Origin of the sequence: Candidatus Tisiphia endosymbiont of Oplodontha viridula (assembly GCF_964264865.1) — a bacterium.
Taxonomy (GTDB): Bacteria; Pseudomonadota; Alphaproteobacteria; order Rickettsiales; family Rickettsiaceae; genus Tisiphia.
Genome location: NZ_OZ183486.1, coordinates 1,499,459 through 1,614,801 on the forward strand (window position 1 = coordinate 1,499,459; position 115,343 = coordinate 1,614,801).

Annotated in this window: 101 protein-coding genes, 1 tRNA gene and 10 pseudogenes (2 of these 112 running past the window's edge); 57 read left to right on the forward strand and 55 right to left on the reverse strand. The window is 32.6% G+C overall.

Annotation, left to right across the window (positions count from 1 at the left end; translation table 11 throughout):
• Positions 1–1,149: the 5' portion of an ABC transporter ATP-binding protein gene (locus ACFEL1_RS07305; protein WP_375330934.1), read on the reverse strand. 624 nt of this gene lie to the left of the window's left edge; only the first 1,149 of its 1,773 coding nucleotides appear in the window; the start codon lies at positions 1,147–1,149; the stop codon falls past the left edge of the window.
• A gap of 314 nt (positions 1,150–1,463) precedes the next feature.
• Here ACFEL1_RS07305 and ACFEL1_RS07310 point away from each other — a divergent pair, with 314 nt between their 5' ends.
• The 3 genes from ACFEL1_RS07310 (at position 1,464) to ACFEL1_RS07320 (ending at position 2,826) form a co-directional block, all read left to right on the forward strand.
• Positions 1,464–1,724: a hypothetical protein gene (locus ACFEL1_RS07310; RefSeq protein ID WP_375330935.1), complete on the forward strand. Its 261-nt coding sequence runs from the start codon at positions 1,464–1,466 to the stop codon at positions 1,722–1,724.
• A 150-nt stretch (positions 1,725–1,874) separates the two neighbouring features.
• Positions 1,875–2,135: an IS110 family transposase gene (locus ACFEL1_RS07315; RefSeq protein ID WP_342278983.1), complete on the forward strand. Its 261-nt coding sequence runs from the start codon at positions 1,875–1,877 to the stop codon at positions 2,133–2,135.
• 7 nt (positions 2,136–2,142) lie between these two features.
• Positions 2,143–2,826: a transposase gene (locus tag ACFEL1_RS07320; protein ID WP_342278982.1), complete on the forward strand. Its 684-nt coding sequence runs from the start codon at positions 2,143–2,145 to the stop codon at positions 2,824–2,826.
• A 156-nt stretch (positions 2,827–2,982) separates the two neighbouring features.
• On the opposite strand, the pseudogene ACFEL1_RS07325 reads toward ACFEL1_RS07320, so the two are convergent.
• Both ACFEL1_RS07325 and ACFEL1_RS07330 read right to left on the reverse strand, forming a co-directional pair.
• Positions 2,983–3,973 (reverse strand): annotated as a pseudogene (locus ACFEL1_RS07325) (IS481 family transposase).
• 589 nt (positions 3,974–4,562) lie between these two features.
• Entirely contained in the window at positions 4,563–7,493 is a 2,931-nt protein-coding gene (locus tag ACFEL1_RS07330) for an N-6 DNA methylase (RefSeq protein WP_375330936.1), read from the reverse strand.
• Between the two features lie 272 nt (positions 7,494–7,765).
• On the opposite strand from ACFEL1_RS07330, the gene ACFEL1_RS07335 reads away from it, so the two are divergent.
• A complete protein-coding gene (locus ACFEL1_RS07335) occupies positions 7,766–8,473 on the forward strand; it encodes an HD domain-containing protein (RefSeq protein ID WP_375330937.1) in 708 nt (235 codons plus the stop codon).
• Positions 8,474–8,960: 487 nt separating this feature from the next.
• On the opposite strand, the gene ACFEL1_RS07340 is transcribed toward ACFEL1_RS07335, so the two are convergent.
• The gene (locus tag ACFEL1_RS07340; protein ID WP_375330938.1) at positions 8,961–9,737 is read right to left on the reverse strand and encodes an MFS transporter; all 777 of its coding nucleotides are present in this window, start codon (positions 9,735–9,737) and stop codon (positions 8,961–8,963) included.
• Positions 9,738–10,072: 335 nt separating this feature from the next.
• On the opposite strand from ACFEL1_RS07340, the gene ACFEL1_RS07345 reads away from it, so the two are divergent.
• The 4 genes and pseudogenes from ACFEL1_RS07345 (at position 10,073) to ACFEL1_RS07360 (ending at position 15,182) form a co-directional block, all read left to right on the forward strand.
• Positions 10,073–11,455 carry a hypothetical protein gene (locus ACFEL1_RS07345; protein ID WP_375330939.1) on the forward strand — a complete coding sequence of 461 codons (1,383 nt, stop codon included), beginning with the start codon at positions 10,073–10,075 and terminating at the stop codon, positions 11,453–11,455.
• 37 nt (positions 11,456–11,492) lie between these two features.
• Entirely contained in the window at positions 11,493–12,104 is a 612-nt protein-coding gene (locus ACFEL1_RS07350; protein WP_375330940.1) for a hypothetical protein, read from the forward strand.
• Between the two features lie 337 nt (positions 12,105–12,441).
• On the forward strand, positions 12,442–13,806 hold the full coding sequence (locus tag ACFEL1_RS07355; protein ID WP_375330941.1) for an MFS transporter: 1,365 nt from the start codon (positions 12,442–12,444) through the stop codon (positions 13,804–13,806).
• Between the two features lie 47 nt (positions 13,807–13,853).
• Positions 13,854–15,182 (forward strand): annotated as a pseudogene (locus ACFEL1_RS07360) (MFS transporter).
• On the opposite strand, the gene ACFEL1_RS07365 reads toward ACFEL1_RS07360, so the two are convergent.
• Entirely contained in the window at positions 15,142–15,849 is a 708-nt protein-coding gene (locus ACFEL1_RS07365; RefSeq protein ID WP_341762141.1) for an HD domain-containing protein, read from the reverse strand. The pseudogene ACFEL1_RS07360 and the gene ACFEL1_RS07365 overlap by 41 nt on opposite strands.
• Positions 15,850–16,087: 238 nt before the next feature.
• On the opposite strand from ACFEL1_RS07365, the gene ACFEL1_RS07370 reads away from it, so the two are divergent.
• From ACFEL1_RS07370 to ACFEL1_RS07380, 3 genes are all read left to right on the forward strand, one after another.
• Positions 16,088–16,342 (forward strand): hypothetical protein, encoded by a 255-nt coding sequence (locus ACFEL1_RS07370; RefSeq protein WP_375330942.1) that lies wholly within the window; start codon positions 16,088–16,090, stop codon positions 16,340–16,342.
• 340 nt (positions 16,343–16,682) lie between these two features.
• Positions 16,683–16,916 (forward strand): hypothetical protein, encoded by a 234-nt coding sequence (locus ACFEL1_RS07375; RefSeq protein ID WP_375330943.1) that lies wholly within the window; start codon positions 16,683–16,685, stop codon positions 16,914–16,916.
• A complete protein-coding gene (locus ACFEL1_RS07380; RefSeq protein WP_375331570.1) occupies positions 16,871–17,086 on the forward strand; it encodes a hypothetical protein in 216 nt (71 codons plus the stop codon). Before ACFEL1_RS07375 ends, ACFEL1_RS07380 begins: the two co-directional genes overlap by 46 nt.
• Positions 17,087–17,225: 139 nt before the next feature.
• Here the strand turns inward: ACFEL1_RS07380 and ACFEL1_RS07385 are convergent, their stop codons facing one another.
• From ACFEL1_RS07385 to ACFEL1_RS07395, 3 genes are read right to left on the reverse strand one after another with little or no spacing between them, the layout of a single operon-like run.
• Positions 17,226–18,467, reverse strand: a complete 1,242-nt coding sequence (locus ACFEL1_RS07385; protein WP_375330944.1) for an MFS transporter — start codon at positions 18,465–18,467, stop codon at positions 17,226–17,228.
• A gap of 31 nt (positions 18,468–18,498) precedes the next feature.
• On the reverse strand, positions 18,499–19,230 hold the full coding sequence (locus ACFEL1_RS07390) for a PAS and helix-turn-helix domain-containing protein (RefSeq protein WP_341763191.1): 732 nt from the start codon (positions 19,228–19,230) through the stop codon (positions 18,499–18,501).
• 43 nt (positions 19,231–19,273) lie between these two features.
• Positions 19,274–20,032: a hypothetical protein gene (locus tag ACFEL1_RS07395; protein WP_375330945.1), complete on the reverse strand. Its 759-nt coding sequence runs from the start codon at positions 20,030–20,032 to the stop codon at positions 19,274–19,276.
• A gap of 335 nt (positions 20,033–20,367) precedes the next feature.
• On the opposite strand from ACFEL1_RS07395, the gene ACFEL1_RS07400 reads away from it, so the two are divergent.
• Entirely contained in the window at positions 20,368–20,721 is a 354-nt protein-coding gene (locus tag ACFEL1_RS07400) for a hypothetical protein (RefSeq protein ID WP_375330946.1), read from the forward strand.
• 87 nt (positions 20,722–20,808) lie between these two features.
• Here the strand turns inward: ACFEL1_RS07400 and ACFEL1_RS07405 are convergent.
• A pseudogene (locus tag ACFEL1_RS07405) lies at positions 20,809–21,008 on the reverse strand (DDE-type integrase/transposase/recombinase); the annotation flags it as partial.
• A gap of 242 nt (positions 21,009–21,250) precedes the next feature.
• Between ACFEL1_RS07405 and ACFEL1_RS07410 the strand changes: the two are divergent.
• The 3 genes and pseudogenes from ACFEL1_RS07410 (at position 21,251) to ACFEL1_RS07420 (ending at position 22,430) form a co-directional block, all read left to right on the forward strand.
• Positions 21,251–21,484: a hypothetical protein gene (locus ACFEL1_RS07410; protein WP_375330947.1), complete on the forward strand. Its 234-nt coding sequence runs from the start codon at positions 21,251–21,253 to the stop codon at positions 21,482–21,484.
• 43 nt (positions 21,485–21,527) lie between these two features.
• Positions 21,528–21,596 (forward strand): annotated as a pseudogene (locus tag ACFEL1_RS07415) (hypothetical protein); the annotation flags it as partial.
• Between the two features lie 57 nt (positions 21,597–21,653).
• Complete coding sequence (locus ACFEL1_RS07420; protein ID WP_375330948.1) at positions 21,654–22,430, forward strand: ATP-binding protein; 777 nt, start codon at positions 21,654–21,656, stop codon at positions 22,428–22,430.
• Between the two features lie 21 nt (positions 22,431–22,451).
• Here ACFEL1_RS07420 and ACFEL1_RS07425 read toward each other — a convergent pair whose 3' ends face one another.
• From ACFEL1_RS07425 to rimP, 5 genes are all read right to left on the reverse strand, one after another.
• Entirely contained in the window at positions 22,452–22,922 is a 471-nt protein-coding gene (locus ACFEL1_RS07425; RefSeq protein ID WP_375330949.1) for a GNAT family N-acetyltransferase, read from the reverse strand.
• A 7-nt stretch (positions 22,923–22,929) separates the two neighbouring features.
• Complete coding sequence (gene rbfA, locus ACFEL1_RS07430; RefSeq protein ID WP_375330950.1) at positions 22,930–23,325, reverse strand: 30S ribosome-binding factor RbfA; 396 nt, start codon at positions 23,323–23,325, stop codon at positions 22,930–22,932.
• On the reverse strand, positions 23,326–25,824 hold the full coding sequence (gene infB, locus ACFEL1_RS07435) for a translation initiation factor IF-2 (protein ID WP_375330951.1): 2,499 nt from the start codon (positions 25,822–25,824) through the stop codon (positions 23,326–23,328). It abuts the gene before it with no gap.
• Positions 25,825–26,695: 871 nt separating this feature from the next.
• Entirely contained in the window at positions 26,696–28,192 is a 1,497-nt protein-coding gene (gene nusA / locus ACFEL1_RS07440; protein ID WP_375330952.1) for a transcription termination factor NusA, read from the reverse strand.
• Positions 28,193–28,486: 294 nt separating this feature from the next.
• A complete protein-coding gene (gene rimP, locus ACFEL1_RS07450) occupies positions 28,487–28,975 on the reverse strand; it encodes a ribosome maturation factor RimP (protein WP_341762212.1) in 489 nt (162 codons plus the stop codon).
• Between the two features lie 317 nt (positions 28,976–29,292).
• Between rimP and ACFEL1_RS07455 the strand changes: the two genes are divergently transcribed.
• Positions 29,293–30,609 carry a porin gene (locus ACFEL1_RS07455; RefSeq protein ID WP_375330953.1) on the forward strand — a complete coding sequence of 439 codons (1,317 nt, stop codon included), beginning with the start codon at positions 29,293–29,295 and terminating at the stop codon, positions 30,607–30,609.
• A 452-nt stretch (positions 30,610–31,061) separates the two neighbouring features.
• On the opposite strand, the gene ACFEL1_RS07460 is transcribed toward ACFEL1_RS07455, so the two are convergent.
• The 8 genes and pseudogenes from ACFEL1_RS07460 to ACFEL1_RS07495 form a co-directional block, all read right to left on the reverse strand.
• Entirely contained in the window at positions 31,062–31,793 is a 732-nt protein-coding gene (locus ACFEL1_RS07460) for an N-acetylmuramoyl-L-alanine amidase (RefSeq protein ID WP_375330954.1), read from the reverse strand.
• A gap of 11 nt (positions 31,794–31,804) precedes the next feature.
• Positions 31,805–32,698 carry an FAD-dependent thymidylate synthase gene (gene thyX, locus ACFEL1_RS07465; RefSeq protein ID WP_375330955.1) on the reverse strand — a complete coding sequence of 298 codons (894 nt, stop codon included), beginning with the start codon at positions 32,696–32,698 and terminating at the stop codon, positions 31,805–31,807.
• An 11-nt stretch (positions 32,699–32,709) separates the two neighbouring features.
• A complete protein-coding gene (locus ACFEL1_RS07470) occupies positions 32,710–33,708 on the reverse strand; it encodes an FKBP-type peptidyl-prolyl cis-trans isomerase (protein WP_375330956.1) in 999 nt (332 codons plus the stop codon).
• A 237-nt stretch (positions 33,709–33,945) separates the two neighbouring features.
• Positions 33,946–34,146, reverse strand: coding sequence for a tetratricopeptide repeat protein (locus ACFEL1_RS07475; protein ID WP_341760796.1), 201 nt, complete (start codon positions 34,144–34,146; stop codon positions 33,946–33,948).
• 27 nt (positions 34,147–34,173) lie between these two features.
• Positions 34,174–35,154: pseudogene (ruvB, locus tag ACFEL1_RS07480) on the reverse strand (Holliday junction branch migration DNA helicase RuvB).
• Positions 35,147–35,749, reverse strand: a pseudogene (ruvA, locus tag ACFEL1_RS07485) (Holliday junction branch migration protein RuvA). Before ruvA ends, ruvB begins: the two co-directional pseudogenes overlap by 8 nt.
• A 3-nt stretch (positions 35,750–35,752) precedes the next feature.
• A complete protein-coding gene (locus ACFEL1_RS07490; RefSeq protein WP_341747723.1) occupies positions 35,753–35,995 on the reverse strand; it encodes a Holliday junction ATP-dependent DNA helicase RuvA in 243 nt (80 codons plus the stop codon).
• A 90-nt stretch (positions 35,996–36,085) separates the two neighbouring features.
• Entirely contained in the window at positions 36,086–36,937 is an 852-nt protein-coding gene (locus tag ACFEL1_RS07495) for an Rpn family recombination-promoting nuclease/putative transposase (protein ID WP_341763204.1), read from the reverse strand.
• A 762-nt stretch (positions 36,938–37,699) separates the two neighbouring features.
• Between ACFEL1_RS07495 and ACFEL1_RS07500 the strand changes: the two genes are divergently transcribed.
• Together ACFEL1_RS07500 and ACFEL1_RS07505 are read left to right on the forward strand one after the other, a co-directional pair.
• A complete protein-coding gene (locus ACFEL1_RS07500) occupies positions 37,700–37,924 on the forward strand; it encodes a DUF2674 domain-containing protein (protein ID WP_341760801.1) in 225 nt (74 codons plus the stop codon).
• 79 nt (positions 37,925–38,003) lie between these two features.
• Positions 38,004–39,887, forward strand: coding sequence for a DUF3857 domain-containing protein (locus ACFEL1_RS07505; RefSeq protein WP_375330957.1), 1,884 nt, complete (start codon positions 38,004–38,006; stop codon positions 39,885–39,887).
• 509 nt (positions 39,888–40,396) lie between these two features.
• Here the strand turns inward: ACFEL1_RS07505 and ACFEL1_RS07510 are convergent.
• Entirely contained in the window at positions 40,397–40,552 is a 156-nt protein-coding gene (locus tag ACFEL1_RS07510; protein ID WP_341747719.1) for a Sec-independent protein translocase subunit TatA, read from the reverse strand.
• A 287-nt stretch (positions 40,553–40,839) separates the two neighbouring features.
• On the opposite strand from ACFEL1_RS07510, the gene ACFEL1_RS07515 reads away from it, so the two are divergent.
• Entirely contained in the window at positions 40,840–41,196 is a 357-nt protein-coding gene (locus ACFEL1_RS07515; RefSeq protein ID WP_375330958.1) for a hypothetical protein, read from the forward strand.
• Positions 41,197–41,398: 202 nt separating this feature from the next.
• Here the strand turns inward: ACFEL1_RS07515 and ACFEL1_RS07520 are convergent, their stop codons facing one another.
• Positions 41,399–42,121: a hypothetical protein gene (locus ACFEL1_RS07520; protein ID WP_375330959.1), complete on the reverse strand. Its 723-nt coding sequence runs from the start codon at positions 42,119–42,121 to the stop codon at positions 41,399–41,401.
• 368 nt (positions 42,122–42,489) lie between these two features.
• Here ACFEL1_RS07520 and ACFEL1_RS07525 point away from each other — a divergent pair.
• Positions 42,490–43,002 (forward strand): annotated as a pseudogene (locus ACFEL1_RS07525) (aminoglycoside phosphotransferase family protein); the annotation flags it as partial.
• A 127-nt stretch (positions 43,003–43,129) separates the two neighbouring features.
• Here ACFEL1_RS07525 and ACFEL1_RS07530 read toward each other — a convergent pair.
• Positions 43,130–44,878, reverse strand: a complete 1,749-nt coding sequence (locus ACFEL1_RS07530) for a hypothetical protein (protein WP_375330961.1) — start codon at positions 44,876–44,878, stop codon at positions 43,130–43,132.
• Between the two features lie 432 nt (positions 44,879–45,310).
• Here ACFEL1_RS07530 and ACFEL1_RS07535 point away from each other — a divergent pair, with 432 nt between their 5' ends.
• Positions 45,311–46,147, forward strand: coding sequence for a DsbA family protein (locus tag ACFEL1_RS07535; protein ID WP_375330962.1), 837 nt, complete (start codon positions 45,311–45,313; stop codon positions 46,145–46,147).
• Between the two features lie 640 nt (positions 46,148–46,787).
• Here ACFEL1_RS07535 and ACFEL1_RS07540 read toward each other — a convergent pair.
• The 5 genes from ACFEL1_RS07540 to ACFEL1_RS07560 form a co-directional block, all read right to left on the reverse strand.
• Positions 46,788–48,317 (reverse strand): HlyD family type I secretion periplasmic adaptor subunit, encoded by a 1,530-nt coding sequence (locus ACFEL1_RS07540; protein ID WP_375330963.1) that lies wholly within the window; start codon positions 48,315–48,317, stop codon positions 46,788–46,790.
• Positions 48,318–48,326: 9 nt separating this feature from the next.
• Positions 48,327–50,087: a type I secretion system permease/ATPase gene (locus tag ACFEL1_RS07545; protein ID WP_375330964.1), complete on the reverse strand. Its 1,761-nt coding sequence runs from the start codon at positions 50,085–50,087 to the stop codon at positions 48,327–48,329.
• A gap of 242 nt (positions 50,088–50,329) precedes the next feature.
• Positions 50,330–51,355 carry an aspartate-semialdehyde dehydrogenase gene (gene asd, locus ACFEL1_RS07550; protein WP_375330965.1) on the reverse strand — a complete coding sequence of 342 codons (1,026 nt, stop codon included), beginning with the start codon at positions 51,353–51,355 and terminating at the stop codon, positions 50,330–50,332.
• Between the two features lie 26 nt (positions 51,356–51,381).
• Complete coding sequence (locus tag ACFEL1_RS07555) at positions 51,382–51,732, reverse strand: HIT domain-containing protein (RefSeq protein WP_341763276.1); 351 nt, start codon at positions 51,730–51,732, stop codon at positions 51,382–51,384.
• A 51-nt stretch (positions 51,733–51,783) separates the two neighbouring features.
• Positions 51,784–52,149, reverse strand: coding sequence for a DUF2628 domain-containing protein (locus tag ACFEL1_RS07560; protein ID WP_375330966.1), 366 nt, complete (start codon positions 52,147–52,149; stop codon positions 51,784–51,786).
• A gap of 90 nt (positions 52,150–52,239) precedes the next feature.
• Here ACFEL1_RS07560 and hslV point away from each other — a divergent pair, with 90 nt between their 5' ends.
• The 3 genes from hslV to ACFEL1_RS07575 are packed head-to-tail and all read left to right on the forward strand — an operon-like array spanning position 52,240 to position 55,666.
• Entirely contained in the window at positions 52,240–52,806 is a 567-nt protein-coding gene (gene hslV, locus ACFEL1_RS07565) for an ATP-dependent protease subunit HslV (protein ID WP_375330967.1), read from the forward strand.
• The gene (hslU, locus tag ACFEL1_RS07570) at positions 52,803–54,143 is read left to right on the forward strand and encodes an ATP-dependent protease ATPase subunit HslU (RefSeq protein ID WP_375330968.1); all 1,341 of its coding nucleotides are present in this window, start codon (positions 52,803–52,805) and stop codon (positions 54,141–54,143) included. Before hslV ends, hslU begins: the two co-directional genes overlap by 4 nt.
• Before the next feature lie 2 nt (positions 54,144–54,145).
• Positions 54,146–55,666, forward strand: coding sequence for a YifB family Mg chelatase-like AAA ATPase (locus tag ACFEL1_RS07575; protein ID WP_375330969.1), 1,521 nt, complete (start codon positions 54,146–54,148; stop codon positions 55,664–55,666).
• 398 nt (positions 55,667–56,064) lie between these two features.
• On the opposite strand, the gene ACFEL1_RS07585 is transcribed toward ACFEL1_RS07575, so the two are convergent.
• The 4 genes from ACFEL1_RS07585 to ACFEL1_RS07600 form a co-directional block, all read right to left on the reverse strand.
• On the reverse strand, positions 56,065–56,508 hold the full coding sequence (locus ACFEL1_RS07585; RefSeq protein WP_375330970.1) for a phasin family protein: 444 nt from the start codon (positions 56,506–56,508) through the stop codon (positions 56,065–56,067).
• Between the two features lie 109 nt (positions 56,509–56,617).
• A complete protein-coding gene (locus ACFEL1_RS07590; protein ID WP_375330971.1) occupies positions 56,618–58,672 on the reverse strand; it encodes a S9 family peptidase in 2,055 nt (684 codons plus the stop codon).
• A 1-nt stretch (position 58,673) separates the two neighbouring features.
• The gene (locus tag ACFEL1_RS07595) at positions 58,674–60,293 is read right to left on the reverse strand and encodes a proton-conducting transporter membrane subunit (RefSeq protein WP_342278738.1); all 1,620 of its coding nucleotides are present in this window, start codon (positions 60,291–60,293) and stop codon (positions 58,674–58,676) included.
• 307 nt (positions 60,294–60,600) lie between these two features.
• On the reverse strand, positions 60,601–60,798 hold the full coding sequence (locus tag ACFEL1_RS07600; RefSeq protein WP_375330972.1) for a palindromic element RPE1 domain-containing protein: 198 nt from the start codon (positions 60,796–60,798) through the stop codon (positions 60,601–60,603).
• On the opposite strand from ACFEL1_RS07600, the gene ACFEL1_RS07605 reads away from it, so the two are divergent.
• Complete coding sequence (locus ACFEL1_RS07605) at positions 60,782–61,096, forward strand: recombinase RecB (RefSeq protein WP_342278736.1); 315 nt, start codon at positions 60,782–60,784, stop codon at positions 61,094–61,096. The two genes, ACFEL1_RS07600 and ACFEL1_RS07605, sit on opposite strands and share 17 nt — an antisense overlap.
• Here ACFEL1_RS07605 and ACFEL1_RS07610 read toward each other — a convergent pair.
• The 5 genes from ACFEL1_RS07610 to thrS all read right to left on the reverse strand — a co-directional run bounded on the left by ACFEL1_RS07610 (position 61,097) and on the right by thrS (position 66,789).
• Positions 61,097–61,173: transfer RNA gene (locus ACFEL1_RS07610), tRNA-Ile, on the reverse strand.
• 485 nt (positions 61,174–61,658) lie between these two features.
• Complete coding sequence (gene prfA, locus ACFEL1_RS07615; RefSeq protein WP_341761308.1) at positions 61,659–62,726, reverse strand: peptide chain release factor 1; 1,068 nt, start codon at positions 62,724–62,726, stop codon at positions 61,659–61,661.
• A 270-nt stretch (positions 62,727–62,996) separates the two neighbouring features.
• On the reverse strand, positions 62,997–64,244 hold the full coding sequence (locus ACFEL1_RS07620) for a pyruvate dehydrogenase complex dihydrolipoamide acetyltransferase (protein WP_375330973.1): 1,248 nt from the start codon (positions 64,242–64,244) through the stop codon (positions 62,997–62,999).
• Positions 64,245–64,252: 8 nt separating this feature from the next.
• Positions 64,253–64,786: a translation initiation factor IF-3 gene (infC, locus tag ACFEL1_RS07625; protein WP_410521705.1), complete on the reverse strand. Its 534-nt coding sequence runs from the start codon at positions 64,784–64,786 to the stop codon at positions 64,253–64,255.
• Positions 64,787–64,875: 89 nt separating this feature from the next.
• Positions 64,876–66,789, reverse strand: a complete 1,914-nt coding sequence (gene thrS / locus ACFEL1_RS07630) for a threonine--tRNA ligase (RefSeq protein WP_341763289.1) — start codon at positions 66,787–66,789, stop codon at positions 64,876–64,878.
• 153 nt (positions 66,790–66,942) lie between these two features.
• Here thrS and ACFEL1_RS07635 point away from each other — a divergent pair, with 153 nt between their 5' ends.
• Positions 66,943–67,194, forward strand: coding sequence for a hypothetical protein (locus ACFEL1_RS07635; RefSeq protein WP_375330974.1), 252 nt, complete (start codon positions 66,943–66,945; stop codon positions 67,192–67,194).
• Between the two features lie 130 nt (positions 67,195–67,324).
• On the opposite strand, the gene ACFEL1_RS07640 is transcribed toward ACFEL1_RS07635, so the two are convergent.
• The 6 genes from ACFEL1_RS07640 to ACFEL1_RS07665 form a co-directional block, all read right to left on the reverse strand.
• The gene (locus ACFEL1_RS07640) at positions 67,325–68,158 is read right to left on the reverse strand and encodes an endonuclease/exonuclease/phosphatase family protein (RefSeq protein ID WP_375330975.1); all 834 of its coding nucleotides are present in this window, start codon (positions 68,156–68,158) and stop codon (positions 67,325–67,327) included.
• A 208-nt stretch (positions 68,159–68,366) separates the two neighbouring features.
• The gene (locus ACFEL1_RS07645; protein ID WP_375330976.1) at positions 68,367–68,969 is read right to left on the reverse strand and encodes an NADH-quinone oxidoreductase subunit C; all 603 of its coding nucleotides are present in this window, start codon (positions 68,967–68,969) and stop codon (positions 68,367–68,369) included.
• Positions 68,947–69,486, reverse strand: a complete 540-nt coding sequence (locus ACFEL1_RS07650) for an NADH-quinone oxidoreductase subunit B family protein (protein WP_341761302.1) — start codon at positions 69,484–69,486, stop codon at positions 68,947–68,949. The genes ACFEL1_RS07645 and ACFEL1_RS07650 overlap by 23 nt, the downstream gene beginning before the upstream one ends.
• A 4-nt stretch (positions 69,487–69,490) precedes the next feature.
• Positions 69,491–69,865 carry an NADH-quinone oxidoreductase subunit A gene (locus tag ACFEL1_RS07655; protein WP_342278731.1) on the reverse strand — a complete coding sequence of 125 codons (375 nt, stop codon included), beginning with the start codon at positions 69,863–69,865 and terminating at the stop codon, positions 69,491–69,493.
• Positions 69,865–71,286 carry an O-antigen ligase family protein gene (locus tag ACFEL1_RS07660; RefSeq protein WP_375330977.1) on the reverse strand — a complete coding sequence of 474 codons (1,422 nt, stop codon included), beginning with the start codon at positions 71,284–71,286 and terminating at the stop codon, positions 69,865–69,867. Before ACFEL1_RS07660 ends, ACFEL1_RS07655 begins: the two co-directional genes overlap by 1 nt.
• A 13-nt stretch (positions 71,287–71,299) precedes the next feature.
• Positions 71,300–71,776, reverse strand: a complete 477-nt coding sequence (locus ACFEL1_RS07665) for a DUF2155 domain-containing protein (RefSeq protein ID WP_341763402.1) — start codon at positions 71,774–71,776, stop codon at positions 71,300–71,302.
• Positions 71,777–72,268: 492 nt separating this feature from the next.
• On the opposite strand from ACFEL1_RS07665, the gene ACFEL1_RS07670 reads away from it, so the two are divergent.
• From ACFEL1_RS07670 to ACFEL1_RS07690, 5 genes are all read left to right on the forward strand, one after another.
• Positions 72,269–73,633 carry a M23 family metallopeptidase gene (locus tag ACFEL1_RS07670; RefSeq protein WP_342278729.1) on the forward strand — a complete coding sequence of 455 codons (1,365 nt, stop codon included), beginning with the start codon at positions 72,269–72,271 and terminating at the stop codon, positions 73,631–73,633.
• Positions 73,634–73,986: 353 nt separating this feature from the next.
• The gene (murD, locus tag ACFEL1_RS07675) at positions 73,987–75,363 is read left to right on the forward strand and encodes a UDP-N-acetylmuramoyl-L-alanine--D-glutamate ligase (RefSeq protein ID WP_375330978.1); all 1,377 of its coding nucleotides are present in this window, start codon (positions 73,987–73,989) and stop codon (positions 75,361–75,363) included.
• Positions 75,341–76,504: a putative lipid II flippase FtsW gene (gene ftsW / locus ACFEL1_RS07680; protein WP_375330979.1), complete on the forward strand. Its 1,164-nt coding sequence runs from the start codon at positions 75,341–75,343 to the stop codon at positions 76,502–76,504. The genes murD and ftsW overlap by 23 nt, the downstream gene beginning before the upstream one ends.
• On the forward strand, positions 76,501–77,577 hold the full coding sequence (gene murG / locus ACFEL1_RS07685) for an undecaprenyldiphospho-muramoylpentapeptide beta-N-acetylglucosaminyltransferase (RefSeq protein ID WP_342278726.1): 1,077 nt from the start codon (positions 76,501–76,503) through the stop codon (positions 77,575–77,577). Before ftsW ends, murG begins: the two co-directional genes overlap by 4 nt.
• Before the next feature lie 91 nt (positions 77,578–77,668).
• Positions 77,669–78,415, forward strand: coding sequence for a hypothetical protein (locus tag ACFEL1_RS07690; RefSeq protein WP_342278725.1), 747 nt, complete (start codon positions 77,669–77,671; stop codon positions 78,413–78,415).
• Positions 78,416–78,682: 267 nt separating this feature from the next.
• Here the strand turns inward: ACFEL1_RS07690 and ACFEL1_RS07695 are convergent, their stop codons facing one another.
• Positions 78,683–79,429 (reverse strand): TlyA family RNA methyltransferase, encoded by a 747-nt coding sequence (locus ACFEL1_RS07695; protein WP_375330980.1) that lies wholly within the window; start codon positions 79,427–79,429, stop codon positions 78,683–78,685.
• Between the two features lie 223 nt (positions 79,430–79,652).
• Positions 79,653–80,804, reverse strand: a complete 1,152-nt coding sequence (locus ACFEL1_RS07700; protein WP_375330981.1) for a hypothetical protein — start codon at positions 80,802–80,804, stop codon at positions 79,653–79,655.
• Positions 80,805–81,408: 604 nt separating this feature from the next.
• On the opposite strand from ACFEL1_RS07700, the gene ACFEL1_RS07710 reads away from it, so the two are divergent.
• From ACFEL1_RS07710 to ccmE, 9 genes are all read left to right on the forward strand, one after another.
• Positions 81,409–83,535: a ribonuclease E/G gene (locus ACFEL1_RS07710; protein ID WP_342278722.1), complete on the forward strand. Its 2,127-nt coding sequence runs from the start codon at positions 81,409–81,411 to the stop codon at positions 83,533–83,535.
• 16 nt (positions 83,536–83,551) lie between these two features.
• Complete coding sequence (locus ACFEL1_RS07715) at positions 83,552–84,055, forward strand: hypothetical protein (RefSeq protein WP_342278721.1); 504 nt, start codon at positions 83,552–83,554, stop codon at positions 84,053–84,055.
• Between the two features lie 356 nt (positions 84,056–84,411).
• Positions 84,412–85,389: a DNA polymerase III subunit delta gene (holA, locus tag ACFEL1_RS07720; protein WP_410521706.1), complete on the forward strand. Its 978-nt coding sequence runs from the start codon at positions 84,412–84,414 to the stop codon at positions 85,387–85,389.
• Positions 85,390–85,689: 300 nt separating this feature from the next.
• Complete coding sequence (locus ACFEL1_RS07725; protein WP_375330983.1) at positions 85,690–86,580, forward strand: HEPN domain-containing protein; 891 nt, start codon at positions 85,690–85,692, stop codon at positions 86,578–86,580.
• 350 nt (positions 86,581–86,930) lie between these two features.
• A complete protein-coding gene (locus ACFEL1_RS07730; protein ID WP_375330984.1) occupies positions 86,931–87,965 on the forward strand; it encodes a hypothetical protein in 1,035 nt (344 codons plus the stop codon).
• 10 nt (positions 87,966–87,975) lie between these two features.
• Positions 87,976–88,959 carry a porphobilinogen synthase gene (gene hemB / locus ACFEL1_RS07735; RefSeq protein ID WP_375330985.1) on the forward strand — a complete coding sequence of 328 codons (984 nt, stop codon included), beginning with the start codon at positions 87,976–87,978 and terminating at the stop codon, positions 88,957–88,959.
• Between the two features lie 466 nt (positions 88,960–89,425).
• Positions 89,426–90,061, forward strand: a complete 636-nt coding sequence (locus ACFEL1_RS07740) for an SCO family protein (RefSeq protein ID WP_341763310.1) — start codon at positions 89,426–89,428, stop codon at positions 90,059–90,061.
• A gap of 4 nt (positions 90,062–90,065) precedes the next feature.
• On the forward strand, positions 90,066–90,194 hold the full coding sequence (locus ACFEL1_RS07745) for a hypothetical protein (protein ID WP_341763311.1): 129 nt from the start codon (positions 90,066–90,068) through the stop codon (positions 90,192–90,194).
• Positions 90,172–90,564: a cytochrome c maturation protein CcmE gene (ccmE, locus tag ACFEL1_RS07750; protein ID WP_342278451.1), complete on the forward strand. Its 393-nt coding sequence runs from the start codon at positions 90,172–90,174 to the stop codon at positions 90,562–90,564. The genes ACFEL1_RS07745 and ccmE overlap by 23 nt, the downstream gene beginning before the upstream one ends.
• A gap of 510 nt (positions 90,565–91,074) precedes the next feature.
• Here ccmE and ACFEL1_RS07755 read toward each other — a convergent pair.
• The 5 genes and pseudogenes from ACFEL1_RS07755 to ACFEL1_RS07785 form a co-directional block, all read right to left on the reverse strand.
• Positions 91,075–92,136, reverse strand: coding sequence for an IS110 family transposase (locus ACFEL1_RS07755; RefSeq protein WP_375330986.1), 1,062 nt, complete (start codon positions 92,134–92,136; stop codon positions 91,075–91,077).
• Positions 92,137–92,315: 179 nt separating this feature from the next.
• Positions 92,316–92,558, reverse strand: coding sequence for a hypothetical protein (locus tag ACFEL1_RS07760; RefSeq protein ID WP_342278714.1), 243 nt, complete (start codon positions 92,556–92,558; stop codon positions 92,316–92,318).
• 101 nt (positions 92,559–92,659) lie between these two features.
• Positions 92,660–93,345: pseudogene (locus ACFEL1_RS08395) on the reverse strand (integrase core domain-containing protein).
• 147 nt (positions 93,346–93,492) lie between these two features.
• The gene (locus ACFEL1_RS07780) at positions 93,493–95,349 is read right to left on the reverse strand and encodes an AAA family ATPase (protein ID WP_375330988.1); all 1,857 of its coding nucleotides are present in this window, start codon (positions 95,347–95,349) and stop codon (positions 93,493–93,495) included.
• A gap of 75 nt (positions 95,350–95,424) precedes the next feature.
• On the reverse strand, positions 95,425–96,150 hold the full coding sequence (locus ACFEL1_RS07785; RefSeq protein ID WP_342278712.1) for a hypothetical protein: 726 nt from the start codon (positions 96,148–96,150) through the stop codon (positions 95,425–95,427).
• A 107-nt stretch (positions 96,151–96,257) separates the two neighbouring features.
• Here ACFEL1_RS07785 and ACFEL1_RS07790 point away from each other — a divergent pair.
• Together ACFEL1_RS07790 and ACFEL1_RS07795 are read left to right on the forward strand one after the other, a co-directional pair.
• Positions 96,258–96,520: pseudogene (locus ACFEL1_RS07790) on the forward strand (ATP-binding protein).
• Between the two features lie 646 nt (positions 96,521–97,166).
• Positions 97,167–98,972 (forward strand): ankyrin repeat domain-containing protein, encoded by a 1,806-nt coding sequence (locus ACFEL1_RS07795; protein WP_375330989.1) that lies wholly within the window; start codon positions 97,167–97,169, stop codon positions 98,970–98,972.
• A 347-nt stretch (positions 98,973–99,319) separates the two neighbouring features.
• Here ACFEL1_RS07795 and ACFEL1_RS07800 read toward each other — a convergent pair whose 3' ends face one another.
• The 3 genes from ACFEL1_RS07800 to ACFEL1_RS07810 all read right to left on the reverse strand — a co-directional run bounded on the left by ACFEL1_RS07800 (position 99,320) and on the right by ACFEL1_RS07810 (position 101,218).
• Positions 99,320–100,582, reverse strand: a complete 1,263-nt coding sequence (locus tag ACFEL1_RS07800; RefSeq protein WP_375330990.1) for an IS256 family transposase — start codon at positions 100,580–100,582, stop codon at positions 99,320–99,322.
• Between the two features lie 245 nt (positions 100,583–100,827).
• Positions 100,828–101,016, reverse strand: coding sequence for a hypothetical protein (locus ACFEL1_RS07805; protein WP_341761273.1), 189 nt, complete (start codon positions 101,014–101,016; stop codon positions 100,828–100,830).
• Complete coding sequence (locus ACFEL1_RS07810; RefSeq protein WP_341761272.1) at positions 100,994–101,218, reverse strand: ribbon-helix-helix domain-containing protein; 225 nt, start codon at positions 101,216–101,218, stop codon at positions 100,994–100,996. The genes ACFEL1_RS07805 and ACFEL1_RS07810 overlap by 23 nt, the downstream gene beginning before the upstream one ends.
• A gap of 28 nt (positions 101,219–101,246) precedes the next feature.
• On the opposite strand from ACFEL1_RS07810, the gene ACFEL1_RS07815 reads away from it, so the two are divergent.
• The 15 genes and pseudogenes from ACFEL1_RS07815 to ACFEL1_RS07885 all read left to right on the forward strand — a co-directional run.
• Positions 101,247–101,390 (forward strand): hypothetical protein, encoded by a 144-nt coding sequence (locus ACFEL1_RS07815; protein WP_375330991.1) that lies wholly within the window; start codon positions 101,247–101,249, stop codon positions 101,388–101,390.
• Positions 101,391–101,466: 76 nt separating this feature from the next.
• A complete protein-coding gene (locus ACFEL1_RS07820; RefSeq protein WP_375330992.1) occupies positions 101,467–101,907 on the forward strand; it encodes a hypothetical protein in 441 nt (146 codons plus the stop codon).
• Entirely contained in the window at positions 101,891–102,109 is a 219-nt protein-coding gene (locus tag ACFEL1_RS07825; protein ID WP_341761270.1) for a hypothetical protein, read from the forward strand. The genes ACFEL1_RS07820 and ACFEL1_RS07825 overlap by 17 nt, the downstream gene beginning before the upstream one ends.
• Positions 102,110–102,318: 209 nt before the next feature.
• A complete protein-coding gene (locus ACFEL1_RS07830; protein WP_341761269.1) occupies positions 102,319–103,173 on the forward strand; it encodes an SDR family oxidoreductase in 855 nt (284 codons plus the stop codon).
• Between the two features lie 9 nt (positions 103,174–103,182).
• The gene (locus ACFEL1_RS07835; protein ID WP_341761268.1) at positions 103,183–104,193 is read left to right on the forward strand and encodes a polysaccharide biosynthesis protein; all 1,011 of its coding nucleotides are present in this window, start codon (positions 103,183–103,185) and stop codon (positions 104,191–104,193) included.
• Positions 104,186–105,313, forward strand: coding sequence for a non-hydrolyzing UDP-N-acetylglucosamine 2-epimerase (gene wecB / locus ACFEL1_RS07840; protein ID WP_341761267.1), 1,128 nt, complete (start codon positions 104,186–104,188; stop codon positions 105,311–105,313). Before ACFEL1_RS07835 ends, wecB begins: the two co-directional genes overlap by 8 nt.
• Before the next feature lie 33 nt (positions 105,314–105,346).
• Positions 105,347–106,159 carry a 2OG-Fe(II) oxygenase gene (locus tag ACFEL1_RS07845; RefSeq protein WP_341761266.1) on the forward strand — a complete coding sequence of 271 codons (813 nt, stop codon included), beginning with the start codon at positions 105,347–105,349 and terminating at the stop codon, positions 106,157–106,159.
• A gap of 6 nt (positions 106,160–106,165) precedes the next feature.
• A complete protein-coding gene (locus ACFEL1_RS07850) occupies positions 106,166–107,398 on the forward strand; it encodes a glycosyltransferase family 4 protein (protein WP_375330993.1) in 1,233 nt (410 codons plus the stop codon).
• A complete protein-coding gene (locus ACFEL1_RS07855) occupies positions 107,395–109,239 on the forward strand; it encodes a hypothetical protein (protein ID WP_375330994.1) in 1,845 nt (614 codons plus the stop codon). Before ACFEL1_RS07850 ends, ACFEL1_RS07855 begins: the two co-directional genes overlap by 4 nt.
• A 9-nt stretch (positions 109,240–109,248) precedes the next feature.
• The gene (locus tag ACFEL1_RS07860; protein ID WP_341761263.1) at positions 109,249–111,018 is read left to right on the forward strand and encodes a glycosyltransferase family 2 protein; all 1,770 of its coding nucleotides are present in this window, start codon (positions 109,249–109,251) and stop codon (positions 111,016–111,018) included.
• Between the two features lie 321 nt (positions 111,019–111,339).
• A complete protein-coding gene (locus ACFEL1_RS07865; protein ID WP_341763240.1) occupies positions 111,340–112,245 on the forward strand; it encodes an Rpn family recombination-promoting nuclease/putative transposase in 906 nt (301 codons plus the stop codon).
• Between the two features lie 194 nt (positions 112,246–112,439).
• Complete coding sequence (locus tag ACFEL1_RS07870; protein WP_342278703.1) at positions 112,440–113,009, forward strand: OmpH family outer membrane protein; 570 nt, start codon at positions 112,440–112,442, stop codon at positions 113,007–113,009.
• Between the two features lie 20 nt (positions 113,010–113,029).
• Positions 113,030–114,484 carry an NADP-dependent isocitrate dehydrogenase gene (locus ACFEL1_RS07875; protein WP_342278702.1) on the forward strand — a complete coding sequence of 485 codons (1,455 nt, stop codon included), beginning with the start codon at positions 113,030–113,032 and terminating at the stop codon, positions 114,482–114,484.
• Positions 114,485–114,491: 7 nt separating this feature from the next.
• A complete protein-coding gene (locus ACFEL1_RS07880; RefSeq protein ID WP_342278701.1) occupies positions 114,492–114,779 on the forward strand; it encodes a Na+/H+ antiporter subunit G in 288 nt (95 codons plus the stop codon).
• Positions 114,776–115,343: pseudogene (locus ACFEL1_RS07885) on the forward strand (DUF4040 domain-containing protein) (it continues 417 nt past the right edge of the window). The gene ACFEL1_RS07880 and the pseudogene ACFEL1_RS07885 overlap by 4 nt, the downstream one beginning before the upstream one ends.

Consider the following 115,343-nt stretch of genomic DNA (forward strand, 5'->3'; position numbering starts at 1 on the left):
ACGTCCAACAAAAGCTGTAGTTTTCCCTGGCATTATTTTTAGATTAATGAGCTTTAAAGCTACTTTATTATTAAATTTTAGCTCGACATTGTTAAAAATTATTTGTGGATTAACTAACTGAACATTTTGAGCATTTACACTATCTTTAATAATAGGCTCAGTATCTAGAATATTAAAAACTCTTCTTGTTGCAGCAATACCCTCTTGTAGGTTTACATTTAAAGAAACCAAACTTTTAAAAGGTCTATAAGCTGCAAGAAATGCAGCAATAAAAGCAAAAAATGCTCCTGGTGTTGTTTCTCCTTTTATGACTAACAACCCACCATACCAAATAAGCCCTCCAACTGTAATACCACTTAATACTTCCATGATTGGTGAGACCAATGCATCCAATTTTGCAGTTTTCTTTAGAAAACGTAAAATATTGCTAGAGAGCAATAAAGCTCGATTGCTTTCAATCTTCTCTCCTAAAAAGGACTTAACAATTTTAATTGACTGAAAAGTTTCATCTAACCTAGAAGTATAATTAGCTAATTCCTCTTGAGCTTGACCTGATATTCTACGAATTTTTTTCCCTAATTTCTGTATTGGATAAATTGCTAGGGGAAATGCTAGAAATACTATACAAGATAACCTAGGTTCTAACGTAAACATCACTATAATAAGGCCTACTACTGTAAAAAAATATTTGGCACAACCTACTAGTAAATTCGATATAGCACCACGCATCATGGAAATATCGTTAGTAAAACGTGATATTAAACGCCCCGATGATTGAGATTGAATAAATAGAATATCGGCAAACAATAGATGCTCATACATCTTAATTTGTAGATCAGTTAAAATTCTCTGACCAACAAATTTAATTAAATAATTTGAATAATATTCAGCTATCCCTTTAATAGTAAATGTTATTACTACCATTAACGGTAAAAATAATAACATTTGACGATTGCCTATTAAAAATATTTGATCAATAGTTGGTCGCACTAAATCAACGATACAAGCAGTACACATAGCCGTAATTACCATACAAAATACTGCTATGCTGATCTGTTTGAGATATGGTTTTATATGATCAACTATTAACCTTCTTAAAGTACTATAGGCACTGTAGTCATACTTTATTAGATTATGTTTTTTTTGCAAAATTCTCTCCTTCAGTTTGGTAATTTGTTATATAGCTAACCAAGGTTAGTATTTATCCATAGCAAATTGGCGTCATTGCGAGACCACATAGTGGTCGTGGCAATCCATATTCATTGGATTGCTTCGTCGTGCTTACGCACTCCTCGCAAGAGCAGAGAGAGTGTTTTAAAAATTTCCTTCCACCCGTATATATATTATCGTTTCAGCAATCTTATGATTCTCTCAAAAAATTTCTATACTGTTTTTTTAGCAAAATTCCCCAAATTTAACCTACAAAAAAATCTATTTTTAACCCTATTACAAGGGAAGGAAATATGACAGAATCGTTAACTTTTTCTCGCCCTATAGTTGAAAATCAAGATATTATCTTTTATAACATAGTCGGTAATTTTGTCCCACCTGAATGGCGAAATCTTACCAATAATTGTGGTAAACAATTAAGTAAAACGTCTCGTCAACTTTTATCGTTGATAGTTTCTTGCACGAAAACTGATAGCTACAACAATACACAAGAATTACAAGAAGGCTATCATTTTTTCGAGAAAGAGCTAGGTTCTTATATCTTTAAATTATGATATAAGTAATTGTAAGAGGGTGACTTGATAGGTTCTTGATTGAAATAATCGTGCACAGAATAAGTACCCTCTTACAAGGTTTGCTTTGAACAAATTGCAGAAGGTGCTGGAAGCAGCAGCCTTGCACAATAAGATGAAGGAGATTATATCATGAGTAAAATAATAGGTCTAGATGTAAGTAAAAAATGGTTAGATATATGTTTATATGAGTCTAACAATAAACCGATATATAATCGTTTTTCCAATGATAAGTTAGGGCATGAAGAACTGATAAAATTAATAAAAGAGCAAGAAATTAAGATAATAGTATGTGAGCCTACTGGAGGTTATGAAGCAGAGATTTGCCAAGAATTGTATAATAATAAGCAACAGATACATAAGGTCAATACCTATAGTTTTAATTCTATTTAGTAAATCGGTGAATTTGTGTAAAACTGATAAGAAGGACGCATTTAAATTAGCATATTATGGCGATAAGATGCAACTTACAGCTAATTATTTATATCAAGTTGAATCAGAGACTTTGAAGAGATGTCAGCAAAGGCGAGAAGATTTAGTATTAATGCTTAGCAATGAAAAGAAGAGGCTACATCATAGTATTGATGGCATTGATAAAGAGAGTATAGAAAAACTCATTAAATTTTTACAGAATGAAATAGCTGAGCTTGATAAGAAATTAAATGAGGTAATAGATGAATCAGAAGAGTTGAAAGAGAAGGTAAAAATATTAGAGAGTGTGCCTGGTATTGGTAAATGCGTAGCTAAAAAACTAATTAGTTTTTTACCTGAATTAGGAAATAAAAATTATAGTAGTAACGAATTGTCAGCAATTGTGGGGATAGCTCCTTATGCTCGTGATAGTGGTAATAAGCAAGGACGAAGATTTATTAGAGGTGGCAGGAAAATACCACGAGATGCTTTATACATGGCGGTATTGGCGGGGAAAAATGGTGTCAAAAATAGTTTTCAATATTTAAAAGCTTTATATGATAGGCTTGTTAACAATTTTAAACCTAAAAAGGTTGCTATAGTTGCGTGCATGCGTAAACTACTTGAAGTGTGCCATAAACTTATTCAACAAAAACGTTGTTTTGTTATTTAGATAAATATTTTTTATTTTTTTGAAAATTTAGATAAAAGATAATTGCTGTTGACAAAAATTATAGTTAGGAAAGAGGAAAGAAAGTTGCCATAGTAAGAAGAAATGGTAGTTTCTAGTTATGTACTAGTTACGACTTAATCTGACAATAAGTAATAATCAGGCAGCTTGATAAGTAATAGCCAAGTTGTCTGATATTCTCTCTATATTACTAATATTTTTATCTTTAGCAATATAAAGTGAATCTCTAAAAGTTTGCATTGGTGTTTTACCAAAACAATGTTTACCTGAATGAGACCTTTCGTTATTATAATTTGTAAGCCAAGTATCTGATATCAGCTTGTAACTCATCTAATGTATTATAGAGCTTTTTACGGAATAGAATGTGATAGCACTCTTCCTGCATAGTTTTGTGAAAACGCTCACATATACCATTAGTTTGAGGGCTATATGCTTTAGTTCTAGAATGATCTATATTCTCAATACTAAGATATAGTTGATAAGCATGATTCTCAGGTTTACCACAATATTCCGTGCCTCTATCTGTAAGTATTCGAAGCAAAGGGATATTATACTTTTCAAAAAATGGAATAACCCTATCATTCAAATGGTCTGCTGTAGTAATAGCTGTTTTCTCGGTATAAAGCTTACAAATAGCTACCCTAGAATAAGTGTCTACAAAGGTTTGTTGGTAGATACGTCCTATGCCTTTAATGTTTCCAACATAATAGGAATCTTGAGAGCCAAGGTAACCAGGATGCATGGTTTCAATCTCACCAGTTGCTTCACGTTTATTCTTGATTTTCTCAAGTACAGCAAGTTGTGCATCACTCAAAATAATACCAGCATTTGCAACTTTAGCATCCAATGCTTTTAGACGTTTTTTGAAATTCTCTAAATCATGACGTAGCCAAACAGACCTTACTCCACCTCCAAAGATAACGATACCTCTCCTACGTAATTCATTAGCAGTACGTTCCTGACCATAAGCAGGAAATTCAACAGCTATATTAACTACTGCATCCTCGATATTAGATGGAACACGATTCTTCAAACATGGCTTCTTTCTAGTCATCTCAAACAAAGATTCTGCTCCACCTTGCTCATGCAGTTCCTTATAGCGGTAAAATGTATCTCTGCTATAGCCCATTACTTTACAAGCTTGCTATACGTTTCCTAGTTGTTCTGCTAATTGTAATAAACCAATTCTTGGTTTTATAATTTTTTCTTGATATGTTGTCATCTGACAGTCTCCTTAATAAGAGGTTGTTAAAATTTGCTGGGTATGATTTTATTCCATATTTTCGTACCCAACAACTCCAAACTGTCAGATCAAGTCTTTACTTTTACACCAGTCATAAAATTGCTTAAGTTACACTTTGCGCAACCAATATAACCTTTTTGTCCAGTAGTGTGACTCAGATGTACGTGAGGAGCAGAGTACCGGTATCACGCACAAATTACCAGCAGAAGTAGAATTTTCGAAGAGGTCTAATTCCTCTGAGGCAACTCCAACTGATGACGAGTCAGACTGCGATTCAGATTCTGATATAATTATCAATATCAACTTTTATATTTTCTATTTTTTCAAGTTCTCTTTTTACATTATTTTTTATTTCTTCGATTTTACGATATTTTTTTGCTATCTCCTTTTGTTTTGGTAAATCAAATTCACCTGTTGCAGTAATTGGGATTTTGATTTCAATATTTCTTGTTCTTTCTATGGTTGGCTTGTATTCCTAGTTAAAGTTATTTTTATCTAATACTTTTTGTAATTCAAACGATAGATATAAACAATCAAGGTTATCACATTTTGGGATGTACAATCTTGCATCTCCATTTATGCTAAATTTATGTTTTGACCTATAAAAAACTGTGCCAGCATATCCATTGGTGGTAATCTGGATAGATTCAACATCATGATCAAAATGATTTATATAACCTAAAACACCATCTTGTTTTGTGTTTGCTGAGTAGACAGGATACGAACCTTTATGTTTTTTAATATAAGTCTTAGTGTATTTTGCTATTCCTTTTTTTATATTAAAAACATCCTCTATTTTTACACTTTGGCAATACTCGATTGCATCATCAATTTTGATAACAAGTTTATCTATTTTATGTTTGTATTCCCCAACTTCTTGCTTAATTTCAGAGATTACTTGATATTTTTCTATAATATCTTGTTGGATGTCAATATCAAGATTCCCATCGACATCTACAGGTAATCTAATAATGATATTCTGCATATTTTTTAGAGAAGCTCTTAATCCCCTATCAAAACCATAAACGTCCTTAATTCTGTCTAGCTCAATCATTAAATATTGTGGCAAGATAGTATCTTCTAATATTCTTATTGTTCCACAATGATCAGTTGTTGCAAATGGGATGTACTTTCTAATAAAATTAAATTTAAAATCACCATCAATACCCCATATAACAAAATTACTATCAAAATCTTTTATATTACTATCTTTTATCAAACCAACTGGATTAAATACATTTGCACTATATGCGGGTATATTGCCAGCTTTAATATTTATTAAATCCCTTTTTAAAACTCTTTTACCTATAAATAATTTAAAATAGCTACAATCATTTAAAGGTATTTCTAAGTACTTTTTTTTTTCTTGAGTTACATTAAAACCAATATCTTGCAAAGATGTAGTAAACTCATTACAGCTCGTTACTAAATCGCTAATTATATCACTAAACTCACTAATTGAGACTAATTGGTCTATTTTTTCAATACCTAATTCAATTTTTTCTTCTTTACTCCACCATCTTTCTACAGACCAATTTTTATCACTGTCAAATTCATTTATCGAAACTATCTTACACCTCTTATCATGATTAAGAGTTGTAAAATACTTCTTATTGCCCTTAAAAGCATTATATAAATTAACAGCTTCTTTTAAGTCATCTTGCTCAATATCAAATCTGTAGATATCTCTACTTTCACCTATTTCACTGACCAAATAAGTGAATACAGGATCAGTTTGAATATCAGAAATATCAGATTTTTTTGTAATTGCTAAAATATAGGTCTTTTTTTGTGTTGTAAAAAATGTCTTTAATGGCAAAGAAATAATTGCATCAATATAGCAACTATCCAAAATATATTGCCTTAAATTTTTATCATTCTGTCTATTAAAGATACCGTCAGGTACAACTATAAAAGCCTTGCCACCTTTTTTTAGAGCTTTAATGATCCACTCCATAAAAAGCCCTTCAATACCCATAGCATTGATTTTATAGTGGTTTTTTAAAGTAAGACTCTTAGATATTTCTTTTTTTAAATTACTACTTCCACTTGTTACATAAGGGGGATTTGTTAAAATTAAATTATATTTCTCTTCTTCTGCTTCAGAAAGCGTACCAAGTATTGAGTTTGTTTTTAAAATGAAACTATCATTAAATATTTTAGCAAATTCTTTAGTTAGTCCAATATTGCCTTTTATAAGTTCACAAAAATAAATAAGCATATTGGCTTTTGCTAAAATGATGGTTTTTTGTTCATCTTTGTCAAAACCTTTATCAAAACCAACTATTTTAACTTTTTGTATTATTTTATTGTTTTCAACTTTAAAAAGCTTATCAAGATTGTCTTTTATAAATTCTAACGGAAATTTACCCACTCCGCATGCTGGATCGCAAATAGTCATCCCTTCTTTTAACTCACCTTCTGCCATTTCATTGATAGCACAAACAACTTTAATCGGAGTAAAAAACTGCCCCCATTCCTTTTTACTGATACTTTCTTTTAAAAAACTTTCGAATAACTTACTTTTAAAATCATGGTCAATATGTTCAAGTTTCCCATAATCTCTAAACTTGTGTAACACTTTTCTAAAGACTGTTCCATAACTATCAACAGCTTTTTGTTCTTTGCTGATAAATATGCTGCCATTTATTATGGTGGTCTTGTCTAGAACATTTTCAGGAAACAGCTCCTTTATTTGTGGTCTGATAATATTTGCGTAATGTTGCAAAACTGTGTTAGTTTCATTGCCTTCTTCATACATCCGCAGTAAAGTATAAAAATTATAAGTACCTTGCAATATTTTTAAATCACTTAGATATTTGAATATAAATAATTCAACAAATGTGTATAAGCAATTCTCAGGGGTTGCACCACTAACACTCCAAACATCTTGCCATATTTGTTTTGCTAAGTCGGTTGGATTGATTAGTTTTTTTGGTAAGATTCTATCATTCTTTTCATTTATTGATTGTATTATTTCATTGATAACTTTTTGCAAGTTTGGATCTTTGGAGTCAAAAAGATACTTAAAATCATCACCTTTTTCGTTTTTTACGTTATTACCAGTAGCAACATTAATCCATACCGTTTCTTGGGTATCAGTTGCAATAATTAATTTTGTTTTTAGTTTTTTGGCAACCTCAATTTCTTGTAAAATGGCATTATTTTTTTTATCCTTGGTATTAAAGTTTTCAGGTAGTTTAAATTCCACAATAGCAATAACTTCTTTTTGTTTTGTGATAATGGCATCAACTCTCTTGTTTGATATATCCCCATAATCTATACTTCTTATTATATCAGCTTTTTTTAAAGCATTAATAGTTGTTGCACCAATATCATAAAAATTCCAAGTCCCTATTTTTTTGGGATTCTTGATTAAATCTCGTTGCAGAAGTTCTTCGCTCATAACTAAATCACACAATTATTCAATAACAAATCAAAAAGTAGTATTATTGTCCCTTTAGTTATATCCAAAACAAAACTCATCGACAATAGATATTTAAGATATTTTTTACTAATCTTATGAAATTGTCCAATAACGCGAATTCGGGTAAACTGTAATTTATACAACATAAGTTAGAAAATATGCATCTTTTTAAAAATAAAAAGCAATAAATGCTTTAAATAGTCAAAATTTTAGTTTATAATAACTTTACAATTAAAATATCATGGTTTCTTATGGAAGATGTTAATAACTATTGGGATAATTCAAAATACCAGTATTGTGCATATGCTGAGAGGTTGCTTAAGGAGTTAATTTTGCTAAATGAAAAAGTAAAGCAACCAATAGACATGTATGAAGTCAAAAAAGGCATCTACTATGCTAAAAAATATCATGGCAGCCAAATGAGGCAGTCCGGCGAGTCGTATTATTCCCATCCGATTGAAGTGGCGTATATGCTTGCCCAGTACACAGCCCTAGAAATTCCACGATTGTTTAGAACCGACATGATTGTGACTGCGTTACTACACGACACCATTGAAGATACACAACTGACCGAAAAGATGATTGCTTACATCTTTGGCAGTCAAGTGGCTAGTCAAGTAGAAGACCTGACTAGGGTTAAGCCTCATGGCAAGATTAGCTCGGCGGAAACACTAGATTTACTATTCCAGCAAAAGAAATATGATGTGGCATTAATTAAACTTTTTGATCGGATTCATAATTTAGAAACTGTTGGTATAAAATCTCCAAAAAAGATTAAAAAAATAGTAGAAGAAACTATAGGTACATTTATACTTCTTGCTGCCCACCTAGAAACAAGAGATGTAGAAAACAAAATAATTCAACTTTGTATAGACCTTACTAGGAAGGAATCTACAAAGCCTCTTCCCTTTGGAAGTGATGAGTATCTACTTTCTCTAGTTCTTCAAAATGATATATAGCATATATAAAAGCTACAGATGCAGGAATCATAATGACTAAAATTCCCCAATGACCTAAGAAATTTGTACAATATACAAGTGAAAAAGAAGTTACTATATATATGAAAGCACGTGATAAAGCATATGCAAAACTAGCGTAGGTAAAACGTTTAAAAACAGGCAAATACTTATAACAGAGTGGTATTGCAGGATTTACCGTGGTGCCAAATACGGTAATAAACGTTTGAATTAGTAATATATCAAATGCTGATTCAGCGTTATTTAGTAAATATGGACAAGATATAATAAAAATTAAGAATATTGTTAGTCTAATTTTTAAGATCTTTAACGGGTATATTTTGTAGCTTAAATATGTTAATACTAACAAACTACAAAAGTGTATCATCGATACTATAAAATTTTGGTGAATAATTTGTTCTGCATTAAGGTGAAAGGAATTTTTTAAAATACTTCCACAATATATATATGCAATATAAAAACATACTGGTCATGAACATTGCATAAAAAATATAGCTAAGGCAGTTTTATTGTTAACTTTTTCTTTCCAAATGGCACTTTTTTCTACAATTTTAGAATCTTGATTAGTTTTGATTACAGCTTGTTTGACCCTACGTTTTGCATCAACAAAATCAGGAGTTTCTCTAAGCCTTGTTCTTGCAGCAGCTCCAATTACTGCAACTCCTGCTCCTACCCAAAAAGCATTGCGCCAATTAAAACCATTAGATATAACAAGTGATGCAATACCTAATGCAAAAGTTCCGCCTAAAGCACTACAAATTGACCCAGTTGCCATTACAGCGGGGTATTGTATAGGTGGCTTGGTGATTTCAATAACGTAAATATCGGCTCCTACTACTTCCCCCATGGAAGATAGACCTTGAACTATACGGCATATTGTAACCAACCAAGAGGCAGTAATACCTATTTGAGCATAAGTTGGTAAATTAGCCATAGCAATACAAGAAATCGACATCATAAAAGTTGTTATGACAACAGTATGCTTACGACCATAATTATCTCCTATCCAACCAAATAGCAAAGCCCCAAATGGACGTAAAACATAAGTGGAACAAAAGGCAAATGCTGACATTACAGAGGCTGTCTTAGGATCAGTAGGCTCAAAAAACAACTCATTTAACAGTACAGCCATATGCACATAAAGCATCAGATCAAAATACTCCAAGAACGTCCCGATCGAAAGCAATCCAACCGCTTCTTTTTGTTCTCTAGTTAAACTTCTTTGTTCTTGCTGATATCCTATCATTTATTCACCTTAATATATTTATTAATACTATATAGATATTGATGATTTGGTTGAACGATAGCAAGAAAAAATAATATAGAAAATTGAAATAATAAATCTTGGTTGTAACAATATCACAATTCTATAAACAAATTAGAAGGGAGAAAAGAGATATTGGTAAAAATATAGGCTGAGATCAAAGGATGTTAAATATCAGAACTAATATAGTTATGTGAGTAGAATATTGGATATTGTTTATATTACGAAAAATAATTAATTTTTATTAAAAATAAGTTGACTATTATTTTAGAATTGATTCTAATTAAATTATGGTAATATAAAATCAACCTAATAGCATGACAAAATATAAAATGGCTAATGATTTTGATGACGGGGATATGGGCAAAGAAGACTCTGCTTATATTACTCAGTTTGAGAATGTTATTAATGATATCAAATCTCAGCTGCATTCCACTAACCCAGCTGAACTAGCGAGACTCAATAGTGCTATAAGCAGTTTGTTAGCTAGTAATCTTCCAGCAAAAATACTAAAAAGTTTAGAAGCTTTACAAGCTGCTGTTGCCAAAGAAGAGCAACGTGCTGAACAAAATATTACTTACAGGCAAGAAGAAGCTAGAGAAGCAGTTGAGTTACAAAAGCAGATAGACTTTTTAGAAAAGGAGGCTGAGAGGCTAGAAGCTAAGCGGTCAGCACAATTTCACCAAGAAAGCATAAAATTAAAAGAACAACATACAGATTTTAACAAAAATGCTGATGCATTTTTAACCGCAAGGGAAAGCTGGACAAATCAGTTGCACGATGTGGTTAAAGATCTTAAAGATGGCAAAGATGTAGAAAGTGAACTGCAGAAACTGGTAAAAAGCGAAGATCAGATTAAAAAACAAAATACAGAATATAAAAATTTACTTGAACATCGTGATAAAGTACATGAACATTATGATGGAGTAATGAAGCACGATGAAAAATTAAAAGAAGAAAAAGTAAAGTTAGAAAAAGCTAAGATAGAAAAGGAAAAGTCGAAGGATGTTCAGTCGATAAGTGAAATTGACACGATAAAACAAAAAATAAAACATCAGGATAAGAAAATTACGGATTTTGCTCCAGTTGTGGAACAAGCTCAAAAGCAGAAAGATGAGGTGGATGCTAAGATTCAGAAGATAGAGGCGGATAAAAATGAAGATAAGGAATTTAATGATCTTGATAAGTTAGTTAAACAATTACAACAGACAGATCCTGATAAACATAAGAAATTAAGTAAATTTACTACTTTACTTAAAAATCAAGAAGAAGCTATTACTGGCAACGGCATAGTTAATGATACATTGCTTCGTAGTGAAGTTACCAATAAAACTAAAAATGCAGAAAATTTAGAACCTGAAATAGCAGGAACTAACGCACCATCTTCCCCCTCTAAGCTAACTGAAGTAGCAAATGATAAAACACCACAAGATTCTAAAACTATTGACCAAGAACAAGATAAAACACCAACAACCAATCTTAATAAAACTCTTAAAGACGAATCACATAAGCTTGGGGATAAAATAATACAAAAATTAGGATATGATGACCAAGTGGCAGTAATGAATCAAGTATCAGAAAAACACTTAGATCAGCATATTACTAAGGGATTATCTGAGGCAAAGCCTGTTCCTCTAAAACCTGTGCCAACTCCTAATCCCAAATTTACTACCTTGAATAAGAATGAAAAACAAAGGTAACTATTAACTATATTAAAATTTAAATAATAGGTAAATTATGGCAAAATCGAAAGACTCTCCAAAAAGATATGTAGACTCAAATAAAACTATATTACGCACTAGTAATAATTTATATGAATATGCTTCTGAACAATTTGACAAGGCGGAAGGTGCAAAAGAACAGGTTGGCTTAGTATCTCAAGTGATTGGTGGATATAAAGCAGTTGCTAGATGTTGGAACGAATCATTACTCTTCGGAAATGCAGCAGCAGCTGCTGGACTTGCTTATCTTTATCGCGAAGGTTTAGGAGTAGAAAAGAGTGAATATAAGGACAAACTTTACGTATCTATTGGAGCTAAGTTAGGTGATCCTTCTTGCAAAGAATTACTGCCTCAACGAGATCATAAAGATGTTGCTTCGGAAGCTGCAAAATGGCTTAAAGCTATTCAAGTCATCACCACAAGATATCCCAACAAGGATGCAGAAATTTCTGTGTCTGCTTCAGTTTGGGCTGATAAACAATTAGAATCGTATTGTGGGCAATCTCACTCATATCAGGGAGCATCTTCTTCCCATCTTAATGATTCGTACGAAACTTGTCCTGATACGTCGTTTGAGTCGGAAGAAGATGTAGCACTAGGTGGAAGTACTGCTGCATGTATGTTGTGAAATTATGTAGTATTAAACTGGTCAATACTAGGTCATCCTCGCCTACGCGGGAATGACCTCGTTTTTACTTTGTAACTCACCTTACGCATGGCATTTAAAAGCCATAGGGAGAATAGCCTAGAGTCATTGCGAGAAGCCACTTTGGTGGCGAAGCAATCCAGTAACATCATTTATCTATAGATTGTTTCCTAGATTGCTTCGCTTACGCTCGCAATGACGCTGTGGTATAGGTATTTGTAAACTTTCAACAGTTGTGGGGGTTATGCGTAAGGTGAGTTTGTAAGCAATTAATTATATACAACTCTAGACAATATAACTTAAGGGTTTAAACACTAATATGAGCAAATTTGTACGAGATGACGGCAGAGTTATATATACTCAGACCAGTCTCACTAAAGAACAAAAACAAGCTGTCGGCTTGCTGTCGATCGGGACATTCCTAGAATATTTTGACTTGATGTTATATGTTCATATGGTAGTTTTTCTTAATGAGTTATTTTTTGAACCAACAGATCCTCACACAACCTCTTTAATGACGGCTTTTGCCTTTTGTTCAACCTACGTTTTTCGACCTATTGGTGCATTAATATTTGGTTGGTTAGGCGATAATATAGGGCGTAAATCTACCGTTATCATCACAACTTTTATGATGGCTGCATCATGTCTTGTCATGGCTAATCTCCCTACCTATGCCCAGATAGGGGGTACAGCGGCTTGGATAGTAACAATCTGCCGCATTGTACAAGGTATGTCTTCTATGGGTGAAACAGTAGGTGCTGAACTTTATTTAATAGAAACGATTAACCCACCAGCCCAATATGCAACAGTTGCATTAATAGGGGCTTTTACTTCCTTAGGAGGTATGGGTGCTTTAGGTATGGCAACACTCGTTACCTCTTTTGGTTTTAATTGGCGTCTAGCATTTTGGCTAGGTGCAATAGTGGCATTAATCGGTTCTATTGCTAGAACAACACTAAGAGAAACGCCTGAATTTGCTGATGCTAAACGTCAACTAAAAAAAGTTTTTGCAAAAACTAATACAGATACCAGTACTTTAGAAAACCATCCTATTTGGATAGAAAAGGTTAGTAAGAAAACATTTATAGCTCTCCTTTTATTACAATGTGCTGCCCCGGTATGTTTTTATTTCACCTATATGCATTGTGGTACTATTCTTAAAACCAATTTTGGTTATACAACGGTTGAGGTTATTCATCATAATTTTATTATCTGTATAATACAATTTTTAATTGTGTTAATATTAGCTTATTTAAGTTACAAAGTTTATCCTTTATTAATTCTTAGAATTATATTCATAATATGTTCTATTTTTATTTTATTTTGTCCATATTTGCTGAATAATCTTCATTCTCCGTTTGAGTTATTTTTGATTCAGATAGTTATTGTTTTATTTTGGCAAGGTGATGCACCAGCTGTTCCTATTTTTTATAAAAACTTTCCTGTATTTAAACGTTTTACCTGTGTTAGCATTACATTCGCTATGTCTCGGGCCTTGATGTATGTTATTACTGCTTTTGGATTCAACTACCTTATTGAATACTTTGGAAATTGGGGGTTATTGATTATTATGATCCCTATAAATATAGGATTCGCATTTGGGTTATTACATTTTGAAAAGTTGGAGAAGAAGAGAGAAAATTATTTTCAACCAAAAATTGATTCGGCAACAAAGGTTGGATAATATATAGGTAAATGTTAATAACATAAAGTAAAGGTTTAAATACTAATATGAGCAAATTTGTACGAGCAGATGGCAGGGTTATCTATCCCCAAACCAGTCTTACTAGAGAACAAAAACAAGCTGTTGGGTTGCTGTCGATTGGGACGTTCCTTGAGTATTTTGATTTGATGCTTTATGTACATTTAGCAGTATTACTAAATGAATTATTCTTTCCCAAATATGATCCTTTTACCACTTCATTGCTTTCGGCTGCTGCCTTTTCTTCCACTTACATATTAAGACCTTTTGGGGCGTTATTGTTTGGTTATATTGGCGATTATTTAGGTAGAAAGACTGTCGTAATTATAACTACTTTTTTGATGGGTATTTCGTGTGTTATTATTGCAACTTTACCTACTTATGCTCAAATAGGGATTACTGCGTCTTGGATACTTGTAATTTGTCGTATGATACAAGGTTTGTCAGCAAGTGCTGAAGCATGTGGAGCAGAAATTTATTTAACTGAAAGTTCAAGCCCACCTATTCAATATTCATTAGTTGCCTTAATAACTGTGTTTTCAGCTGTAGGAACAACAGCAGCCCTTGGAGTTGCCTCAATTTTTACTAGTACAGATATTTATCAAAATGAATTCAGCTGGCGTACAGCTTTTTGGGTTGGGGCTGGCATTGCATTAATTGGTTCTGTTGCTAGGACTAGTTTAAAAGAAACTAGAGAGTTTGTGAATAAAAAAAAGAGGTTAAAAAATAGATTTATAGATAATAAAGTTGAATTTAATAAGCTGAATGAAGAAATTATTAATCAGCCAGTGCCAATTTCAACTTCAATCGCATATTTTTTTATTCAATGTGCTAGATCGCCATGTTTTTATTTCATTTATATATATTGTGGAGATATATTAAAACAAAAATGTGGTTTTTCGGCTAATCAAGTTATTAATCAAAATTTTTGGGTGTCACTGGTAGATTTATTTGGTTTAATTATGCTAGCTTATCTTAGCTATATAATCCATCCTTTAAAGATACTTAAAGCAAAGCTCTATTTATTTTTTGCTTCAATTATTTTATTCCCCATGGTGTTATCCTATAGCCTAAACTAGAATTATATTTTTATTTTTCAATGTTTGGCTGCTTTATTTGTGTTTAATAATGTGCCTGCAACACCAATATTTTATCGACATTTTCCTATCTTCAAAAGATTTACTCATACTAGTATATTAAGTGCCATAGCCAAATTATTCACTTATTTTATAACATCGTTTGGTTTAGTATTCACTACAGAATACTTAGGTTATTGGGGATTATTTTTAATTCTAGTACCTGTGGGCATAGGCTTTTTTATAGGAGTGTCTTATTTTGAGAAAATGGAGAAGCAATAACTTGAGATAGTTTAGTAAAAATATCAGCGTTATTTTTTATAACTCCTAATCTTATGTTATGCTTATAACATTTCTCATATAGGATATCGCAAAGCCATGGTAGCTCTACTACTTCACATAAAATTAAAGAATACTTTAAAGTTTCTTCAATTATCTTCTTCGCTTTTTCTGGAGACTTAGCTTCTAGAGTCTCAATATTGTGAAGCCTATCAAATATCTTAATAATTAAGGTATCATATTTCTTTTGTCTATATAACGATTCCATCATCTCCGCCGAGCTAATCTTGCCGTGAGGCTTGTTCCTGCTTAAGTCTTCTACTTGACTAGCAACCTGCTCCCCAAAAATATAAGCAATCATCTTTTCGGTAAGTTCTGTATCCTCGATGGTATCATGCAGTATGCTGGTAACAATAATGTCAGTGCGGAAAAGATAATCAGAAATCATATAAGCCACCTCTAGTGGATGGGAGTAATAAGGCTCACCAGACTGCCTCATTTGGCTGCCATGATATTTCTTGGCGTAATAAATAGCCTTTCTAACCTCATCAATATCTATTGGCCTATTTACTTCCTCATTCATCTTACGTAATTTATCCAGTAACCTAGTAGCATATTGACAAGGTGCATACTTTGAGTTGTCCCAATAATTGATTTCTTCTTCTTCCATAAAAAAACCATACTCTATATTTTAAATATATAAGTTAAACTAAAAATTAGAATATTACTAGGAATTTATTATATTTTTTTGAAAAAGATGAATATTGTGTAAACTATAAGTGACTAGACAAATATTATCAGCTTTTGAGGATAAACAAAAAAAAATGTAGAAAACATTTTGAAAAATAATAATATTATGCTACTATGTTATAATACTAGGCAACTAATGCGATTTTTAGATTATAGAAATGTCAAAAGATAATTTAGATACTGACAGAAATACCGATAGTAAATTTGTTGAAACAGAAGAAGAAAGAGAAAAACGACTGGATCGTGAAGAATCAGCTAGGAAACTAAAGGCAATTCTCTTTGTATTTATACCGCTTTTAGTTGCTTTCCTAACCTTCACTTATTTCTTTCTTAATTCAATAGAAGAAAAAAGTAAACTACTAAAAGAACAAACAAGTCAAAATATATCAACACCAAATAGCTCAGCAAAATAGGTGTATTTGGCTAAAAAAATTAGTTTATTGGTTGAAAGGATAACATAAGGCTGTTTTTAAGAGCGATACAGTTGTTATATGGATTTAAAATTTGTTACTTTAGAAACGCTTTAAATCAGATGGTATTTTTAGGAAAAAAGTAAAAATTGCAAAGTTACCAAGAACGCTAACTATTCCATAGATGATCCATCCATAGAACGTTCTAGTCTAGTTTTAGGGTATGATGGTTAGTAATATGTAAGATTAAATCTCCGGGCTGTTGAAAAAGTCATAAGAAGGAGTGGAAGAAAGTTAAGATAAGAAATAAGATGTATTTTTATGCTTAAATGCAGGTGTAAAGATGCAGGATTATAAATCTGATCAAGAAGGTGTGAGATGTGATAGCGTTAGCTTAAGGTGCATGATACCTGATGATCATTTATTAGTGAGAATTCATGAAAGTAAAGAATTAGATAGTACTAGGGAGTTTGCTACTTATGCAGGACTTACACCTAAACATAGAGTATTTGGAAAAGTGCTATATCAAAGATTGGTTCAGCTAAACTACGTAAAGCACTATACTTTCCTGCTATAGTAGCTAAAAATCATAACCCTATATTTAAACAATTTACCCAAAAGCTATCTAGTAAGGGTAAACCTACTAAGGTTATTATTGTTGCTATTATGCGTAAATTATTACATATTGTCTTTGGAATAATTAAAAATAATTCTATCTTTAATCCTATTTTAGCCCTTGACTCTTAAGACAGTATCAGAACCCACCGTCAAGTTAACTTGAATTTAACAAAAAATGAGTATTTTGTGAACGATACTATGCTGCTTACAGACCGAAAATTTTGTTAAAATTGGCGTTTTTCAGTTAACTTGACGGTATCGTTAAAACTTATATTATATTTTTATATGTTTCTTTGTAAAAAAATATTATAAAAATAGCTAAAATAGCTAGGAAGGTTAAATAATAAGACATCGCTAATCTATCTCCTGTAACCTGATATATCCAAGCACCAATCATAGGGACTGTCCCTCCAAATATTGCTGCACTTATGTTGCATGATAGTGCTACTCCTGTAAAACGAACACTAGTTGGAAATAGTTCCACTAGAATCGTTGGTATTGCACCCATATGAAATGCTACTATTACAGCAAATAAAATTTGTGCTGTAGTTGCAAGATAATAAGATTTAGTATTTATCATGAGAAAAATTGGGTAGGTGAGTATTATAAGTGCTAGGCAACTAAAAAGAATTACAGGTTTGCGTCCTATCTTATCTGAGATGTAGGCAGTAATAGGAAAAGTAATGATCATGGTAACTAAAGTTAAGCTTCCTAATGTTGAGCATTCAGTTTGGCTATATCCAAGGGACAACATGTAGTTTGGAATGAAAATAGTTGCAGCATAGAAAGGTGCTGTAACATTAATATAAAGACCTATTGCTAACCAAAGTTTTTTCTTATAGTTTAATAGTAGTTCTCGCAAAGGGTATTGTAAGACTAGTCCACAATCTCTTACCTTGGCATATATTGGGGTTTCTGAAATGCTATTTCTTATGTACATTCCTATCATACCAACAAAAAAACTACTAATAAAAGGTAATCGCCACCCAAAAGACCATAAATCTTCTTTTGATAACAAGGAACTGAGTAAATAAGCAATTATTATCCCTAACAACATTCCTAAGCATTGACTAATATATACAATACTTCCAATTATACCCCTGTTATTTGCTGGTGCATGTTCTGTAAGGTAAATAACGCAACCACTAAATTCCCCACCTAATGAAAATCCCTGAACTAACCGTACTATAGTTAAAATTATTGGAGCAACTAAACCAATTGAATTATAACTAGGTAGTAATCCTATTATGGTAGTGGGAACTACCATTGTCAAAATACCTATAACCAAGGAAATACGTCTCCCAAATTTGTCACCAATATTACCAAAAATAATTCCTCCAAGCGGTCTTACCACAAACCCAGCTGCAAATATTGCAAAAGTCAGTATTTCACTAATAGAACTATTTGGCAAAAATTTTTGTTTTAGTATATAAGCAAACTGAGCATATAAAATAAAATCATACCATTCCAATGCGTTGCCAATCATACAGGTTAAAACAATTTTTTTCATAGAAACTTATTTTTTAGACACAAGAATAATACTAATTTGGAATGTAATGTAGGAAACCACTATTAATTGCTTTTTCTATAAGTTGAGATTTATTACTGCACCCTAACTTTAATTTGATTATCGCAAAGTATGATTCCACAGTACGTACTGACAGGTTTAATATAGTGGCGATTTCTTTCATGGATTTACCACGTAACAATAAGAATACACATTCTTGTTGTTTTTTGCTTAAAGGAAGAGGAGAATGCTCCTGATTTAAAATATAAATTATAGGTTTATCCTGCGAATTTATAAATTTTTTATCAAATTGATTTAATGCTAGATACCAATTAAACATATTAGTGTTAGATATGTCCATAACTTGACCAAATATCCCAGTGATTTTCCCATCTTCTTGTTGTATGGGGATCTTATGACTCATTAAGGTTTTCCAGCCAGATGAATAATTGCAAATATATACGCTTAATATTGCCTTAGCAGTCTCGATAACTTTCTGATCAAGGGTTATAAATTGCTCAGCTGCTTTTACGGCTTCACAAGGTATGTCAAAATCTGTTAAATCAACGCAGTGGTCTGGACTCTTCCAACCCAGTAGTAGAGCATAATCTTTACTAATAACGGAATACTTAGAATTGATGTCTTTAGCGATAACAAAGCCAGGTACATTTACTATAGAAGCAAATTCAGATTTTAAATCGTTTTGTTTACTACAAATTATTGATGTATTTTGTACTGAGCTTTTATCTTGGACAGGCTTCAACATAATTTGTTACACGAATATTTTGTTGTTATAATTAGCTGGACACTTAGTTGGACACCTCTACACTATAAACTATTTTTTCAATATTACCATTATATCCTAGTTCTCCTATAATAATCTTGGAGGCTTTACATACCATATTTTCTTTGAAAGAGACTGCTACTCTCTTTGCAGTATCCTGTAATTCAAGCCTTGGTGGGTATTGGTAAAACAACGTCATATGAGGATTATATAACTCCAAAACTCCACTAACGCCATAATTATCGACTTGTTCACGTTGAACATTTGACATATCTTTATAAACATCTTTAGAGCGAGCTAACGGATGTTTGTGGAAAGGGCTAGCTAAATGAACGATTAATGCGTGTAATTCCTGAAGATATTTAGTTTTTTCTGCCCCTAAGTCTATCCACCTATCTGCAGTAGAGTAAATATTACTAAAGTTTAAGGTAAAAGGTTGGAGTTTTAGTCCTTTAATTTTGTCATATATTTGTTGTAAATCTTTTGTTTCATATGCTCCGTGATATAAGGTAACATGCCAATAATTTTTAACATTAGTTAAATGACTTAATATTTTTGCAATATCCTGATTTAGTTTCTCAGCTACTCTTACACATTTTTCTTCTGGTAATATAACAATCCCATATTCTTTTATATTATTATTTTTTCCTGCTGCTAATGTTCCACTACTATAAGCAAGTACAAGCCAAACTATAACAAAGAAGAAGAATGACTTTTTAATTAAACTCCTAACAGTTGCATATGACATAGAGCATTTTCTTAAATCCTGTACTTGAAATTCCATAATTATACCTCAAAATTATTTTTTAATTATCGGATGACTAACTTTATACATAAATAATATGTAAAAAATCAACTCAAATCAATACCATAAAAAATACTGTAGTAATTAATACATCAGTATATAACTCCACAGTAAAAAATCAGACTATTATTTACCGTGAAATTATGATTATAAAGTTATAATAATATTTTTTCTAATATTAAGTAAAGTAATAAATAGGATTTACTAAATGATTAAAATAAATATTTATAGTAGCAATCAATCAGCCGACCTTATCTAGGCTTACAACAGGCTATGCGGACAAACATAACATTAGCAAATAAAGGAAGTAGAACATGAATTACCAAATATTAGCCTTGGTCATTGGAGTATTTAGCCTAATCATCGGACAGATATTATTAATACTACTCTCGGTCAAATGGCTTAATCAAATCAGATCAACCTGTAGTGACATCAAGGTTATTTGCAATAATTTTTCTAACGTCTACATCAAAGCACAAGATGAAATAGTAGCTCTATATCAAAAGAGTACAGAGCTAGCTAATAGTACAGTTAAGAAAGAACATCATATATTACATGCTACCTTTCAGTTAGAAGACATAAATGTCAATCTTAAAACACTACTTGACGAGTGTAAAGTATTTACTAGCTCTAGCAATACTATGCCACAGACCAAGGAACAAAAATAATTAACATTAACTAACTAACCCCAGTTGATTCTGTCACATCTGTAAATCGTGGTCTAGCGAGAATCGTAAAACCTCAGATTTTGGACATTATGATGCCATGAGCATAACAAAATTTTCAAAAGTAGAAAAATTATTATTAGCTCCAGTAATTTGTCTTTTTTGAATCATACGAATATTTTCTATATCAGTGATAGTAACCGCAGCAGAACAAAAAATTTTAAACCAAGCATTGGTTTAGCTCGTTTCTTGATAAAGCGGTGGTCTTATTCAACTATATTATTCAGATATACTCTTCTGCTCCTACGAATTGTTTTTTGAAAATATCATGGATTTGCATGCGTAACTATACCATATGTACGCTACGCCTTCTCACCATTCATTTTCAAATCCAATTCTTCAAATCATTTGAGTATAGTTGCAAGAATGGAAGATATAAAAGATTAGAGAAATTAAGATTGATCAATAAATATGGACTTTACTCCTAAATGGGTTTACTATTTAGGAATAAAATCCTAAATAGTAAACCTATATGTATACAAGATATTTCAAATTAAACTTAAATCACAAGCAAACAGCTTTCTTATGGGGAGCTAGAAAAGTAGGAAAATCAACTTACTTAAAAAACCTATACCCTAATTCAATATATTATGATCTATTAAAAACTGACTTATATTTTAAGTATCTAAAACAACCATCAAATTTTAGAGAAGAAGTATTAGCACTACACTCAGCTAAGCTTGATCTTCCTATAACTAGTAGATGAAATACAAAAAGTACCAGCGTTACTTGATGAAATACATTGGCTCATAGAAAATACGGATAGTTATTTTATTTTATGTGGTTCAAGTAGTAGAAAATTAAGAGCATATGGTACAAATTTATTAGGCGGTAGAGCAATAAAATATAATTTTTTTCCATTAGTATACCCTGAGGTGAAGGAGGATTTTGATCTTTTAAAAATATTTAATAATGGCTTAATTCCATCGCATTTTATCAGTAATAATCCTCGTAAATTACTAAAAGCATATGTTGAGGATTATTTAACTAATGAGATTCGGGCTGAGGGACTGGTAAGAAATATTACAGCGTTTAGTAGATTTATAGATAGCACGGCTTTCTCCTCTGGCGAACTAGTGAATTATTCTAACATAGCTCGCGATTGTTCTATTGATGCTAAAACAGTTAAAGAATATTACCAAATATTGGTTGATAGTTTGGTAGGATATTTAGTTTATCCCTATCAAAAAAAAATTAGTAGAGAAATTATATCATCTAATCCTAAATTTTATTTTTTTGATGTAGGCGTTGCAAGTAGTATTAGCCAAAATCATTTTAATAATACCAAAGGATCAGAAGCAGGAAGGGCTTTAGAACATTACGTATTTACTGAGTTACAAGCATATATAAACCTAAATGATTTAGATCATCGTATAAATTATTGGCGTACTAAGACAGGCGTAGAAGTGGATTTTATAATTAGCACTATTACTGGTAAGCCATTACCAATTGAAGTAAAAATATCTTCGAATGTTCATAAAACTGAAATAAAAAGTATAAAATCTTTTATGGAAGAGCATCAAGTGGATCAAGGATATGTAGTTTGCTTAGAAGATAATTCAAGGAAAATATGCCTAGATAATCGAGAAATAAATATACTGCCAATAGAAGAGTTTTTAAAAAAATTATGGAATCATGAGATTTTTAAGTGAATATTTAAAATAATAACACTATTATTCATTAGAGTTATATAATTTCATTCCTTCATGTGTTGCTTCAAAACCAAGTCTTTCATAGAACTGTTTGGCTCTTGGACGTTTTTTATTAGTTGTAAGCTGAACAATGGAGACACCTTTTGATTTGCCATATTTCATTGCAATACTCATCATCCATTCACCAAAATGTTGTCCTCTATACTTTTCTGAGATACGAACAGCTTCAATTTGCATCCTAGTTGAACCTATGAAAGTTAGCGATGGCATGATAGTCAAATGGCAAGTGCCAACTATTTCTTTATTCATTTCAACTATCATCAAATATTGATTTGGATCACTATCTATCTTGTAGAACGCATCAATATAAGCTTGATCCAATTCTGCTGAAAACTGTTCTCTTGTTTGTCCAAGTTCATCTTCTAAAAGAAGGTTAACAATTGTTCTTAAATCAGCAATTGTGGCTTTGCGATGGGTAAGGTTTTGATTCATTGTAATCCTAGTTCACTCGATTAGTTTCAACTTGCTTCAATAACTCCTCAACTTTGTAAGCATTATCAAATCCGTGATCATAATGAAAACGAATTTCTGATGAATATTTTAAATTAATTTTAGCAGTTATAAAGTTTCTTATAGCATATTTCGAATTATTTAAAGACTCAGTAAGTTGTATCTCATTAAAAGTAGTATTAAATGGTAAAAAGTAACAATCTGCTACTTTTAAATCAGAAGTAACTAAGACTTTAGTAATAGTTACTGGACAATTAATCAGACGTTCATCTAACATCTTACCACGCCTTAGTACTTCCACTAATGCTTCATTTATTAATATTGCCACTTTTTTTTGCCTTTGTGACCTATTTTGTGACTTGTCTTTATCAGAAAGTTTTTGCATTTACAATAATTGTTTTTTTTCTTCAATAATTTCGAAGACTTCTACTATATCACCTTCTTTTATATCATCATAATTTTCAAAAGCGATACCACATTCAAAATTCTCGTGAACTTCTTTGACATCATCTTTAAAACGTTTTAGAGTCTTAAGTTTTCCTTCGTGAATAACAATATTATCTCGTAACAAGCGAACTCCAACACCTCTTTTAATAGTACCCTTGGTAACATAACTACCTGCAACTTTACCAACTTTTGAGACAGTGAATAGCTGTCTAATCTCTGCTGTACCAATATATTGTTCACGAATAATTGGTGAAAGCATACCACTCATTATTGATTTAATATCATCTAACAAATTATAGATAATGGAATAATATCTAATATCCACTTTTTCTTTTTCTGCCATAGCTAAAGCATTATTATTAGTTCTAACGTTAAAACCAACAATAATAGCGTTGGATGCTTTAGCTAAAGTAACATCTGACTCCAATATTCCACCTACTGCATGATGTAAAATCTTTAAACGAACTTCATCATTTGGCAACTTTAATAGACTAGTGATAATTGCTTCAATTGAACCTTGCACATCACCTTTAACAATTATCGGTAACTCTTTTATCATACCGCTATTACCGGAGGCTTTTAGGAATAATTCTTCTAGAGTTGATCTTTGGGTAACAGAAATTTTCTTTTCTTTTGCAAGGCGTTCACGATACTCTACAATATCTCTAGCCTGCTTTTCATTCTGCACTACATTAAACTGATCTCCTGCTCGCGGAACTTCATTTAAACCATAAATCTCTACTGGTAAAGTTGGTTCTGCCTCGGTAAGATCTAATCCTTTATCATTATTCATCCTCTTAATTCTACCATATTTCGTTCCAGCAACTACTATATCTCCATTTCTTAGAATACCACGTTGTACCAATATAGTAGCAACCGCTCCTTTACCTTTATCAACTCTTGCCTCTATGACTACCCCAGCAGTGAGTCCGCTAAAGTTAGCCTTAAGATCCTGCATTTCTGCAACCAATAATATAGCCTCTTCTAACTTATCTAAATTAGTTTTCTTTAAAGCTGAAATTGGTACAATTATAGTATCACCTCCCAACTCTTCACTAACTAAATCATAAATTAATAGATCATTTTTAATTCGGTCAAGATTAATATCCGGTTTATCTATCTTATTTATTGCAACGATTATAGGAACATTTGCCGCTTTAGCGTGATTAATTGCTTCAATCGTTTGCGGCTTTATTCCATCATCTGCAGCAACTACTATAACCACTATATCTGTTACCTTTGCCCCTCTAGTTCTCATATCTGAAAACGCTTCATGTCCTGGAGTATCAATGAAAGTAATAGCCCTACCATCAGCCAAGGTGACTCGATAAGCACCAATATGCTGGGTAATCCCACCTGTTTCCTGACTTGCCAAATCAGTTGACTTTAAAGCATCAAGTAACGAAGTTTTACCGTGGTCGACATGTCCCATAATCGTTACAATAGGAGCCCTATGCTTTAAATCTTCTTCCTTATCAGCTTCACTAATCAATATATTTTCAACATCGGACTCTTGAACCCTTTTTACTGTATGCCCTAAGGTCGTAGCAACAAGCTCTGCTGTATCTGCATCAATTGTTTGGATGGTTGTAGCCATAATACCGAGCTTCATCAATTCTTTTATAACATCTGTGGCTCGCTCAGACATTTTATTGGCTAGATCTCCTACAGAAATAGCTTCCGGAATAATAACTTCCCTGTATACTTTATCTGGTGTTTGTTGCTCGGCTTTACGTTTTTCTTTTTCTCTAGCTCTTTTTATTGATGCAAGGCTTCTAGTTCTACCAGTATTATCGCTTCCATCTGCGTCAAGCATATTGAAGATATCTGCCTTTTTTAATTTTTTAGACTCCTCAACTTTAACCTTTGGTACTACTATTTTATTATCACCAGTCTTATCCACCCCAAAAACATCTTCAGGTGCAACGCCAAAATTACTCTGAGAACCAATCAGTGTTGATCTAACAAAAGACTTGGATGGGTTGTTATCCTGTGAAGATGTAGGTGCTAATGTAGTAGGTGGTATTTCAGAATCATTTTCGATATCTTGTAACTCATCCTGAACATTTTCTTCAATATCGTCTATATAGTCTTTTTTCACAGGTTGATTGATAGTTGCAAGTTTACTCAGAGTGCTAATCTTACTATCAGTACTCTGAGATTTTGCATCTTCTGCTGCTTTTTTTAAAATAGTTAAGCGTCTGTTAAATTCTTCTCCAGCAGTAGATTCGCCGCCTTGAGAAGTAGAACCACTAGACCAAAGTTTGTTAAAAGACAAAGTATTAGCTGGAGTGCTACTCTTCCTAACTTCTACAATTGTTTTTGCAGAACTAACAAAACCTCTAGTAACATTGGTGGGTTGGGTTGGCTTACTAAGCGATAGTTTAGGACCACCAAGTGTTAGTTTCTTTGGTTTAGGTTCTTGGTTATTCGTCATAAATATTAAACCTTTAAATAGCAATTATATTTGTGATAAAGTTTTTTAAATAATTTTGCTATGTGATTAATGATTAACAGATATACTCTTCTGCTTTAAAGAATTGGCTTCTGCAAATATTTGTGGGGAATAGTAAGGTACACTCACCCCTTGTTTGTTGTCTCCATTCTTCAAATCATTTGAGTATATCGAATAATTTACAAATTTCTAATTTATCATTAGACCTTTTGTAGAATTCACTTCTGTTAGGGAATTTGTAGGAGACACGAAACCTTGACCCGCAACGTACTCTAGAGTACGTGAGGAGCAGAGTACCGGTATCACACACAAATTACCAGTAGAAGTAGAATGATGCAAGAGGTCTATTAGATTTTCTCTTGCACTTGACTTGCATCTTATGCTTACACTATAATACCATTTTTTTTAAGGGAATTGTTAATTTTTTCTTTACCCAAAATTAAATTACCAAGTTTCTGTTATTAGAAATGGCTAATTTTGCTAGTAGTTCTTCAGTATATCAATAAAATTCTTAGCACTAATACTTAATGCTAAATTTTTTAAAATTTTCTTGCTTTGACTGACAACTAATTAAACATTTTAGATCCTCGTCTACGCACATGGCAACTTAAGTAGTTTAGGTAGCATCCCCACAACTGTTGAAAGTTAAAAAATCGTCATCGCGAGGCGTCGATAGACGCCGTGGCGATCTCATGAAGTAAGCTCTTCTTCACAAGATTGCCACGTCGTCGCTTACAGCGACTCCTCGCAATGACGGTTTAGGGCTTACAAAGCTCCTCGCGATGACGGCTTTTTAACTTTCAACAGTTGTGGTAGCATCCCCTGTCAGGATTGATACTGAGGTTGCTTAAATTTATTCATCTTCACGAGTACGAGCTGTACGAATCAGTAATTCTATATCATCATCTACCATGTTAGAATTAGGCACTAATGATTTAAATTCATTAACTGTCAACTCTCCCAAATCTTCTATAGTCTTTACACCATACTCAGCTAATTTTAATATGAATTCTGGTTGTAAATCCAATACATCAATTAATTCTTGTTCAACACCTAAAGCTTCGAGTTTAATAATAATTTTTTCATTTTTAGCATTTACATAATTTATTGCTCGTTCTCTTATCTCAGTTGCTAATTCTTCTTCAAAGCCTTCAATATTCATTAAAGTTTCAATTTTACTGGAAGCTAACTGTTCTAGAGAGGTAAAACCTTGTGCAGATAACAGTTGTGCTATCACTTCTTCAACATCTAAGGTCTCCATAAATAACTCAGTAGCAGAGCAAAACTCATCATTTCTCCGTTTGGATTCTTGATCTTCCGTCATTACATTAATATTCCAGCCAGTAAGTTTAGAGGCTAAACGAACATTTTGACCTCTTCTACCAATTGCAAGACTCAAATTATCTTGAGACACAACTACATCAACTATATTCTTATCTTCATCAATAACAATTTTTGCAATTTCTGCAGGAGCAAGTGCATTCATAATAAATTGGGCAATATTCTTGCTCCATAATATTACATCTATTTTTTCGCCATTAAGTTCATTAGTAATAGCCTTAATCCTATTACCTCTAATTCCTACACATGAACCTATAGGATCAACACTGGAGTCAGAAGCAAAGACTGCAACTTTTGCCTTTGATCCAGGATCACGAGCTATAGTTCGCAATTCAATTATATTATCATAAATCTCTGGAATCTCTAATTCAAATAATTTTATTAGCATTTGGTCGTCAGTTCTAGATAGAAAAATTTGTGACCCTTTAGACGATAATCTTACGTCTTGTACATAAGCTTTAATACGATCATTAACCTTAAAGCTTTCTCCTCTAATGAGCTGCTCCTTTTTAATCATTGCTTCAGCACGACCACCAAGGTCAACTATGATATTATTAAACTCTACTCTCTTAACAGTGCCGTTTAAAATCTCACCTTTCTTATCTTTAAAATCTTCATATTGTTTTTCTCTTTCCGCTTCACCAACGCGTTGTATTATTATTTGCTTAGCTGCCTGAGCTGCAACACGTCCAAGATCAATAGGCGGTAAAAATTCATAAATCTCATCGCCAATTTTAGCATCGACTTTCTTTTCAACAGCATCCTTTAAAGAAATTTGAGTAAAATAATTCTCCACATCATCCACTACATCAAGGATTCTAAAAAGATTAATATTACCATTTTTCTTATCAATCTCAGCTTTTATATTATGTTCATTTCCATATTTTCTGCGTCCTGCAATCTGTACAGCCTGTTCCATTGCCGAAAGTAGTGCTTCCTTAGGAAGATTCTTTTCTCTAGCTACAGAATCTATGATCTGCAGAATTTCTATGTTACCAATATTAATCATAAATTCACTGCCTTTTAATGTTAAACTTCTTGCATCTACTTGCTACTGGTAATTTGTGCGTGATACCGGTACTCTGCTCCTCACGTACATTTGAGTACGCTGCGGGTCGAGGTTCCGTGTCTCCTACAAATTTCTCAGCAAAAGCGAATTCTGCAGGAAGTCTATTTTCAAATCCAATTCTTCAAATCATTTGAGTATACTAGACTCGAATCCGTAACGGAATTTGAGTACGCTGTGGGTCGAGGTTTTGATCCTCCTACAAATTCCCTAGCAGAAGCAAATTATCCAAGAAGTCTATTTTTTATTCATTAAATTCCTAAACATTTCATCTGTTAATACCAAAGAGGCTTTTTTTATCATATCAAATGAAAACACTATGTCTTCACCATGGTTATTCAGATGAATTTTATTATCTTCAGCTTTAACTATCTTTCCCTGATATCGAGTTTGACCATTTAATAATTCTTTTAATTTTATGGTAGCCTCCCTACCGAGGAATCTAGTATAATCTTCAAATTTTATTAATGGGCGTTCAATACCTGCTGAAGAAACTTCTAAAAAATATTTATCACTAATTATATCTTCAACATCTAAAAGGGCTGAGATAATTCTACTGCTATTCCGACAATCTATTATAGTAACCTTTTCACCATCCAACCTATCTATTAATATTTCAAGTACTTTATGGGTTGAACCCTTTAAAGTTACTTTTACTAAGTCAAAACCAAGATCTTTTAGGTTATCTTGCACCGCATCAATAATTTGTTGCTCTATAGTTTGCATTACAACATAAATATTTAAAGATTTTAATAAAAAAGGTGGGGTTAACCCCACCTTTGTTTTTTCAACTTTATTTACAAAAATTTCAACCCGCAAAGCTAGAATACAATATTTTTATGATATTAGCAACAATTAAAAAAAATGTTATATTAGTTGTAATTTTACCATTAAAATAATAAAATTTGTCTGACTAATCATAGTTATTTACAAAAATTTGTTACATTATGGTTTATCTTCTGCTATAAATACTCCAAATAGAAATGTATTATGTTCAATGGGATATAAAAAGAACATAATGAATAAAGAGTTTTGGTATTACTATGAAAAAATTAATAATGTTGCTTTGTGTCTCTTGTTTGTCTAGCATAGCCTTTAGCAGTTCTACTCCTCCAGCTGAAGCTGCTTCAGATACTGAAATAAAATTAGAAGGGTTTTTTGGTTTCCAAGCTGGTTATGGTAACCAAAGTAAATTGTCGTCAGAACAAAGTAAATATATTACTGATAATAAGAAAAAGCTTGGATTTTATAGTGAAGCAGCTTTCTCTGCCACTGCTAAGCAAGAATTTAATGATGTAATAGCTGGAGTTAAAATGGTTTTACTACCAACAACTAAACCAAAGGGTTCTCCAAGTGTCAATGGCTCTTTCATATTCTTAGAGACAGATTATGGTAAAGTAGAGCTAGGCTCTCCTTATGATGCTGCAAATAAGATGGGTATTGGTGGTGCTCAAGTTGCAGCAGCTAGTTGTGGTTTTGCTTGGAGTAAGTATGTATCACTAGACGATAGCAGTATGCAATATAAAGGTATGGAGCCAGAATTTGAGGTAACCCCACCCTCTGTCATAGACTCATTTACCAATGGCTTCGATGACATAAATAAAGGAACAGAGCCAGCTAGAAAAGTCTCTTATTATACGCCAGAGATACAAGGCTTTCAGTTTGGTATTTCTTATATTCCTGATTCAGCAAATACTGGTGGTCATCGTAATCTAAAAAATTTAGATAGCAAAACGGGTCGTAGTAAATTAAAGACTGGTATAAATGAAGTAGAACTACCTGGTATAGATGGTGGTAAAGGTGATACAGTAATTTATAATTACAATGTCAAAGATGCGATTTCTGCAGGGATATCCTATAAGTATGAGATTTTAGATGATATGGCAGTAGAAGTTGGTGTTACAGGAGAACATGCCAAACCAGCTCGCAAACTTATAGTATTAGATCCTAATGGAAAGATGCTATCTAGCAACAAGCTATCAGATCTAAACGCTTACAATTTAGGTGCAGTCTTAACTTATGGTAATATTTCTTGTGCTGGTTCTTATGGTAGTTTAGGTAAAAGTTTGACTTCAAAAACTTACCATAAAGTTGGTCGTGATACGAAATATTATAATGGTACGATTGCTTATGGGCAAGGTCCTATTAAAGCAAGTCTTTCCTATTTTAAATCACTAAAGTATAAAAATACGGTGGATACAGTAAGCCTAGGTACTGAATATAAGATAACACCAGGCTTGTTGCCTTATGCTGAAATCTCTTATTTCCAAGCTAAGGGTAAGCCAGTTTACCTTATTGAAGCTCCTAAGAAAAAAACTAAAGGTACAGTTGCTCTTATTGGTGCAAAGCTTAAATTTTAACCTTTAATAAGCCTTCGTTGTCATTCCTGCTTCGATGCGGAATCTAAAAAAATGACCAAGATAAGTTGTGTTAAGTTATTTTAGACTCCGCACCGAAGCAGGAGAATGACCATAGTACCCTACATTTTTTGTGTAATCGTCATCGTGCATAGGCGTCAACTTAAGAGCGTAATGATTGAACATGTATAAACAAATTAAACACAGCCGTCATCGCGAGGCATCGTTAGATGCCGTGGCGATCTAGATAAACAGCGAAGCTGTTTTTTAGAGTAACGCGCTTCGCGTATCTTAGATTGCCGCGTCGCCGCTTGCAGCGGCTTCTCGCAATAACGTTTAGGTTTGATTTACTTATACATGCTCAATCATTACGCTCTTAAGTTGACACCTATGCGTGATGACGATTACACACTAGTGATCTACGCAACAAATGTTTCGCAGGAATGACAGCTTTTTTACATAAGATATTTTTGTAATAATGCTTCTAAAATTGCCACGGTCTCGACATCTAATATTCCAGAAAAATTCTTTGGGCGGAAATGCATTTGGAACGATACTACAACATCCGTTGTCTGTTGATCAATTATTCCTGTCGGCTGCAACACATAACCATATTTGCTAAATTGTTCTTGGATTAACTTTACATTAGACAGATCTACCTTGGGCATTAGAGCATTAACAGTATCTTGATCATACCAAGCTCCGATATTATTATCATATAGTTGTTTCCATGGAAATAGGGGACCTGGGTCTTGTTTCCTTCCCGGAGCAGCATCAGAATGACCAATTACACAAGTGGGGTCAATATCATAACGAGCTATAATATTCTGACAAAGCTCCATCACCGCTGTAATTTGGTCTTCGGGATAAGGATACCAATGAATCTTTCCTTGAGAATCTTTGGTATCGCCAAGATTTACTATTTCAATACCTATAGAAGTATCATTGAGATTCTGACGCCCCTGCCAACCACTAACACCAACATCCCAAGCTCGTCTAGACTCTTCCACTAATTGGAATATATGATTCGGATTAGAGTCAGAAACTAGATAGTGTACACTAACTTTCGGACCTAGCAGGTCTCTTAGGGATCCTTCTAAGTTTTCGTTAGTGTAATGCAGCACCAAAAATCTAACTCTCTCATTAAAAGATGGGGCTCGGTAGGTTGTTTTATCAATTGTAATCATTTTTATAATACCTATTTTATAAGTTGCATTAATTCATCCCATTCTCTTTTGTTTATGCCACTAGATTCTTGAGTAATTTCTTCATTATTGAGTAGTTTTTTTATAACAGCAAGTCCTTTTTTAGAAATATTATTTCCTCCTAGCCTATATTCCTCGAAAGCATCATAAGTGAAAGGTACCCAAGCTTTTACTATTTCTAGCATTTTCTCTGCATATACTCTGATTTCATATTGAGCATGAGAATCCCCACGTAACAGTAGAAAATGTAATAGATTATGCAAATTAATCTTCCAATACCATTCTGTATAATAGTTTAAGGTTAAATTCATTCTCGCAAGTTCCCTAGTAATACCTATAGTATTTTCATCGATAATATTGCCATGTTCATCCTGGTTCATCATTTCAGTATAATGCTGATAGCATAGTTTAGCATCTTTTTCTAATAGCACTAAGACTTTATCTGCAATTTCTTTTGGAATTTCTTCATCACTTCTTCCTTGTTTATTTATTGTGGATTGAGCAGCAAGATTCTGTTTTTCTGGTAAATAAAATTCATTTCCTAATATAGAATATCTAGCTGAATATTCATTAACACTAGCGGTTCTGTGACGTATCCATTGTCTTGCAACGAAAATAGGCAGTTTAATATGAAATTTGATATCACACATTTCAAATGGTGTTGTATGGTGGTGACGCATTAGGTAATTGATTAAACCTTTATCTTGGCTTAGTTGTTTTGTACCTTTACCATATGATACTCGTGCTGCTTGGACGATGCTACTATCATCACCCATATAATCAATAATTCTGATAAAGCCATGATCTAGTATTTTTATGGGTTCAAATAATAATTCTTCTAGAGCTGGTACTGTAGCTCTTTTTGTCTTGTAATTATTGTCGTGCATTCTTTTCTCTATTATTCTGTTTGAAAATTTGTTAATTCCAGCATCAAATACTCATCCATAGGAATCTTATCTTGATTAAGCATTTTGTTGATATTAGAACCAAGTGCCTTAAATGACTTACCTTTGGCAATTACTGTTCTAGTGCCAACTGGCACTTTACCATGTAGAGCATATGAAACGATTAATGGATAATTAATATCACCAATTTTTATATCTAATTTCTTACCTTTCTGTACTGAATCATAAATTACCTGACCATTCGATAATTTAGTAATCTTTACGTCAACCCCTACTTTATCTCCGCATAATAATGGCATTCTATAAGCTATTTCATCATCAAATATCTTTACTTCATTACTATCAACAAAATTATTAGGTAATATTGAATTTAAGACAATATTAACTCTATAAGGTGCATCATGATCTCTATCTTCTTCTTTATATTGCTGGTTATAATATGCATATTTTGCAGGAAGCACCGCTTGTCTTGTTTGTCCAACCATCATACCTACTACTACAGAATCAAGGTCTAACATGATTGCTCTAGAACCAAGTGTAAAGGTCTTGGTATTTTCGCTAAGTAAATTATTGTTAATATCCAATAATTGATAACGTAATGTGACTACGTGACCACAAGTAGCTGGTCCTTTAGTCCCATTACCAAAGCTATTAATCTTAAACATTGGTTGTATTAAGTCTCTATTAACCTCTATAGTATATTTACCATCAGTAATAGGTTTGTTCGTTGGTTGTAGTAAATGCTCAAAAAATAGTCGACCTTCTTCTGTCTTAAGAGCATTTATCAAAACCTTTGAAACAGTTTTTTCAAGAAAATTACCAGTTAATGGTATATTTGCTTGTTCAGGAGCAGCTTTAGTATTTTTATTATTTTCAGCATCATTAGTCGTCTGAACTTTAGGGTCTTTGTCCTCGGGAGGAGAGAGCATCTTCATTTGGACAATAGAGTAAATAATTGCTGCAGCAATTATAAGACTTAAAGCTTTTTGCATATAATATTTCTTTCTTAAGTATTTCTTAGTTTGTTTTTAAAATATATAGCTAACTCCGATTAGCATTACTCCGGCTATTAGCGAAGAGTACATAAATCCTAGTGTCATTGCGAGGAGGCGTGAGCCGACGAAGCAATCCATTTCTAATAACTTTTTTGGATTGCTTCGTCGCCACTAAAGTAGCTCCTCGCAATGACGGAGTAATGTTACTCGGGTTAGCTATACATTCTATAATTTTTAATGTTTTGCCCTAAGTTGCTTTGCCTTGCTAAATGCTTCTTCTGATTGCGAGTATTTACCTAACTTGTTCAAGGCAACACCTTTGTTATTATAAGCTTTAGCAAGATCAGGTTTATATTTAATTGCTAAATCAAAGACTATAGGAGACGACATTGAACTAAGCGGGTTTTTCTGTTGTTTTATGTTGATTATTTTCATAAACTACCTCTTTGTAACTGTAAATTACTATATTCCAAGATGGTCAAAGGCATTTTTAGTAATAACTCTACCTCTTGGGGTACGTTGTAATAACCCTATTTGTATTAAATATGGTTCTATAGTCTCTTCAACAGCATCACGTTGTTCTTATAGAGCTGCTGCAATTGTCTCTATACCAACCGGACCACCAGCATAATTATCAGCTATAAATTTTAAGTATCTATAATCATTACTATCTAAACCTATTTTGTCAACTTCTAATCGATTTAGGGAGATATTGGCAATATTTTTATCAATTTCTAGCTTATCATCGACAGAAGCAAAATCTCTCACTCGTCTAACTAGCCTAAGAGCAATTCTTGGAGTTCCTCTACTACGCCCCGCTATCTCTTCTAATGCCTCATCGGTTAAATTAATTGCTAGCAATTTACTAGCTCTACTCAAAACAAGTTTTAGTTCAGCCACGTTATAAAAATGCAAACGCAATGGTATACCAAATCTATCTCTCAAAGGGTTGCTGAGTAAACCGAGCCTAGTAGTTGCTCCAACTAAAGTGAAATAGGGTAGGTTGATTTTTACTGACCTTGCTGAAGGTCCTTCACCAATAACTATGTCTAAAGCAAAATCTTCCATTGCTTGGTACAATACTTCTTCAATATTTGTACTAAGACGGTGAATTTCATCGATAAATAACACATCATTATCTTGCAAATTAGTAAGTATAGCAGCTAGGTCAGCTGCTTTTGATATAGCAGGTCCTGAGGTGGATTTAAAATTTACTCCCATTTCCTTAGAAATAATTTGTGCAAGAGTGGTTTTACCAAGTCCAGGAGGACCGTAAAATAATGTATGATCTAAATGTTCAGACCTATTTTTAGCTGCTTGGATAAAAATGGATAAATTATCCTTAATTTGTTGTTGTCCGACAAATTCTCTTAAATAGCTAGGCCGTAGAGAAAATTCTTGATCACTCGGAAGTATATCAGCTGACAAAATATTTTTAGACATTGGATCCACGTGCTTTTAGTGCAAGTTTAATTAGTTCATTAATAGAGAGATTAGAATTTTCTGCAATAATTCCCTGTACTAAATTCTGTGCTTCAGTTTTACCAATACCAAGCGAGGTTAACACTAATGTGGCATCAGATGATATCTTAGCTAAGTCAGTATCATTGTTATCCATGGTAAGGTTGTTAGTAAAATTAGTTAAAGCTTTATCCTTTAACTCTATGATAATTCGTTCAGCTAGTTTTAGCCCAACACTAGAAATGGCTTTAAAAGCTTCTTTATCCCTTCTTGCTATTGCTGATTGGATTTACTCGGGTGATAAATTTGATAAAATAGCTAAAGCCATTCTTGTACCAATACCGTTTACCGATTGTAATAAATTAAAAAAAGCCTTCTCTTCAAGAGATAAAAAGCCGTAAAGATTAATATGATCTTCTCTTACATGTGTTTCAATAAATAATTGACAAAACTCATTAACGACTAACTTATTTAAAGTTTTACTAGAACAATACACTAAATATCCAACACCACTAACATCAATAATGACATAATCATTAAAACATGCATCTATTTTACCTTTTAATTTACCAATCATAATTTATTTAGTATCAGACTTTACTTTTGGTTTACGATTTTTTGTACATATATGTGCTATTACTGGCAATATAGTTACTATCGAAGCTAAAATATAATGCAGTAACGTTGGAGTTTCAGTGCAATGGCATTGACCATCATCAGGAAATGTTGATATAAGTATAATTTTCGCAGTAACCCAAGTAATCACTATATATATAAGCAAATATACTACATATTTAACCTTTGCCCAAATACTCTTAATCATAATTTCCTCTTCTGCTATAGCTAACCATTACATAACAATAATAGAATATGTTAGTAAATGATAGTAAATGATAAATTTGAGGATCGTAAGTCATTTTAGATTTTCTATTTGAGATTTACTTAACTTAGTGTATTTAATAATTTTTTCCATCGGCTCATTGTTTAATAGCATTTCTTTTGCTATAGCTATTATACCTTCCACTCTACCTTTTTCCAGTTGTTTTTTTAGAGTGTTAGCTTCGATACGCAGCCATTTAAGATGGTCTTCATAGGCCTCTCTTTCTTCGTCAGTAAAGTTCATAACATCTAGCACTGTTAGAGCTTTTTTTAAGGCAACATTGTCTAATTCTTTAGGTAAATTATCTTTGTTAAGTAGGTCATGTCTTGTTAGAAAAGCTGTCCACATATCTAGAGAGTTTTTTACTTTTTTCAGTATATCAGGTAATTCCTCATAAGAATTATCAGTAAACTTATTAAGCTCAATAGTATGTAATTCGAGGTCCTTGAAATACAACAATCCACTATCTTTTTCTACTATATGGAAAACATTGTGATACTTAGTTACATTCGGAATAGAAGTAAAGTTTAGAATATGAATACCAATGGCTTTGCTTAGGGTAGAATAGTCCTGAGCTACCTTTAATTGCTCGGTATATAATTTAGCCCAATAATATAAAGCTCGCTTATCATAATCAGCTTCGTCGCTAATTTGAATTTCAATGTTGAACCTTTTGCCATCAACAGATTTGGCTTTAACATCTAATATTGAGAGTTTATCGTTTTTAAAGTTTTTAGGATTATATGGATTAAGCAACGTTAGTTCTGCCACTTGATCTTCCTTAGATACAATTGAATTAATCAAGGATATCAGCAAGTCCTTATTCTCTTCTACACCAAAGATTTTCTTAAATGCCAAATCAACTCGAGGAGTTATTTTATCCATATATGTTGCTATTAGTAGTTATCAATTCTAAAGCTAGTATAGCACAGAAATTATAAAGCACTAAGATATAATGTGGAAAATATAATAGATATCTTTGGCAAACTCTACTTCTGCTGGTAATTTATTCGTACTACCGATACTCTGCTCCTCACGTACATCATTGTCCGCTGTGGGTCGAGGTTTCGTGGCTTCTTTAAATCCCTCAGCATTATGTATTTAAAATAAAAGAAAGTGTTGCAATAATTAGTTATCTAGGATAGATTGATATTAAAAGATACTGACACCGTGAATTCTAGGAACAGATAAAAATGTAATATAGTCAAATACATTGAATTAGGTGGAAAGATAATTGATAAAATCAGTTGATTGTGAAAACTACTTCTATGTTTTTACCACCTAATTCAATGTATTTGACTATATAATTTATCATTAGAGTATCTAATTTTATGTAAGAAAAAGAAAGGTCAATCAAATCAGTTAACTTTTGGGATAATGTTAGTGTATTTCAAAAAATACATATACTCTTCTGCTCCTACGAATTGTTTTTTGAAAATATCATGGATTCGCATGCGTAACTATACTATATGTACACCTAGCATGCTCATCATTCATTTTCAAATCCAATGCTTCAAATCATTTGAGTATACATTTTCCCTCTAATAAAGCTAACACAGTTTCGATGCAATTATTGTTACAGCCGTACTAATCAAAAGATTTAGTAATAATAAATATAAGAAATTAAAATTAATAAAAAATAAGATTATGACAAGGGTAAAACCCCATAAAAAAATTATATCTTTCGCTGAAAACAAATCTGATTTAGATAAAATTACTCAATTTATTATGGACGGTTGGGCAATAGTAAAACTAATGCCACATGGTAATTATTTTATTGGTGTCATGGAAAAGATGCATCATGACGTTACTATAGATGATCAAGATAAAATTGTTTATATACCTCCAAGAAAAAAGATCATTTTTACTTAGTGGTCTCTATTTTTTAGTTTACAATACCTTATAATGCTGGTAACTAAGGGGTATTTTTTTATTTTTAGGATTATTTATAATGACTTATTTAAAATTTTGTCTTCGTCTAATATTATTAGTATTTTTAATAAACTACTCCGCTCAAGGAAGATGGAGTAAGTACGAAGATGCTCCTGTTGAAATTAAATTTTATAATAACGATATTAGTATTAATCAAGATGGCACTTCTGAAGAAATAATGGAAATACACGCAAAAATACTAAAAGAATCAGGACGTAGTCAGTTCTCTCAATATAGATTGACTTATAATAACTATAGTTCCAAAATCTCTATATTAGAAGCCAAGACTATTTATAATGGGCAAGAATATGTAGTTTCTAAAGATATGATTGAGGATAAACCGTTAGCTAGTTTTGGACAAGGTTTTGATCAGCTAAATCAGATAACTATCTCATTCCCTAAAGTGGAACTTGGTGCAGAAATATACTTAAAATATAAATATGTTGAAACAAAAGTTGCTATAGATGATTTTTATGGTGATACCATATTCTATGGTAGGGAAGGTTACTTGCAAGCAAGTAGAACTAAGATTAATTCCAAATTACCTCTAAATATCAAAGTAAACGACCCAAAAGGCGTATTAAAAGTTATTACCGATGCTGAAAGTGACTTTCATTCGGCAGAGATTATCCTAGAGAAACCTGTTTATAATCAATTGACCAATGAACCAAGTAATGGTATATTAAATATTAAGCACAAAACTTGGGTATCTTTATCAAGTTTAACCAAATGGCAAGATTTGGCCAAACAATTAGCTCCTGGCTATTCTAAGGTAATCAATCAACCACTTCCTACAATTTTCATGAATATAGCGGAATCTGCTCTAGATAAAAATACCGATGAAGAAAAAATTAATTTTGTCACTTCTTCATTAGCTGAGAAAATCCAATATATGGGTGATTGGCGAACAGTATCAGGTCGGTATTTTCCTAGAGATTTAGAAAAGATTGCTACTTCTCAAATTGGTGATTGCAAAGATTTTTCTGCAAGTACTGCTGCTATCTTGCAAAAGCTTGGGTTTAAGGTTCAACCCATTTTAGTAATGCGAGGTATTACTAATTTTTCTAACCCAGATGCACTACCTAATATGGGAAATTTTAATCATGTGATGCTTAAAGTAGCTAATAAAAATGGAAAAATATATTGGATTGACCCAACAAACTTTGTCAGTATGGCACAAGGAATTTTTTCGGATGTTGCAGGTAAGTTAGCCTTGGTATTAGATATGCAAGAAGCAGGTTATACCAAAGTTCCTGAAATAGCCCATCAAAATTCACAAGCTATAATGCACAATGAGTTCGTAATAAGAAATAATATTGTAGATGTGCATGGTCAGCTTGATTTACAAGGAGAAACAGCAGCAAATATAACAGGTGCTGGGTTATATGAATCAAATGAACAGCTAAGGGATTTTACTTTCCACATGTTGACAGGAGTATATCTTGATGAAGAAGACAAGAAATTTTTAGAATTACCTGATCTTACTTCTCGTATTGTCAAGGATCTTACAATTAAATACGCATATCAGCAAAAAAATCGAATTTTTAAAACCAATAAGGGGTCTGGTTTAAGGTTAAGATTATATGGGATGGAGGATATTACAAATACAGCTTTTGACCAAGTATCAGACCTTTTTATAGGTGTACCTAACACTAATATAAGACATATAATTATAAAAAATATTATAATTAAAGACTGTAAAAAATTAAACTTTGAGGTTGATACTCCGTGGATATATGTCAATAGATCATGTAAATATCAGAATAAAGATACTGAATTCACAGATATAATATCGACAAAAAAAAGCTTGGTTACCAATAAAGAGTTAAAAACTCCTCAATATAAAAACCTTAAAAGCAACTTAGAAAATAAATTTGAGCGAGCTGCGATAGTTATTGAATGAGTATAATTATCCCACAACTGTACACCTATACCACAGCGTCATTGCGAGCGTAAGCGAAGCAATCTAGGAAACAATCTATAGATAAATGATGTTACTGGATTGCTTAGTCGGTCTTACAGCCACAACTGTTGAAAGTTAAAAATCGTCATCGCGAGGCGTCGATAGACGCCGTGGCGATCTCATGAAGTAAGCTCTTCTTCACAAGATTGCCACGTCGTCGCTTACAGCGACTCCTCGCTAATAGACGGTTTAGGGCTTACAAAGCTCATTGCGATGACGGTTTTTTAACTTTCGACAGTTGTGGTGTTATACCATTTCCGAAAACTAATCATCACGTCGTCGTACTTCATAATCCCCGCTCCTCACGTACTAGTTGTACGCGAAGGTAGCTGACACTCGTACTCCGAGTAGCAATTTAGTTTTGGGAAATGGTATTACGGATTTGAGAACGAAAATAACGATCGATAAGACCATTAGATAGAAATCTTCACATCACCTAGCAAAACAGGTTATTCATCTTTTTTCTTATCAATGTCTTTCATTCCTTCCTTGAAAGCTTTAAGACCTTTTGCAAGATCTGACATCACTTGAGGCAACTTACCAGCTCCAAACAACACTAAGATGATTAATAAGATCACTAATAAGTGGCTGAAGCTCATTCCCATAATATCAATTTTATAAGTTTTAAGTTAGAATTACCTATAATATTATAGCAAATAGTTAATTTGATCTAGCATAAAAAAATACAAATTTATTATCAACCTCAATTTCGGATTAATTTCATTAATCCGAAATTGGAATGAGAATGTAAACAATCAGGCTTAAAGCGGTTTGATGCCTGATTGTTAAATATTTCATTTGCTAATAATATTATTAGCTAAGATTATTAGCGATAATAGATTAAAATGCATTTGTGCCAGCCGCTTCAAGAATGCATTTTTCTGAGGTCATCATGAAAACATTTGAAACTAACATTACTAATATCTATGGTGTTCAAGGTAAGGTTTGGTTAGATGATTTGCCAAAAATTGTCCATAAATTGGCCAAGGAGTACGGTTTGTCTAGCTTAAATCCAGTTAAGAACTTGAGTTACCATTATGTCCTAGCAGGCTTCCAAGGTTATCAGCCAATTATCTTAAAGTTAGGGCTAGACATTGATGATCTTAAGAGAGAATCAACAGCTTTAAAAGTTTTTTCTAAATTTGGGGGTGTGAAGGTTTTAGCTGAAAGCACCGGCTTACTGCTAGTTGAGCAGGCTATTTCTAATATATCATTAAAATCCTATTTTCCTGCTCAGTACACGACATAAAGATTAACAAAAAATTAATAGCCAAGAAAAAGTGTATAATAGTAGAAAATATGTAGTATAAAACATATCATTAATTAAACTATCGCAACTTGGTAGTTAAATATTACTCAGTTATTTTCTATTTTTGTATTATAATTATTACGTTTTGTAAGACATTAATTTTTTGTTAATCTTTATGTCGTGTACTGAGGGAATTCTTATACTATCCCCCTAAATCATCGTAAGTACTTCCTGTTATTTCTACTGTTTCTATTTGGTCATAAAATTTTGCGGTCATAGAAAAATCATTAGGTTTTTTATAAAAATGGAAGACTTGTCGGTGTAATATTTCTTCGCTCTTACTAAGTATACCTGAGCAATAGAGAACACTAAAATAATAAGGATTAATTGTTTTGGGCAATATTTTACCCATAGTAGACATAGTAGAAGCTCCAGGCAGACCCGGTATTTTTTTAAGCATGTCAATAGAATCCAGCTCTATACTCTGAGATTTTTCAGGGCTAGGAGGGGGCAATAGGTAAGCCTTACTATGCTCCTTGATATAATTAGACCAACTTTTTGGTTTAGATTTTAGCTCTACTTCTTTTGCTAGTACTGACTCTAACATTCTAATATTAGGTGTTGCATTTTCTGAACATAACCCATGTTTAGATTCGCTGTTAATATGACACCATCCCTTTTTATGAGACGCAAGAAAATCTTTAATTGGTTCAAAATGTACAAATTCATCTTTAGATGACCCATTCTCAGTGTAACTATCAGAACTAGATCTTTCTATAGCTTGCTTTATCAATGTTTTTCCTGCTTTTTCATTTGCACTCTTCATGCTTCTTTTCATAAATAGGGCAGTACTAGATTGTTCTAGAACATGCTTAGCATGCTCAATAGTTATTATCCGCTCGGGATTCCTCTCTTCACTCTTCATAGTTCCTCGTATCAATATATTAATAGTGTCTTAGTAGTGAACATTATGTTGCTTACAGATTTAGTGATCAGGTTGATTTAATCATTTAACACCATTAGTGAGTAGTACACAAGAAGATTTTGAAAATCAACTAAAAATTCTCAGTACATGACATAAAGGTTAACAAAAAATTAATAGCCAAAAAAAGTATATGATAGTAGGAAATACGTAGTATAAAATATATCATTAATTGAGCTATCGCAACTTAATAGTTAAATATTACTCAGCAATTTTCTATTTTTGTATTATAATTATTACGTTTTGCAAGACATTAATTTTTTGTTAACCTTTATGTCGTGTACTGAGATTTCCCTGTAAAAGATTACGAGGCTATTAAAATAGCATGTAATGTAATGAAAAGATTACACTATGCACCTTTGCCATCAGAAGGTTTTCCTTATGTCACAGATTGGTTGGCAGTATTAGATAAAGAATGGGATGTGCCAACTTACTACTTAGAAAAAGCTAGACAATTGCGAGATAAATTACTAGGCACATCGTCAATGTTAGTTTTACTTCATGGTGATTTACATCATGATAATATTCTACAAAGTGGTGATAATTGGGTGGTTATTGATCCTAAAGGAGTTATCGGTGAAAAAGCATATGAGGTAGCAGCATTTATTCGTAATCCTCTCCCTGAACTCCTTGCTTTAGAAGATGTTGAGAGTATTATTGCAAATCGCATCATTAAGTTTGCAACTCTCTTGGATTTAGATACGGAGCGAATTAGCGATTGGTGTTTTGTCCAATCTGTACTTTCTTGGGTTTGGGCTTTAGAAGATGGTTCTGACGTGCGTATGTTAGCAAATCTTACAAAAATTTTTGATATAGTCAATTGATGAGAATTTGGTGACGTCGTCACTCGTCTATTATCTATAGGCTTCACTCCATCGTTCCTAGCATCAAATTCTCCTGAATTGACTATAATCTGCTTATTAATACACCCCTAAAAAAGGCTTCTTATATCTAATTGAGGTTAGTATATTCATTTAGAATTCTCTTGATATTATTGAGCATGGTAAGTTCATTTTTCTTTCTAGTAAATACATAATATATTACTTTACTTATAGTGGTGCGTTTTTTAACTTGCACAACCAACTCTTGTTGAACGATTGTTCGAATTGTAGTTAGATTACCATTCATTAAAAATTGTGATAAAAGTTGAAGCTGTTCAACACTAAAATTTGTTAGTAATATTCTAATAATTACCGTAACATAACCTGCAGGAGTTGTTATACTAGTTCTCCTGACATGTTTTTTAAAACTTAAACTAGATGTTTTATTTAAATATTTGTCACTAAAAGTTTCTACAAAATTTATTTCACATAATTGTTTTTTTACTTCTAACCTTTCTTGTTCAATTAGTCTTAACGTTCTAACTGAAGTAACATTACTATTTATCTTATAATCAGCTGCGATTCTACATGTTATTACCTGTTGTACAAACTCTGCATAATTTAGCTCTTTTTTTAATAATGAAGTAATATTTTTAAATAACAACTGATACCTAGTTTTTAAAGCATTTTTAGTAAAACTATCTAAAGAAGCATATCGTTTGATAATTTTAACTTCAAGTTTTGCAGAAAATTTAGACTCAATAGAAGAAATCATTAAAGAAATAGTATGACCACTTTGGATATTTTGAGTTAACCTTTTTCTAATCTGAGCTAATATATAATTCAGATCAGAATCTTCTGTTATATTGAGCATCCTGATAGCATCTATATGCTTTGTAATATTAATTAAAATTTCATGCATAAAGACATTTTGCCGAAGTAAGAATCTTTCTATTATAGCGAACTCTGCATTTTCTATCTGATGTATTATTGCATTATAATTTTCAAATAATACTGAAAGCTCATACCCTGAATTATTAAGTTTACTGAAACTCTTCCTAAATTTTGACTCATCATGTATTCTTAGCAAAATATGGTTTATGGTCTGAGATTTAATACATAAATCTTTTAGCCTATTATATAAGCAAATTAACTTAGCATTGGTTAACTCCATCAATACATTGTGATCATCTATTAAAAAATTAGTAATTTTTTTAAAAATGTATTCGTAATCTACTGTGTTCTCTTCTTTCAGTGTTAATAATATATTAGCATGAAATAACAAAGGAACAGATTCTTTCTTTATGTCAATAGTAGAATCAATCTGCCATAATTCTTTAATGAACAACAATTGATCTAAAAGTAGATTTTGTTGCTCAAGCGATAAATTATCTAAATTCAAAACAATGGCAGTTGCCTGTAAATTATTTATAACATCTTGATTTTTAACATCTTCAATTATTAATATACAACAATGTTGTACAAAGTTTCTAGCTAAATCCATTACAGGTTTTAGTGCCTTATTATTTTCTTCATGATGTAAAGTGGAAGAACTTTTTAAGCAATCAACCAATTGATTAAGAGAGGTAACAAAATTTGTTACCTCTTCCATTTGATATTTTTGTTGCTTTAACGTTTCAATAGAGAGATATCCGTAATGCTCAAGAACAGAAAGCAAGTTCTTTTGACTATCTAGACTAAGATAATCAAGCAAGTCACTATTCTGTTGTAGAATCTTTATAATATTAAAAGTACGCAAAGACCTTTTTAAAGTACTAGGATACTTACAAGACACGATGCATTCAGAGCTTAAAGAGACAAAACAGCCTTTTAATCTTTCTGTATACTTACTAATGACCTTAGTATTAAAATCTTTCATAATTAATTTTCTTATCGTGTTATTCAGTATCTAGGGAGGAGAATCAATTAACTAATCGGAACATAAGTTATACGGATGTATACCCATTTCATGCTACCATCAAGCATTATATCAGTATCATCATGGTATCCCAATATATTTTTCACTTCTTCTTGGGTTGTGTTACCTTATTTACAAATAAGACTTAATTATCATGAAAGTTACGCGGGGGTTCAAATCATTATAACAATATTTTTATTTTAACTAATAGTATTTTTGCATTTATTAGAAAAAATATTTATAGTATATAAATTAATTATTTTGTTACGAATAAGTAAAAATTTTTATTGCTTAAATACCAGTAAAACCTTATTTTTATAAGGACTTCTCATAAGGAATATAAAATCCTGAAGAGTAAAGTATTTAATTTAACTTAAAACTATATCAAAACTTATGCATAATATCCTTATCATTATAATTTCATTATTGTTAATATCATGTTCGGAAGAAAGTGATAAATCTAATAATAAAAACGAGCAACCTGATAATAAGGCTGAAGTGACTCAGGAAAAAGTTCCACAAGAAGAAAATAATGACAACCTTGCCAATGATAAATGGAATACAATAGTAAATCCTCAAGACAGTACGGCTTCAACTAATACGGAAGAATCTCTAGATACGGTAGAGGATTCTGCTACTAACTCTACTGATAATGTTAGCTTGAAACAGATGCCTTATAAACCAACTTTCAATGTTAGCCAAAATGATATAGTTCTTGGTAATGTTAAGGCAACTGTAGTGGTAGTTGAGTATTTTTCTCCAACTTGCCCACATTGTGCTTATTATCATGAAAAAATTCTACCTGAGCTTAAAAAGAAATATATTGATACCAATAAAATTGCTTATATAATTCGTGAATTTGTCGGTAATAAGCAAGATTTAGATGCAGCAATTTTGGCACGTTGTCCAAATGATCTAGAGAGTTTTCTTAAATTCCAAAGTGTAATACTAGCACAACAAGATAAATGGGGCAGTAGTAACAGATATCGTGAATTATTAACAAATATAGCTCAAATTGGTGGAGTATCCGCAGAAACTTATGCTAAATGTCTTAATGATAATCAAATTGTCGAAACATTACTTGCCAATACTAACCTTGCTGCTAGTTCACAAGGTTTTGTTGGTACACCCGCATTTTTTGTTAATGGCATACTAACAAATGGATATAGTTTAGAAATCCTTTCTAGGGTAATTGATAAAACGTTAGAAAACTCTAGTATACTCAAATGATTTGAAGAATTGGATTTGAAAATGAATGGTGAGCATGCTAGGTGTACATATAGTATAGTTACGCATGCGAATCCATGATATTTTCAAAAAACAATTCTTTAAAGCAGAAGAGTATATCAAATCCGAAAATTAATACACTTACTTAATCTCAACTATCGATGTAACAAGCTAATCATAGTACATTTTTCTATAATCGTCATAGCAAGACTCTTTAGATGCCGTGGCGATCTAGGTAAACAGCGAAGCTGTTTTTTTAGAGTAACGCTTCGTGTATCCTGGATTGTTGCGTCGCCGCTTTTTCGCGACTCCTCGCTAATAGACGATCAGCAGCCATTTTAATGGTGGTTATATAAAAAAAGTAGGGTATTATGATATACTCGATGAAAATCAACAATTGCGTTGTCGTTGTCCAAGACCGCAGGTAGCCACGTACTAATGTACGCTGCGCTCCTCGGCTTGAACACTCCTAGCACTTGTTGATTTTGATCTTCGTCTACCAACTCTTCATTTACGAGCAGTATAACATACCTTCTATGTTATTTTTTTAGATTCCCGCCGAAGCGGGAATGACAGCGTTTTAACGTTAGTACTATTTGTAGTACTAGGCATTTTTGGCTAAAACCTTCTTTGGTTAGCTATATCATTTCTCTTTAAATGCTCTAAACATCGTATCAGTAATAGGATCAAGTAAATATCTCAGGAGAGTCCTTGTGCCAGTGACAATTTGAACTTCCGCTTGCATACCAGGATGTAACTCTAACTTTTTAGCTTTTGCAATCTTATTAAACTCATCCATATCAATCTCAATTCTAGCGATATAATAAGTGGTGGGATCTTGGCTTGGAGTATTTCTGTCTTGTACAATATCAGGAGATATTTTAACAACTTTGCCAGTAAATAACGGCGTTGTTCTAGATTTAAAAGCACTGAAGCGAATTTTTGCTACCAAGCCTTCATGCACTGAATCTATATTCTTGCTTGGAACTTTTGCTTCTATTATCAAACTATCATCAGTTGGAGAAATCTCTAGAATCGGATAACTTGGTGAAATCACCTGTCCTATTGTATGATAGTTCAATACATTTATAATACCATCAACTGGTGATTTAATAACCACTCGATTTAAAGAGTCCTGATGTGCATTAAATGCCTCTTTAAAACGAGCTACTAGCTCTTGTGTCTCTTTTAGTTCAGTCAGAGTTTTCTCTGTATATTTATTCTGTAAGTTAATAATGCTAATCTCACACTCTGTAATCGAATGCTTAATAGATGCAATCTCAGCTTCTGCCATAGCTATCTCACTTTTGTACTGTGCTTCCTTAGCTTCTAAGTCTAATAAAGCGGCTTTATTGGCAAAACCTTTTCCATGCAATGTATCCATTGCCTTTAAACGATCCTTAACAACCTCTAGAGTTTTTACATTTGCAACTTTTTTAGCCTGCGTACCTTCGATTCTTTTATTTAATTGCTCGATCCTTTGATGTAAGGCATTTTTTTCACTTTTATATACTTCTTTTTTAGACTGAAATAAATTTTCTTGGGTATGTATAATCCTTGCTACTTCAGGTAAATTGATATTTTTGGTTAATAATTCTGGGAATTCAATCTTATCTTGATTATCTCTCTCAGCAATTAAACGACTTTCCGTTGCTAAAGCATGTCTATATTGGCTTAAATTACTTTCATATGCTGACTTAATTCTTGTATCTTCTAGCTCTATTAATTTATCACCTTCTTTAACTTGATCACCTTGTTTAACAAAAATATTAGCTATAATTCCACCTTCTTGGTGATTAATTGTCTTCTTATTACCACTCGTTATAACAACACCCAATGCTGTAGCAGCACTATCAAGAGGAGCAAAACTGCCCCATACCCCTCCAACTAATACAAAAAAGATTATTACATACACTCCAAAAAGAATAGGGGATCTAGCAATCTGCACTACATCATTGCGATCAACATCATTATTTTTAGTAACAAAATTGAGGAAGCGATCAAGATAATATAATGTATTTTTAATGGCATTAGAAATCTTTACTATTACCTTTTGTGATACAATAGCTCCCTTTGTTTTTTTTGTGTGTGTTAAATCATTTTGTAGCGACAAAAGTTGTTTAAGTTGCTCCGCTGTAAATGCCGGCTTATTGTTATTTGACTTTTCTTCCATATTTAAAACTTATTCATTAATGTGGATTACACCATTTTGTAACAGTTTAACTCGATTTTGCATTTCTTCTTGAGTGCCATAAAGAGCTACCGCCCCATCTTGTAATACCAAAATCTTATCTACCACCGATAATACAGAAGGTCTATGAGAGATAACAACTACAGCAATACCCCTAGATTTTGCTTGCTTTAAGCAATTTGATAGGGCTATTTCACCCGCTTCGTCAAGATTTGCATTAGGTTCATCTAAAATAAGTAGTTTAGGATTACCATAAAATGCTCTAGCAAGACCAACCCGTTGTTTTTGTCCACCAGAAAGATTAGAGCCTGCTGTTCCAATATCTGAATCATAGCCATCCGGTAATCTTAAGATCATTTCATGAGCCCCAGCAATTTTAGCTGCCTCAATTACTTTTTCTGGATCAGCATTTTCAGCCATCCTAGCTATATTCTGCTTTATACTACCACTAAATAACTCTATTCCTTGCGGCAAATACCCTACATGTTTACCAAAGTCTTCCCTGTTCCAACGATAAATTTCTCCACTATCAAGCCTAACAGTTCCTGACGATGCTTTCCATACCCCAACTAAAACTTTTGCCAAAGTTGACTTACCTGCTGCAGAAGGTCCTATAATTGCTAATATTTCACCAGGCTGCACCGCAAAGGATACTCCCTTTAAAATATATCTTGGTACTGGTGGCTGTGGTATATGTGGAGGAATTGGTATCGAATAATAAATATTTTCCACAGTTAAATGTCCTTCGACATTTGGAATTGGCATTGCTTCTTCTCTTGATTTATACGAAGCAAATAATTGATTGATATTTTTATAAGATTTTATAGCCCCGCTCATACTTTTCCATAACTCAATAGCGTTATCAAAAGGGGCTAAAGCTCTACCAACTATAATGGAACTCATAATCATACCACCAGTAGTCATATCTTTGCCTGAAGTATAAACAACAACAAAAGCACCAATACCAGTTACCAGCATTTGCATGACATTACGGATAAATCTTGAAAAATTAGAAATAGCACCATTACGGTAGCTAGCAATTGATTGCTTCTCCAAAGAAGCAATATTAAATTGATGCCAATTTGCCGTGACATTTTTCATCATGCCCATAGCTTCTACAACTTCTGAATTTCTATTGGCGATGTCAGCTTGCGTCATACCCTTTATAGAAAATTCAGTAGCTTCACCGAGAGTTTTATTAGTTGCAGCCGCATTAAAGAAAGCCGTAGATACAATAATAATAGCCCCAACTAATGTAAGGATTCCAATATATGGATGAATTAAGAAAATTACTATTATGTAGACAACACTCCAAGGAGCATCAAATAAAGTATTAATACCAGTGCTAGTTAGAAAGGTTTTTACTGTTTGAAAATCACGAAGTAACTGACTAGCACCCATATTAGTACGAGTTGCAGAGGCTGAAATAGAGTGACCAAAAATTACAGGAGCAACTGTTTTATCCAACCATTCACCAACTTTAATTAGGGTGAATGATCTAGCAACTTGCAATAACCCATAAATAAAATAGATCGTACCAATAATAATAGACAACCACATTAATGTAAATAAGTTACCACTTCCTATAACCCGATCAAGCACTTGCAAGGAATAAAGAGGCGTTATCAACATTAACAAGTTAATAACAAATGCAAAACTAAAAACTATCCAAAACGCAATTTTGCACTTCTCAAGAGCAGTAGTTAGGGGATTTATTACTACTTGAGATACTAATGCACTATTATTTCTCATATTACCGTTGTTATATTATATTTTTCTGAATTATAATCTATATCGTCTAACACAAATTAAATTAGCCTGTTCTGATAATAGTAGTTATCTGAACCTGATGGCTTCCCAGCTCTAGTATAATTTTTACTGCTAATCAGTAAAAATTATACTATTTGTAATATTTTTATTTGACTCTACACTATACGCAAAATAAATAATATGGCAACCTCTTTATTAACTTAGAGCCTAGAAGTATAACCTAATTACTTTTTCGACAAATATCCTTTTATCAACTCCTCAGCAATTTGCACAGCGTTTAAAGCTGCTCCTTTACGTAAATTATCTGCTGTAATCCATAAATTAATGGTATTTTTCTGACTATGATCATTTCTAATTCGCGAAACATAAACAAAATCTTTACCAACAACATCTATGGGAGAAACATATTGTGTTTTATCTAAATGAGAATTAACTACAATAGAGTCTGATTCTCTTAGTATTTCTTCTATTTCTTTAGCATCTATCTCTCCACTAAACTCAACATTTACTGAAATAGAATGACCAACAAACACCGGCACTCTCACGCAAGTTACACTAGATTTAGCATGTGATCCTATAATTTTTTCTAATTCCAAGGAAATCTTAGATTCTTCACTAGTAGAACTATCTTCATTAAAACTACCTATATAAGGAAATAAATTAAAAGCTATTTGCCTAGGGAAAATTTTAGGAGTGATGTCACTAAAAACATATTTTGCCTTAGTTTGCTCGTAAAGCTCATCCATTCCTCTCTTTCCTGCTCCTGAAGTCGATTGATAAGTCGATATCACCATTCTCTTAATCTTTACTGCATTATCCAAAGGCTTTAATACAGTAGCTATAGGAGCAGTACAACAATTCGGATTAGCTATAATATTTTTAATAGTATAATCTTTTAGGCTTGCTAGATTGGCTTCTGGAACTATCAAAGGAACATCAGAATCAAGTCTGAAAAATGATGATTTATCGATAACTATGCAACCTTGCTCGACAATTTTGGGTATATATTTCATTGATATTTCTGATCCAGCTGCAAAAAAGGCAATATCTATTTTGCTAAAATCTACACTATCTATATCAAATATTTTTATACTATCTTCCCCAAAACTAACCTCTTTACCTGTAGATTCACTCGATGCTACAGCATAGAGCTTATTAATTGGAAAACCCCTCTCAAACAAAATCTCTAAAGTCTCACGCCCAACATTACCCGACGCACCAATTACCGCAATATTATATTGTTTTGTCATTATACATTTATCTTTTTATCAATTGACTATATCAGCTTAGAAATAGTTTTTCCTCCTATAATATGGAAATGAAAATGGAACACACTCTGTCCAGATTTTATCCCTTTATTAGTAATCAAACGATAGCCATCTTGATCTAAACCAACTAGCGATGCAATATAGGCTAGTTTGGTGAAATAATCTTTAATTTCATCACTAGAAGCTTTAAGGATAAAATCACTATAGTCAATATACTCCTTTTTTGGTATAATTATTATATGTACTGGAGCTACAGGATTTATATCATTAAATGCTATTAGATTATCATCTTCATATATTATCTCTGCTGGAATATCTTTACCAATAATTTTTACAAAAACATTATTCTTGTCATACATATTATACTCTCATTTTTATTATCTATTCCCAAATGTCAATATTTGAGATTACTATAACACATTTTTTTCATCCACTAAGCGTTCTAAAAATTTTAATTCAGCTTCTATCTCAGATTTTGCTAATATTATGTCTGTAAGTTGGTATTTCTTTTTTTGCAAATTATATTCTCTCATATCATCGCTGAAAAAACCAAATATCAACATAATGGCGAGTTGACTTACAGAAATAAAATTAGTACAACCTAAACTTGATATAACAATACTTAGTATCAAAGTAGTTATTAGTGGTAACCACATTCTATGATATAATGCCCAAAACACGCTTAAAAACGCAGCAAATAATGAAAAACCTTGCTTGATAAGAATAAAATCATTATCTTTTTTTTGAGGATTAACATATATTGAATAAATATTCATAGGAAAGTCTTGTAATTACGATATTAAATGATTACTTAAATACCATAATAATAAACAAATAGTCAAACATCAATATTTAAAAGATTCTTTATGTCAGATAACTCGCATGGCTCTGTCACATTACACGGGACTACTATACTTTGCTTAAGAAAAGGTGGGAATGTTGTAATCGCAGCAGATGGTCAGGTCTCCCATGGTAATACAATTTTAAAATCTACAGCAAGAAAATTAAGAGTCATGTTCAATAATAGTATTATTGCTGGCTTCGCTGGATCTACTGCAGATGCTCTAACTTTATTTGAAAAATTAGAATTAAAGTTGGAGAAATATTCGTATCAGTTACTAAGAAGTGCTGTAGAACTGGCAAAAGATTGGCGTAGCGATAAATATTTACGTAAACTTGAAGCAATGATGATCGTTGCAGATCAAAAAAATATATTAATTTTAACTGGTAATGGCGATGTAGTTGAACCTGATGGTGATGCTGCTGCCATTGGCTCTGGTGGATTATATGCACTGTCTGCTGCTAGAGCTTTAATGTCTTTTGACAATGACCTAACTGCAGAAGAGATTGCTTTAAAATCAATGAATATTGCAGCTGATATCTGTGTTTTCTCTAATCATAATATTATTCTAGAAAAAGTTAGAGTTATATGAGTATTAATCTTAAAAAAAAATCTATGGGATTAACTCCCGCTAAAATCGTAGCTGAACTTGATAGATTCATTGTTGGGCAATATAAAGCTAAAAAAGCTGTTGCGATAGCGTTGCGGAATCGCTGCAGACGTAGAAATGTAGACGAACCACTGCGTCAAGAAATCGTGCCAAAAAATATTTTAATGATAGGACCAACTGGCGTAGGTAAGACTGAAATCGCTAGGCGACTTGCTAAGCTTAGCGGCTCACCATTTCTTAAAGTAGAAGCAACAAAATTCACTGAAGTAGGATATGTTGGACGAGATGTTGAGTCAATAATACGAGACTTAGTGGAAATAGCTGTTAACACACAAAAAGCTAATGCTAAAAAAGCAGTGATTGCTAATGCACATTTAAAAACTGTAGAAAGGATTTTGGATGCTTTAGTCGGCAAATCAGCATCAACTGAAACTAGAGAGAAATTTTGTCGCAAGCTTGAAAAAGGTGAACTTGACAATACTGAAATTGAAATAAGTATAACAGATTCAGGTGGCTTATTTGGTAGTAGTAATTTTGAGATTCCTGGTATGCCAGGAGCTGCCATGGGCGTCTTAAATATTTCTGATATGATCGGCAAAGCTATTGGTACTAATAAAACAAAAACTAAGAAAATGCTGGTTAAAGATGCTCGTTTAATTATTTCTGCCGAAGAGTCAGAAAAATTGATCGATCAAGAAAAAATTACTCAAGATGCCTTAGTGCTAGTACAAAATGATGGTATAGTATTTTTGGATGAAATAGATAAAATTACCTCAAGATCTGAGGGAAAAAGTTCAGAAATTAGTAGAGAAGGAGTGCAGAGAGATTTATTACCTATTATTGAGGGTACAACAGTTAATACAAAACATGGTCCTATAGAAACTGCTCATATATTATTTATAGCATCAGGTGCTTTTCATTTATCAAAACCATCTGATTTATTACCTGAATTGCAAGGAAGGCTACCTATTAGAGTAGAGTTAAGCTCACTCACTAAGGACGATATGATAAAAATTTTAATTGAACCAGAATCAAGTTTAATAAAACAATATTCAGCCTTAATCGCAACCGAAGGGGTAAAATTAGAATTTACTGATAATGCAATAGATAAAATTGCTACTTATGCAGCAAATGTTAATTTAGAAGTTGAAGATATTGGAGCAAGAAGATTACATACTATTCTAGAAAATTTATTAGAGGAGATAAGCTTTAATGCAAGTGATACGAAGGAAAAAGAGATAGTTATTGACGAACATTTTGTCGACCAGCAATTATCAAAAATTATAAAAAATCTTGATCTAGTAAAATTTATTTTATAAAAATGATAGTTCATCTTGGTAGTTTAACTTTTAGCGGTATAGATATTATCGATGTTGATGTGCAAGTACAGATATCACCAGGGATACCTAATTTTACTATAGTAGGACTTGCTGATAAAACTATTGGCGAGTCTAAAGAACGAGTTAGAGCAGCACTTTCTTCAATAGGTCTTGCCTTGCCTGCTCAAAAAATACTGATAAATTTAGCTCCAGCTGATTTGGTTAAAGAAGGTAGTCATTTTGACCTTGCTATTGCTTGTGCTATACTTAGCAGCATGAAAATTTTACCAGCTGAGGAAATACAAGAATATCTAGTAATAGGAGAATTATCTCTAGATGGTTCTATTCTGCCTGTCAGCGGGGCTTTACCTGCTGCTATTGGAGCTTCGGCTAGAAATAAAGGGCTAATTTGTTCAAAATCTAATGGTCAGGAAGCTGCATGGTCTGGCAATAATAATATTTTGGTAGCAGGAAATTTAATAGAGTTAGTTAACCATTTTAAAGGCTCACAAATATTATCATCACCTGAATTAGAAATTGACACTACTATAATAAATTACCCTGATTTTAAAGATATCAAAGGACAAAAAGCCGCTAAGCGAGCTTTAGAAATAGCAGCCTCTGGTGGTCACAATCTATTAATGCTTGGTCCACCTGGTACTGGCAAATCTATGTTGGCACAATGTATACCTGGTATATTACCCAAAATGCAACCTGAAGAAATATTAGAGTGCAGTACTATAGCAAGCGTTGCAGGCAAGCTAGCAAACGGGAAACTGTCAAGAGCTAGGCCTTTTCGTACCCCCCACCACTCATGCTCGATAGCAGCGATGGTCGGCGGTGGGGTTGGTAAAAGAGTAAAATCTGGAGAGATCTCGTTAGCACATAATGGAGTGTTGTTTTTAGACGAATTACCAGAATTTCCACCTAACGTTATCGAATCTTTAAGGCAGCCAATTGAAACCGGAGAAATACTAATTGCTAGAGCAAATTCGCATATAAAATATCCGGCTAACTTTCAGTTAATAGCAGCAATGAATCCTTGTAAATGTGGTTATTTAAGCGATCCTCATAAAGCATGTTCTAAAGCCCCAAAATGTGGGAGCGATTATCAGATGCGAATTTCCGGCCCTATCATGGATCGATTTGATCTACATATAGAGGTAGGATCTATCGACTCATATAATTATAATTTAATAGAAGATGATACAGAAGAAGAGTCGGGGCAGATAGCAAATAGGGTAGAAATGGCTCGTAATATTCAACAAACTAGATATGAAGGATATAATATCAAAACAAATAACCGTTTGGACGGACAATTGCTTATCGAACATGCATTGCCAGTAGATGACGGTAAGGATTTACTTAATGAAGCCGCGACAAAATTTCGTATATCCATGCGTGCTTATAACCGTATCTTACGGGTTGCAAGAACTATAGCAGATCTAGACGCTTCTTCCAACGTCTACAGGATACACATTGCTGAAGCACTAAACTATAGAAGAATAGGGGGGAGCTTTTGAATTAACCATTAGACTTCCTGCATAATTCTACTTTTGCTGGTAATTTGTGCGTCGATCCGGTACTCGAATCCTCACGTACATTTGAGTACGCTGCGGGTCGAGGTTCCGTGTCTCCTACAAATTCCTCAGCAAAAGCGAATTCTGCAGGAAGTCTATTATTCGCACTTCTGTATACTGCTATGATTTCAAACTATGTGAGAGAGGCACAACTGTTGAAAGTTAAAAAATTGTCTATTAGCGAAGTGCTGTTATAAGACTTAAACCGTCATATATGGACGGAGTCCATGCCATCATTGCGAGCGAACGTACGTGAGCGTGGCAATCCATGACTAGTCGTTCGCCTATTATCTACAGGCTTCGCTCCATCGTTCCTGCTACCCAATTCTCCTGAATTTATCTTAAGCTTTGTTTTTTATGTTGTCACAAGCCTTAGTCATCTCTCCTGTCATACTATTTATGGCATCAAACATTTTCATTGAAGTATCAGATGCCATACTGACAAACTCTTTAATGTTATTGATTGAAGTTTCGCAAGTTGACTTAAGGTATTTTTGCTGACATTCGGCTATTTGGTTAAAATCTCCAAAAGCTATTGCATCTTTTGTAGAATTCAGCATATTCATAGCATTGTTTTGAAAATCTTCTGAATTTTTTTGGATCATAGACTGCAGTGATTCAGTAACAATCTGATTTGTTGTAGTAAATATTTTAGTACTTTTCTTGATAGTATCTGACATAGCAGAAAAATCCATAACAGGTAAGTTTTTTACGGAATTTATGTAAACTTCTGGATTCATAAAAGATTTCATAAAATCTACAAATTGGGCAGTACTATTAGTCATTGTAAATCCTCTAAATTAAGTGATTCTATTTATTGTGTAAATCATAAACTTCATGTTACCATTTATAAAAATACGAGTCAATAGCTGGTTAATAATAATCTTAATATAGTCAATTGATTATACCAAAAACCCTAAATACAAATACTATATCATCGGCTGCTTCTTTTAGATAATCGAAACGACTAGAAGCCCCTTTATGTCCTGAATCCATATTAGTTTTTAGCAATAATATATTATCGTCGAGTTTTGTTGCACGAATCCTTGCTGCCCATTTAGCTGCTTCCCAATACCCAACTCTTGGGTCAGAGATTCCAGCAGTAATAAATAGACTTGGATAATTTTGTGACTTTATATTATCGTACGGAGAATAAGACTTAATATAGTTAAAATAGTCTAATTCTTTAGGATTCCCCCACTCTTTAAACTCACCGGGGGTTAATGGCAATTGTTCATCAAGCATGGTATTTAACATATCAACAAAAGGTACATGGGCAAGTGCTGCTTTAAATAATTGTGGTTGCTCATTAATTACCGCTCCAATTAATAACCCTCCTGCACTTCCGCCACAGATTACTATATTACCTTGGCTAGTATATTTTTCTTTAATTAGCTCTTTACTAACCGCAATAAAATCGTCAAAAGTTCTTTTTTTATTGAGGAACTTGGCAGCCTCATACCAATCATGTCCAAGATCATCTCCACCTCTAATATGGGCAAGAGCATAGACAAACCCACGATCTACAAGAGAAATAGCTGTATTCCGAAAAGATACTGGTATGCTAATGCCATATGAGCCATAGCCATACAAATATAAAGGATTTTTTCCATCTTTTTTAAACAGTGCTTTTTTATATAATAAGGTAATTGGCACTTTTACCCCCTCATTATCAGCAAATATCCTTTCTACCATATATTCTTCAGGGTTAAAGCCACTTGGTATTTCTTGCACTTTCAATATTGACAATTGGTCACTATCAAAATCATAACTATAAGTGGTGTTTGGTCTAGCAAGTGAAGAATAATTTACTCTAATATCATCTTCCTCAAAATTAGTAGACAAAGCGTAGGCAGTAAAAGAAGTATCCGGAAAGTGAATAACTTTCTCATCCTGTTCTTTAAGATATTTTATTTTAATAACAGGCAATCCTTGGTCACGATAATTAAGTATCAAATAATTTCTAGTGATGGCAAAGCTTGACAAATATCTACCCGGATCTTCCGATATATAATCATTCTTCCACAAATCATTTTGGAAATTATTTACATTTACTAGTACTATACGAAAGTTTTTTGCTCCTTCATTGGTCTTAATATAAAAATTATCACCATTATGCTCAACTGAATAAAAAATCTCTTCTTTTGACGCTCTAATCAGTTTAGGCTGAAAGCTATGATCATGCATTTGCACCGCATATATTTCATTTTCATTATGACCAAAGCTATTAACAAAAATATATTGTCGACTAGCTGACTTTGTAGCGTTCAGCTGATATAATGGGTCTGTTATATGGAGTACTAATTTATCATTTGAAACTACATCACCTAAAGAGTGGAACATTAATTTATCATGACGAAAATTCTCATTAATAGGCATATAAAAAAATCCCTTGAGATATTCATGCCAAATTATATTACCACTAACGTTATTTATTTCATCTAGTAAATATTCTTTAGTCTTTAGGTTATAAACCCTAATTATATATTTTTCATCACCGGAAAAATCAACACTATAAGCCATTAACGTATGATCAGGAGAGACTGCTACTTGCCCTACATCAGTAAATTTATTACCTTTAGAGATGCTATTAACATCTAATATAATTTCTTCAGAAGCATCTACTGACCCCATTTTTCGGCAATATATAGGATATTCTGTAGTTTCTTCAGTTCTAGTATAATAGTAATAATTATCCTTCTTTACGTAAGTTGACTGATCCTCGAGCTTAATCCTACCTTTTAGCTCTTCAAATATTTTATCTTTTTCTTGTTGTAATTGTGCAAAAAATTGTTCGGAATATTTATTTTCTGCCTGTAAATATTCTATAATTTTTTTATTACTAACATTAGGCCACTCACTATCCCTAAGCCAAGCATACTCATCTGTAATTTTTTGACCATGTAATACAAAATTATAATCAATCTTATCGGCTATGGGTGGCTTCATTTTACTCTCCTCTACTACTTGTAATCAATGATATGGTAAAAATAATTAATAGTATCATTACTACCAACAAACCGGTTGACTGATTATGCCAAGATTTCATTTTACGTAAAGTATTTTTTTCTATTTTGTCAAAAGTAGGGCAGTCAGCTCCTATTTTATCATAAAACTCTTGCACCACTAAGTTATATTTAAAATAAATATGACGAATATTATTTTCAATAAACTGAAATAAGTCTAAATTTATGTTGGCAGTTGAACGCCTAGAAATCATTTTACTAAGAACTAAGGCAAATATTATACCTATTACTATTATTACTATTTGTTTTACTAAATCCAACCAATTTGTATCAATTATTTCAATGGGATAAGATGACCATACTAGTTTCAAACCTTCTTCTAAACAAAAGCTAGTTGCTAATAGAAACGATAACATGACAAATAAACTAACTTTAGTTAGAATATTTAACTTAGGGTAAAAACCACTAACTAAAGATTTGTATTTAACTGTAGAAAATAAAGCGATGCATGTGACAATCTTGAGTAAGAAAATAGCATAATAATTAATATCTTGGTTCAAAGCATTGGTCACAACAATTTTGGTAACAAAACTAGCAAAAGGAGGCAAGGCTATAATGAACAATACACTAACTATTAAACTAACAAACAACAAATAACTTTTGGGCAAGTAAAGTCCTTTTATCTCAGAACAATTCTCTATATTTTCTTTGTCTATTAATATAGCAACATATAAACCAAATAAAGCTTTATACAGTATATGGACAAAAAGAAAAACTATGATTCCTAAATTTGCTTGTTGAGATTTTGTGCCAATAGCAACTAGCATGAATCCAAGCTGAGAAATAGTAAGGTAACACACGAATCTTTTGATGTTATCTTCTAGGCAAGCATAAACCCCGCCATATATAATCATTAATAATCCAAAGAATTTAAGTATTTCTAAGCCACTAAATAGTTTAAGGAGTATAATTATCGATATTTTACTAGTAAAGCTAGTTAAATATATTATCCCTGAGCTTGAAGCAAATGGATAGCAATTAACAATCCATCCAGAAAAAGGTATGCTAGCTACATTAATCAAACAACCACAAAGTATTAGAGCATAAAATATAAAACCAGCCTCTTGATTTTCTGTCAATGAGGTAAGAGAAACAATTTGTGAACTAGAGGTGTGAGTAATTATATAACTAATCCCTATTAAAATAAGACTACCACTTATAAGATGGGTAAGCAAATATTGTCTTGCTGCTCTAACACTATTTTTGTAATTGCCATAAAAAATCAACAAAGCAGCAAATATCATCATCATTTCTAGAGAAGCAAACATCGAAACAAAATCCCCAGCAAATAAACAGACCAAAGAACTAGCTGAATATAGGCTACCTATAAGTACCTCAAATTTTCTATTTTTACTTATGGCATATAAGTTAGTAGCCAGCGTTACAACAATAAAAGCAAGTGCTATTAACTTATTTTCACTACTAAAATTAATAACAAAACTATTATTGTATAGATTAATTACCCTCTCATCTTTGTTGTTAATTAATAATATGCCAACAACTATTGGACATATTATTGAAATAATATAAAATATTTTTTTCATTATTTAACCTATCCAAATTCGTGTTATTCCATATCATATTAATTCTTTTGTCAACATTAATGTCACATTAATTACGCGAATTCGGGATAAGAATTTGTCAATTCTTATTCCAAATTTGGTGAAATTATCGAAACAATCAGATTTGAGACGATACTGTATCTGATTGTTAAATTAATATAGTATAATACATTGAGTTGGGTGACAAGAAACATAGAAATAGCTTCGACTTAAAGACACTATGCATATTATACCTGAAGATACTAAAGTTATAACTATTGGTGACAGAGAAGCAGATCTCTTTGAGCTATTATGGTCGTGTCAAGAAATGGGTACTTTGTTTATTAGACTTCTTTCGAAACTCTACTTCTGCTGGTGATTTGTACGTCGATGCGGTACTCGAATCCTCACGTACATTAGAGTACGTTGCGGGTCGAGGTTCCGCGTCTCCTTCACACCCTTGCGCATAAGCGAGTTTCGAAAGAAGTCTATTGTTCGTAATAGACAAAATAGAAAATTTATTTCTACAGAGGGAAGAAAAACATAAACAATTAATACAAAAACGTAAAGATATTATTAGAGAAATAGAGAATCATACAAATACTGATGATAAATTTTCAGAACTCCTGATTAACCTAGTAGAACTGGCTTCTAGAGTGTTTGCATCCTTCAAAGGTTCTACTATTGAGAGAAAACGTAAATTGATAAATTTAGTGTTTGGTAACCTAAAATTAAAAGACAGAAAGCTAGACTTTATGCTACGTCCACAGTTTAACGCATTCGTAAAATGCACTAAAATTGAATAATGGTGGGCCCGGCAGGACTTGAACCTGCGACAACACCGTTATGAGCGGTGGGTTCTAACCAACTGAACTACAGGCCCTTTTATAGTGATCGTTAAGGTTTATATAATTATTAGCTTTCTAAGTCTAGTAAAATTTTTATAACACTTGAAAAAATTTTAATTAATGTTTTAATTAATTTAGGATTTTTTGGGGCAATTTTTCTCAGGGTAATTTAAAAGTCACAATCATTAGTTGCTATAGATACAAATCTAACCACTATCGATGTCATCCCTGCGAAGGTAGGTATCTATATTACTTAATAGTCTTTCAGGCCTATTTTTTTAGATTCCCGCCTATGCACCTACGCGGGAATGACATCGAGTACATATTAAGCACTTTTTCCTTTATCTATTAGGTTTGCAGCCCGACTTTTAAATTACCCTAATTTTTCTGATTATTTATTTTGTTTGCATAGCTATAACAATATATAGTCAATTGATAGCGTAACATTCTTTCTGTAAATTTAACGTAAGTAAGCGGGTTAACATGCAATTTACAGAAAAAATGTTACGCTATCTATAATTTAAACTTCTGAAAGTTTTCTTGCTTCATCAGCCGATATCAAAGCTTCAATAAAGTCATCTAATTGCCCGTTTTTTACGATATCCTCTATTTTATAGAGGGTTAGATTAATTCTATGGTCAGAAACTCGACCTTGTGGAAAGTTATAGGTACGAATTCTTTCTGATCTATCACCAGAACCAACTTGCCCTTTGCGTACCTCGGCTCTTTCCATATCCTTTTTATATCGCTCTGCTTCATAAATTCTAGAACGAAGAATTTTCATAGCTTTAGCTTTGTTTTTATGCTGTGATTTTTCATCTTGTAATGCAACGACAATACCAGTTGGTAAATGGGTAATCCTTACTGCTGATTCTGTGGTATTTACGTGTTGTCCGCCGGCTCCCGATGCACGATATGTATCAATTCGTAAATCTTTGTCATCGATCTTAACATCTACATCTTCTGCTTCAGCCAAGACAGCAACAGTAGCTGCAGAAGTATGTATCCTACCACTTGACTCAGTCTCAGGGACTCTTTGCACCCGGTGGACGCCTGATTCGAACTTAAGTTTAGAGAACACATCTCGTCCTTTAATTAGTGCTGATGCTTCTTTATATCCGCCAATACCAGTATCAGAGATTGATAATATTTCAAAACGCCAGTTCTTTAATTCTGCGTATCGGTGATACATATTAAATAAATCTGCAGCAAATAACGCCGCTTCTTCTCCTCCGCTACCAGCTCTTACCTCAATAATAGCATTTTTTGTATCAGCTTCATCTTTTGGCAACAAAGAGAGTTTTACTGCCCTTTCTAATTTAGGCATCAGAACCTCTAAACGATGTACTTCATCATATATCATCGTTTGTGTATCATTGTCCAAATTTGCTTCTTGAGCCATCTCTTTGATGTCGTGCAATTCAGATAGAGATTTATTATATTCATTAATTGTTTGAACAATAGGCTCTAGTTCGGCATATTCCTTCGATGCTTTTATAAAATCATCTCCGACTATACCAGTGGCCAACTTTTTCGATAATTCTTCATGTTTATTCAAGATTTTTGCTAGATTATCGGAAAAACTCATAATTTATTCTATATTTATAATGGAATGAGGAGTATACTTCTATGATTTCAAGAATTGAAATTATAGCTAAAACCTTTCCAGTTTAGCTATATGAGCCACAACTGTTGAAAGTTTACAAATACCTATACCACAGCGTCATTGCGAGCGTAAGCGAAGCAATCTAGGAAACAATCTATAGATAAATGATGTTACTGGATTGCTTCGTCGGTCTTACAGCCTCCTCGCAATGACGTATAGGGAAGCTATATTTACTAACTTTCAACAGTTGTGCTATATGAGCATTAACGCAGGACTCTCCATAAATTTTTTAAATGAAGCTAAAAATTTAGCTCCAACAGCACCATCAACAACTCTGTGATCAGAAGAAAGAGTAATATCCATGATAGTAGCGACTTTTATCTGATTATTTTCAACTATTGCACGTTTTGAGCTTGCTCCTATTGCTAGAATACAGCTTTGTGGCGGATTTATTATAGCACTAAAGTTCTTAATACCGTACATACCTAAGTTAGAGACGGAAAAACTTCCTCCCTGAAATTCTTCAGGAGTTAGTTTATTATCTCGAGCCTTTTTTATAAGAGTTTGTAATTCTTGCGATAATGTAATTATATCTTTTTGATCGGCATTTCTGACTATAGGCGTTATAAGACCATTATCAATTGCCACAGCAACCGATACATCAACATTATTATAATACCGAATAGCAGACTCATCCCAGCTAACATTTGCTTCCGGTACAGCTTTTAAAGCTTTTGCCACTGCTAAAATAACAAAATCATTAACTGTAATTTTAATTTTACTCTCTTCTACAAGTGATTTATTTATATCTTCTCTAATATCCAATAACTTATCCATGTTACATTCTATTGAGAGATAGAAATGTGGTATGGTTTGTTTAGATTCAAGCAAACGTTTAGCAATAATTTTACGAATATTATTATTGGGGACGCACCTGTACTCCTCTTTATTTCTGTTCACCGCCCTAATCTTACCACTATTTGTGGGTAGCACTAAGTATGATAACACATCTTTTTTTATTATTCTTCCATGAGGTCCACTACCTTGAATATTTGACAGATCGATATTATCAATAGCAGCTAGTCTTTTAGCCAAAGGTGAAGCATATATCCTGCCTAAAGCTTTTACATTCATTGTTTGCGGTTGCTGATCGTACTTAACCGGCTTAGTTTCTTCTATAGATATTACTGGTTCTGTAGATGGTTTAGCAGAATTATCACTATTTGCTATAAAACTATCCAATAAGTTTGCATCTTCACCATCTTCAAGTAATACAGCGATAAGCGAACCCACTGGCACATTATCTGTACCTTGTGGCACAATTATTTTAGCAAAAATTCCTTCTTCTACAGCTTCTACTTCCATAGTAGCTTTATCTGTTTCTATTTCTGCTATAACATCTCCTGGAACAACTTTATCCCCTTCTTTTTTAAGCCATTTTGCAATATTTCCTTCAGTCATAGTTGGAGATAAAGCAGGCATTAGAATTTTAATTGGCATAAATAGTTCTAATTAGTTGGTATTTTGCTTGGATCAGGGCTGACTAACATAATTATCTGTTTACCTTCCATTTTAGGAGCGGAATCAATCTTAGCTAAGCCCTCTAGTTCTAACGATATGCGGTCAAACAACTTCATACCAATATCATTATGGATAATCTCTCTGCCTTTAAACCATAGAGAAATTTTTACTTTGTCACCTTCCTTCAAAAAATCTTTGATCTTGCGAAGTTTCACGTTAAAATCACCTTGGCTGATATTAGGCTTAAATTTCATTTCTTTAAGCACTATGATCTTTTGTTTTTTCTTGGCATCATGGACACGCTTTTTACTCTCATACTTAAATTTACCGAAATCCAAGATTTTACAAACAGGCGGCTCAGCATTTGGTGAAATTTCTACCAAATCTAAACCAGCTTTTTCAGCTTGTTCTAGAGCATTCTTGATGCTAACGATACCAAGCATATTACCATTTTCATCGACTAAACGAACTTGATTGACCTTAATTTCCCTATTAGCCTTCGGAAAATTACTATTCTTAATTCCAAAAATGATATTTTCTCCATAAAAATTGTTATTAGTTATTATTGTGTTTTTGTGTACTTTTTACACATACGACACAATTGCTTTCATTATGTTAAATAGCGAATATTCTGATCTTTTACAAGCTTTACTAGATTTTGTAGAGAAATAATTTCCTGCTGATCTGATCCTAGTTGTCTTATAGTCACAGTATTATTTAGCATTTCTTGTTTACCAACAACGGCTATTATAGGTACTTTATTATTAGAAAAATAGCGTATTTTATAATTAATCTTTTCAGGTGAAATATCGACATCTGACCGTATTCCTTCACTAATCAACAATTTGTGTACTTCCAGTGCATAGTTATTTAAGTCACTTGTGATGGTAGCAATAGCTACTTGTACAGGGGCTAACCATAAAGGAAAACGTCCTGCATATTCTTCAATTAATATGCCAATAAACCGTTCAAAAGAACCAATTACAACTCTATGCAACATTACTGGTCTTTTTTTCTCACCGCTTACAGTAATATAATGAGCGTCAAGACGTTCCGGTAAAACAAAATCAACTTGCAGAGTGCCGCACTGCCATTCTCTACCTATTGAGTCTTTAAGGCAAAAGTCTAGTTTTGGTCCATAAAACGCACCATCACCGGGATTTAATATGTAAGAATAACCGGCTTCTTTTACGGCTTCTTTTAGAGCATTTTCTGCTTTATCCCAAACTTCATCGCTGCCAGCCCGTATTTTAGGACGATCTGAGAATTTAATTTTAATATCAGAAAAACCAAAATCTTTATAAACCTCGGTTAAGAGGCTAAAAAATTTTACCGTCTCACTGTTAATTTGTTCCTCAGTACAAAAAATATGTGCATCATCTTGCCGAAAAGCCTTTACTCTCATCAGACCATGTAATGCACCAGACGCTTCATTTCTATGACACAAACCAAATTCAGACATACGTAACGGTAAGTCTCGGTAACTCTTGATACCTTGTTTAAAAATTTGCACATGACATGGGCAGTTCATTGGCTTCATAGCTAGTGTTTTATCATCAGCGAGATTTAGAGCAAACATATCCTCCCTAAATTTTTCCCAATGACCAGAAGCCTCCCACAAGCTTTTGTCAACTAACACCGGGGTTTTTACTTCAATATATCCAGTTTTTCTGATTTTATTTCTGATATATTGTTCGATAATGCGATATATACTCCAACCTTTATCATGCCAAAATACCATACCTTGAGCTTCTTCCTGAAAGTGAAACAGACCAAGCTCTTTCCCTAATTTTCTATGATCACGCTTTTCTGCCTCTTCAATCATATAAAGGTAGTTGTCTAACTGTTCTTTTGTTGCCCAAGCTGTCCCATAGATTCTTTGTAGCATTGGGTTTCTACTATCACCTCGCCAATAGGCTCCCGCTACTTTCATTAATTTAAAATGTTTGACAAAGGCAGTTGACGGGGCATGTGGACCACGACAAAGATCAAGGAAGTTACCTTGTCGATATAATGTAATCTCCTCACTTGCTGGAATCTCTGAAATTATCTCGGCTTTATAATGCTCGCCTATTGACTTAAAGAATTCTATGGCTTGATTACGATTCCATACTTCTCTAGTAATTTTTTCATTTCTTTTAACAATTTCATGCATTTTTGCTTCTATATTGACTAAATCCTCAGGGGTAAAAGGTTTATCTTTAGCAAAATCGTAAAAGAAGCCATTTTCGATAGCAGGTCCTATGGTCACTTGGATATCTGGAAATAATTCTTTAGCTGCCTCTGCTATTATATGAGCGGCATCATGACGTATTATCTCTAAACATTCAGTATCTTTATGGGTTAGAATCCTTACATTACAATCAGATTCTATAGGTAAACTTAAATCCTTTAATTGATTATTTATCTCAATAACCATAGCTTCTTTTGCTAGAGAAGTAGAGATTTTACTAGCTATCTCCAATCCCGTAATATTTTTTTCAAATTGTTTTTGCGTTCTATCTGGAAAAGTAATAGTAATCATTTTATCTAATATTGTATCTAATTTTTAGTACCTTGCATATTAGCTTGTTAATAGTTTATATTCAACTTAATTTTTAGGTTGTGAAGGTCAGGGCAGTTTAAAAGTCACAACTAATGATGGAAAATTCTAAATTATAGAAATAAATAGTTGTCATTGCGAGCCACAAAGTGGCACAATTGGTTAAATTCTGATATTGACCTTTTGTCATTAGTGGATAAGGGTAATTGTGTTCGATTTGAATGTGGTTATGGCGTTCCTATTGGCGTAGGTAGGACTCATGTTAATCTTTATCATAATGATCCTGCTGACACGTGGTTTGCTGGTACTGGTACTTTTACTGTTGGTGGCTTGGGGTTTGGCGAAATAGGAGGGATTGGTAATTTTAGTTATGGTAAGTGGTGGTAATACATATACGCGAATTCGGGATAAGAATTGACAAATTCTTATCCTGAATTCGCGTATTTAGGTAACGATCGCTCTACTAGCTAAAATGCTCCTAGATAGGAAGCCGTTGATATAGATAAGGCATCTTCTTTTAAGGTGTATTAATCTCTAACAATAGTGGTGAGTGATCGGATATTTCATCTTTTAATATTTCAAAATTACTTATAATAATATCAGGAGAAGTAAAAATATAATCAGCGAATTTTTCTTCTTTTGTATATATATTAGTACGTGTAGATTTAATATTGTAGATTTTTATAAGATTATTCATGCTATTTTCAAGTATTTTTATACTTTTGGTATCTAGAGTTAAATTGAAATCACCACATAATATTTTAGGTGTATTAATAGTATCTACAAAATTTTTAATCCTTTGAGATTGATTTATTCTTTCTTGTGTATCCGTTTTACCCATCCCATTCCATAAACCATGTACATTAAAGAGAGTATAAATTTGGTCATTAAAACGATATTTAAGCCATTGCATTTTTCTAGAGTGAGTCGGACCGCGACCTATGTAATTTGGATTATCATGTATGTTAGTCTCCCCTTTGCTTAGTATATCAATCTCCTTTTTTATAAATATCCCAATACCATACCCTTCCCCTACAACTGGTGTAAAAAATGCATTATGCTTTGGGAGTAATGCACTCATTTCTGAGAAAATATTAAGGATAACTTCGTTATCATCAGTTGATACTTTATGTAGAGCATTATTATATACTTCTTGAAGACAAAAAATATCAATATCTCTATGTAATTTTATAAATTCTAAAAGTAGTTGTCGTATATGTCCTCCCCATATGTTAAGACTGATAAGTTTTAAACTTTTTTGTCTAGATTCATTTACATTGTATTCTTTTGTACTCGGTGACTTTGTGGAATACAACACGGGTTCTATTTTACTACCAATTATAAATTGCATATAACAGCTAAACAAAACAATAAAAGTTATTGCACTTAATTACATTTTTCATTAAATTATCTTCTTTTATTTAAAATTAATCATATCTTTGATTTAATGTTTCTTAATCCTAAGACTAATTTAATTATAAATTGATAAATAATTAAAAATTATAATTAATGGTTGTTATATATATGCCATAATCAAAAAGGTAAATATGACAGTTATTTCACTTCGCCTTTTCATCTCCAGGTAATACATAACTTGGGCCTTGCCAACTTGATGAAAAATCAAATTCTCTATATAGTTGGTCAAGTTTTACTGGCTCATATACTACTTTTGCAAGAGTATCATCATATTTAACCTGCACGTAACCCGTTAATGGGAAGTCTTTTCTGAGAGGATGACCGACAAAATCATAATCTGTTAGAATACGACGATTATCATGACTACCACCAAAAATTACTCCAAACATATCATATGCTTCGCGTTCATACCAGCAAGCAGCACTAAATATTTTGGTAACTGAGGGGATTATGTCATGTTCTCCAGCCTCAATTTTTACTAATATACGTTTATTTAATTTAAGACTCAGTAAATTATACACTATCTCAAACCGATTAGAGCGGTTTAGGAAATCAGCAGCAAATAGATCTGTTAGCACAGTAAAACGCAAATCCTCAGATTCCTTAATTGCCGATAAAAATGGTAGCAAACTTTCTATACCAGCTTTATAGTTAGTAAAATGTATATTTAAATCATTTACAGGCAAAGCAGTTATCTCAAGCTCCTGATTTTTTATTAAGTCGTCAATGATATTTTCCATTGTCACCTTCTCTAAATCTAGTAGTTCTTTTAATCTTCTTTTGTAACTGCATTAAACCATAAATCAAAGCTTCGGCAGTTGGAGGGCAGCCTGGCACGTATACGTCTACTGGAACAATCTGATCACAGCCGCGTACTACTGAGTATGAATAGTGATAATAACCACCACCATTGGCACAGCTTCCCATTGACAGAACCCACTTAGGTTCAGTCATTTGGTCATAAACTTTTCTAAGAGCCGGAGCCATCTTATTTGTTAATGTTCCTGCAACTATCATTAAATCAGATTGACGTGGGCTTGGTCTAAACAACATGCCAAAACGATCCATATCATAGCGGCTAGAAGCAGCTTGCATCATTTCTACTGCACAACATGCAAGACCAAAACTCATAGGCCAAAGTGAATTAGATCTAGCCCAGCCTATCAAATCATCGAGTTTAGTTATAAGGAATCCTCGGTTTGAAATTTCTTCTTCAAGGAGCTTATCTTGATCGTATTCATATAGATCTATCTTTGCTTGCATGTCATTACTCCCAGTCTAAAGCTCCTTTTTTCCATTCATATACAAAACCGATGGTAAGTACCAATAAAAAAAACATCATTGAGAAGAAACCAAATTTACCAATTTGTCCAAGTGTAATAGCCCATGGCACCAAAAAAGTTATTTCTAGATCAAAAATAATAAATAAAATAGCTACTAGATAAAAACGTACATCAAATTTGCTTCTAGCATCACCAAAAGCTTCAAATCCGCATTCATAACTATCCAACTTAGCCTTATTATATTTTCGAGGAGCTAAAAGCCTTGGCAATGTAACTATTACCAATGATAAAACTGATGCTATACCAAAAAACACAGCTATAGGCAAGTATTCTTGTAAAATATTAGATGTTTCCAACATTAGTAATTATACTCCTGTGATTTTGAAAGAAGTAACTTAAACAAAATCATCGCTCCAAAAGAGCTGCAAACCCACCATATTTGCCAAATGTTAAATGAAATCATACCTATTATATAATAATTTATAAAGCAAGCATAGGCAACTGACTTGTAATTTAATACATCTATTTTGTTATTCTCAGTCGTTCGATTTATCTTACCACTTTTAGAAGACTGCACTAAGGATATATTACTAATTTTTTGAATATATTTGTAAATTAAAGATAAAAATAGTATCAAACCTATTAAGCCCGTTTCCAATAAAATTTGCATTATATTATTATGTGGGTGTAGAGGAAGGGGGGACCACGTCCACTGGTTATAGCTAATCATTTGTTTCTCATCAATTTTAAAATTTCTTGATGAAGCAAATCCATGACCCAAAATTGGTTTTTTGATAATTTGTTCGGCAACAAAGTGCCAAATAAATACACGGTGCTTAGCAGAGTCTGGTAGAAACTTGGCATAGTGATCTGAGGCATAATGTGGTTGTATTTTATATGCAATTATTGGCATCAATATTGAACCAGATATCATAGCAAGGGTAAATAATTTCAAAAAAACAGATTGCAGTGATTTGGTTACTAACAGCCTATTTGTTAAAAATACTAATCCAGCTACGGTAAATGCTAAAAAGCTTGCAAGGCTATCTGAGATATAGAGCAAATAAAAAATTATCAGGTAATATATTAGCGCTAATAAATATCTATGATATGATATAATTATAGCTATCGCTACCCATGAAAGAACTGATAATAAAGAACACCCACGGTCAAGAATGAATAAAAAGAATTGACATGAAGATTTTGGCTGAAAAACAGTACGGAAAGCCCTTGTTATAATACCGTAAGATGCGTATTCTATAAAAAACAAAGCAATTGCTGCTGTTATTCCTAAAATAAAATATATTTTTATTTTAGTTACATTTATGGATAATTTGTCAATATTGCTATTTACGATAAACCCTATTAGAACAATTAAACAAACCTGTAGATAGTTAAATAAAGAGGAGGGGTAGTTAGGTGAATAAAAATTTGTTATAAGACACCAGAGACAAAATAGTAATTCCAGTTTCCAATTGGATAACAAAGTTTCTTTAATAGTAGCGTATTTAAAATGAATAAAGATTTTATCTCGCAAAGCAACTAATATAGTTAATAACAACATAGGAACTGTTACTGCAGTAGAAAAACTAGAAATCAATCCAACTACTGGGAATAACATAACTAATAGGCAGATCATGGATTGTATACTCTTCTGCTTTAAAGAATTGGCTTTTGCAAATACTTGCGGGGCATTCGCGTGTTCACGTACTAAATGTACGCTCCGCTTACTCTCCCCTTGTTTATTGTTCCCATTTTTCAAATCATTTGAGTATATCATTAGTTAAAATATCCTATAAACAATTTTTAGCAAAGATTTCATAAATAGGATGTTCAAAGGTGGAGGCTGAGATACTTGACGAGATAATCCATCCTTGGAAAATTAACATAGCATCCTCATCAATTTTATGCTCTGTAATGGTTAATAGCATGTAATTATCCTCATTGTAAGGATCAAGATTTTTAATACATTTATGAAGTTTAATTTGAATATTACCAAAATATTGTGGTTCATTAGGCTTTAATACCAGCTCCTTTGATGTTGCTGTGATTTTATTTAAAGCAATAATCTTACCAAGACTGTAAGTTTTTAATTCTGAATGTTCAACATTATTTTGTATATTTGGCAAGTTATTAGAATCAGCAACATGCTCAGTAAAATTATTATCTTTTTCTAATTCATTACTTTCATCTGTAGTATCAAGGAATTCCATATTTTGAGTATTATCTTCAGCTTGTCCATAAGAAGAAAGAATGCATAAAAATCCCATTATACTAGCAAATATAAGGTGCTTCATCAATTTCTGCAACATGCGAAAATAACAATTCTTTAAGTTATAATTTGGACTGTGCTGAATTATACTAGCATGCAGCAAAATTGTATATATAAAATTTTATGATAGTGTAACAGGGCAGTTTAGAAGTCCCAACTAATGATAGAAAAGTTTGTTTTTTTAAAAAGATAATTGCTGTTTATTTGGATCGCCACGCCACTTTGTGGCTCGCGATGACAACTATTTATTTCTATAATTTAGTATTTCCTATCATTAGTTGGGGCTTTTAAACTGCCCTGATAGTGTAATTCATCGCTAGTAGTTTAAAATAAGTAAAACTTTAGTAATATTTTTATTGTAATTTATTTTTCTATACTCCATATTGGTAGGATCATTACATACAGATCAAATAAAAACTAAAAATATTTAAATAAATTTTTGGTTAGTTATTTGTTTTTTCATGAATCAATATCACTTAAATGAGCATTAATGCAAGCTATTATCCGCCTTATATTAACAAACCCGCAGATTAAGTATAAATTTAGGGTCATTTTTTCATACTTTTCTATATTCCTTTTTATGGGGTTTGCTACTTTTGTATCTTTATCGATCAATAAGTTCGTTAGTGATACTATGTCAATTACTATAGCAGAGCCAGAGATACTTGAATCTTCAGAAGAACTATCAAATGAAATCTCCCAAATTATAACAGTCAAAAAAGGTGATACATTAAAGGCAATACTTTTACGGCAACAAATTCCAAATAATGAAATAAACCAAATCGTAAAACTAATAAAAGACAAGAATATTGAATCTTCCCTGAAGATAGGACAGCAACTTGTTTTTGATTATGAGATAAACATTACTGAACAAGATGATGAAGATCTTGCTTCTGAATCACGTATATTGAATAAAATAACCATAGCGTATGATAATGTTAAATCTTTAGAAATTATTAGAGAAGAGGAAAGTTTTTATGCGAAAGATGTGACCAAAGTTCTAAATAAATTAATAACCAAATCTTCTGTGGTTATTAATTCAAGCTTTATGTCGGCCTTAAAATCGTTGGGATTATCAAGTAATAGTATAATTGAGCTGATTAACTCGTATAGTTATCAGATTGATTTTCAACGTCAAATTAAAAATGGTGATACGGTAACTGTTATAACCGAAAAATTTGTTACCAAGGAGGGTAAATTCTCTCATCATGGTAAGGTTTTATATGTATCGCTTAATTTGTCCGGTAAAGAATATAATATTTTCCGGTATTCTCTAGATAATACACCCAATAATCATGATTTCTTTTCTGAAGATGGTAAAAGTGTAAAAAGAAGTTTGCTTAGAACCCCTGTTAAATTAGTTAGAGTTTCTTCTCATTATGGTAATAGACATCATCCTACTTTAGGCTATACCAAAATGCACAAAGGTGTTGATTTCGCTGCTCCAACTGGTACGCCGATTTATGCTGCAGGTAATGGGGTGATAACTGAAATAGGATGGAAATCTGGTTACGGAAAATTTGTACAGATTAAACATAGTCAAAATCTATCAACTGCTTATGCTCATGCTTCTAATTTTGCTAAAAATCTTAAGTTAGGAAGTATAGTTAAACAAGGCCAAGTTATTGCGTATGTTGGTAGTACTGGTAGAACTACGGGGCCACATTTACATTATGAGGTTAAAATAGGTGGTAAGAACATAAACCCTATGCACGTTAAATCTACTCCAGGCATAGAGCTTGTTGGCAAGCAATTAGCAAAATTTAAACAATTTAAAAGTAATGTAAGGTCTTTAAGTAGTGAGCTTGATAATAAGTCAGAGATTGCTGAAAATTCAGCAACAAAATTCTTTTGAAATCTTAAGGAGTTAATATAGTTCTCGTTTCTTATTTATAGACGTATACTCGGTGAACTTCAAGAATTGGCGTTCCCGCGACCAAAGATCTCCGATGCTCGACTTTGCTACTGCCTAGCTCTTCTTGAAGTTATACTATCGTCTATCAACTCTTGAAATCATAGAAGTATATATGTCTATTAGCGAAGCGTTGTCTATATGACAAGCTTCATGGATTGCCACGTCGCCGCTTGCAGCGGCTTCTCGCAATGACAACTTTTTAACTTTTAACAGTTGTGCTTATGGTCTCCTCGCTAGTAGACGTTTTATAGACGTATAGTAAACATAAGTAAAACAAGGTGAGCCTAAAAATTATGTCATCATTTCTTTCGCAAAAACATAAGAATATAGGTATAGTTGGTTTAGGTAAGACTGGTATAGCTGCTTGGAAAGTACTGAATAAAGTAGCTAAAGTAATTTGCTATGATCAAGCAAAGAGTAGTCGGGATGCTTTTACCAAAATCTATGGGAGTGATAGTCTTGTTAGCTTATCTGATCTGCAGTGGCAAAATCTTGATAAGATTCTACTGAGTCCAGGTATTCCTTTGTCTCATGACATTGTTACAATGGCTAATTCTTATAATATACCGATAACTTCAGATATAGATCTGTTATTTGAGGAAGTTAGGTTAAGAGAGCCTGAGGCAGCTAATTTCATTGGCATAACTGGTACTAATGGTAAGAGTACTACCACTGCTTTAACCAGCCATATTTTACAATCTTGTGGTTTTGATTATCAAGTTGGAGGAAATATTGGTTTTCCTGTTTTGGCTATGAGATTAGATAGTAAAGGATATGTATTGGAGCTATCCTCATTCCAATTAGATTTATTAAACAGTTTTAAAGCCAAAATTGTGGTGCTTCTTAATATCACGCAAGATCATTTAGACCGACATAATAATATGCAAGGCTATATTGCTGCCAAAAAAAAGATCTTTGATCGAATAGATAAAGATTCATTTGCTATAATTAGTGTTGATCATGAAATTACCAAGAATATTTTTCTAGAATTACAAAAGGAAAATAGAACAAATGTAGTACCAATCTCTACTTATGAAATTCTTAATAAAGGAATATCAATTTGTAATAATATTATTTATGACAATATTTTTGAACCGATTACTATTAATCTCCATAATAATAACTATCTACAAGGTATACATAATCAAGAAAATATTGCCGCTAGTTATGCAGTTTGTCGAATTATAGGGGCAATGCCAGAACAAATAATTGCCGCTATCGGGCTATTTAAGGGGTTACCACATAGAATGCAATATGTTGGTACAATGCAAGGAATAAGTTTTTATAACGATAGCAAAGCTACCAATGGTATTGCTGCCTCTAAATCCATCTCATCGCTTGATAATATATATTGGTTAGCTGGGGGGATAGCAAAAGAAGGAGGAATAACAGAGCTAGAGCCATGGTTTTATAAAATTCGTAAGGCTTATCTTTTTGGTCAAGACAAAGATATTTTTGCATCATTTCTTAATGGCAAGGTAGACTACCAAATTTGTCAAGATTTAACGGAGGCTTTTAATTCTGCCTTTAAAGATGCAATGGAGGATATGGGGGGTATAAAGAATATTCTGCTAGCCCCAGCTTGTGCTTCCTACGATCAATTTAAAAATTTTGAGGAACGCGGAGAATTATTTATTAAATTATATAATGCTATTATTAATCATGGTTAAAGATAATCATAATAATGAATTGTCTAACAACTATATAAAATGGTGGTGGCGTAGTATTGACCAGCAAATGATTATTGCTTTAGTAATCCTATTTGTATTTAGTATAATGTTGGTTACTACATCAGGATCAGCAGTAGCCAATAGAATTGGACTTAATGAGTATTATTTTGCATCTAGACAATTATTCTACCTTGCTAGTGCTTTGTTACTAATCATTTTTTTTTCTTTTTTCTCAAGAAAATGGTTAAAGAGATTCTCAATTCTAGGATTTATTGGTAGTATATTATTATTAATTTTAGTTAGATTTTATGGTTATGAGGTTAAGGGGGCTACTCGTTGGATTAATATTCTAGGTCTCTCTATACAACCTTCAGAATTTGTAAAACCATTTTTTGCAGTGGTGGCAGGCTGGATATTATCGCTGAAATTTGAAGGTGAATTTCCAAGTTTTTCTATCTGCATAAGTCTTTATAGTATCGTTGCTTTATTATTAATTATCCAGCCAGATTTTGGTATGTTAGTGATGGTGACTGCTGTTTTTGGTATTCAACTTTTTATTGCTGGTATGCCGATATTTTGGATTATACTTGCTGCTTTTATGTTGGTATTTGGGGTTACAGCAGCTTACTTTTGGCTTCCTCATGTAACAAAAAGGATTAATAGTTTCTTGGATCCTGATAGTAGTAGTAATTACCAAGTTGGTAAGTCAATCAGGGCGTTTGAGCATGGAGGTTTATACGGTTGTGGTCCTGGTGAAGGGGCGGTAAAACAAGTATTGCCGGATTCGCATACTGATTTTATCTTTGCTGTTGCTGGTGAAGAATTTGGAGCAATTATTTGTTTAATCATTGTAGGGATCTTTGCTTTTATAGTTATTCGTAGTTTACTTAAACTTATTAATGAAGAAGATAAATTTATTCAATTAGCAGCAAGTGGTATTATTTCCCAAATAGGGTTACAAGCAATCATTAATATTGGTGTAACCTTGAATTTATTGCCAACCAAAGGTATGACGTTACCCTTTATTAGTTATGGTGGTTCTTCAACTCTTGCTATAGCCATTGCTACGGGGATGCTGCTTGGTTTTACCAAACATAAAACCTCTCTTGGTAAATATAAAATTCAAGATATTGACATATGAAGAATATAATTGTTGCTGGTGGTGGTACAGCTGGGCATTTGTTTCCCGCTATTGCTTTAGGTGAAGAATTAATGAAGCGTGGGTATGAGTTGCACCTTATCACCGATGTTAGGTGTCAAAAATATTTAACTGAAGATTTAAAGCTTATACCACATATAATAAATTTTAGATTGCCACCTAAAGGTTTATTTAATAAGTTTAAATTATTGATTTCCTTATTAATTATAACTTTTAAGATGTTATTGCTATTAGTGAAGATTAAACCATATGCTATAATTGGGTTTGGTGGCTATCCGACTTTTCCTCCATTGCTTGCTGCAGTATTTTTACGTATTCCTATCATAGTTTATGAACAAAATTGCTTTATTGGTAAAGCTAATAGATTTTTCTTAAAATATGCTAGGAAAGTTGCCCTTACATATGATGAAACTAAAAATTATGATATTCTTGATAAGAATAAGAAATTGGTTATAGGAAATATAGTACGGGAGAATGTTAAAAACCTGAAAGTAAGAAATGATTTTGGCAATGATCCTTTTCGGATATTTATTTTTGGAGGAAGCCAAGGAGCAAAGATTTTCTCTACTTTAGTACCTGAAGCTATTCAAATATTAGTGCAATCAAATCCTGATATTAAACTGCATATTACCCAACAAGCTTCCATAGAAGATCATGATAATATTGCTAAAATTTATGCTCAGTTGAAAATTCCATATAAGTTGGCAGATTTTTTTTATGATATGGATCAGCAATATGCGAGTCAAGAATTAGTAATATCAAGAGCTGGGGCATCGACTATTTCTGAGCTTTGCTATGTAGGATTGCCGGCGATTTTTATTCCACTACCTTCAGCTAGCGAAAACCATCAATTCTATAATGCCAAGGCTCTAGAAGATAGTGGGGCAGGGTGGTGTTTTGAACAAAATGACGTTACAGCAGAAAAATTAGCCAGTAAACTCTTAGTGCTAGTAAAAAATCGTGATATATTAAAAAAAACATCTAATGAGTTATTAAAAAGGAAAAATGATGGTAGTAGGCTTTTAGCTGATGCGGTAGAAAAAATAATAAGCTGACTTTTTAATTCAGTTGAGGGAATTGCTTCTTGCAACTTTAATAATTCTGTGTCATTAATTATGGTTTAGTAAAAAATTATCGGATTGCTTTATGTTAGGGAAAATTATTATTACAGTTTTGGGATTGTTCCTACTTTCAGGTTGTACTGATGGTTTTAAAGGATATTTTAAAAAATCTGCTAATAATAAAATTATAGATACCAAAGGTTTTGAAGGTGGTAAGCGTCCGCCTCTTTATAATAAGAAGTATATATCAATGGCAAAAAGGAACGTCACGGAAGAAAATTTTGATGACGATGAGGAAGATTTACTTAGTGAATCTGATACGGAAACAATTAATCCAACTTTAAGAAATCGTCAGATGTATCTTAAGATGGTAAAACAGGATGCAGATCGCAAAAGAAGGCAGAAGTTAAATCAAGATAAAGATTATCCTTCATTGAACTTAGCAAGTGATAGGGTAAAAAAGCGAAATAGTGATGAGGAAAACAGTAAGTTGCACAAAGAGTTAGAGCAAATTAAAGCTATGCTGCATGAAACTAAAAAAGATTTAGAAAAGTATAGTTGTCCTGCGGGGAAAAATACTAAAACACAAAGTGCTGATATGTTACCAATAGAAACAGATAGTCATAAAAACATTAAAAAATTAGAAACTAATAAAACTAAGAGTGTACTCAATAAATCAGAAATGAAAAGAAAATTTCTTAGTGAAGATTATGATGATATGAAGGTAAATGACCCTAATGAGAAAGTTGGTAAACACGACACTAATAATAGAGTGAATAGTACTATTGTTAATGAACAAGAGAAATTCCAGTTATCGCCTCGTGCGATATAAACACAGAATACCACAACGTCTATTAGCGAGCGTAAGCGAAACAATCTATAGATAAATGATGTTACTGGATTGCTTCGTCGACCTACGGTCTCCTTGCAATGACATATTTTTTAATAATTCTAAAAAACTTGATTATCGAGTTTTATATTTTTTTGCCAAAGGTCCATAGGTGTTATAGTCAATTTATGAGAATTTGATGCTAGGAACGATGGAGCAACGCCTATAGATAATAGGCGAGCGATCGAAAACGATGTTACCAAATTCTCATCAATTGACTATACGCTGTCCATAAATTAAAAACTCCTGATTGCCTTTTGCCCCTAAAATAGGGCTGGGTATTATCCCGTGTATATTAAAGTTATGGTTTGATTCTAGCCATTGTTGAATATGGTCACATACTCTTTGGTGTAAGAGTTGGCTTCTGACAATTCCACCGCTCCCGACTTCATCCCTTGCTACTTCGAATTGCGGTTTAATTAGGGCAACTAGACTACAATTATCTTTTGCTAGGTCAAATGAAGTGGGTAATATAGTGGTAAGACTAATGAAGCTGGCATCACAAACGATAAGGTCTAGTGGTAAGCTAATTTGCTCAACTGTTAGATAGCGGGCATTAGTTCTTTCAATTACTGCAATTTTAGGATTATTACGCAATTTATAATGTAGTTCACCATATCCTACATCTACTGCAAAAATCTTTTTGGCATTTCTACGGAGTAAAACCTCAGTAAAACCACCAGTGCTAGAACCTATATCTAAACAAACTAAATCTTGTGGATCAATATTGAAATAGTCTAGAGCAGCAATTAATTTCAAAGCCCCTCGTGATACATAATCATGTACTGGGTGTTTTATAATAACATCAGGAGTATTAGTCAATATTCTTGTACCTGGTTTGGTATTTTGGTACTGGTTGATATATACTTTGCCTTGTACTATTAAGCTTCGTGCAATGTTAATATCATCAACTAATTTGGATTCTACTAGATATTGGTCAAGTCTTATTTTTTTCATAAATCTTCATAGCAACTTAAACCTGAGTTCAATGTAATAGGTTTGATGTCATCCCCGTACAGGCTTTACCCGTGTGGATCACTAGTATACTCGGTGAACTGCAAGAATTGGCGTTCTCGCGACCAAATATCTGTGCTGCTCACGTACTAGTTGTACGCGAAGGTAGCCGACACTCGTACTCCGAGTAGCAATTTAGTTTTGGGAAACTGTTTAGATTATACCCCTACCATCTGTACAATTTCCGTTTAAAAAAATACCAAGAATAATAAAGTACAAAAGTTCCAACAACACTATATGTAGAAAATAGAAAACCCTGCCCATCATAGAGTCCATGGGATATATAAGAAGATAAAGCTCCAGAATAAATGCCAATAGCACACATAGTGAAATATATTGCCAGTGCGGTTCTCAAATCTTGTGCTTCAAATTTACCGGATAATATTAATATATTACAAATAAAAATAGCACATAAACATACACCAATTATAGAAAGGAGATAGATGTTACCTATTAAAGTGACTCCATAATATGGTAAAAGAATAAAACTGGCTAGGAGGATAATTATCAATATTAAGTTCGCAAGATATTTATTGATTATTTTTAATGATAAAATAACAGGTGATATCAAGAAAAATATACTTATAAGAGTATAATGAGTAATAGTGTCTATCTTTGATACAGGAAAGTGTTTCTCTAAGGCAAATTCTTCATAATACCACAATATATCAAAAGTAATATAAGATACCATAAAGCCTGTTAGTATCTGTAATTCTATATTCTCAATTAAGAATGAAAATCTAGAAACTAAAGTTGTATTTTTATTAATATTCTCTCTTTGTAAGCAAGTTATAATAATGAAGCTATAAAGTAACGTGCATAATAATAACCCATTTATAGCTGATTCTAGAAATACAGTTAGTAAATCAACGGTAAACTGTCCAGCTATCCATAACAAAGAAAAGATAATAAGAGCAAAATATTTATAATATTTATAGTTATTGGTTAACTCTACTATTTTGATGATAGTTGTGGTTATGTAAGTGTAGTAGGCAGATGCCATTACAATAAAATTGATTTTAAGAATGGTGTAATCCTTAATCATAATTAGGTTTAATATGCCTATTATAAGTAAGATTAAGCTAATAATAGTAGTTTTGTTATCGCTGATTTTGTTAATTAATGGGGTTAAGAATAAACCAGCTATTATATAACCTAACATTTCGATTGATTCGATATGGTCTAGTTGTTCCCCAGATAAGCCTTTACTTAGCAGAAAACTTGGCATTATAAGTGCATTGATGTAAGTGATACATGCAAAAAGAAATACGCTAAGAAACAATAGCAAAACTGTTTTTAAATGATTATTTTGGGTCATAAATAATTGTTTGCTAAACTAGATTACATCGTATATAAATTTTATTAGTTGAGAGGCGTTTAAGAGATTTTGATATAACTAAAAGTACATTATATCACTCATTATGATTTGTCTAATTAATTTGTTATTTTGACCATTAATAAAATATTAGACTTCTTGCAGAATTCGCTGCTGCTCCGGAATTTATAGGAGACAAGGAACGGAAAACCGCAGCGTACCCTAGTGTACGTGAGGATTTGAGTACCGGATTGACGTATAAATTACCAACAGAAGTAGAATTATGCAAGAAGTCTATTATATAACCAAGTAGGTATAATAGTTCTCGATGTCATCCCCGCTTCATTGCAGAATCCAAAGAACAGCCTGAATGACTGTTAGGTATCATGGATTCCCGCTTTTAGCTAGGAATGATCAATGGCATAGTAATGTTATATCGAATTTAGGTTAAGTAGAGTTTTTTAGTTATTTGTTAGGTTAATGTACTTGTTAAATGTTTTCTCATAAAAACTTAATATTAAGTTTTAAATTTGTTATAATATTCTCTAATATTGCTAAATGTTACAGAGTTTAGAGATATACCTAGAAATTTACGAGTAAAAAATTAATGAGTAAAAAAATTATAGTTGATGCTAACTTCCCTAATGAAACAAGGGTGGTTTTACTGAATCATAGTAACAATATCGAGGATATTGAATATGAAACAGCCATAAAACAACAAATCAAAGGTAATATATATCTTGCAAAAGTTATAAGAGTTGAACCAGCGTTGCAGGCTGCCTTTATAGATTATGGTCCGGACAAAAGCGGATTCTTGCCTTTCAATGAAATTCATCCATATTATTATAATGTACCAGTATCTGATCTTAAATCTTTAACTTCTATAAATAAATTACAAGAAATTTCTCTTTTAGATATTACCCAAGATGATTTTGTAGAATCTGAAGCAAAGAGGGATTATAATCCGATAATAGATAGTGAAGAAATTGATTTAAATGCCATAGAAAGATTAGTGGACGAAAAAATTCAGGTAGAATTTAATTTGGATGTCTTAGATAATGATATTGAAACAATAAGTGTAGACAAAAGTGATAGAGAGGAAGACAATAAACAAAAGCAATACAAAATTCAAGAAGTAATAAAAAAAGGACAAGTTATGCTTGTTCAAGTTACAAAAGAGGAAAGAGCTAATAAAGGTGCATCATTTACAACCTTTATATCTCTTGCGGGAAAGTATTGCGTTCTGATGGCTAATACTCCATTGCAGAATGGTGTATCGCGTAAGATATCCAATGCTGATGAGCGAAAAAGGCTTAAGAATATAGTCAGTAAAATAACTGCAAATAATAACAGTAGTGGGTCAAGTATCATAATTCGTACAGCTGGTGCTGGTTGTACTACTTTAGACATAAAAAGAGATTATGATTATTTAGCAAGATTATGGAATAAAATTAGGGAGAATACTCTTAAATCTGTAGCCCCCTGTTTTATACATGAAGAAGATGGTCTAATTCAAAAAGTCATAAGAGATATGTGTGATCCTACTGTTAAAGAGTTGATAATACAAGGTAGTGGGACTTATCAAAATGCTGTGAAATTCATGAAGGATATATTACCTATTGATTTGGCTAAGCTCAAAGAATACAAAAATAAGGTGCCAATTTTTACAAAATTTGCTGTTGAGGAACAACTAGCAAAACTATACCAACCAGTTTTTGCTTTACCTTCTGGTGGTTATATAGTGATAAATCCAACAGAAGCACTTATTTCAATTGATGTTAATTCAGGAAAAGCAACTTCTGAAAAAAATATTGAAGAAACGGCATTAAAGACCAACTTAGAAGCTGCTAGAGAAATTGCTAGGCAAATTAAATTAAGAGATTTATCAGGCTTAGTGGTTATTGATTTTATCGATATGTATGAAGCTAGAAATCGTAGGATTGTCGAGAGGTCTTTTAAGGAATTTCTAAGTAGAGATCGTGCAAGAATTCAAACTGCTCATATTAGCCAATTTGGTTTGCTTGAGATGTCTCGTCAAAGATTAAGCCCCTCATTTTTGGAATCAAATTCATCGATTTGTTCATATTGTAACGGTAAGGGTCTTGTTAGGGCAGATGAGTCAAATGCTATGTTGATTCTACGTACGGTGGAAAATGAAATTTTTAATGAAAATATTGATTTAGTAAATATTTTTGCTAATATTCATTCAGTTATCTATTTACTGAATAATAAACGTTCAGAAATATCTCTAATTGAAGAAAAATATAATTTAAAGTTAAAATTCCACGTTGATCCTTCTGCCACTTCTGATAATTATTCAATTGAAAAAATAAAATTGCCAAAGAAATCTAGCCATACAGAAGCTGGTAATAAGCCATTAATTCAGAATCAGTCCTCTAATTATCAAGAAGAAAAGAGTATTAAAGAGACTCCTGCTCATAACAAGAAGAAGCAAAAATGGAAAATGCCTGATAAATTAGAATCTAGTAGTGAATCAAATAAGGGTATGGAAAAAATTGATAAAGAGGTAATTGATTCTATTCAAGAAACTAATAAACCAGTAGTGGTAAATGAATCGGTTAACGGAGTCAATGACCTTGACACCAATAAGTCAAACCGTAAATATATTGAGAAAAAATCAAATTATTCTCGCCCCTCTAGAGTACGTAACTATAATAAACGTAAGGTAGATGACAATGATAGTGGACAATCTCAGGAGGTAACTAATAGTTGAGAATGGTAAATACAATATGGTGCGTTCAAATTTATTAGTAGCTCTTGCTTACTTATTTTTATTTACCTCTTGTAGTTTAAAACCTGTATATAGTAATAAATATAGCACGCAGGAATTAAGCCAATTAAGTAGCATTGAAATTGAACCAATAGCATCTATTGAAGGTGCAGAATTTTGTTACTATTTATCGAGTATTTTACCAAGCTCTACAACAGTCACAACAAAGTATTTATTAAAGGTAAAATTTACCAACAAACGTTTACCACTTATTCTTCAAAAGAATTCTGATGTGTTAAGAGAAACAATCAGTCAAACTATTCAATATAGGTTAGTTGATATTGTTACTAATCGAGAAGTAACAACAGGAACATTTAGTCATATAACCTCTTATAGTACAGCTGCTTTACCATATTATAGCTATATAGATGAAGAGGTAGCATTGAAAGACCTTACAAAACGAGGAGCAGATGAAATCCTAGCAAGATTAATTTTATATTTTAAGAGAGTGCCTACGAACTGAATAATTTTTGAGGAATTTTTAGGAAAAATGTAGCTTAGTACCGCAAGCCATAGTACCTTACATTTTTATTTCACTACTGTTAAGGGGTCTTCCGAGCGTCTATTAGCGAGAAGCCGCGAAAAAGCGGCGACGCGGCAATCCAAGATACGCGAAGCGTTACTCTAAAAAAACAGCTTTGCTGTTTACCTGGATCGCCACGGCATCTAAAGAGCCTTGCTATGACGATTATAGAAAAAATGTAGGGTACTATGACCGCAAGCAGTACGGCAAGTGTACGTGAGGATTTGAGTACCGGATCGACGTATAAATTACCAACAGAAGTAGAATTATGCAAGAAGTCTAAAATAGAATTAAAGATGAAGCTTTATCTATCACAAATCATTCAGCTACTTGATAAGGTAGAAAATGGACAAATTAAGGCTCTGTTGCTTTATGGTCCAGATAAAGGGTACATTGATAAAGTTTGTAAGACTTTAGTAAAGAAATTTGACTTACTAAAAACCTCTATAGAATATTCTGAAATTAAAAATCGATCGCTCGAGACGTTAGTTAATACCCAAAATTTCTTTATGCAAAAACAATTGATTATAGTAAGGTCAGTTGGCGAGTCTATAGATAAATCTTTAAAACTGGCTCTTAGTAAAGACTCATTGCATTTCTTAGTTTTTATTGCTGATGAATTATCAGCTGCTTCTAGTATACGTAAGTTTTTTGAAACTGAAACTTATCTAGCTTCTCTAGCTTGCTATCACGATGATGAACACAAAATTACTAAGATAATTTTACAAAAATGTAACAGTGTTGGTAAGGTTATAAGTGAAGATACTGTTAACTATTTAACAGATCGTTTAAAAGGTGACCATCAAACACTAGTTAATGAAATCAATAAGTTAATATATTTTACATTTGATAAAGATCAAATCACCTTGGATGATGCACTAGCTGTAGTTAGTGATGATTTTACAGGGAATGGGGATGATTTATGCGTTTATTTCTCCTCAGGAAATCTTGATAATTTTTTACAAGAATTCACCAAACTAAAACAACAAAATATTAATGAAGTACTAATTATCAGAGCATTAATCAGGTATTATCTAAATCTATACACTGTATTGAATAAATTAGCAATGGGTGTTAATATAGATGTGGCTATAAAATCATTATCTCCACAAATTTTTTATAAATATGTGCCAAGTTTTAAGCAAACTCTAAATAAGGTTAACTTAGAAAACTGCATTAAAACATTGAAACATTTAGAGCAAGCAGAAATTGATTATAAGCTAAATCCAGCCGGTTTTGATATATATCAACAAGTTTATGTTAAAACATACTAATTGGAAATAATTATGCATAAAGCAAATTTTTAAGTAATCTTCTAGTTAAATTGCCAACAAAATAAGTAAAATTATATAATATAACCAAGTATGCAAGTTTAAATAACTTAAATTTTGTACAAAGATGTCACCCGAGCTACGACGGGGGTCTAGAGAAATAGCAAGGATAGATACTTAAACATTTTTAGATTCCCGCTTTCGCGGGAATGACATCGAGGATGTTGTGATATTATTCCTAATTTAGGTTATTTAAACTTGCACACTTGGTTATATATTCTCAAAATATGACGATAAATCTATATGAAAACTACCTTACCTAGCCGTTCTATGATAATTCAAGAAAAGCTTGACGAGATTGTAAAAGAAATCTTAGCAGTTGGAAAAGATAAGATAGCGATGATTATTTTATTTGGTTCTTATGCTAGGGGAGATTGGGTACAAGATGAATATAAAAAAGGACACATTACTTATAGTTATCAAAGTGATCTCGATCTTATGTTGGTGATGAAGAAAGGCAAGCATGCCGGTCTTGCCAGCTTATCCATAGAAGATAAAATAGAAAAAAGGTTGGAAAAAAAATCATTAAGAAGTCCTTTTGAGTTATGGGTAACTTTGGTGCTAGAATCAATCAAGACGGTAAATAGTCAGTTAGAGAAGGGGCATTATTTCTTTTCCGATATAAAAAAAGAAGGAATTCTCTTATATGATAGCGTTGAATTTCAGCTGGCGGAAGCTAAAAACTTACCTTGGGGAGAAAGAAGAGAAATAGCTGAAAAGGATTATGAGTACTGGTTTACAAGTGGGAAAGAATTTTTTATAGATTGTAACTACCCATTGAGAAGGGGAAATTATGCTTTATCAGCTTTTTACCTTCACCAAGCTACTGAGTGTTTTTATAATGCTATCCTGTTAGTTTTTTCTGGTTATAAACCGAAACTGCATGATATACGAAAATTAGGTAGTATAGCTGGAAATTACAATGAAGAATTATGGCAAATATTCCCTCATTCTAGCGTTGAGCAAAGGCAATGTTTTAGATTACTTGAACAGGCTTATATTGAAGCTCGCTATAACAAAGATTATAAGATAACTAAAGAACAGCTACTTTACCTTATTGATAGAGTTAAAAAATTAAAAACAGTGACAAAAAAAATCTGTCTAGAAAGGATTAATGGAAAAGAAGTAACATGATTTGGCTTAAAGCGTCATTGCGAGCGAACGTATGTGAGCGTGGCAATCCATGAAGCTGGTCATATGGATTGCTTAGTCGACCTTACAGCCTCCTCGCAATGACGTATAGGGAAGCTGTATTTACTAACTTTCAACAGTTGTGGACCTACGGTCTCCTCGCTAATAGACGTTTTTTTGCTAAAACCTTTCCGGTTTAACTATAATAAAATTTTATGCTAATAATACTTAGTGGAGATTAATGATTGTGATATAGTAAGAATTATAGGGTAATTTAAAGGTTATTTTTATGACATTTTTTCAATGTTTATGTATGATGTTTAAATCATCTTGGAATTTTTATGAGGTATTAAATGACAAAACGAGATAAAATTCGGGAAAAAAGAAAAGAAATTCTGCAAAAACAAGATGAAATTCAACAAAAAGCAGATGGTATTATAACAAAAATTGATAATATTTTTAATGATCCTAACAAGTTTAGTAATAGTAAAGAAAGAGAGGAAGTAAAACAACATATAATTTCAGCATTAACGAGTGCTTTTTATTTTTATAAAGAAAGCTCAGCTAGAAAGATATATGAAGTAAGTTTACAAGAAATATTAAATACTAGTCCTGAGCTAAAGCCAGTAATTGCAGATATAGCTGAACTTGTGCTGCAAGAATGTCCTGATAATATGCTAGAAGAAAGAAAATTTTGGCTAGAAGATGTCAACAAAGAAATATTACAGGGAATTTTTAAGGATGAATTGATTGCAATTAAAGAGATAGTTGATCCATTGATTAAGGTCGCTAATAGTAATAATATAGCTAAAACTATTGGACAAGATAATGCAAAAGAGTTACAAAAACATGTGAAATTAATGGCAGAACAATTTAATAAGGATAATATTAAAGGTGTTGAAGGAACATTAATAAACATAAGCGAATGGAGCAATCAGAAACAACAAGAATTAGAAAATCAATTAAAATTAGAGCAAAAACAAGAGAAAGAAATAGAACAAACAATAATTGGGCAAAAAAAAGAAAGTCAAAGATTGAAACAGTTGGCTTTTGCAAAATTTGGGACAACAATTAAATCCGCTTTGGCTTTTATATCAGATGTGATAACTAACAAGGATGCTAATGAAAGCAAAAAAACATTTAAGGATAACATGAACGAACTATTGGGCGTTAGAAATAATTCTAAACTAATTGATAAGGATATAGATGAGAAATTAAAATTACGGCAAAAAATTAAACGAAATATAAATTTGGATCAAGAAAGCTCTAAATTATTTAGTAAATTTAGCAAAATGGTAAAGGTGAGTTCTAGTACTATAGATGATTTAAAACCAAGTATAATAGCACACCCACAAACAAAAGGTAAAAACAACTCTGCACAAAGGTAAGAACATAGATATGTACCCAACAATAAGATTAAGAAGAAATAGAAAAACGCGGTGGCTAAGAGAATTAGTAGCAGAGAATAGGCTTAGCGTAAATGATTTGGTGCTAGCATTATTTGTGGTTGAGGGCGAGAACCAGCGTCAAGAGATCAAAACTATGCCTGGGGTGCATAGACTATCTATTGATCAAGTAGTATTGACGGCTAGGCAGGCTTATGAAAATGGCATAAATGCTATAATACTCTTCCCTTGTATAGATGCAAAATTAAAAAGCGATAATGCTGATGAAGCATATAATCTAGACAATTTAATGTGTAGAACTATACGAAGTATAAAAAATGCCAATATCGATATTGGTATAATATGCGATGTTGCCCTAGATCCCTACACTACCCATGCACATGATGGTATTCTACATAATGGGGATGTAGATAATGATAGAACTGTTAAAGCTTTGTGCAACCAAGCTTTAGTTTTAGCAAAAGCTGGGGTAGATATTGTAGCACCATCTGATATGATGGATGGTAGGATTATGGGCATACGTCAAATACTAGATTCAGAAGGGTTTATTAACGTTAATATACTATCTTATGCGGCAAAATATGCTTCAAGTTTTTATGCCCCATTCAGAGATGCATTGAACAATAATAAGACAGCTTATCTAAATAAAGCGACCTACCAAATGGATGTACGTAATAGCAGAGAAGCTATGTTAGAGATAGAACATGATCTTGCTGAAGGTGCAGATATGATTATGATTAAACCTGGTATGATGTTTTTGGACGTCATAGCACAAGCGGCCAATAACTTTAATACTACTATATTTGCCTATCAGGTAAGTGGTGAATATTCTATGTTAAGATTTGCGGCAGATGCCAATGCCTTAAATTGGCAAGCAAGCATAATAGAATCATTGGTATGTTTTAAGCGTGCTGGTGCTAGTAGCATTGTTACATACGCTGCATTAGAAGTAGCACAAATATTGAATGATCAATAAATGGGAAGCAGGGTACAATTGTTGAAAGTTAAAAATCGTCTGTTAGCGGAGTGCTGTTGTAAGGCTTAAACCGTCATTGCGAGCCACAAAGTGGCACAACTGTTGAAAGTTAAAAAGTCGTCATTGCGAGAAGCCGCTGCAAGCGGCGACGTGGCAATCCATGAAGCTTGTCATATAGATAGATTGCTTCGCTTACGCTCGCAATGACGCTGTGGTATAGGTATTTGTAAACTTTCAACAGTTATGGGATTGCCACGCTCACGTACGTTCGCTCGCTAATAGACATATACGTCTATAAAACGTCATTGCGAGGAGTCGCGAAAAAGCGGCGACGCGGCAATCTAGGATACGCGAAGCGTTACTCTAAAAAAATAGCTTCGCTGTTTACTTGGATCGCCACGGCATCTAAAGAGCCTTGCTATGACGATTATAGAAAAATATAGGGTACTATGAGGTGAAGAATACAATGCAAGAAAAATGTCAGGATAATATTATTATAAAAATTATTTTAGCAGTAGGTTTATTGATAACTATTACGTCATTGTATCTTTGGTTATCTTTTGACATACCGCAAAAACCCCTTGCTGGAAAGGGAGGAGGGGATAATATTGACGTGCAAATTGGTGGAAACTTTGAGCTAACTGATCAAGACGGTAAGACTTTCAATAGTGATAGTTTGAAAGGAAAATTAAGTTTAATTTATTTTGGTTTTACTTATTGCCCTGATATTTGTCCTACTTCTTTGCAAAAATTAACAGAGGTCATTAATACTCTTGATAAATATAAAATTGATGTTGAATTTGTTTTTATTACTGTAGATCCTCAGCGTGATACTCCAGCAGTGCTTAAAGAATATTTAAAGCATTTTAATCCTAAATTTATTGGTTTAACGGGTAATGAACAACAAATTAAAGAGGTTGCTGATAAGTTTAAAGTGTATTATGCTAGAGCAAATGATGGTGAAAATTATATGATTGATCATTCTTCTTTTAGTTATTTAATGGATCAACAAGGGGAATATATAAAGCATTTTTACTTAAATAGTTCTGCTCAAGAAATTATAGATTTTATTAGAGTGAAGCAGCAAAATCAAAAAAGATAATAAGATGTTTAATTATCTACTAGCTTCATACCTGTTTGCTTTTGCTGCTCTTGCCTTATTGTTAATAACAAGTTGGCTAGATTATAATAAAATTAAAGTTAGATCAAGTAATGCAAAAAAAGGTAAAAAATAGATTAAAGTTTATATTATTTTACCTTTTATGCAGTGCTGGGGGAATATATATGGTATTATACAATCTTGAAGATAGTATAGTATTTTTTTACCCTACGTCAAAAATTAACGAGTCAAAACTTGGCAAAGAATTGAGAGTAGGGGGCTTAGTTAAAGTAGGTTCAATCAGAAAAATTACTGCTGATAAAGTGCATTTTGTCATTACAGATGACATTAAAGACCTAGAAATATCTTACCAAGGGGTTTTACCCGCTTTATTTCGTGAGAATCAAGGGATAGTAGCTGTAGGTAAATTATCAGGTAATATATTCATAGCTCGTGAGTTATTAACTAAGCATGATGAGAATTATTCTCCAGCCTCACCTACATAGTACCCTTGTATCTTAAATATTGTCTTTAGTGAATAACTATAAGATACTTAAGAAAACTTAAGTAAGAAAGCTAGTATACAGATAGTACCCTTCTCATCTTCGAGATAAATATGAGCAGAAATTATGCTATAGAAGTAGATTGTCATGCGGTGTGTGGGACAGAAAATTAAATTTTTGTTACTGACTACATGTATGGACCTCCTGTAAAATGCAAGAAAAAAATAACATCTAATAGCAAAAATGCAAATGCATACATGTATCCGGCTTATAGTTAATAAATTATGTGTAATTTATCCTACAGCCCTGATGGAATTCGCTGGCTTACAAATTTACTATATACTTATCATTTTATCGGCTTCAAAGAGCCATTGTAGTCATCAGTTTTTTTGTAAGCTAAGGTTTGTCTTATTTACCATCAATATTATTATCTCACGCATATTCCGGGTTGGAATCTCTTACATATTCTTTGTTTACCTATTAATTAATAAACCACTATTTATTTTATGTTAATTATAATAGCTCTGTGCTACAAACTTTACTCTCTACATAATCATCCCCTGACCTTAGTACTGCAAACACCACTCTTGCCAGTTTATTAGCTACAGCAACTACTGTTTTATTATGTCCATTTCGCTCAGATAAATTAAACATCCACTGCGTAAATTTGCTAAAATCTTTTTTAGATTTTTGTTCTTCCGATGTAAATCTTATCTTGGCATTTAGTACAGCTCTAGCTCCTTGGATCAATAGAGTACGCAAGTAAACATCACCTCGCTTGCTAATTCCAAGCAACTTATCTTTCCCTCCACTGGAATGCTGCCTTGGCACTAATCCAAACCATGCCGATAATTGCCTACCATTCTCAAAACTTGTAGCATTACCTATTGATGCTATTAAAGCAGTAGCAGTAATTAAACCAAGACCAAGTATAGCTGTTAATCGTTGATATTGAGTTAAGTTGCTAGCTATTATTTTTAATCTTTTTTCTATCTCTTTTATTTTTTTGTCATTATCCAAAAATTCCTCTTTCAGTTCACTAAATGTTTGGTAACCTAGCTGACTCAAATTTCCTTCATCTAAAATCTCAGTTAATTTTGTTACAACCTTATTGATCCCTTGAGGAATAATAAAACCAAATTCATGTAATAATCCTCTAATTTCATTCGCAAGTGCCGTACGGCTTTTTACCAATCTCTCTCTTACCAGATGAATTGACAAAATATCTTGTTGTTCTACAGTTTTAATTGGTACAAACCTCATATTAGGTCTTGTCACCGCTTCACATATAGCTTCAGCATCAGCTTGATCGTTTTTATTAGTTTTAACATACGGTTTAACAAATTGTGGAGTCATTAGTTTTACTATATGTCCCAATTTAGTTATTTCTCTTGCCCAATAACTAGCTCCACCGCAAGCTTCCATCCCTACCAAACATTTTGGTAAATTAGCCATAAATGTTAAAACTTGATCTCTCATTAATTTTTTCTTTAATACCGTCTTACCATTTTTATCTACACCATGAATTTGAAAAATTCTTTTTGCAATATCTATACCAATTGTGGTAACTTCCATCTTAGCCTCCTGATTGTTATTTTAATATTTAATATTAACTTTAGAAGATTAGCAACTGCTTTTCATTCTGTATATCAGGAGGTCCATACCATTATTTTATCATTTTGCAGATTTTGTCATTTGGGGCATCGTTAAATCAAATAAATTGAATAAATTTTGCTCAGTACAGGACAAAGAGATTAACAAGGTGATAATCGAAGTAAAGATGGTGTTATGGGCTTAATAAATTTTGTTATAACTTCCATCCATTTTTCCATCATTTCTTCAATATTCAAAAATATTCTCTGCAAGTAATCTAAGTCATACCTGAATAAGGAGATAGACTTTCTACCATGTTTTTTAAGCTTTATAGGTTTGATAGAATTTTGCCATTGACCCACAACATAAGCAAAAGTAAATGCTATAGCAAGTAAACCAAGCAATTTACTAATTCTATCTAAATGTATTATATGGGTGTTTTCAAAGTTAAATCCTCGTGTTTTAAGGTGTACTAGTTACGACTTAATCTGACAATAAGTAATAATCAGGCAGCTTGATAAGTAATAGCCAAGTTGTCTGATATTCTCTCTATATTACTAATATTTTTATCTTTAGCAATATAAAGTGAATCTCTAAAAGTTTGCATTGGTGTTTTACCAAAACAATGTTTACCTGAATGAGACCTTTCGTTATTATAATTTGTAAGCCAAGTATCTATATCAGCTTGTAACTCATCTAATGTATTATAGAGCTTTTTACGGAATAGAATGTGATAGCACTCTTCCTGCATAGTTTTGTGAAAACGCTCACATATACCATTAGTTTGAGGACTATATGCTTTAGTTCTAGAATAGACTTCTTTCGAAACTCGCTTATGCTGAGGGATTTGAAGGAGACGCGGAACGCAGAACCGCAGCGTACTCTAATGTACGTGAGGATTCGAGTACCGCATCGACGTACAAATCACCAGCAGAAGTAGAGTTTCGAAAGAAGTCTATTAACTACTGCATCCTCGATATTAGATGGAACACGATTCTTCAAACATGGCTTCTTTCTAGTCATCTCAAACAAAGATTCTGCTCCACCTTGTTCATGTAGTTCCTTATAGCGGTAAAATGTATCTCTGCTATAGCCCATTACTTTACAAGCTTGCTATACGTTTCCTAGTTGTTCTGCTAATTGTAATAAACCAATTCTTGGTTTTATAATTTTTTCTTGATATGTTGTCATCTGACAGTCTCCTTAATAAGAGGTTGTTAAAATTTGCTGGGTATGATTTTATTCCATATTTTCGTACCCAACAACTCCAAACTGTCAGATCAAGTCTTTACTTTTACACATAAAATTACTGATTATTCAAACGCTTACAGTCTCTTACTAAAGCTCTGTAACCTGATATTGTAAATCCATATTTTTACCACAAAAAGCTATTGAAAGTTTAATGATTTTTTTGACGTGAGAATGTTCTTTAACCTTTACATCATATTGCTTATCTATAATTTGCTTTAATCCCATTTGGGCTACCAAGGCTAAATCTTCAGAAGGTTTAGCGATTTTATACTCGATAATCATGGCTTTATCACCTTTACTAGCTTTAGGGATCATGATTAAATCAGCTCGTCCATCGCCTGATTCTTGCTCACTTGATATTGTATAGCTAGGTGCTAGCATATTAACAATCCCTAGCATAAAGCCACTATAAAATAATTCAGCTTTTTTATTTCCTGTTTGATAAAAACTGGTAGAATTTTGTAGCAATTCTTGTAACCGTGCTTTAAATTCTTCTATTTTACCTACTGGTAACAAGCTAACAAACGAGTAATATCTAGAACTATCAATTTTTAACTGATCAGTTACCCATTGGAGCATTCTTACTTTATATATGTACCGTACTTCTCTATTAGGTGCTGACAATTCATATATATTTTCTTCTGAATTTTGAACTGTAGGGTTTAAATATCCACTAAATAATAACAAACTAAACAGTCCTATTGGCTTATTGATGTCAGCAAAACTAATTTGTTTGGTAATAGGTGAAGTGATACTCTTGCCAGCAGCTAAGCTCTGTAAATCTTCCTGCATTTCATCTGATAATAATACTTTATCTATCAAACCTGTCCCACCACTATCAAGCCAGTAATGATCAAGCTTACCTTCACTTGATAAACACATCATAATTGACCAAGGATTATAGATGAGTTCTTCCCCAAAATTATAGCCATTATACCAATCTTTAATTTCTTCTGAGCTAGTAGTAAGTGGTACTTTAGTTAATAACTCATTCACTTCTGTTTGAGTAAATCCATAAACACTCGCAAATTTTTTATCTAATAAACTATATTCTTTAACATTATTCAAACCGGAAAATAATTCAGCTTTAGCAATCCGCAAAATTCCTGTAATAACTCCTCGTTCGACTGGTAATTCTTGATCGCCAGTTTCCTTTTTAAAGGTAGATTTCATGATTCCACGAAAAATTTCTAACACTTTCTGAAATTCTGTCTCATTAGTACCAAACCACCTGTAAGCACTATTAATGGGCGTATCATATTCATCAATCAACACCCAAGGTTTTCTATTATAATGTTTGTAAAGCAAATGGCTTAAAATAGCCAAACTATTTTTGATATTGTCTAGAGTTACCTCGCCAAATAAATATTGGTTGAAATCTGCTCGTTCATCTGATGCAAGCTTATCACTATTAGCTAAATATCTATGTGACTGAAATAATTTCCGTAACTGGCTTTTTACTCCTTGTTCAATATCGTGATAGCTTGAACCTTCCACGCTTTTAAATGTGATGAATATTATGGGGAATTGACCTTGATATTCCAAAATAATATGTGGATACTCAGCTACTTTGAGCTTTTGAAGTAATTTTTTTCTACCAGTTGCAAGTCCTAAATCTATTTCTCCACCTGTAAATAATTTGATATTGTTCTGACGCTCTAATGATGAGGGATTGCCATGCTCATCTATTTCTATTTCAAAGAATCTCCTAATCATATCCATATTAAGGCTTTTACCCCAACGTCTTGGTCGGGTAATTAGAATTACTTCTCCACTGTCTTCTAGTAATTCTTTGATCATTAAGCTTTTATCAACAAATACATCACTATTTAACAATAACGTTTTAAAGTCATCAGTACCTACCCTCATGCTAGGTAGTTTATACTCATATAAAATCTTACTAATGCTTTCAGTTGTTGTATTGCTCAAAGGGTTAAAGGTCATATTTTTTTTATTATTTGATAATTTACTTGGTTGTATGAAGGTTTAGTTTTTATAACGAAACCTTTATGGTATTAATCAATTTAATGTGTAAGGTTCTCTAGCATATAAGAACCATTGTTCCATGATTTCTTTAGCCCAAATCTTTTTAAACATTAATTCAGGGTCTTTATAAATTTTCATGTATAATTTAAGGCTTTTTTTGGTTAACGCCATCTTAGATATTTGTTTTATCATCTTGATAGCGTTGCTCGCTGCTTTAGAAGTTAATACTAAACAAACTGATGATAGTAAATATTCCTGATTTACCTTCACTACACGACACCCTATAATATCTCCTATCTCTATATCTTGGTTACTGTCTATGCCTTTTATGGTAATTGGTTTGTGCTTGCTCTCAATCATATTAGTCAAAGTCAGATTCTTTCCTCTGTATACATCTGCCACTTTATAAATACACATGTAAGAATCTCGTAACCCCAGCAAATACTTTTTGTCCATATCAGTAAAAGAATCCCCTTGAGTTTTTAACAAGTGATCAATACAATTCCAATGTGTTCTAGTAATCCTATGTGGATATTCGTTACTCAGAAAAAACTCTGTTGCACCATAAATCATATAATTAGTGATATTCTCGCCTAATTTACTGCTTAACTCTAGAAGATTAACTTCTGCTGAGTTTTCATCAAAATTATCCGGATCGGTTATCTCACTAATAAAACTGCCAATAACGTCATGAAATAGTAATGTGTAATCTTCTTCTAAGTTTTTAATTAATGGTATTATTTGGTTAATTTTCATCATATAAAAATAAGTACGTTAATTAATAGGTCTATTTCTAATAGCTATATTTTTTATTTTATTATACCTAATTCTTTTACCATTTACAACATACGACAAAACCTTATTTGTTGAATCTTGTAAATGTTATTGTGATAGATGAACTGAGCTATGTACCAATAAAAGCCGAGGCTAGATTCTTATTATTTGAGCTGTTTGCTAAATTATATGAACAATCTTCGTTCATTGTAACGACCATTTAAGGTTTGAAGAATGGGGGGATATATTTGGTAATCCTAAGGCAACAAAGGCAATTATTGATAGGATAACGCATCATTGTCAAATCATAGAAACTGGTAATAAAAGTTTTAGAGGAGGCAAAGATGTAGATTAAAGATTAAAATAATAGACTATGGTATGAATTAAAAATTACAATGATTTTAGAAAATTCTATCTGAATTTTAACCAAAATTAACTAATTTTTTTATGTGGTTAGAGGGGTCAATAGTTTATTACAATAGGGGGTCAAAAGATGATTACAATTTACATCAATACCATCTCCTTGACAGAAATAGCACCGTGGGGTCGTTTGATATCTGCTCGTGCTAGCCGATATCGGTGGACATACCACCATCTATTACTTAGCATTCAATAACTTACTACGATGAAGTTATTGATTCTTGGCACACTGACTTTTAAATTACCCTAGTCGAATTATATAATAAGTTCTTGCATTATATAAAAATTTTCTATATGTTCTCCCGCTTTAAGGTGTCCATTAGCAGAATATTAATAAAACTTAATGTTCTTGTTATATACCCAAGTGATTTGAAGGATTGTTTCTTGAGATTCATGTACCTCATGTACGCTGTGCTAGCTTGCCCTTTGTTTTCAAGTCCAATTCTTCAAATCATTTGAGCATATACATTTTACATTACCAATAATGCCCACCTTAATTAAGTGGGTATTTACACTTGGGATGTATCAGATAATCTTAAAAAATAGATAGATTTTTTTTAATTAATCTCATGGGAGGAGATATGACTAATACCGGATTAAGCATTAATAGCGTTGGTGCTTATAATAGTAATGTAATAAATACGTTAAGTGTTCCCAAGGCTTATGATAATATAAATTCTAATAATGATATAGATATAGTAGCTAATGTATTTAATGCTAGTATTAAGCAATTTGAGGAAAAAAACAATTATAAGGATAATACGATTACAGAGCCTCTAACTTTAAGCGGGTACATTAACTCCCTACCTTATCGTGGGTACGAAACTCAGAAGATAATCCATCAATTAATAGACAATATACCTAACTCCTATAATCCTTTGCATGCAGCAGCTTATTATGGTTACCTTGATATTATGGAATTTCTTCTTGAACAAGGTATTGATATAGATGTTAAAAGTGATAACGGTGATACTCCTTTACTTATAGCAGCACTGACAGGTAATTTAGATGGTATGAAATTTCTTGTTGAGAAAGGTGCTGATGTAAAAATAAAAAATAATGAAGGTTTTTCCGTTTTACATATTGCGGCTCAGCGAAATGTAGCAGTAAGTGCTATAAAATTCCTTATTAAGGAAGGTGCTAATATCAATGCACAGGATAAGCATGGTAGTACTCCTTTACATTATGCAACAAGAAAACATGCTGATAATGTTAAATTGCTTATAGAGGAAGGTGCTAATATCAATGCACAGGATGAGCATGGTAGTACTCCTTTACATTATGCAACAAGACAAAAACATGCTGATAATGTTAAATTGCTTATAGAGGAAGGTGCTAATATCAATGCACAGGATAATTATGGTAATACTCCCTTACACATTGCAATAAGAACAGGATATGATGATAGTGCTAAGTTGCTTATTCAATTGGGGGCTGATATCAATGTGCAAGATAATTATGGTAATACTCCTTTACACGATGCAGTTAGGTTTGGGCAAAACGATATTATTAAATTGCTTATAGAGGAAGGTGCTAATATCAATGTGCAGGATAATTATGGTAATACTCCTTTAGACATTGCAATAAGTGAAAACCATACTGATAGTGTTGAACTGCTTACTGCTCGAGTACGCAATGCAGCTTGGTTCAAACAAAACGATATTATTAAATTGCCTATTGAGAAAGGGGTGGATATCAATGAACAAGATGAGCGTGGTAAAGACAACACTATAAAACAAGAGCATGTTGATAGTGCTATTGATAAATATCCAGAAGAGTCAGATATAGAGTCTACTACGGTTGCAGATAGTATAGATACCTATAATAAAACATTTGTTAAAGATTCCCAAAACCAAGACAATAATGCATTAACTTCTCTGTATTATTATCTTGCTGCTGGGATAGCTAGTGTTATTACTTTTGGGGGTGGGGTAGCATGTTATTTATTAAATAAAAAGCAACACAAGAATGAAGCAACAAGTAATGATAGCTCTTATTATAATTATCAAAATCCTGAATCTAATTTAATTGAATTTATGGGTAAACCCGTCATCATAGATGGAGATAACGCTAAGAAAGTGTGTGTAATGGTATCTTCAAAGGAATGTAGACCGCTTAGTGAATTTTTATCAGACTATTTTCATAATACTATCCAATATTTAGGTGGGTATCATCCTAAAAGTGTACAGGATGGAAGTAGTAATACTGTAAAAGAGGGGAATAATTATACTGTCCAAGAGGAAAATACTAGCATTGTAGAAGTAGGGGGGAGTCCTACTGTAGAGGGCAGTGATAGTGGTATTTATGATTACCTTCCACCTCCTAGACCAGTTGATTTTTCTAATCCTGATATTTTTACTGTTGTTCTTGTCGGAGATAGTCTATAGCTAACCCGAATAGTATACTCTTCTACTTTTGTTAAAAAGCATGCAATAATGACCCGTAAATGGGTTAATGTGCGTTGAAAAATGCCCCACCTAAGAAGTGGAAAGAATAGTACGTTATTAATCCATTATTATCAACATATACTTCTATTATTTTTAGAATAAATAATAGGAGTATAAAATCAGAGATGTTAATGATGGAAAGTAAGAGAAAGATATTAGATGTTTAGTCCCGGGTATACTAGTTACGACTTAATCTGACAATAAGTAATAATCAGGCAGCTTGATAAGTAATAGCCAAGTTGTCTGATATTCTCTCTATATGAGTCAATCATTTTTTTTGTGTAAGTTCATTTTTTATTTTCCAATAAATCATATTTAAAATCTCCACAAAGTATTTCAAATTGATTTAAAGCTAATGACCAATCTTTTATAGGCATAGTCCATTTTTTAGCCGCATTTTGTAAGGCTAAAAATATTATCTTTTGAATTGATTTATCATCTAGAAATACACCTTTATTTTTAATAATTTTCCTAATTTGACGATTTATAGACTCTATAGTATTCGTGGTATAAATCGCCTTTCTAATCTCCTCAGGAAAGGCAAAAAATGGTATTATTCCTGACCAACTACGCTGCCAAATATCAGAAATTACTGGATATTTTTTATCCCATTTTACACTAAATTGTTGCAGTTTTAAACGAGCCATTTCTTCGTTATTTGCCGTGTAAATTTGTTTTAAATCTGATGTTACCTCTTTTAAATCCTTATATGACACGTACTTTACTGAATTGCGTACCATATGCACTATACATAGTTGTACTATAGTAGCAGGAAATATGCTACTGATAGCCTCAGGAAAGCCTTTTAAACCATCAACGCAAGCAACATAAATTTGTTCTACACCTCGATTCTTTAATTCAGTTACTACTTGCATCCAAAATTTAGAGCCTTCATTTTTTCCTATCCAAATGCCCAATAACTCCTTCTTGCCTTCTATATTAACCGCAATTGCCAAATATACAGCTTTATTTATTACTATATGATTGTCCCTAGATTTAACATATATGCAATCCAAATACAATATTGGGTATATCCTATCTAAACAGCGATTTTGCCACCTAGTTACCTCCTCTAGTACTCCATCTGTTATGGTTGATATTAAATCACTAGATACTTCAGTTTGATATATTTCTTCTAAGTGACCACGAATCTCACTGACTGTCATACCTCTACCATAAAGTGAAATTACCTTCTCATCAAATCCATTAAATCTCCTCAGCCCTTTTGGTATTAATTGTGGATTATACTCACCTTCTCGGTCTCTTGGTACTTCTAATGTCAACTTACGACCATCATCATCAATTACTGTCTTCTCATAGCTACCATTACGACGATTATTATCTACTTTTTCTACTTTACTATGTTTTGAGTAGCCCAATTCATGATCTAACTCACTTGCTAATATTTTCTCAACTATTTGTTTCTTTAGCTGTTGAAATAAACCATCTCGACCAAATAACTCTGATGGGTTTGCTTTTGATAATAATTCTTCTACTAGATGATTACCTATGTTTAATTTTTCTTTATCTTTACCTATTTCTTTAGCCATAATTTCCCTTTGTTTTAGTTACTTCTTTTTACAGTAATCTCTTACTGCTTCTTTTGCAACTTACACAAACTATATTATAGACTCTCGGAAAGTTTTGATAATCCTGGTTCTCTTTTCTTTTTTTCTGATTGCAGTTTTGGTTTTTTATAAATATTCCTTGTGGTCATTGAGTATAAACCTCATCCCTTATCGCTACTCTTAAAACAAGCACTATTGATAGCTCTTCTTCTATGCTACAAATCACTCTATAACTTTCCTATTCTATATCTCCATAATCCAATATAATCATATTGCATTGACTTGCCTAAATCTTTAGGATGGCTACATCTTAGTACCTTATTTTTAAAATAATTACTGATTAACCCTTGCGATGTTTTATCTAGCTTTCTAAATTCTTTAACAGCCTTGAGATCAAATTCGACTTTCCAAGTCATTATTATCTTCCAACTGCTCTAAAGATATTCTAGGATTTTTTTGCTCTAACCTGTTTAAAGCTATAAAATAATCTTCCCTTTCTTCCAAAAAGCCCTCTACTGCTTTTCTGATAAGATAACTTTTCTTTCTCTCTATAATTTTTTCAAGTTGGTCTAGTCTATTATAAAGATCATTTGGTAGCTTTGATGTGATTGTATGCATAGGTATACTTTTAATACATTATATACTATTGAATATAGTATATACTTCTTGTAAAGTCAAATTAATCGTTCCAAAGCGTATTAACTTAAAGCATAGATTATTTTATGAAGTGGATGAAGTAGGTAGCAGAATAAAAATCTTACGCATGTGGAGTTATTATGGTGATAATTAATGAGCAAAAAGTAATTAAATTGATTATGGAGATGACAAGGTTGAAGAAAATTTAAAAGCAAAAAGAGGTAAAAATAATGGATAGATTTGATAAGAGCAAAGTTTGGGGAGAGGTGAAGAAGGCATATATATTCCAAACTGTCATAATACTAATATTTGTAGCAATTATTTTTAGTGTAGTTATTCCAAGAGTCATGCCTCCTGCTAGAATAAATAATGAAGTTTTGGATATCAAGCAGCTAGATAGGAGAGATAATAAAGCTGATAAGATGAAACAAATAGTGATTCGCATGATACTTGCTGGTTTTGATGATCATGAAATTAGCAGTATTGGTGCTGGAGATGTGTTTATGAATCATTCGTTGCGCTATGATGTAGAGAGTATGAGCGACAAACAGATTGTAGAATTTTATGATATTAGGATTTATGAATTAAATAGTTTGAGGAGATGGGCTGAGAAAAGGAAGTTATGTAAGGCTAAATTGTTAGAAGAGAAGATCAATGCAGAGAAAAAATGATTTGTTATTGATTATTTGTTTAGCGTTTAGCCATGTGGCAATTGCCAAGGATTTTGGTAAGCAAGCTGCAACTTTTGAGATTAAGGAAGAAGGTTTTGTCCTCATACTGATTATCTTTCAAAATAGAATTAATAATTTAATTCCAACTAATGATAGACCTAATACTAAATTATACCATGATACCATGTTAATTCTATTTTGAAAGATAATCAGTATAACTACTCAATAACCGTTGCTTCATCCATTCTCCAACTGTTCCAATGGCTTGTATAGTGACAATTAAAATTACCGGATGGCGACAATATGACAAGATTTGGAAAAGTTATCTATTTTAAAGAATGAGTTTGGTGATATAATAACGTAACCTCATGAATCCTAGCAAAAACTGAATAAAAGCTTGAAGAATAATCTATGAAAATATTAATCCTTGGTATAACAGGCATGCTTGGTAATGCCATGTTTAGGTTTATGGCTGAAGATCATAACCTTAACGTTTACGGGACAGCTAGGAATAATGGTGCTTGCCGTTATTTTTCTGAAGAGTCATCTAAACAACTCATTGCCCCAGTAAATATAGAAAATCATGATTCTCTTATTAAATTATTTGCAACAATTCGACCTGATGTGGTAGTAAATTGTATTGGGCTAATTAAACAACTAGAGGATGCAAATGATTACCTACAAGCACTATCAATTAATGCTTTGCTTCCTCATAGACTTAGTATAATATGTCAAGCTATAGGCTCTCGTTTTATACATGTTAGTACAGATTGTGTATTTTCTGGGTCTAAGGGTAACTATACAGAGAGTGATTTTGCAGATGCTAATGATCTCTATGGTCGTTCAAAGTTTTTAGGGGAAGTAAGTTATCCTAACACTATAACACTTCGTACTTCAATTATCGGACATGAGTTATCGGGAGGTAAGAGTCTCATTGGCTGGTTTCTTGCACAAAAAAAACAAGTTAGAGGGTTTGTCCAAGCCGTGTTCTCTGGACTTCCAACTATTGAATTAGCAAGAATAGTTCGTGACATCGTTATACCGCGACCCGATATGTGTGGACTTTATCATGTCGCAGCAAAACCGATCAATAAATATGATTTGTTAAAACTTGTGGCTAGTACTTATAAAAAAACAATCGAAATAATTCCATCTAATGAACTGGTCATTGATCGCTCACTTAATGCCGAGCTTTTTAATAAGGCAACGGGATATGCACCGCCTGAGTGGTCAGAGTTAATTCAACGTATGTATAAATTTAAATAAAAGGTAAGAATGTTTGTTAATAAAATTTTAATGATTACTGGAGGTACGGGGTCATTTGGTAACACAGTGATGAAACGATTACTAGAAAGTGATATTAAAGAAATTCGCATATTCAGTCGGGATGAAAAAAAACAAGAAGATATGAGGATTGCTTTCAATAATCCAAAGCTTAAGTTTTATATTGGGGACGTAAGAAATTATGATAGTATTTACTATGCTATGAAAAATGTTAATTATGTGTTCCATGCTGCAGCCTTGAAGCAAGTTCCATCATGTGAATTTTATCCGATGGAAGCAGTACGAACTAATGTACTGGGAGCTGAAAATATGATGAATGCAGCTATTGCCAATGGTGTTGAGCGGGTTGTGGTACTCAGTACTGATAAGGCGGTATATCCTATCAATGCCATGGGTTTATCAAAAGCAATGATGGAAAAATTGTTGATAGCTAAAGCTCGAATGAGTTCTAAAGGAGATACTATCCTGTGTTGTACTCGTTATGGTAATGTAATGGCTTCCCGGGGTTCAGTAATACCTCTTTTTGTTAATCAAATTAAAGAGGGGAAACCGCTAACTATTACCGACCCAAATATGACACGTTTCTTAATGTCACTTGAAGATTCTGTAAATTTAGTGTTATATGCTTTTGAACATGGTCAACAAGGTGATATTTTTGTGCAGAAATCTCCAGCTTCAACGATTGAAGTATTAGCTCATGCTATAAAAGGATTATTTAATGCTAATAATGAGATTCGTTTAATTGGTGTGCGTCATGGAGAAAAGATCTATGAATCTTTGATTTCTTGTGAGGAGATGGTTAAAGCTGAAGATTTAGGAAATTATTACAAGATTCCTGCTGATAATCGTGATCTCAATTATTCAAAGTTTTTTGTAGAAGGAGATCTAAACGTTGCTTCTTTAACTGACTATACATCATCTAATACAGAAAGATTGAATATAGAACAAGTTAAAAAACTTTTACTAACACTTGACTTCATTAAAGAGCAACTTAATGCTTAAAGTAATGACCATTATTGGTACTCGCCCAGAACTTATTAAAATGTCTAGAGTAATTTCTGAGTTTGATGAGTATACTAATCATATTTTGGTTCATACAGGGCAAAATTTTGATTATGAACTAAATCAGGTTTTCTTTGACGATCTTAACATTCGTAAACCAGATTATTTTTTAGAAGCTGCTGTTAGTGGTAATGCAACACAAACCATTGCACGCATTATTGAGAAAACTGATGAGGTTTTAGGAAAAGAACAACCAAATGCATTGTTGCTTTATGGTGATACGAACTCCTGCCTTTCAGTTATCGCAGCCAAAAGGCAAAAGATACCAGTTTTTCACATGGAAGCTGGCAACCGTTGTTTTGATCAAAGAGTACCAGAAGAGCTAAATCGTAAAGTAGTTGACCATTTAAGCGACATCAATATAGTTCTAACTGAACATGCCCGTCGTTACCTTATTGCCGAAGGTGTATCGCCAGAGCGAATTATCAAGTCTGGTTCGCATATGCAAGAAGTGTTAGGTTATTTTATGCCTAAAGTGCATCTATCAAATGTGCTAGATAGGCTAGAACTTCAAGCTCATCAATATTTTTTAGTCAGTATTCATCGTGAAGAGAATGTAGATGTGTCAGCCAATTTACAGGACTTACTTAATACTTTACAGATGTTGGTTAAAGAATATGATATGCCCGTGATTGTATCAACACATCCTCGTACACGTCAGCTGTTAGAAAAATTAGGTATTAAAGGTTTGGATAAACAAATTCGGTTTTTAAAACCATTCGGTTTTCTAGATTACATAAAATTGCAAATGGAGGCTTTTTGTATTTTATCTGATAGTGGTACAATTACTGAGGAAGCTTCTCTTCTTAAATTACCAGCAATTACCATTCGTAATACTCACGAAAGACCTGAGGGTATGGATGAAGGTGTTTTGATAATGAGTGGTCTTAAAGTAGAAAAGGTTCTAGATGCTGTGCGTATTGTAACCAAACAACATAGTAAATATAGTCATTTACAAACAATCGTTTCAGATTATAATGCTGGCTTAGTATCTCAAAAAATACTCCGTATCGTTTTGAGCTACGTGGATTATATTAATAGAGTTGTGTGGTTTAAGTGAATTAGTACCACCTAAATGTACATAAAGGTTTGTATGACTAGAATATCTCAGGCTAATTTGCCTTGTCGGTTCTCTCAATCTCAAATGAAAGAGTTTGCACTACTTGCAAGCAATAAGATTATTGATGCAAAAAATAATGGTATGTATTATCTTGAGCCATTTAAACACCTAGTAATCGATAATTTTTTACATGCTGATTTAGCTCAAAGTTGTTTAGATAATTTTCCTTCCCCTAATGAAGATATATGGGATAGAAGCTATGATGAAAATATTGAGATAAAACAAAGGACTATATGGAAATCAGAATTTGATATACCGGAAGCTATTGTTGATACTATTCGTTTGCTCAATTCGTCTATATTTCTTTTAGCCTTATCAGAGACTTTTAATATTAGAAAACTTGTGCCTGATCCATATTTTACTGGTGGAGGGCTTAATGTCACAATGCCAAATGGTTTATTAGATGTACATGTTGATGGTAATTATCATGATGCAACGGGACTTAATCGTCGTATGAATGTTATTATATATTTGAACCCAAAATGGCAAGAAGGATGGGGAGGAGAATTTGGAATCTATAATAATAATGGCGAGAATTGTTTAAAAAAGCTTGCTCCATTATTTAATCGTCTTGTTGCATTTGATACGCACGATAAAAGCTATCATGGTTTACCAGATCCATGTAAATTTCCAGAAGGTGAATATCGTAAATCGATCATTTTATATTACTATACAAAAGCCCCTCGGGAATCTATTAATAATATTATTGACAAACCTCATAGAGCTCTGTGGAAAAAACGTAATTTTACTGATAAGGATGGTAATATTATTAGAGAATATAGCTGAGATTTTATGAGTAGTAGTTTAATGAAGATACTGCAAGTGAATGGATACGAATCACCAGGTCGTAGATTTAGTGGATTATCTATAACACCACTTCTCAAAAAATATGGTATTGAATCTCGTCATTTAATTTGGGAGAAGGATACTCAAAATCCAGAAATACTAACTTTTGAAGGAGCAATAGCTCGAAAAATTAATCGGGTAATTAATAAAATAGAACGAATTACTTCTTTACAGTCAGTACTGCATTTGAACGCTTCGCGAATGATCAAAATGCCGGCCTTTAAAGAAGCTGATCTTATTCACCTTCATATTATAAGTTCAGGATATTTTTCTATATCAGATTTATCAAAGATTACCAAGCTAAAGCCAACGGTTTGGACTTTACATGATCCTTGGGCTATGACAGGACATTGTATTCATCCGTTTGATTGTAAACGTTGGATGACTGGTTGTGGTAATTGTCCTGACCTGACTAGCCATATACCACTTGCTAAGGATAATACTAGATTTTTATTTAATTATAAGCGTGCAGCTTACAAGAGATCTGATTTCGATATCATTGTAGCCTCAAAATGGATGCAAGATATGGTTAATAATTCACCAATGTTTGAGAATAAACTAGTTCATTTAGTGCCATTTGGGTTAGATTTAAACTTCTTTTCTGCTGCTGCTTGTCCAAATGCACGAAAGCTATTTGATATTCCTGAAAATGCTTTGGTAATATGCTTTCGGGTAGAGCAAAATGAGTTTAAAGGAGTACCTTATATTATTCAGGCACTCGAACGTATTAAGTCAAAGCAGCCAATTTGCTTATTGACTTTGAGTAGTGGAGGAGCATTATTACAGCAATTTGCCGACCGATTCCAGATAGTAAATCTTGGTTGGACTAATGATGAAGAATTAGTGCGGGAGGCATTGGTAGCTGCAGATATTTTTTTAATGCCATCAGTTGCAGAAGCATTTGGCATGATGGCAATTGAAGCAATGGCTTGCGGTAAACCTGTAATTGTTTTTGAAGGTACTTCATTGCCTGACGTTACTTTTGCTCTAGATATTGGTTTGGCAGTACCTATGCGTGATGGAGAAGCTTTGTACTTAGCACTACAACACTTAATTGATAATCCGGATGAATGTAAACGGCGAGGACAAAAAGGTAGAATGATGGCTGAATTGCATTATGGAGATGAATCCCAAGCTAAAAAGTTAGCTGATATTTATAATAGGGTTGTTGCTAGATGAAAATTTTACTTTTAACAGATATGCCTCCTTGTCATAATTTTACTGCAGGATTAGTGCTAGACCGTTTAATACGGTTTTTACCAATTGAACAAATTGCAATTTGCTCAATTGTACACCCCCACCTTAAACCAATCATACCTAAAGAATTAGAGATAATTCCTCACCTTAAATTGATAAAACCTCGGGAAATGGCTCCGAGGAGATTATGGGGCAAAGCAGGTAGATTACTAGCACTTGTCTTTGAGTTAATTCAAGCAATGCGGGTAAAATACTCAATATTACCGCAAATTGTTAATTTTGCAAAACAACAGCAAGTTGATGCATTATGGGTGGTGTTGGAAGGTCAAACTATTGTACGTTTAGCTAGACCTCTTTCTTGTAAGTTAGCATTACCATTATTTACTCAAGTATGGGATCCTTTCGAGTGGTGGTTGCGTGAGAATAATATTGATGTATATACTAGGCGACGACTTCTAGCAGAGTTCGATGAGGTCATAAAACATAGTAAGTCATGTGCATCTGCTTCATGGGCAATGTCAAAGACTTATTCGCATAAATACGGTGTGCGTAGTATACCTGTAATTGCTAGTTTACCTAATAAATTTGCCAAGATACCTGCAACAAGACCACATGAGAATAGAAATGAATTTATCATTGCTATAGCAGGACAATTATATGCACAAGATGCATGGCAATGCCTTATTAATACTCTAAATCAAGTTAATTGGTCTATAGCAGGAAGGCGAATTCGTCTTAGAGTCCTTGGGGCTCACTTTCAGGTATATACTCAGACGCCAACTAATTTCGAATATCTAGGATGGCAGTCACAAGAAGAAACCATCAATTTCTTAGAAGATTCAGATCTCCTGTACATGCCGTACTGGTTTTCAGAAGAGTATCGTCTTGAGGCTACCAATAGTTTTCCTGGAAAATTGGTCTCCTATTTTGCCGCTGGTCGTCCTGTTTTTTGTCATGCACCATATTATGCATCACCTACTAGATATATAGCCAAGCATAATGCAGGGATTTTGTGTACATCTATGGATTCTCTAGTTGTTTTGCAAAAACTAGAACATGCTATCCTAAATACAACTTCATATGCAATAGTGACAAAAAATGCTACTGCTTGTTTTTTAATGGACTTTACTTTAGAGCATATGCAAAAAACATTTTTTGAGTTTTTAGGATTAGATAGTGCATCAAAAAATAACTTAAAGAATAAATTCTCTGAAGTATATGATAAGAATATTTTTGGAGGCTCTGTATCACGTTCTGGCGAAGGGTCTGATCTATTACAGACGGAAATTGTTAGAAACGAGATACCAAAGATTATTAGAGAATTTAAAATTAAAACCTTTCTTGATGCTCCATGTGGTGATTGGTATTGGATGCAAAAGACAGAGCTTGAAGTAGAACAATATATTGGAGTTGATATTGTAGATGCTTTGATAGAAAAAAATAAAGAAGAATTTGGTAATACTACAAGAATATTTAAAGTTTTGAATCTAACTAAAGACACTTTACCAATAACTGATCTTATTTTTTCACGAGATTTACTAGTACACCTAAATTTTGAAGATGCATTTAAAGTAATAGCTAATTTTAAAAAATCAGGTGCTACTTATCTATTAACAACAACATTTGTAAATAGAGGGTTAAATGAGGAGCTTAAAGAAACTTTTTGGCGTGTTTTAAACTTGCAACAACCACCGTTTAATTTTCCAAAACCAATTTTATTAGTGAATGAGGGTTGTACAGAAGATGGGGGGTTATATTCTGATAAAAGCTTAGGACTTTGGTTATTAAAGGATATCTCATTATCATTTAGACAAGTTATGTGAGGTATTTCAATGAGCAATAGCCTCTTTTATCCAAAAGTTTCAATCGTTATTCCCGTTTACAACGGTGCTAATTATATGCGTAAAGCAATAGATAGTACAGTTGTTCAGACTTATAAAAATTTAGAAATTTTAGTTGTTAATGATGGATCAAATGATAATGGTGAAACGGAACGTATAGCTTTATCTTATGGTAACAAGATTCGTTATTTTTCCAAACCAAACGGTGGGGTAGCTTCAGCCTTAAATTTGGCAATTAAGGAAATGACAGGAGAGTATTTTTCGTGGCTTAGTCATGATGATGTTTACAATCCAAATAAAATTGAACATCAAATTAATATACTTAATACTCTTCCCAATCGTAATACGATTATTTACGGTGGATATGAAGTTATAGATCATAAATCCAAATCACTGTCTTTTACAAGACCAGATAAAATATTATCAGTGGAAAAATGTAATATCCCATTATTCCCTCTTATGCGAGGATTAATTCATGGATGTACTCTTTTAATACCCATAAAATATTTCCGTGAAATTGGTACTTTTAATGAAACATTATTAACTACCCAGGATTATGCACTTTGGTTTGAGTTTCTACGGATAGCACCTATTCATTTTGATGATCGTATTTTAATTAAAAGTCGTACTCATCTAGACCAAGGAACACATAAAATTACTAGCCATATGAATGAATGTAGTGAATTATGGTCTGGGTTTCTCAGAAGGTTAACTTTAGAAGAAATGACTATAATGGAAGGATCGCCTTATTTATTCCTGCATCGTACTAGTGTTTTTCTTGCAAATGCTTCTTGTTATCAAGCATCTGAACTAGCTGATTCAATGGCTAAGGATATCTTAACCGATATTAAGATTAGTGTAATTATGCCAATTTATAATAGAATTGATTTGGCAATTGAGTCTATAAAGAGTGTTATTGCACAAACTCATAAGTGTTTTGAATTGATTATAGTAGATGATGGTTCTGAAGATGATGTATCTAGGTTGATTGAGGAGTGCAATAAAGATAGTAGAATTAAATATATTCGTAAGGAAAATGCAGGACCAGCAGCGGCACGTAATCTAGGTATTAAACATGCATCTGGGCAGTACATAGCGTTCATTGATTCTGATGATTTGTTTTATGACAATAAACTTGAGGTTCAATTGAAGTTTATGGAGGATAATAGTTTGTTATTCTCGCATACTTCTTACCATAGAATAGATTGGGTTGGAAATTTGATAAAATATATAAGCTCTGGTACTTTTAGCAAGCAAGTTTTTCCAAATATTATTACTAAATGTCCAATAGCAATGTCTAGTGTAATGGGAAAAACCTCCCTTTTTATGTCAAACAAATTCCCTGAAAATATAAAGATTGGTGAAGATATATGCTTGTGGATATCTATAGCAAGCAAACATGATATAGAAGCAATTGATTTGGCCTTATCATGTGTTAGAGTTAATTATGGAATTAGTAATTGTTTCAATAATAAAAAAATGACAATAAGGTTAATTAATATTTCCTTATTTGTTATGAATGATGAATATTTAAGTCAATTTGATAAGCAAGTTAAACCTTTACTATTATCCGCAACAAAGATACCTAGCTTTTCATCAAGTAAATTAATAAAATTTAATGACGTACCTACTGTATTATTTAAGAGTTACAAACCTAATATAATAGTACAATTAATTTTGATGATCGTAAGATCACTGCGTGTAGATGGTTTTAGAATAACGTGGAATAAAATTTGTAGGAAACTAGGTATACTCCAATGATGGTTTTGATACTGTTTTAAGAGACAAGCATTAAATTAGGATTAAAGTAATTCTTCAGCAACCCAATCTCCACCTACTTTACTCTCAAAAGAGCAATTAAAATCAATTTATTTGCAGCTTTTCAGTGGAGAAAATGCTAGAATAGTCTTAGAAGATTTAGCCTACATAAGTGGTGTGTATCGCAGCAATTTCATGCGGCAAGAAAGCAACTACACCGCTTTCAATGAAGGCATGCGAGCTTTGTTTTTGTACATATGCTCGCAAGCGTCAAAAGATGATGGAGTGGATAATATTGAAGGAAATTTATAATGAGGATAGCTTATGAGTACGAATAGTAAAACACTGGTATCGTTAGATTATGCGATTAAATATCTACTCAAAGATAAAGGTGATTATGAAATAATCGAAGGCTTTATTTCGGCTATCCTTAAAGATGCTGGTTACTTACCAGTAAAAATCACCGCTTTACTAGAGAGTGAGAGTAATAAAGAACGTAAAGACTTAAAGAAAAGCGTAGCTGACGTTATCGTTGAAGACCAGCAAGGTCATAAATATATTGTGGAAATAGATCGTTCAACTACCCACACTTTTCTCCACAAAGCTTGCTTTAATAGTTGTCGGTTGATTGTTGATAATATCAGCTCAGATCAGGATTATAGTGATATCAAAAAAATATTTCATATCAACTTAATATATTTTGTGTTGAGCGATATAAGCTCTCCATTATATCACGGTCAGACTATATTTAGAAAAATGGACAGGGAACATCCAGTAGACTTACATCTTGCTGATATGGGTTGTAGGTTTTTTGATGTTCACAATGTATTTCCTGAATATTTTGTTATTTCCGTACCGCTTTTTGATGGTATTATAAAAGATGAGTTGGATGAGTGGTTATATTTTGCCAAACATTCTGAGGTTAAAGATGATTTTAAGTCGCCTTATATGAAGAAAGTAGCAGAACGTCTGAGTGTTCTAAAAATGACTCCAGAAGAACGTCAGCACTATCAGAATTATGTCAATGAATCGCTAAAAGAACGTGATTATATAGTTGCAGCTAGAACTGAAGGTAGAGCTGAAGAAAAAATAGCAATGGCAAAAAAAATGCTAAAAGAAAATTTTTCTATAGAAACTATAAGTAGAATAATAGAACTATCCATAGAAGAAATAGAAGTGCTACGTGAGAATTTGGCTGAAGACACAACTACTGTACTTGACGAAAATTAAATAGGAAGGGTATTGAATTGCTGTATTGGAAAAATAGAACGACCGTTGTTCATAACTGTTGAAAGTTAAAAAAGATATTATTTTTGTAAAAACATATTAGTGGAAGAAATTTTTGGTATATACTGCAAAAAATTGAAGAATTTAGAAGAGAAAATTCTATGTGGATCAAAAACACTAACATTAGTATGATAGTTATGTGGTCAAAACGGTGTCATAGCTGGTTAACAATAATATTTTGTTTAATAATTAACAGCTATTCAACTATTTATGCTTCTAATACAAATATTGCAAATAGATTTGCGACAAAAATTGCTATTGTAGATATACACTCTATTCTAGAACATTCTGTAGCAATCCAGTCTATAAGAAAATCTGTAGACCAAATAAGCGAGAAAATTCGACAAGATCTATCAAAGAAGGATGGGGAACTAAAAGAAATAGAGAATCTATTAATGGGAAAACGTAACTCTTTAAGTGAATCAGCTTTTGAACAAGAATTTAGTCTTTTTGAAAAGGAAATAAACATAGCACAAAAAGAAATACGAGATAGGAAAGTACGTCTTGAGCAAGCCCATGCTGAAGGTATAGGAAAAGTACAAGAAGCAATAACAAAGATTATAAGTGCTTTAGCAGAAAAGTATAATCTTGATCTAGTTATACCTAGTACTCAAATTTTATTTGCTAAAAATAGTCTGAATATTACACAAGAAGTGATAGCAGAACTAAATAATAAATTAAAACATGTTACAATTAAATACGAATAATTTGTTATAGAGGTTTATCAATGACAGAATTTACTCCCATTACAGTAGCTTATGGTGATGGTATAGGTCCAGAAATAATGCAAGCAGTACTGTATATTTTAAAAGAAGCTGAAGCAAGAATACGTATAGAAATGGTGGAAGTAGGAGAGAAATTATACCAGAAGCATTATACTTCAGGGATAGCACAAGATACTTGGGAATCATTGGCAAGAACTAAGATTCTTCTAAAAGCCCCTATTACCACTCCTTTAGGTGGTGGGTATAAAAGTTTAAATGTAACTCTTAGAAAAGCCCTCTCTCTTTATGCCAATGTTCGCCCTTCTATTTCTTATGCTCCTTTTGTTAAAACACTTCATCCAAACTTAAATACGGTTATAGTACGAGAAAATGTTGAAGACTTATATGCTGGAATTGAATATCGCCAAACTCACAATGTTTATGAATCTCTTAAACTAATCAGCAAAGTTGGTAGTGAAAGAATTATTAGATATGCCTTTGAATATGCGATAAAAAATAACCGTAAAAAAGTCACATGTTTTAGTAAAGATAATATTATGAAACTTTCTGACGGAATTTTTCATAAAGTTTTTGATGAAATTGCGAGTGAATATAAGCAGATTCAAAGTGACTATTATATAATAGATATAGGCACTGCAAGACTGGCAACTCAGCCAGGATTATTTGACGTCGTTGTAACTTCAAATCTGTATGGGGATATTATATCTGACGTAGTGGCAGAAATTTCTGGATCAGTAGGACTTAGCGGTTCTGCTAATATAGGTCAAAATTATGCTTTATTTGAAGCGGTACATGGCTCTGCCCCGGATATTGCAGATCGTAACTTGGCTAATCCTTCTGGTTTACTTAACGCAGTAATTATGATGCTAATTCATATTAAGCAAAAGGATATTGCTGCATTAATAGAAAATGCTTGGAAAAAAACCATTGAGGACGGAGTTCATACTGGGGATATCTATGATGAGAAAATATCTAGTAAAAAAGTTGGAACTAAGGAATTTGCTGATGAAGTAGTGAAAAGACTAGGCTCCAAACCTTCTAAGCTCGCAGCAGCTGCATATTCATCATCAACTGCACAAGAAACTATTGACACGATATATTCGATTAATACTAAAGAAGCTAAAGAATTGGTAGGTAGTGATATATTCATACAGATGGAGGCTTTGACTGCCCATGATGTAGCAGCAAAAATTCAAACTATCAATTTAGGTGACTTAGAATTAAAAACCATAGCTTCCATGGGACTTAAATTATGGCCAAGAGATGAGAGGTTTGAATTACTGTCTGATCATTGGTGTTGCCGCTTTATGGCAAAGAAAGATGGGGAAAGAGTAACGCATTTATCTATAGCCCATTTACTTGAAGCTCTAAGCAAGGCAAAAATAGACTTTATTAAAATTGAAAATCTATTTGAATTTGATGGGAAAGCTGGATATTCGCTTGCTCAAGGAGAATAGAATATTTATGTTTTTTGTTATCGGTTATGGATTAATCTTACTCGGAATTATAGCAATATTTTCCGGGATTGTTGGACTTTTTAGATTTCCTGATTTCTATACAAAAATTCATGCTGCTAGTGTAATTGAATGTTGCGGCGTACCTTTATCACTTGTTGGTCTTGCATTTTTACAACATGATTTTACCAGCTCTTTTAAATTAGTTTTTGCCTCTATATTGATTTTAATATTAAACCCGGTATCTACTCATGCAATTGGCAAGGCTGCTTTATTAGAAAAAACTAACCTAAAATGATTGATCGCTTATTTATGATACCAGAAATAATAAATTTTCAACTAGCTAGCTGGTTGCTTATGGTAATCCTTATAATGCTTGCCATCGTATCAATTAAGATTATATTTTGTAATTCTTTATTAGAAACAGTAGTAATAAATTCTGTTTTTAGCTTACTTATTGGTTTATCTTATCTTCTTATGGACGCTCCAGACGTGGCAATGACTGAGGTAGCTCTAGGTAGCTGTTTGTCTAGTTGTGTCTTCCTAAGCTTTCTCACTAGATTGCAAGACATACAGAAATGTGATCTTAAACCAACACGAGTAATAAGTTCATCAATTATATGTTTAATGTTCATAGTAACATTTAGCTTTGCAGGACTTGATTTACTAGAATATGGATCTATAGATTCTCCTATACAAAGTCACCTAACCAAATATTATATTGAAAATACTAAAAATGATATTGGTATTCCCTCTTTTGTAGCAGCACTACTAGCTAGCTACAGAGGTTATGATACTCTTGGAGAAACGGCAGTCATTTTAATTGCTGGAATATCGGTATTATTGCTATTTTCACAAAAAA

Bases quoted from the DNA above. Each gene is read 5' to 3' on its own strand.
- hslU (WP_375330968.1), top strand. From the start codon at position 52,803: ATGAGTATTAATCTTAAAAAAAAATCTATGGGATTAACTCCCGCTAAA.
- ACFEL1_RS07695 (WP_375330980.1), bottom strand. From the start codon at position 79,429: ATGAAAAAAATAAGACTTGACCAATATCTAGTAGAATCCAAATTAGTT.
- ACFEL1_RS07690 (WP_342278725.1), top strand. From the start codon at position 77,669: ATGTTAGGGAAAATTATTATTACAGTTTTGGGATTGTTCCTACTTTCA.
- ACFEL1_RS07410 (WP_375330947.1), top strand. From the start codon at position 21,251: ATGTATACAAGATATTTCAAATTAAACTTAAATCACAAGCAAACAGCT.
- ACFEL1_RS07665 (WP_341763402.1), bottom strand. From the start codon at position 71,776: ATGGGATTTTTATGCATTCTTTCTTCTTATGGACAAGCTGAAGATAAT.
- wecB (WP_341761267.1), top strand. From the start codon at position 104,186: ATGCTTAAAGTAATGACCATTATTGGTACTCGCCCAGAACTTATTAAA.
- ACFEL1_RS07560 (WP_375330966.1), bottom strand. From the start codon at position 52,149: ATGAATATTTATTCAATATATGTTAATCCTCAAAAAAAAGATAATGAT.
- ACFEL1_RS07520 (WP_375330959.1), bottom strand. From the start codon at position 42,121: ATGAAGAGTGAAGAGAGGAATCCCGAGCGGATAATAACTATTGAGCAT.
- ACFEL1_RS07530 (WP_375330961.1), bottom strand. From the start codon at position 44,878: ATGAAAGATTTTAATACTAAGGTCATTAGTAAGTATACAGAAAGATTA.
- ACFEL1_RS07510 (WP_341747719.1), bottom strand. From the start codon at position 40,552: ATGGGAATGAGCTTCAGCCACTTATTAGTGATCTTATTAATCATCTTA.
- ACFEL1_RS07425 (WP_375330949.1), bottom strand. From the start codon at position 22,922: ATGAATCAAAACCTTACCCATCGCAAAGCCACAATTGCTGATTTAAGA.
- ACFEL1_RS07340 (WP_375330938.1), bottom strand. From the start codon at position 9,737: ATGATAGGATATCAGCAAGAACAAAGAAGTTTAACTAGAGAACAAAAA.
- prfA (WP_341761308.1), bottom strand. From the start codon at position 62,726: ATGAGTTTTTCCGATAATCTAGCAAAAATCTTGAATAAACATGAAGAA.
- ACFEL1_RS07810 (WP_341761272.1), bottom strand. From the start codon at position 101,218: ATGCATACAATCACATCAAAGCTACCAAATGATCTTTATAATAGACTA.
- ACFEL1_RS07330 (WP_375330936.1), bottom strand. From the start codon at position 7,493: ATGAGCGAAGAACTTCTGCAACGAGATTTAATCAAGAATCCCAAAAAA.
- infB (WP_375330951.1), bottom strand. From the start codon at position 25,824: ATGACGAATAACCAAGAACCTAAACCAAAGAAACTAACACTTGGTGGT.
- ACFEL1_RS07335 (WP_375330937.1), top strand. From the start codon at position 7,766: ATGGAAGATGTTAATAACTATTGGGATAATTCAAAATACCAGTATTGT.
- ACFEL1_RS07505 (WP_375330957.1), top strand. From the start codon at position 38,004: ATGACTTATTTAAAATTTTGTCTTCGTCTAATATTATTAGTATTTTTA.
- holA (WP_410521706.1), top strand. From the start codon at position 84,412: ATGAAGCTTTATCTATCACAAATCATTCAGCTACTTGATAAGGTAGAA.
- ACFEL1_RS07365 (WP_341762141.1), bottom strand. From the start codon at position 15,849: ATGGAAGAAGAAGAAATCAATTATTGGGACAACTCAAAGTATGCACCT.
- ACFEL1_RS07355 (WP_375330941.1), top strand. From the start codon at position 12,442: ATGAGCAAATTTGTACGAGATGACGGCAGAGTTATATATACTCAGACC.
- ACFEL1_RS07835 (WP_341761268.1), top strand. From the start codon at position 103,183: ATGTTTGTTAATAAAATTTTAATGATTACTGGAGGTACGGGGTCATTT.
- ACFEL1_RS07880 (WP_342278701.1), top strand. From the start codon at position 114,492: ATGTTTTTTGTTATCGGTTATGGATTAATCTTACTCGGAATTATAGCA.
- ccmE (WP_342278451.1), top strand. From the start codon at position 90,172: ATGCAAAAAAAGGTAAAAAATAGATTAAAGTTTATATTATTTTACCTT.
- ACFEL1_RS07820 (WP_375330992.1), top strand. From the start codon at position 101,467: ATGGATAGATTTGATAAGAGCAAAGTTTGGGGAGAGGTGAAGAAGGCA.
- ACFEL1_RS07805 (WP_341761273.1), bottom strand. From the start codon at position 101,016: ATGACTTGGAAAGTCGAATTTGATCTCAAGGCTGTTAAAGAATTTAGA.
- nusA (WP_375330952.1), bottom strand. From the start codon at position 28,192: ATGATTAATATTGGTAACATAGAAATTCTGCAGATCATAGATTCTGTA.
- ACFEL1_RS07455 (WP_375330953.1), top strand. From the start codon at position 29,293: ATGAAAAAATTAATAATGTTGCTTTGTGTCTCTTGTTTGTCTAGCATA.
- ACFEL1_RS07535 (WP_375330962.1), top strand. From the start codon at position 45,311: ATGCATAATATCCTTATCATTATAATTTCATTATTGTTAATATCATGT.
- ACFEL1_RS07370 (WP_375330942.1), top strand. From the start codon at position 16,088: ATGTCAAAAGATAATTTAGATACTGACAGAAATACCGATAGTAAATTT.
- ACFEL1_RS07745 (WP_341763311.1), top strand. From the start codon at position 90,066: ATGTTTAATTATCTACTAGCTTCATACCTGTTTGCTTTTGCTGCTCTT.
- ACFEL1_RS07740 (WP_341763310.1), top strand. From the start codon at position 89,426: ATGCAAGAAAAATGTCAGGATAATATTATTATAAAAATTATTTTAGCA.
- ACFEL1_RS07310 (WP_375330935.1), top strand. From the start codon at position 1,464: ATGACAGAATCGTTAACTTTTTCTCGCCCTATAGTTGAAAATCAAGAT.
- ACFEL1_RS07345 (WP_375330939.1), top strand. From the start codon at position 10,073: ATGACAAAATATAAAATGGCTAATGATTTTGATGACGGGGATATGGGC.
- ACFEL1_RS07500 (WP_341760801.1), top strand. From the start codon at position 37,700: ATGACAAGGGTAAAACCCCATAAAAAAATTATATCTTTCGCTGAAAAC.
- hslV (WP_375330967.1), top strand. From the start codon at position 52,240: ATGTCAGATAACTCGCATGGCTCTGTCACATTACACGGGACTACTATA.
- ACFEL1_RS07590 (WP_375330971.1), bottom strand. From the start codon at position 58,672: ATGAAGCCACCCATAGCCGATAAGATTGATTATAATTTTGTATTACAT.
- ACFEL1_RS07350 (WP_375330940.1), top strand. From the start codon at position 11,493: ATGGCAAAATCGAAAGACTCTCCAAAAAGATATGTAGACTCAAATAAA.
- ACFEL1_RS07785 (WP_342278712.1), bottom strand. From the start codon at position 96,150: ATGATGAAAATTAACCAAATAATACCATTAATTAAAAACTTAGAAGAA.
- rimP (WP_341762212.1), bottom strand. From the start codon at position 28,975: ATGCAAACTATAGAGCAACAAATTATTGATGCGGTGCAAGATAACCTA.
- thrS (WP_341763289.1), bottom strand. From the start codon at position 66,789: ATGATTACTATTACTTTTCCAGATAGAACGCAAAAACAATTTGAAAAA.
- ACFEL1_RS07850 (WP_375330993.1), top strand. From the start codon at position 106,166: ATGAGTAGTAGTTTAATGAAGATACTGCAAGTGAATGGATACGAATCA.
- ACFEL1_RS07870 (WP_342278703.1), top strand. From the start codon at position 112,440: ATGTGGTCAAAACGGTGTCATAGCTGGTTAACAATAATATTTTGTTTA.
- ACFEL1_RS07710 (WP_342278722.1), top strand. From the start codon at position 81,409: ATGAGTAAAAAAATTATAGTTGATGCTAACTTCCCTAATGAAACAAGG.
- ACFEL1_RS07540 (WP_375330963.1), bottom strand. From the start codon at position 48,317: ATGGAAGAAAAGTCAAATAACAATAAGCCGGCATTTACAGCGGAGCAA.
- murG (WP_342278726.1), top strand. From the start codon at position 76,501: ATGAAGAATATAATTGTTGCTGGTGGTGGTACAGCTGGGCATTTGTTT.
- ACFEL1_RS07515 (WP_375330958.1), top strand. From the start codon at position 40,840: ATGAAAACATTTGAAACTAACATTACTAATATCTATGGTGTTCAAGGT.
- ACFEL1_RS07865 (WP_341763240.1), top strand. From the start codon at position 111,340: ATGAGTACGAATAGTAAAACACTGGTATCGTTAGATTATGCGATTAAA.
- ACFEL1_RS07780 (WP_375330988.1), bottom strand. From the start codon at position 95,349: ATGACCTTTAACCCTTTGAGCAATACAACAACTGAAAGCATTAGTAAG.
- ACFEL1_RS07860 (WP_341761263.1), top strand. From the start codon at position 109,249: ATGAGCAATAGCCTCTTTTATCCAAAAGTTTCAATCGTTATTCCCGTT.
- ACFEL1_RS07795 (WP_375330989.1), top strand. From the start codon at position 97,167: ATGACTAATACCGGATTAAGCATTAATAGCGTTGGTGCTTATAATAGT.
- ACFEL1_RS07660 (WP_375330977.1), bottom strand. From the start codon at position 71,286: ATGATATACTCAAATGATTTGAAAAATGGGAACAATAAACAAGGGGAG.
- ACFEL1_RS07490 (WP_341747723.1), bottom strand. From the start codon at position 35,995: ATGATTAAGAGTATTTGGGCAAAGGTTAAATATGTAGTATATTTGCTT.
- ACFEL1_RS07395 (WP_375330945.1), bottom strand. From the start codon at position 20,032: ATGGAATTTCAAGTACAGGATTTAAGAAAATGCTCTATGTCATATGCA.
- ACFEL1_RS07845 (WP_341761266.1), top strand. From the start codon at position 105,347: ATGACTAGAATATCTCAGGCTAATTTGCCTTGTCGGTTCTCTCAATCT.
- ACFEL1_RS07400 (WP_375330946.1), top strand. From the start codon at position 20,368: ATGAATTACCAAATATTAGCCTTGGTCATTGGAGTATTTAGCCTAATC.
- ACFEL1_RS07460 (WP_375330954.1), bottom strand. From the start codon at position 31,793: ATGATTACAATTGATAAAACAACCTACCGAGCCCCATCTTTTAATGAG.
- ACFEL1_RS07545 (WP_375330964.1), bottom strand. From the start codon at position 50,087: ATGAGAAATAATAGTGCATTAGTATCTCAAGTAGTAATAAATCCCCTA.
- ACFEL1_RS07715 (WP_342278721.1), top strand. From the start codon at position 83,552: ATGGTGCGTTCAAATTTATTAGTAGCTCTTGCTTACTTATTTTTATTT.
- ACFEL1_RS07655 (WP_342278731.1), bottom strand. From the start codon at position 69,865: ATGTTGGAAACATCTAATATTTTACAAGAATACTTGCCTATAGCTGTG.
- ACFEL1_RS07575 (WP_375330969.1), top strand. From the start codon at position 54,146: ATGATAGTTCATCTTGGTAGTTTAACTTTTAGCGGTATAGATATTATC.
- ACFEL1_RS07495 (WP_341763204.1), bottom strand. From the start codon at position 36,937: ATGGATAAAATAACTCCTCGAGTTGATTTGGCATTTAAGAAAATCTTT.
- ACFEL1_RS07620 (WP_375330973.1), bottom strand. From the start codon at position 64,244: ATGCCAATTAAAATTCTAATGCCTGCTTTATCTCCAACTATGACTGAA.
- ACFEL1_RS07595 (WP_342278738.1), bottom strand. From the start codon at position 60,293: ATGAAAAAAATATTTTATATTATTTCAATAATATGTCCAATAGTTGTT.
- rbfA (WP_375330950.1), bottom strand. From the start codon at position 23,325: ATGCAAAAACTTTCTGATAAAGACAAGTCACAAAATAGGTCACAAAGG.
- thyX (WP_375330955.1), bottom strand. From the start codon at position 32,698: ATGCACGACAATAATTACAAGACAAAAAGAGCTACAGTACCAGCTCTA.
- ACFEL1_RS07800 (WP_375330990.1), bottom strand. From the start codon at position 100,582: ATGGCTAAAGAAATAGGTAAAGATAAAGAAAAATTAAACATAGGTAAT.
- ACFEL1_RS07725 (WP_375330983.1), top strand. From the start codon at position 85,690: ATGAAAACTACCTTACCTAGCCGTTCTATGATAATTCAAGAAAAGCTT.
- ACFEL1_RS07875 (WP_342278702.1), top strand. From the start codon at position 113,030: ATGACAGAATTTACTCCCATTACAGTAGCTTATGGTGATGGTATAGGT.
- ACFEL1_RS07755 (WP_375330986.1), bottom strand. From the start codon at position 92,136: ATGGAAGTTACCACAATTGGTATAGATATTGCAAAAAGAATTTTTCAA.
- ACFEL1_RS07650 (WP_341761302.1), bottom strand. From the start codon at position 69,486: ATGCAAGCAAAGATAGATCTATATGAATACGATCAAGATAAGCTCCTT.
- ACFEL1_RS07730 (WP_375330984.1), top strand. From the start codon at position 86,931: ATGACAAAACGAGATAAAATTCGGGAAAAAAGAAAAGAAATTCTGCAA.
- asd (WP_375330965.1), bottom strand. From the start codon at position 51,355: ATGACAAAACAATATAATATTGCGGTAATTGGTGCGTCGGGTAATGTT.
- ACFEL1_RS07825 (WP_341761270.1), top strand. From the start codon at position 101,891: ATGCAGAGAAAAAATGATTTGTTATTGATTATTTGTTTAGCGTTTAGC.
- ACFEL1_RS07585 (WP_375330970.1), bottom strand. From the start codon at position 56,508: ATGACTAATAGTACTGCCCAATTTGTAGATTTTATGAAATCTTTTATG.
- ACFEL1_RS07830 (WP_341761269.1), top strand. From the start codon at position 102,319: ATGAAAATATTAATCCTTGGTATAACAGGCATGCTTGGTAATGCCATG.
- ACFEL1_RS07855 (WP_375330994.1), top strand. From the start codon at position 107,395: ATGAAAATTTTACTTTTAACAGATATGCCTCCTTGTCATAATTTTACT.
- ACFEL1_RS07375 (WP_375330943.1), top strand. From the start codon at position 16,683: ATGCAGGATTATAAATCTGATCAAGAAGGTGTGAGATGTGATAGCGTT.
- ACFEL1_RS07470 (WP_375330956.1), bottom strand. From the start codon at position 33,708: ATGCAAAAAGCTTTAAGTCTTATAATTGCTGCAGCAATTATTTACTCT.
- ACFEL1_RS07670 (WP_342278729.1), top strand. From the start codon at position 72,269: ATGCAAGCTATTATCCGCCTTATATTAACAAACCCGCAGATTAAGTAT.
- ACFEL1_RS07700 (WP_375330981.1), bottom strand. From the start codon at position 80,804: ATGACCCAAAATAATCATTTAAAAACAGTTTTGCTATTGTTTCTTAGC.
- ACFEL1_RS07555 (WP_341763276.1), bottom strand. From the start codon at position 51,732: ATGTATGACAAGAATAATGTTTTTGTAAAAATTATTGGTAAAGATATT.
- ACFEL1_RS07315 (WP_342278983.1), top strand. From the start codon at position 1,875: ATGAGTAAAATAATAGGTCTAGATGTAAGTAAAAAATGGTTAGATATA.
- ACFEL1_RS07390 (WP_341763191.1), bottom strand. From the start codon at position 19,230: ATGTTGAAGCCTGTCCAAGATAAAAGCTCAGTACAAAATACATCAATA.
- ftsW (WP_375330979.1), top strand. From the start codon at position 75,341: ATGCTATTATTAATCATGGTTAAAGATAATCATAATAATGAATTGTCT.
- murD (WP_375330978.1), top strand. From the start codon at position 73,987: ATGTCATCATTTCTTTCGCAAAAACATAAGAATATAGGTATAGTTGGT.
- hemB (WP_375330985.1), top strand. From the start codon at position 87,976: ATGTACCCAACAATAAGATTAAGAAGAAATAGAAAAACGCGGTGGCTA.
- ACFEL1_RS07640 (WP_375330975.1), bottom strand. From the start codon at position 68,158: ATGCAATTTATAATTGGTAGTAAAATAGAACCCGTGTTGTATTCCACA.
- ACFEL1_RS07475 (WP_341760796.1), bottom strand. From the start codon at position 34,146: ATGAAAATAATCAACATAAAACAACAGAAAAACCCGCTTAGTTCAATG.
- ACFEL1_RS07385 (WP_375330944.1), bottom strand. From the start codon at position 18,467: ATGAAAAAAATTGTTTTAACCTGTATGATTGGCAACGCATTGGAATGG.